Source organism: Micromonospora sp. NPDC050397 (genome assembly GCF_044901685.1).
Taxonomy (GTDB): domain Bacteria; phylum Actinomycetota; class Actinomycetes; order Mycobacteriales; family Micromonosporaceae; genus Micromonospora_G.
This window is the reverse complement of record NZ_JBJDPS010000013.1, coordinates 25,448-140,790: the sequence shown is the minus strand read 5'-3', so window position 1 is coordinate 140,790 and position 115,343 is coordinate 25,448. Positions and strand designations below refer to the sequence as shown.

Annotated in this window: 90 protein-coding genes, 1 pseudogene, 2 CRISPR repeat arrays and 2 riboswitches (1 of these 95 cut by a window edge); of the genes and pseudogenes, 61 read left to right on the top strand and 30 right to left on the bottom strand. The window is 68.5% G+C overall.

Annotated features, from left to right (window positions below; all coding sequences use genetic code 11):
• The 12 genes from ACI2K4_RS29560 to ACI2K4_RS29505 all read left to right on the top strand — a co-directional run.
• Window positions 1-381, top strand: partial view of a hypothetical protein gene (locus tag ACI2K4_RS29560; protein WP_404516030.1) — the final stretch only. The gene continues 489 nt to the left of window position 1, outside the view; 381 of the gene's 870 nt are visible here — the last part of the coding sequence; the start codon falls outside the window, past its left edge; its stop codon occupies window positions 379-381.
• Window positions 378-1,478: a DNA-methyltransferase gene (locus tag ACI2K4_RS29555; protein WP_404516028.1), complete on the top strand. Its 1,101-nt coding sequence runs from the start codon at window positions 378-380 to the stop codon at window positions 1,476-1,478. The genes ACI2K4_RS29560 and ACI2K4_RS29555 overlap by 4 nt, the downstream gene beginning before the upstream one ends.
• Window positions 1,475-2,710, top strand: coding sequence for a hypothetical protein (locus ACI2K4_RS29550; protein WP_404516026.1), 1,236 nt, complete (start codon window positions 1,475-1,477; stop codon window positions 2,708-2,710). Before ACI2K4_RS29555 ends, ACI2K4_RS29550 begins: the two co-directional genes overlap by 4 nt.
• Before the next feature lie 267 nt (window positions 2,711-2,977).
• The gene (locus ACI2K4_RS29545; protein ID WP_404516025.1) at window positions 2,978-3,283 is read left to right on the top strand and encodes a hypothetical protein; all 306 of its coding nucleotides are present in this window, start codon (window positions 2,978-2,980) and stop codon (window positions 3,281-3,283) included.
• A 356-nt stretch (window positions 3,284-3,639) separates the two neighbouring features.
• The gene (locus ACI2K4_RS29540; RefSeq protein ID WP_404516023.1) at window positions 3,640-5,379 is read left to right on the top strand and encodes a DUF2637 domain-containing protein; all 1,740 of its coding nucleotides are present in this window, start codon (window positions 3,640-3,642) and stop codon (window positions 5,377-5,379) included.
• A 196-nt stretch (window positions 5,380-5,575) separates the two neighbouring features.
• On the top strand, window positions 5,576-6,286 hold the full coding sequence (locus ACI2K4_RS29535; RefSeq protein ID WP_404516022.1) for a hypothetical protein: 711 nt from the start codon (window positions 5,576-5,578) through the stop codon (window positions 6,284-6,286).
• A gap of 124 nt (window positions 6,287-6,410) precedes the next feature.
• Entirely contained in the window at window positions 6,411-6,692 is a 282-nt protein-coding gene (locus tag ACI2K4_RS29530; protein ID WP_404516021.1) for a helix-turn-helix domain-containing protein, read from the top strand.
• A 22-nt stretch (window positions 6,693-6,714) separates the two neighbouring features.
• Window positions 6,715-8,127, top strand: coding sequence for a hypothetical protein (locus tag ACI2K4_RS29525; RefSeq protein ID WP_404516020.1), 1,413 nt, complete (start codon window positions 6,715-6,717; stop codon window positions 8,125-8,127).
• A gap of 84 nt (window positions 8,128-8,211) precedes the next feature.
• The gene (locus tag ACI2K4_RS29520) at window positions 8,212-9,138 is read left to right on the top strand and encodes a hypothetical protein (RefSeq protein ID WP_404516019.1); all 927 of its coding nucleotides are present in this window, start codon (window positions 8,212-8,214) and stop codon (window positions 9,136-9,138) included.
• Window positions 9,135-9,599 (top strand): DUF4913 domain-containing protein, encoded by a 465-nt coding sequence (locus ACI2K4_RS29515; RefSeq protein WP_404516018.1) that lies wholly within the window; start codon window positions 9,135-9,137, stop codon window positions 9,597-9,599. Before ACI2K4_RS29520 ends, ACI2K4_RS29515 begins: the two co-directional genes overlap by 4 nt.
• A 121-nt stretch (window positions 9,600-9,720) precedes the next feature.
• Window positions 9,721-10,107: a hypothetical protein gene (locus ACI2K4_RS29510; protein WP_404516017.1), complete on the top strand. Its 387-nt coding sequence runs from the start codon at window positions 9,721-9,723 to the stop codon at window positions 10,105-10,107.
• Window positions 10,104-11,516: a hypothetical protein gene (locus tag ACI2K4_RS29505; RefSeq protein ID WP_404516016.1), complete on the top strand. Its 1,413-nt coding sequence runs from the start codon at window positions 10,104-10,106 to the stop codon at window positions 11,514-11,516. The genes ACI2K4_RS29510 and ACI2K4_RS29505 overlap by 4 nt, the downstream gene beginning before the upstream one ends.
• Window positions 11,517-11,563: 47 nt before the next feature.
• On the opposite strand, the gene ACI2K4_RS29500 is transcribed toward ACI2K4_RS29505, so the two are convergent.
• Genes ACI2K4_RS29500 through ACI2K4_RS29465 form a run of 8 tightly spaced genes read right to left on the bottom strand, consistent with a single transcriptional unit; the run spans window position 11,564 to window position 21,133 of the window.
• Complete coding sequence (locus ACI2K4_RS29500) at window positions 11,564-13,666, bottom strand: toprim domain-containing protein (protein ID WP_404516015.1); 2,103 nt, start codon at window positions 13,664-13,666, stop codon at window positions 11,564-11,566.
• Window positions 13,656-13,868, bottom strand: a complete 213-nt coding sequence (locus tag ACI2K4_RS29495) for a hypothetical protein (RefSeq protein WP_404516014.1) — start codon at window positions 13,866-13,868, stop codon at window positions 13,656-13,658. Before ACI2K4_RS29495 ends, ACI2K4_RS29500 begins: the two co-directional genes overlap by 11 nt.
• Entirely contained in the window at window positions 13,865-15,727 is a 1,863-nt protein-coding gene (locus ACI2K4_RS29490; RefSeq protein WP_404516013.1) for a type IV secretory system conjugative DNA transfer family protein, read from the bottom strand. The genes ACI2K4_RS29495 and ACI2K4_RS29490 overlap by 4 nt, the downstream gene beginning before the upstream one ends.
• Window positions 15,724-17,178 (bottom strand): hypothetical protein, encoded by a 1,455-nt coding sequence (locus ACI2K4_RS29485; protein WP_404516012.1) that lies wholly within the window; start codon window positions 17,176-17,178, stop codon window positions 15,724-15,726. The genes ACI2K4_RS29490 and ACI2K4_RS29485 overlap by 4 nt, the downstream gene beginning before the upstream one ends.
• Window positions 17,179-17,211: 33 nt before the next feature.
• The gene (locus ACI2K4_RS29480) at window positions 17,212-18,708 is read right to left on the bottom strand and encodes an SCO6880 family protein (protein WP_404516011.1); all 1,497 of its coding nucleotides are present in this window, start codon (window positions 18,706-18,708) and stop codon (window positions 17,212-17,214) included.
• A 5-nt stretch (window positions 18,709-18,713) separates the two neighbouring features.
• The gene (locus ACI2K4_RS29475; RefSeq protein ID WP_404516010.1) at window positions 18,714-20,060 is read right to left on the bottom strand and encodes a hypothetical protein; all 1,347 of its coding nucleotides are present in this window, start codon (window positions 20,058-20,060) and stop codon (window positions 18,714-18,716) included.
• Between the two features lie 3 nt (window positions 20,061-20,063).
• Entirely contained in the window at window positions 20,064-20,840 is a 777-nt protein-coding gene (locus ACI2K4_RS29470) for a hypothetical protein (RefSeq protein WP_404516008.1), read from the bottom strand.
• On the bottom strand, window positions 20,837-21,133 hold the full coding sequence (locus ACI2K4_RS29465; protein ID WP_404516007.1) for a hypothetical protein: 297 nt from the start codon (window positions 21,131-21,133) through the stop codon (window positions 20,837-20,839). The genes ACI2K4_RS29470 and ACI2K4_RS29465 overlap by 4 nt, the downstream gene beginning before the upstream one ends.
• 714 nt (window positions 21,134-21,847) lie before the next feature.
• Here ACI2K4_RS29465 and ACI2K4_RS29460 point away from each other — a divergent pair.
• From ACI2K4_RS29460 to cas2e, 15 genes are all read left to right on the top strand, one after another.
• On the top strand, window positions 21,848-24,298 hold the full coding sequence (locus tag ACI2K4_RS29460) for a tetratricopeptide repeat protein (RefSeq protein WP_404516006.1): 2,451 nt from the start codon (window positions 21,848-21,850) through the stop codon (window positions 24,296-24,298).
• Between the two features lie 265 nt (window positions 24,299-24,563).
• Window positions 24,564-25,103 (top strand): hypothetical protein, encoded by a 540-nt coding sequence (locus tag ACI2K4_RS29455; RefSeq protein ID WP_404516005.1) that lies wholly within the window; start codon window positions 24,564-24,566, stop codon window positions 25,101-25,103.
• Window positions 25,104-25,108: 5 nt separating this feature from the next.
• Window positions 25,109-26,227 carry a peptidoglycan DD-metalloendopeptidase family protein gene (locus ACI2K4_RS29450; protein WP_404516004.1) on the top strand — a complete coding sequence of 373 codons (1,119 nt, stop codon included), beginning with the start codon at window positions 25,109-25,111 and terminating at the stop codon, window positions 26,225-26,227.
• 74 nt (window positions 26,228-26,301) lie between these two features.
• On the top strand, window positions 26,302-26,931 hold the full coding sequence (locus tag ACI2K4_RS29445) for a hypothetical protein (RefSeq protein WP_404516003.1): 630 nt from the start codon (window positions 26,302-26,304) through the stop codon (window positions 26,929-26,931).
• A gap of 171 nt (window positions 26,932-27,102) precedes the next feature.
• Window positions 27,103-27,873 (top strand): hypothetical protein, encoded by a 771-nt coding sequence (locus tag ACI2K4_RS29440; protein WP_404516001.1) that lies wholly within the window; start codon window positions 27,103-27,105, stop codon window positions 27,871-27,873.
• Between the two features lie 114 nt (window positions 27,874-27,987).
• A complete protein-coding gene (locus ACI2K4_RS29435; protein ID WP_404516000.1) occupies window positions 27,988-28,266 on the top strand; it encodes a hypothetical protein in 279 nt (92 codons plus the stop codon).
• Between the two features lie 341 nt (window positions 28,267-28,607).
• Complete coding sequence (locus ACI2K4_RS29430; RefSeq protein WP_404515999.1) at window positions 28,608-36,524, top strand: hypothetical protein; 7,917 nt, start codon at window positions 28,608-28,610, stop codon at window positions 36,522-36,524.
• 6 nt (window positions 36,525-36,530) lie between these two features.
• Window positions 36,531-41,011: direct repeats of the CRISPR family, unit length 29 nt; unit sequence GGGACCACCCCCGCGTGCGCGGGGAGCAC.
• 199 nt (window positions 41,012-41,210) lie between these two features.
• The gene (cas3, locus tag ACI2K4_RS29425; RefSeq protein WP_404515998.1) at window positions 41,211-44,093 is read left to right on the top strand and encodes a CRISPR-associated helicase Cas3'; all 2,883 of its coding nucleotides are present in this window, start codon (window positions 41,211-41,213) and stop codon (window positions 44,091-44,093) included.
• A 286-nt stretch (window positions 44,094-44,379) separates the two neighbouring features.
• Window positions 44,380-46,035 (top strand): type I-E CRISPR-associated protein Cse1/CasA, encoded by a 1,656-nt coding sequence (gene casA, locus ACI2K4_RS29420; RefSeq protein WP_404515997.1) that lies wholly within the window; start codon window positions 44,380-44,382, stop codon window positions 46,033-46,035.
• A complete protein-coding gene (gene casB, locus ACI2K4_RS29415; protein WP_404515996.1) occupies window positions 46,032-46,718 on the top strand; it encodes a type I-E CRISPR-associated protein Cse2/CasB in 687 nt (228 codons plus the stop codon). Before casA ends, casB begins: the two co-directional genes overlap by 4 nt.
• Window positions 46,719-46,720: 2 nt before the next feature.
• Window positions 46,721-47,830 (top strand): type I-E CRISPR-associated protein Cas7/Cse4/CasC, encoded by a 1,110-nt coding sequence (cas7e, locus tag ACI2K4_RS29410; protein ID WP_404515995.1) that lies wholly within the window; start codon window positions 46,721-46,723, stop codon window positions 47,828-47,830.
• Window positions 47,827-48,522 carry a type I-E CRISPR-associated protein Cas5/CasD gene (gene cas5e / locus ACI2K4_RS29405; protein ID WP_404515994.1) on the top strand — a complete coding sequence of 232 codons (696 nt, stop codon included), beginning with the start codon at window positions 47,827-47,829 and terminating at the stop codon, window positions 48,520-48,522. The genes cas7e and cas5e overlap by 4 nt, the downstream gene beginning before the upstream one ends.
• A gap of 2 nt (window positions 48,523-48,524) precedes the next feature.
• Entirely contained in the window at window positions 48,525-49,211 is a 687-nt protein-coding gene (gene cas6e, locus ACI2K4_RS29400) for a type I-E CRISPR-associated protein Cas6/Cse3/CasE (RefSeq protein WP_404515993.1), read from the top strand.
• Window positions 49,208-50,179 carry a type I-E CRISPR-associated endonuclease Cas1e gene (gene cas1e, locus ACI2K4_RS29395; protein ID WP_404515992.1) on the top strand — a complete coding sequence of 324 codons (972 nt, stop codon included), beginning with the start codon at window positions 49,208-49,210 and terminating at the stop codon, window positions 50,177-50,179. The genes cas6e and cas1e overlap by 4 nt, the downstream gene beginning before the upstream one ends.
• The gene (gene cas2e / locus ACI2K4_RS29390) at window positions 50,179-50,589 is read left to right on the top strand and encodes a type I-E CRISPR-associated endoribonuclease Cas2e (protein ID WP_404515991.1); all 411 of its coding nucleotides are present in this window, start codon (window positions 50,179-50,181) and stop codon (window positions 50,587-50,589) included. Before cas1e ends, cas2e begins: the two co-directional genes overlap by 1 nt.
• 25 nt (window positions 50,590-50,614) lie before the next feature.
• Window positions 50,615-56,496: direct repeats of the CRISPR family, unit length 22 nt; unit sequence CCGCGCACGCGGGGATGGTCCC.
• Window positions 56,497-56,646: 150 nt separating this feature from the next.
• Here the strand turns inward: cas2e and ACI2K4_RS29385 are convergent.
• The 3 genes from ACI2K4_RS29385 to ACI2K4_RS29375 all read right to left on the bottom strand — a co-directional run bounded on the left by ACI2K4_RS29385 (window position 56,647) and on the right by ACI2K4_RS29375 (window position 58,304).
• Window positions 56,647-57,438: a prepilin peptidase gene (locus ACI2K4_RS29385; RefSeq protein ID WP_404515989.1), complete on the bottom strand. Its 792-nt coding sequence runs from the start codon at window positions 57,436-57,438 to the stop codon at window positions 56,647-56,649.
• Between the two features lie 18 nt (window positions 57,439-57,456).
• Window positions 57,457-57,804, bottom strand: a complete 348-nt coding sequence (locus ACI2K4_RS29380) for a hypothetical protein (protein WP_404515988.1) — start codon at window positions 57,802-57,804, stop codon at window positions 57,457-57,459.
• A 170-nt stretch (window positions 57,805-57,974) separates the two neighbouring features.
• On the bottom strand, window positions 57,975-58,304 hold the full coding sequence (locus ACI2K4_RS29375) for a hypothetical protein (protein WP_404515987.1): 330 nt from the start codon (window positions 58,302-58,304) through the stop codon (window positions 57,975-57,977).
• 547 nt (window positions 58,305-58,851) lie between these two features.
• Between ACI2K4_RS29375 and ACI2K4_RS29370 the strand changes: the two genes are divergently transcribed.
• Genes ACI2K4_RS29370 through ACI2K4_RS29315 form a run of 12 tightly spaced genes read left to right on the top strand, consistent with a single transcriptional unit; the run spans window position 58,852 to window position 69,905 of the window.
• A complete protein-coding gene (locus ACI2K4_RS29370; RefSeq protein WP_404515986.1) occupies window positions 58,852-59,406 on the top strand; it encodes a hypothetical protein in 555 nt (184 codons plus the stop codon).
• Window positions 59,400-60,323, top strand: coding sequence for a hypothetical protein (locus ACI2K4_RS29365; RefSeq protein ID WP_404515985.1), 924 nt, complete (start codon window positions 59,400-59,402; stop codon window positions 60,321-60,323). The genes ACI2K4_RS29370 and ACI2K4_RS29365 overlap by 7 nt, the downstream gene beginning before the upstream one ends.
• Window positions 60,324-60,379: 56 nt before the next feature.
• Window positions 60,380-60,979, top strand: coding sequence for an SAF domain-containing protein (locus tag ACI2K4_RS29360; protein ID WP_404515984.1), 600 nt, complete (start codon window positions 60,380-60,382; stop codon window positions 60,977-60,979).
• A gap of 2 nt (window positions 60,980-60,981) precedes the next feature.
• On the top strand, window positions 60,982-61,782 hold the full coding sequence (locus tag ACI2K4_RS29355) for a ParA family protein (RefSeq protein WP_404515983.1): 801 nt from the start codon (window positions 60,982-60,984) through the stop codon (window positions 61,780-61,782).
• Window positions 61,769-63,298, top strand: a complete 1,530-nt coding sequence (locus ACI2K4_RS29350) for an ATPase, T2SS/T4P/T4SS family (RefSeq protein ID WP_404515982.1) — start codon at window positions 61,769-61,771, stop codon at window positions 63,296-63,298. Before ACI2K4_RS29355 ends, ACI2K4_RS29350 begins: the two co-directional genes overlap by 14 nt.
• A complete protein-coding gene (locus ACI2K4_RS29345; RefSeq protein ID WP_404515981.1) occupies window positions 63,295-64,197 on the top strand; it encodes a type II secretion system F family protein in 903 nt (300 codons plus the stop codon). The genes ACI2K4_RS29350 and ACI2K4_RS29345 overlap by 4 nt, the downstream gene beginning before the upstream one ends.
• Window positions 64,194-65,081 carry a type II secretion system F family protein gene (locus ACI2K4_RS29340; protein WP_404515980.1) on the top strand — a complete coding sequence of 296 codons (888 nt, stop codon included), beginning with the start codon at window positions 64,194-64,196 and terminating at the stop codon, window positions 65,079-65,081. Before ACI2K4_RS29345 ends, ACI2K4_RS29340 begins: the two co-directional genes overlap by 4 nt.
• Before the next feature lie 21 nt (window positions 65,082-65,102).
• Complete coding sequence (locus ACI2K4_RS29335; RefSeq protein WP_404515979.1) at window positions 65,103-65,318, top strand: hypothetical protein; 216 nt, start codon at window positions 65,103-65,105, stop codon at window positions 65,316-65,318.
• Window positions 65,267-65,761 carry a TadE/TadG family type IV pilus assembly protein gene (locus tag ACI2K4_RS29330; RefSeq protein WP_404515978.1) on the top strand — a complete coding sequence of 165 codons (495 nt, stop codon included), beginning with the start codon at window positions 65,267-65,269 and terminating at the stop codon, window positions 65,759-65,761. The genes ACI2K4_RS29335 and ACI2K4_RS29330 overlap by 52 nt, the downstream gene beginning before the upstream one ends.
• Window positions 65,758-66,192 (top strand): TadE/TadG family type IV pilus assembly protein, encoded by a 435-nt coding sequence (locus ACI2K4_RS29325; protein ID WP_404515976.1) that lies wholly within the window; start codon window positions 65,758-65,760, stop codon window positions 66,190-66,192. The genes ACI2K4_RS29330 and ACI2K4_RS29325 overlap by 4 nt, the downstream gene beginning before the upstream one ends.
• A complete protein-coding gene (locus ACI2K4_RS29320) occupies window positions 66,189-66,620 on the top strand; it encodes a pilus assembly protein TadG-related protein (RefSeq protein WP_404515975.1) in 432 nt (143 codons plus the stop codon). The genes ACI2K4_RS29325 and ACI2K4_RS29320 overlap by 4 nt, the downstream gene beginning before the upstream one ends.
• Window positions 66,621-66,623: 3 nt before the next feature.
• Entirely contained in the window at window positions 66,624-69,905 is a 3,282-nt protein-coding gene (locus ACI2K4_RS29315) for a peptidoglycan-binding protein (protein ID WP_404515974.1), read from the top strand.
• A 335-nt stretch (window positions 69,906-70,240) separates the two neighbouring features.
• On the opposite strand, the gene ACI2K4_RS29310 is transcribed toward ACI2K4_RS29315, so the two are convergent.
• From ACI2K4_RS29310 to ACI2K4_RS29290, 5 genes are all read right to left on the bottom strand, one after another.
• Complete coding sequence (locus ACI2K4_RS29310) at window positions 70,241-71,095, bottom strand: helix-turn-helix domain-containing protein (protein WP_404515973.1); 855 nt, start codon at window positions 71,093-71,095, stop codon at window positions 70,241-70,243.
• Complete coding sequence (locus ACI2K4_RS29305) at window positions 71,092-71,637, bottom strand: DUF6879 family protein (protein WP_404515972.1); 546 nt, start codon at window positions 71,635-71,637, stop codon at window positions 71,092-71,094. Before ACI2K4_RS29305 ends, ACI2K4_RS29310 begins: the two co-directional genes overlap by 4 nt.
• Before the next feature lie 2 nt (window positions 71,638-71,639).
• Complete coding sequence (locus ACI2K4_RS29300; RefSeq protein ID WP_404515971.1) at window positions 71,640-71,846, bottom strand: hypothetical protein; 207 nt, start codon at window positions 71,844-71,846, stop codon at window positions 71,640-71,642.
• A gap of 197 nt (window positions 71,847-72,043) precedes the next feature.
• Window positions 72,044-72,274, bottom strand: coding sequence for a DUF397 domain-containing protein (locus tag ACI2K4_RS29295; RefSeq protein WP_404516104.1), 231 nt, complete (start codon window positions 72,272-72,274; stop codon window positions 72,044-72,046).
• Window positions 72,274-73,158 (bottom strand): helix-turn-helix domain-containing protein, encoded by an 885-nt coding sequence (locus ACI2K4_RS29290; RefSeq protein ID WP_404515970.1) that lies wholly within the window; start codon window positions 73,156-73,158, stop codon window positions 72,274-72,276. Before ACI2K4_RS29290 ends, ACI2K4_RS29295 begins: the two co-directional genes overlap by 1 nt.
• 1,563 nt (window positions 73,159-74,721) lie before the next feature.
• Here ACI2K4_RS29290 and ACI2K4_RS29285 point away from each other — a divergent pair.
• The 12 genes from ACI2K4_RS29285 (at window position 74,722) to ACI2K4_RS29230 (ending at window position 90,448) form a co-directional block, all read left to right on the top strand.
• Window positions 74,722-75,681 (top strand): SAM-dependent methyltransferase, encoded by a 960-nt coding sequence (locus tag ACI2K4_RS29285; protein ID WP_404515968.1) that lies wholly within the window; start codon window positions 74,722-74,724, stop codon window positions 75,679-75,681.
• A 63-nt stretch (window positions 75,682-75,744) separates the two neighbouring features.
• Window positions 75,745-76,569 (top strand): SAM-dependent methyltransferase, encoded by an 825-nt coding sequence (locus tag ACI2K4_RS29280; protein ID WP_404515967.1) that lies wholly within the window; start codon window positions 75,745-75,747, stop codon window positions 76,567-76,569.
• 9 nt (window positions 76,570-76,578) lie between these two features.
• A complete protein-coding gene (locus tag ACI2K4_RS29275; protein WP_404515966.1) occupies window positions 76,579-77,502 on the top strand; it encodes a hypothetical protein in 924 nt (307 codons plus the stop codon).
• Window positions 77,503-77,567: 65 nt separating this feature from the next.
• Window positions 77,568-78,860, top strand: a complete 1,293-nt coding sequence (fxlM, locus tag ACI2K4_RS29270) for a methyltransferase, FxLD system (protein ID WP_404515965.1) — start codon at window positions 77,568-77,570, stop codon at window positions 78,858-78,860.
• 66 nt (window positions 78,861-78,926) lie between these two features.
• Window positions 78,927-79,121, top strand: coding sequence for an FxLD family lanthipeptide (locus tag ACI2K4_RS29265; RefSeq protein ID WP_404515963.1), 195 nt, complete (start codon window positions 78,927-78,929; stop codon window positions 79,119-79,121).
• Between the two features lie 81 nt (window positions 79,122-79,202).
• Complete coding sequence (locus tag ACI2K4_RS29260; protein ID WP_404515962.1) at window positions 79,203-82,352, top strand: lantibiotic dehydratase; 3,150 nt, start codon at window positions 79,203-79,205, stop codon at window positions 82,350-82,352.
• On the top strand, window positions 82,349-83,500 hold the full coding sequence (locus ACI2K4_RS29255; protein WP_404515961.1) for a lanthionine synthetase C family protein: 1,152 nt from the start codon (window positions 82,349-82,351) through the stop codon (window positions 83,498-83,500). Before ACI2K4_RS29260 ends, ACI2K4_RS29255 begins: the two co-directional genes overlap by 4 nt.
• A complete protein-coding gene (locus ACI2K4_RS29250) occupies window positions 83,482-84,441 on the top strand; it encodes a thiopeptide-type bacteriocin biosynthesis protein (RefSeq protein ID WP_404515960.1) in 960 nt (319 codons plus the stop codon). The genes ACI2K4_RS29255 and ACI2K4_RS29250 overlap by 19 nt, the downstream gene beginning before the upstream one ends.
• A gap of 110 nt (window positions 84,442-84,551) precedes the next feature.
• Window positions 84,552-85,583, top strand: a complete 1,032-nt coding sequence (locus ACI2K4_RS29245) for a hypothetical protein (RefSeq protein WP_404515959.1) — start codon at window positions 84,552-84,554, stop codon at window positions 85,581-85,583.
• Window positions 85,584-86,195: 612 nt separating this feature from the next.
• Window positions 86,196-86,687, top strand: coding sequence for a hypothetical protein (locus ACI2K4_RS29240; protein WP_404515958.1), 492 nt, complete (start codon window positions 86,196-86,198; stop codon window positions 86,685-86,687).
• Window positions 86,688-87,668: 981 nt separating this feature from the next.
• Window positions 87,669-88,181: a hypothetical protein gene (locus tag ACI2K4_RS29235; RefSeq protein ID WP_404515957.1), complete on the top strand. Its 513-nt coding sequence runs from the start codon at window positions 87,669-87,671 to the stop codon at window positions 88,179-88,181.
• 236 nt (window positions 88,182-88,417) lie between these two features.
• Window positions 88,418-90,448 (top strand): NB-ARC domain-containing protein, encoded by a 2,031-nt coding sequence (locus ACI2K4_RS29230; protein WP_404515955.1) that lies wholly within the window; start codon window positions 88,418-88,420, stop codon window positions 90,446-90,448.
• Window positions 90,449-90,692: 244 nt separating this feature from the next.
• Here the strand turns inward: ACI2K4_RS29230 and ACI2K4_RS29225 are convergent, their stop codons facing one another.
• A complete protein-coding gene (locus tag ACI2K4_RS29225; protein ID WP_404515954.1) occupies window positions 90,693-91,796 on the bottom strand; it encodes a hypothetical protein in 1,104 nt (367 codons plus the stop codon).
• Window positions 91,797-92,125: 329 nt separating this feature from the next.
• Here ACI2K4_RS29225 and ACI2K4_RS29220 point away from each other — a divergent pair, with 329 nt between their 5' ends.
• From ACI2K4_RS29220 to ACI2K4_RS29210, 3 genes are all read left to right on the top strand, one after another.
• Complete coding sequence (locus tag ACI2K4_RS29220; protein WP_404515953.1) at window positions 92,126-95,059, top strand: BTAD domain-containing putative transcriptional regulator; 2,934 nt, start codon at window positions 92,126-92,128, stop codon at window positions 95,057-95,059.
• 1,068 nt (window positions 95,060-96,127) lie between these two features.
• The gene (locus ACI2K4_RS29215) at window positions 96,128-96,331 is read left to right on the top strand and encodes a hypothetical protein (RefSeq protein ID WP_404516102.1); all 204 of its coding nucleotides are present in this window, start codon (window positions 96,128-96,130) and stop codon (window positions 96,329-96,331) included.
• A gap of 406 nt (window positions 96,332-96,737) precedes the next feature.
• The gene (locus ACI2K4_RS29210) at window positions 96,738-97,085 is read left to right on the top strand and encodes an Lsr2 family protein (protein ID WP_404515951.1); all 348 of its coding nucleotides are present in this window, start codon (window positions 96,738-96,740) and stop codon (window positions 97,083-97,085) included.
• 212 nt (window positions 97,086-97,297) lie between these two features.
• Here ACI2K4_RS29210 and ACI2K4_RS29205 read toward each other — a convergent pair whose 3' ends face one another.
• Both ACI2K4_RS29205 and ACI2K4_RS29200 read right to left on the bottom strand, forming a co-directional pair.
• On the bottom strand, window positions 97,298-97,516 hold the full coding sequence (locus tag ACI2K4_RS29205; RefSeq protein WP_404515949.1) for a hypothetical protein: 219 nt from the start codon (window positions 97,514-97,516) through the stop codon (window positions 97,298-97,300).
• Window positions 97,517-97,769: 253 nt separating this feature from the next.
• Complete coding sequence (locus ACI2K4_RS29200) at window positions 97,770-97,961, bottom strand: hypothetical protein (protein ID WP_404515948.1); 192 nt, start codon at window positions 97,959-97,961, stop codon at window positions 97,770-97,772.
• Between ACI2K4_RS29200 and ACI2K4_RS29195 the strand changes: the two genes are divergently transcribed.
• Together ACI2K4_RS29195 and ACI2K4_RS29190 are read left to right on the top strand one after the other, a co-directional pair.
• Window positions 97,917-98,198, top strand: coding sequence for a hypothetical protein (locus ACI2K4_RS29195; protein WP_404515946.1), 282 nt, complete (start codon window positions 97,917-97,919; stop codon window positions 98,196-98,198). The two genes, ACI2K4_RS29200 and ACI2K4_RS29195, sit on opposite strands and share 45 nt — an antisense overlap.
• A gap of 291 nt (window positions 98,199-98,489) precedes the next feature.
• Window positions 98,490-98,985: pseudogene (locus tag ACI2K4_RS29190) on the top strand (Na+/H+ antiporter NhaA); the annotation flags it as partial.
• Window positions 98,986-99,493: 508 nt separating this feature from the next.
• Here ACI2K4_RS29190 and ACI2K4_RS29185 read toward each other — a convergent pair.
• The 4 genes from ACI2K4_RS29185 to ACI2K4_RS29170 all read right to left on the bottom strand — a co-directional run bounded on the left by ACI2K4_RS29185 (window position 99,494) and on the right by ACI2K4_RS29170 (window position 104,600).
• On the bottom strand, window positions 99,494-100,504 hold the full coding sequence (locus ACI2K4_RS29185) for a siderophore-interacting protein (protein ID WP_404515944.1): 1,011 nt from the start codon (window positions 100,502-100,504) through the stop codon (window positions 99,494-99,496).
• 55 nt (window positions 100,505-100,559) lie between these two features.
• Window positions 100,560-102,671 (bottom strand): iron ABC transporter permease, encoded by a 2,112-nt coding sequence (locus ACI2K4_RS29180; RefSeq protein ID WP_404515942.1) that lies wholly within the window; start codon window positions 102,669-102,671, stop codon window positions 100,560-100,562.
• Complete coding sequence (locus tag ACI2K4_RS29175; RefSeq protein ID WP_404515941.1) at window positions 102,668-103,651, bottom strand: ABC transporter substrate-binding protein; 984 nt, start codon at window positions 103,649-103,651, stop codon at window positions 102,668-102,670. The genes ACI2K4_RS29180 and ACI2K4_RS29175 overlap by 4 nt, the downstream gene beginning before the upstream one ends.
• Window positions 103,652-103,751: 100 nt before the next feature.
• Window positions 103,752-104,600: an ABC transporter ATP-binding protein gene (locus tag ACI2K4_RS29170; protein ID WP_404515940.1), complete on the bottom strand. Its 849-nt coding sequence runs from the start codon at window positions 104,598-104,600 to the stop codon at window positions 103,752-103,754.
• Window positions 104,601-104,972: 372 nt separating this feature from the next.
• Here ACI2K4_RS29170 and ACI2K4_RS29165 point away from each other — a divergent pair, with 372 nt between their 5' ends.
• On the top strand, window positions 104,973-105,323 hold the full coding sequence (locus tag ACI2K4_RS29165) for a hypothetical protein (RefSeq protein WP_404515939.1): 351 nt from the start codon (window positions 104,973-104,975) through the stop codon (window positions 105,321-105,323).
• A 264-nt stretch (window positions 105,324-105,587) separates the two neighbouring features.
• Here ACI2K4_RS29165 and ACI2K4_RS29160 read toward each other — a convergent pair whose 3' ends face one another.
• From ACI2K4_RS29160 to ACI2K4_RS29145, 4 genes are all read right to left on the bottom strand, one after another.
• Window positions 105,588-106,307: a CbiX/SirB N-terminal domain-containing protein gene (locus ACI2K4_RS29160; RefSeq protein WP_404515938.1), complete on the bottom strand. Its 720-nt coding sequence runs from the start codon at window positions 106,305-106,307 to the stop codon at window positions 105,588-105,590.
• The gene (gene cobF, locus ACI2K4_RS29155) at window positions 106,304-106,792 is read right to left on the bottom strand and encodes a precorrin-6A synthase (deacetylating) (RefSeq protein ID WP_404516100.1); all 489 of its coding nucleotides are present in this window, start codon (window positions 106,790-106,792) and stop codon (window positions 106,304-106,306) included. Before cobF ends, ACI2K4_RS29160 begins: the two co-directional genes overlap by 4 nt.
• A gap of 349 nt (window positions 106,793-107,141) precedes the next feature.
• Window positions 107,142-107,783 carry a LysE family translocator gene (locus ACI2K4_RS29150; RefSeq protein WP_404515937.1) on the bottom strand — a complete coding sequence of 214 codons (642 nt, stop codon included), beginning with the start codon at window positions 107,781-107,783 and terminating at the stop codon, window positions 107,142-107,144.
• Window positions 107,780-108,298, bottom strand: a complete 519-nt coding sequence (locus ACI2K4_RS29145) for an acyl-CoA thioesterase (protein ID WP_404516098.1) — start codon at window positions 108,296-108,298, stop codon at window positions 107,780-107,782. The genes ACI2K4_RS29150 and ACI2K4_RS29145 overlap by 4 nt, the downstream gene beginning before the upstream one ends.
• Window positions 108,299-108,439: 141 nt before the next feature.
• Window positions 108,440-108,657, bottom strand: a riboswitch (cobalamin riboswitch).
• Window positions 108,658-108,720: 63 nt separating this feature from the next.
• Here ACI2K4_RS29145 and ACI2K4_RS29140 point away from each other — a divergent pair.
• Complete coding sequence (locus ACI2K4_RS29140) at window positions 108,721-109,626, top strand: ABC transporter substrate-binding protein (protein WP_404515935.1); 906 nt, start codon at window positions 108,721-108,723, stop codon at window positions 109,624-109,626.
• Between the two features lie 12 nt (window positions 109,627-109,638).
• On the opposite strand, the gene ACI2K4_RS29135 is transcribed toward ACI2K4_RS29140, so the two are convergent.
• From ACI2K4_RS29135 to metE, 3 genes are all read right to left on the bottom strand, one after another.
• The gene (locus ACI2K4_RS29135) at window positions 109,639-109,980 is read right to left on the bottom strand and encodes a hypothetical protein (protein WP_404516096.1); all 342 of its coding nucleotides are present in this window, start codon (window positions 109,978-109,980) and stop codon (window positions 109,639-109,641) included.
• A gap of 41 nt (window positions 109,981-110,021) precedes the next feature.
• Window positions 110,022-110,756, bottom strand: a complete 735-nt coding sequence (locus tag ACI2K4_RS29130; RefSeq protein WP_404516094.1) for a helical backbone metal receptor — start codon at window positions 110,754-110,756, stop codon at window positions 110,022-110,024.
• A gap of 69 nt (window positions 110,757-110,825) precedes the next feature.
• Window positions 110,826-112,994 (bottom strand): 5-methyltetrahydropteroyltriglutamate--homocysteine S-methyltransferase, encoded by a 2,169-nt coding sequence (gene metE, locus ACI2K4_RS29125; protein ID WP_404515934.1) that lies wholly within the window; start codon window positions 112,992-112,994, stop codon window positions 110,826-110,828.
• Between metE and ACI2K4_RS29120 the strand changes: the two genes are divergently transcribed.
• The 3 genes from ACI2K4_RS29120 to ACI2K4_RS29110 all read left to right on the top strand — a co-directional run bounded on the left by ACI2K4_RS29120 (window position 112,906) and on the right by ACI2K4_RS29110 (window position 115,210).
• On the top strand, window positions 112,906-113,421 hold the full coding sequence (locus tag ACI2K4_RS29120) for an RlpA-like double-psi beta-barrel domain-containing protein (protein WP_404515933.1): 516 nt from the start codon (window positions 112,906-112,908) through the stop codon (window positions 113,419-113,421). The genes metE and ACI2K4_RS29120 overlap by 89 nt on opposite strands.
• Window positions 113,422-113,450: 29 nt before the next feature.
• A riboswitch (cobalamin riboswitch) is annotated at window positions 113,451-113,528 on the top strand.
• Window positions 113,523-114,695: a peptidase gene (locus ACI2K4_RS29115; protein WP_404515932.1), complete on the top strand. Its 1,173-nt coding sequence runs from the start codon at window positions 113,523-113,525 to the stop codon at window positions 114,693-114,695. It overlaps the preceding riboswitch by 6 nt.
• Window positions 114,696-114,721: 26 nt before the next feature.
• A complete protein-coding gene (locus tag ACI2K4_RS29110) occupies window positions 114,722-115,210 on the top strand; it encodes a hypothetical protein (RefSeq protein ID WP_404515931.1) in 489 nt (162 codons plus the stop codon).
• Window positions 115,211-115,343: the final 133 nt, after the last annotated feature.

Genomic DNA, 115,343 nt, shown 5'->3' with positions numbered 1-115,343 from the left:
GTAACTCGCGGACGGTACCTGGGGCGGGGGACCGCCAGGACGATCACGATTTTGCCGGACGGCACGGTATTGCCGGCCAGGGCCGCGCAGAAGGTGCGCGCCGAGGAACGCGGGGCGCAGGGTGTACGGGCTCGCCTGACGGCGCTGGGCGCTCGACCCTTGCCGGAAACGGTAACCGAGTACGCGCGGGCGGGATACGACCTGACCCCAGCGGAATGGCTGGAGCTTGCCCTGGTCCAGATCGGCGCGCGGCGGGTTCGCCACTGCGGCTGCCATCGCTTCGCCTGGCCGGTCGGGGACCGGGGATGGCGGCGACGCTGCCCGATCGGGCTGACCGAACTGCCCTACCCGCTCGCCACGGACCCGGCGGTGATCCTGTGAACCTGCGCACCGAGGCGGACCTGCTCCTCACCCTGGAACGCGGCTGCTACAGCCTTCCCGAGTTGTACCGGCTGGCTGAGCAGGCCGGACTGGCGGACCGGAACGGCGGGCGGTGGATTATCCAGGACGGGCAGGCCCAGTTCAAGAGGCGGCTGCGGTCGGCGCTGCAAACCCTCAAGCGGCAGGGCCAGGCGCGGCCCGCCGGCACGGGGAAGGCCGCCTGGCTGATCGAGGGCTCTACCGCCAGGCCGCGCCGGGCGCTGCTGATCTGGCTGCCGGGCGATCCGTCGGGCGTCGAGCTGGTTCTCGGCGCGGCGGCCACCGTGCTCGCTCAGGCGGACGAGCCGATCGACCTGGTCGTCGCGGACCCGCCCTGGGCACTGGGCCGGGGCGACCACCGGTCGGCTTACCGGCGCACCTACGGCCGGGACCACTCCCAGGTGGTCGCGGGCTACGTGGACGTTGACCCGGCCGAGTACGCGGAGTTCACCGCCGAGTGGATCACGGCGGCCAGCGTGGCGCTTCGCCCCGGCGGCTACCTCGCCGTGGTCACCGGCGCCCAGCAGGCCGCCCGGGTCCAGGTGACGGCAGAGGACGCAGGGCTGACCTACGTCAACTCCATCGCAATCGCGCGACGCTTCGGTCTCTACACACGCCGCCGCTTCGTCCACCAGCACCACCGGGTGACGCTGCTGACCAAGGGGCCGCTCAACACACCCGACCGGGTATTCCACCTACCACCGGAGATGCCCCGAGGCCGCACCGGCCACATCTACGCGGCCGACCTGTGGACCGACATTCCCGAGCAGCGTCGCCGGAACCTCCTGCGCTACGACAACGCGCTGCACCCGACGCTGGTGTCCCGGCTGATCCGCGCCACGACCGACCCCGAAGACCTGGTAGCCGACCCGTTCCTCGGCTCGGGAACCACCGCCATCGCCGCCCTCCAGGACGGGCGACGCTTCTACGGCGGGGACCTGAACATCGAGAGCCTGCGCTTCACCATGGCGCGCATCCTCGCCGAGGTCATCCCGGCCATCCGCCCGGAGATCGAGCAACTTGCGCTCTTTGACACCCCGACCGGAGCGCCGGCATGACCACCGACGCGATCACCCTCGCCAACGACACCTCCTGCGGCCTCGTCCCTCAACCGGCCGCAGACCCGCTGGCGTCGCTGCACGAGCGAGACCTGACGCAGTGGCCACCGCGACCCACAGTGGAGGAACGCCGCGCCCGCTGGGAGGCGCACGTCGCCCGGTTCGGCCTCGGCCCGGACCGTTGGGACACCCCTTGGGGGCCGGTGACGCCCTGGACCATCAGCGAGTTCCATCCCGATGCCGCCCGCCGGACCGTCTTCTATCTCGGTGTCGGACACCCCAACCGCTTGAACGAATCCCCGGTACCGCTGTTCATCTCCGCGACCACCCTGGCCCGCTACCGGCGGCGCGGCGACGACTTCCCGGTGCGAATGAACGAGGCGCCGTGGGCCGGCGACTCTGGCGCCTACGCGGCCCTGATCCTGCGAGCCGACCCGGACGGTCACCCCTGGTTCCTGCACCCGGAGGAGTACGGGGCCATGTGGACCCGCTTCCAGGAAGACGTTGGGCCGCCGGACATTGTCGGCATCCAGGACTGGCCATGCGAGCCGCAATGCTTGCGCCGGACCGGTGCCACGGTGCGCCAGCACCAGGAAGCCACCCTGACCAACTACCTGTACCTGGCCGAGGAGTTTCCGCACATACCGTGGCTGCCGACGTTGCAGGGCTGGCACCGGTGGGAGTACATCGAGCACTACCGCATGTACCAGGCCGCAGGAATCGACCTGAGGGGGATGCGGGTCGGCGTCGGCAGCCTGTGCCGGCGCGGCTCCCAACGGGACGTTGCCCGCGTCTTGGGCACTCTGGCTCCACTGGGCATGAGGATGCACGGCTTCGGCGTATCGATCAACGCGCTACGCCTCGTCGGCCCGCTGCTCGCCAGCTCGGATAGCCAAGCCTGGTCCGCGACCGCCCGGCACGAGAACATCCGCCTGCCAGGGTGCACCCACCTGAGCCGCCCGGACCCCCTGACCGGCCACCGGGCACCCACCGACTGCCGCAACTGCTTCCGCTACGCCTTGTCGTACCGCGAGGAGGTGATGGACGCCCTCCGCTACGCCGCACGCACCGAGCCCGACCGCTCCGCACCACTGACCGGCCCGCCGGCCGACCGGACCGGTGTCACCGTGAGGAGCAGGCGCCGCACCGACTCGACCCGGCGTCTCCGCATCCGCCCGCAGCATCCCGATCAACTCACGCTGTTCGATGACGCGCCCACCCAATCCGACTGAATGCGGTATGATTACAAGTTGTGATCGGTTTGGCCGAACGCTTACCGGTGCCCGACGTCAAACCCCTGGGAGTGCTTCATGGCAACGCGATCCATCCCTGCTGCCCATCGCCACAGGGCGGACCCCGCCGTCGGCGGCCCGCTCGCTGGTTGCCCGGTGACGGGCACTCCACCACCGGCATCGGAGAGGTGGTTGCACCTGTCGACCGGGGCGGCTGGCCTGATCAGCATTCGCCCTCATCACGACAACGGCCCGATCGCTGGTCGCGTGTTCAGGTTGTTGGAGGCGACCACGCCGGAGCCGCTACCGGAAGGGCATCCCTTCGCAGAACGTACGGCCGAGGACGTGGAAGCGGTGCTGAGCGGGCTCGGTTGGCACGTCATCAGCCGCGCTGCCGCTGCCGCCGAGTTGCATGCCGCCGGATACCGGCTCGACATCCGCCGGGCCGCCGGGCACCTGCTCTACGCCGACGGCGCCGACGACAGCACCTGGCGAACACACTCCTCCGGGTACTGCCTGAAGGCGTTCGCCGCGCCGATCCGCCGCGAACCCGCCCAGCCGCCGGAACGCTGAGCGGCGGCGTGGCCCCGGCCGTCCGCCGTGACGAGCTACCGCTCGGCTATGGAGGCGCGGCGAGCCGGCAACCGTACACCGGGCGCGTTACCCGTAGCGCTGCCGATAACCCGTAACTCCCACGATGGGCCGGATGATCACCGACTGGTGGAGCCTCATCCGACCCGTAGACGCAGCGGTTCCGGCCGGTGGAGGCAACCCGCCGGCCGGAACCTTGATCGGACAACGGAGGTCCGACCGATGACAGACCTTACGGCCCGCCCTACGCCGGCACCGCCGCTGCTCCCTACCGCCTCGATCCGACTGCTCCCGGTAGAACTGGTGCGCGAGCAGTTCCCGATGGGAGGTCTGGCGGCATGAGTGCTGACCTGACTGACCTGGCCCGGAGCGACCGGCGAGTGGCCCGCGAGCTGGCTACGGCGCAGCGGGACCGCTTGGGCGATGAGCAGCGGATCCGTAACGAGGACGCGGCGGCGGATCGGAAACTGCGCGTGCAGGAGGGGCGCTTGCGCCTGGATGACCAGCGTGAGCAGCAGAACGCGGCCCGCGCCGAGCGTCGACGACTGGAGCAGGAAGCCGCGCGGGAGACGAGGCGCAAGCGACGCCAGGCTCGCCGGCAGGAGACGGCGGCCTGGTACGCGCGCCGGGTGGAGTACGTGCGGAGCAACGCCGCTGCGGTCTACTCCGGCCTGATCTACGGCCTGGCCGTGGCCGGCGCCGTGTATGGCCAGGTCGATGCTGCCAGGGCCAACGGTCTGCCCACCCCCATCGGGGTGGTGGCCGCGATCGCGATCGAGGGCACCGGTCTCGCGATGGCGCTCACCGCCCAGCAGCAGCGCCTGGCAGGTGAACGTGCGCTCGCTGCCCGGTCGTTGATCTGGATCTGTACGGCTGCGGCGGTGGCGATCAACGCCATAGGCCATCACGCCGACCCGATCAAGGCGATCGGGCTGTCGTTCCTGTCGGCGCTCGGGATCATCGTCTACGAGGTCCGCAGCGGGGCGAAGCACCGGCCCGCGCTGCGGGACCGGGGGATGCTTCCGCCTCCACCGGAGCGGTTCGGATGGCGACGGTGGTTGGTGGCCCCGCGCTCTACCTTCGCTGCCTGGAAGCTTGACGTGCTCGACCGGCTCAACCCTGGCGCGGCTGCCCTGGTCGCGCGTGCCGAGGCCGCCCGCGCGGAGCGCCTCCGGCTGGCTGCCGCCGAGGAGGAACGCAAGCGCCGACAAGCCATCGCTGCCGAGGTCAGCAAGCGGGCGCGCACCGTCGCCCGGAAGGCCGCCCGTAAAGGACAGGCCGGTCCCGCGCTCGGGGCGCTGCTCCATCTCGCGCAGACCGGCACGCCGGTACCGTCACCGGCGCTGCCGTGGCAGGCGCACAAGGAAGCGGAGGCGGCGCAGGACGCTGCCCGCGCTGCCCGTGCGGCACTGGAGGAGGCGGAAGCACGTGCGGCGGCGGAAACGACGAGCCGTGCGGAGGCGGAAGCGGAAACCCGGGCGGCTCGACTGACTGCGGAGGCGGAAGCAAGGCGGCGAGCGGAAGCGGAAGCACAGGCGGAACATGAAGCGGCCCGGCGGGCGGAAGCCGAGGAGGCGGCAGCGCAGGCCCGAGCGGAAGCGGAACGGACGGCACGCGGTCATGGACAGGCGGCAGCGGAAGCGCAGGAATGGCGGCGACGGGGCGAGCAGGCGGAAGCGGCGGCTGCCGACTCCCGCCGCAAGGCCACCGAGCAGGCGCGGCGCCGGCAGGATCTGGAGGTGCGGGCAGCAAGCGCTGAGCGTGCCCTCGCCGACGAGCAGCAGCGCCGCGAAAGCGTGGAAGAGCAGCTTCGGCAGCTCGTTGAGCGGATGTCGCCGCGCCGTCAGCGGAAGGCGTCGACCACGCCAGCGGGTGAGCCGTTGATGTTCGAGGGGCAGCCGCTGCCAGAGGTTGAGCGGATCAGCCCGGCCACCGTCCTGGCGGTGCTCGAAGCACAGCGCGACCACCCGAACGCGAAGCAGCAGGACATCGCGAGCCTGGCGGGGGTCACCGATCGGACCGTCAGGACCGTGCTCTCGGCCGCGTCGCGGCGGGAACCTGCCACGGTCAGCGCCTGACCGAACAGCAACGCACCAGCGCGCCTCCCGGTTCTCGGCAGACCGGGAGGCGCGCTGTATCCGGCTGATGGAGTCGCCACCGCATGACGGATGCCGGCTACGCGCGTCCCGAAGGCTCGGACCAGACAGCCAACGCATCCTGCCCTGCTGACACTTCGAGCAATCCCGCCGGACCCCAGACACGGAAGGGCCACTCATGACGCCCATCGACGTGTTCCCGCTCGAAGCGGCGGAAGCATCCTGCGAGGTTGCTGCCGGTACAGTGACCTTCATTCGTGCCGCAAGCCGGTCGACCGCGGCGAGCGGAAGCGGAAGCGGAACAGGTAAACCGGCGGGCGGTCAGACATCCGGCGGACGCGGGATATCAGGGGGGATCGTGGAGCTACGGGTGGTCAAAGGCCGCCTCTGCACGAACCGCCGCGGCGCTGCCGAGTACCTGGACCGCAGCCTGGAAACCATCAACCGGGTCGCCTCGCCCAAGCAACGTGCCGCGACCGGCTGGCGCGAGTCTGTCGATATCGCGGATGGCCAGGAGTGGCACGCGCTCGACGATCTCGACGCCTTCAACATCTCGTACTTCAAGCCCAAGCAGGACGCCCGCCGCGCCCGGGTCCACACGGTCACGCTGGAGGGCGACCCGGACGAACTGATCCCCGCCAAGGACTTCCGGACGACCATCAGAGTCACTGCCGGCACCTGGTCGAAGTACGTGGAAAAGAGCACCCCGGCCTGGCTGGAAGGGCGCGACGGCTACCTGCCCAAACCCGACGAGGAGGAGCCCGGCCGTCGCGGGGTCATCCGCTCGTGGAAGCGCCACCGGGTCGAGACCTGGATCAACAAACGAACCGGCTCGGCGTCGAGTCCGGGCAGGCCCAAGCAGGACACGCAACCGGGCACCGAAGGCTGAACCCGCTACCCGTAGCGCCGCCGTATCCCCTCGTCCCCAACCCCCGGTCCTGCTGCGGCTACACCTAGCAGCGAGACCGCTTCGGGTAGCCCCGGCGCCACCCCGCCATTGGCACCGTCGCTGTATGGCCGACCCACAGGTCGGCACCAGACAGCAGCGGGAGGAACCACCGATGACGACGACCACCACCGCGGCCACCCCTGACTCCCGGGTCTGGACGGAACAGGCGGTGCGTGCCCTCGGCATGACCACCGACGTCGAAACCGCCGGGGAGATCCTCGGCATCGGCCGAACCAAGGCGTACGAACTGGCCAAAAGCGGTGAGTTCCCGGTGCGGATCCTGCGCATCGGCCGGCGCTACCTGGTCAGCGTTCCGGCCCTGCTCAAACTCCTCGACGTCGACTAGCCAGGCCGACTCGGACCATCCGATGATCACCCAAGTGCATGCCCGCGGCACTTTCGTCGGCGCCGCGATCCGCCGCGCTTACGCCGCCCGCGACGTGACCGACCTGGTACCCCAGTTGATCGCCGCCTGGGAAGGCAGCGGTGAGCTGTCCGACCTGGAAGCGACAGCCCGACCCGGCGGCTACGACACCGGGCGCCTGGCCACGATGCTCGCCGAACCACTGAGGGACGTCAACACGCCGCCGCCCCGACCCGTCTGGCGGTGCACGCTCGAACTCGACCCCGCCGAACGGCGGCTCACCACGGGGGAGTGGGCCGCCGCCGTCAGGGACCTCCTCGATGAGGCGGGCCTGGCGCCCCACGGCGACCGTCACGGCGTGCGGTGGATTGCAGTAGCACACGGAGACGCCCGGATCGACATCGTCGCAACCCTCGTACGCCAGGACGGACGGACCGAGCCGGCCCGCGACGGCCGGCGCCGCTGCGTGAACGCCACCCGCAACCTCGAACGCCGGTTCGGGCTCGCACCGCCCCCACCGGAACCGGGCTCGACGCCGCCCAGCACACCACACGCCGCGCCGACTCCGCGCTCCACGCCGCCATCCGTTCGGGAGCGGCTGCGTCGCCAGGTCCGAGCTGCCGCCATCGTCGCCAGCGACGAGGACGATTTCCTCCATCGGCTACGGGCCGCCGGACTACGCGTACGGCTGCGGCGCAGCCGCGCCGACAACAGCGTCACCGGCTACGCCGTCAGCCACCCCACCTCGGCCGGCAGCGATCAACAGCCCTGGTTCGGCGGCGGTCAACTCGCTCCCGAACTGAGCCTGCCGCACCTACGCGGCCGCTGGGCGCAGACACCCCGAACCCCCGAGACACCCGTGCCGACCACCCCGGAGCAGGACCAGCGCCTCTGGCAGCAGGCGGGCGACGCGGTCGCCAACGCCACCAACGACCTCACCCGGTCCCCGGAACCGCTGTCAGCCCAGTCCGCCCACGCAGTCGCCGACCTCCTCACCACCACCGCCGCCGCCTTCCCGGAACCGCGGGCGCAGCGCCTCACGGACGCCGCGGAACTTCTGCACCGCGCGATCGGCGGACGACATCGAGCCCGACCACCAGCCCCGGACGCCCGCGCGATCCGCCTACGGTCCCTCGCCCGGCTGGTCGGGCTGATGGGCTACCTCAGCAACGACCGCAAAAGCGCCGCCGCCGTGCAACTGCTGTACCTCCTGGCCGGCTTCGCCGATAACCTCGCCACCCTTCGACAAGCCCAGCAACGACGAGCCCAAGCCGCCGCTGCCTCCACCGCCGCCGCTTACCTGCACGCCACCGCCCGCGACCACCGCCGGCCGCCGGTTCCACCGGCACCCCCGCGACCGTCACCCGTAACCCCGCCAAAGACGAGCCGGCAACCCACCCGTAGCCGTTCCCGGTAGCGCCGCCGGAAACCCCCGCCCACCAGCGTCACGGATATGGAACCCGAACATCACGATCCCTGGGCAGAGGGCACCCAGCGCGCGATGGAACGCGTCATGGCCCTCGGCGTACTCGTCGAAGCCGGATCGCGGCTGGCCGCCGAGAACGCCCGAAGCAAAGCCAATCGAGCCGAACAGGAGCTTCGCGACGAGGCCCGCCGTGAGCGGGCCGATCGGAAGGCCGAACGGGTCGCAGCAGCGGAGACTTCTCGGCGAACCCGAGAATGGGCGCGTTTCGCCGCGAATGACGGCCAGCTCCGCGACTACCTCGCGGATCTGCCGTTCCAAGAGGTGGCACGGCACTGGGGGCAGGCCGCCCAGCACGCCGACAGCAACTCCACCGCCGCCACCGTACTGGCCGCAGCAGAGGACGAGTTGCGGCGCCGTGCCCCCAGCCTGATCGACTTCTACCACCTCGGGCGCGACACCGGCCTGTCACGCCAGGAGGCGATGGCCAACGCCGCCCGCGGCGTCTGGTCCGGTGCCGGCCCGGCCCGCCCTCACAGCGGGCGGCCACCCACCGCCGGCGCGCTTACCCAGGTCGGCGAGGAACTCGACCAGGAGATCAGTCGACTGGCGGGCACGCTGGACCCGATCGGCAGGGCCCGGTTGCTACGCAACCTCGAAGACACCGGCTGGTCCGCGCAGTCCCTCGCACACATCGAGAGCCTCCTCGACCGTGCCGAGGCTGAGCAGCGCTCAGTGGCCACCACCGCAGGCACACCTGACAACCCCGCCACCGTGCTCGATGAGCACCAGGCCGCCCGCGCCGGTGCCACCGCCGCAGCAGGCCGCGCTGGCGACGCCGCCGCAGACGCCGCCGCGCTCGCCACGGCCGTACCGCCGTCCGAAGCGGCGCGGCTGGCCGCCGAGTCCTTCGCGCTTCCCGCGCTACGGGCCATCACCGCTCACCCAGCCGCCATGCCAGCCCGTACCTCAACCGCACACCCCACCCAGAGGAGGACCAGGTGACCGGCCGCAGCCGCGATGAGGACCTGGCCGGTATGGTCGCCGCCTTGCAGGGCCAGGTCGCCGAACTCACCCAACGTCTCGATCACCAGGCACCCGCCGCGACCACGGACGCGCCGCCGACGCTGCGATTCCCGACGGTCGAAGCCTGGACCGTCGGCCTGTTCTTGCCGATGTTCGCATGGCGTGTCGATGGTCAACGCTGGCACTGGTGCCCGCAGTGGTGGCGCCACGCTGAGGCGATCTGGCGCCTGGAACTGCTCTGGCGTTCCTGGGAGGTCAGCCGTCTCGCGGCCACCGGCATGTCGGGCTGGTCGGTCGAAGTCGACCGGCACATCCACGAGCTGCTCGGTGACGACGGGCCCTTCCGTCAGTGCCGGGCGGCCGACGACGACCGGGCCGCCCGCCACACCGAGCTCTCACCCGCAACCGCTGAGCCCGCCCCTGACGGCTGGTGGGACTGATGAGCCGGGGGAGGGCCATTCGCTTCCTGACCGCTATAAGCCGGTCGCAGATGTCGCCGGTTATCCACAGGTCTTCGCTGGTCTGATGGACGCCGTCCGGGTATGCCGAAAGGATTCGGGGATGAACTACGTCACCGCGTTACAGCGAGCCACCACCCGTCTGGAAGCCCGTGGAGTCGAGGACGAAACCGAAGCTCAGGCCAGCCTGCGACTGGCCTGCCTGGGCCTCGGCTCTCCGGACGTACCGAGTCGGGAGTGGGCCTTGCTTGGCTCCGAGTTGCTCGCCGCACTCACCGAGCTGTACCCCGAACCGACGCCGATCGCCGTCGACGCCACGCACCCCTCGATCGCCTCCATCCCGACGCGTCAGGCGCTGATCCGTCTCGTGGCGGTGCTCGCGAGCGGTTACGACCGGGCGAGTGCCCAGCTGGAACTGCCGGCCCAGCGCCGCTTCGCCTACGCAGCGACAGCGGCTCGCCTAGACAGCGCGGTGCGAGGGTTGACGTGACCTACGGGGACTGGCTACGACGGGCGCACGAAGACCTCACCCGCGCCCAGGCACACCTGCGGTCCGATCCCGCCGTTACCTTCGACGACATCGGTGCGACCGCCTTCGCCCGGCACAGGGTCTACCGCCGGCTGGCCAAACTCGTGGAACTGTTGACTGGCGAGCAGCCCGCCCGTCCCGACATCGATCGTGACACCGTGAACATCGCCTTGCGAATCGACGCAGGGAATAATGCGACACGGCTGTACCTCGGGCTCACCGCCGCAGCCCGCATCGACCCACGAGGTGCGCCGACCGTGGCGCCGATCGGCCGGGTGGGGCGTCACCTTGACCGGGCGGCGGAAGCGGTTGCGGTGGCTGGCGAGATCCTGGCCAGCCACACGCCACCGATGAGAGAGCCGGTGACCCCCGAGGGCATCGCGGTTCGCGCAGGAGCTGGACAGAAAGCCGCCCTGGCCGACATCGCCGCGCTGACCCACGACATGCTGTCCATCGACGAGGGATTTCCCAAGTGGCTATCGAGTAGCCACAGTCTGGCGAGCAACGTGTACGCACCCGTGGCGGATGAAGCACGTTGGGCCAGCGGTGGCCGGCTCGTCCAGCTCATTCGCGAGGTGAGAGCCGAAGCAGGCGATGCTCCATCCCTCTTGCATCTGCTTGAGATGCCGCCGGTATCGGGAACCGGACGGGCAATCACCGAGGGCGCCACCGCACGGAACGCGTTGATCGCCGCACGGGACTGGATGTACCGCAACGGTGACGATGTGCGAGCCGTACACCTGGCCATGGCGACTCGGGTGGGCCTTGCGATTAGTGCGCTTGCGACACCCAATGCAGTCGGGGCGGACTGGCGATCCTGGAGCGCTGCTGCTCACGCTGCGAGCCAGTTGCACGGCACGCCGCCGCACGGCGTAGCCGTCGACGTAGCGCGTGAACTGGGACTCGTCGGGCGATGGGTCCGTCCCGGGACACCGCGCCCAAGCCAGCACAGCCTGACTGGCGCCCGCCTCGAAGCGATGGACAGGCTTGCTGCTGTGCTGCCGTCTGTGGCGGAGGTGCTGAGCGCGGCGGCACAGAAAGCCGCGCGGCGGGGCAATTTCTTTGTAGCCGGTCACCGGGCTCTGGAACGCGCTCCCGGATCGCTGGTGTACCACGCAGTGACGAAGTGGACTGTTGCCCCTCCCGACCACGAGCAGATCTACCGACTGAGGTTGGCCCTCCGCGAAGTCGGTGCCTCGGCGCTCGCCTCTGCACCGCCTCACCTGCCTCGCGTCGCACCGCGTCTGGCCAAGCTTGCTTTCGCTGCGGCTGTCGAGATGGAGCCGAACAGCGTCCGGGGCCTAGCGGCCGACCCGGCAGTGCAGCAGCGCCGTCCCGACCCGGGCCGGAGCAACAGGTCCCACCGGTGATGCTGAACATTGCCCACCGGTTCGAGCCGCGCCGAATCTAGTCCTGTTCATGGTCGACGTGAGCTGCTTCGTGGTGGCATCGGCGACGCTCCAGACCGACCGGACAGGCTGGACGACCCACTACCGGTGGCCGCTGCGACAGCCCCGGTAGCCGGTGAGCCGGCGAACGAGGTCTTCGCCAGCGCTGCGGCCGAACCAGTGGCGGTAGGCGACGCTGTTCGCGTCGTTCCGGTGGTAGTTACCAGTGCGGGCGGAGCCGAGCGGGCGTGGATGAGCAGCAGGGCTCCGTTGCCGGTGTGGTGCGATCCGATCGCGCTGATGAGTCGATGGGCGCTAGCTTGTGCGTCGCTCATCCCGGCCAGCTCTGCGCCGAGCTGACCTGGGGGGACCGCCCGATGCAGGGTGCTGTTGCACAGCAGGAGCGGCCCGTCGTCGAGCGGACAAATGCTCACGTCACCAGCACGGACGCTGGAGGTGAGCAGGACATCGGCGATGCTGCCCGGCAGCGTCTGCTCTCCTCGGTCGCGGCATTGGCGGGCGGCAGTGTGATCGGCGGTGACCTGGGCGAGCTGGCCGGCGCGGATGGTGTAGGCGCGGCAGTCCCCGGCCCACGCGATTTCGAACCGTACGCCGTGGCGGGCCTCCGGTGCCGGATACGCCGAGACGACGACCAGTGAGGCGTCTCCTGCCTGGCTGGGGTGGACTCCGCCGTAGAAGGCGTTGATGGCGGCCCGTGCCGCGTGTAGTCCGGCCGCGGGGGTGGAGTGCAGGGTGACCGTTGCGGCGATGTCAGCCGCCATCTGCGCGGCGGTCGCGGCTTGGGAGTGGCGCCCGATACCGTCCGCGAGCGCCCAGACCGTGATCCCGCTGTTCGGGTCATGGCGCGTGATCACGGCGGTGGTGTCGACGCTCCTGCCCCTGATGCTGCGAGCCTCGGCGGATACGGTGGCGGCTGTTTCACCCGGTGCCTTCGAACTAGAGGGTGTCGATCGAGTGGCTGGTGGCACCGGCACCGGCGCGGCGTCGGGGGCAGGTGCGGACGCCGGTACCTCCGGGGGCGGGTCGGTGCCCCCGGAGGTGTCCGTCCGGGCCTGCCACGCCTCGAAGACGCCGCGCACCACGTCGGTGGAGTCCAGTCCGAGCTGCCCGGCGGCGGCCTCGGCCATCTCTCGGGTGGCGTGCGGGGCGTCGATGAACAGCTCCGCGATGGCCCGATAGGCGCTGATCCTGTCTTCCACGAACCGGGCCGGATCGGTGATCCTCTTGGTGTCGAACAACCGCCTGATCGTGTTTGTCATCTGGACCTGTGCAAGGGGCTGCACAACGCGGACGATCTCGTTGATTGCCGAGGACGGGCCCTTGGCGGCGAGTAGGTCGGCCGGATCCTGGCCCTTCGGCAGGCGAGCGCCGGAGAGGTCGCCAGACCACTTCACGGCGATCGGGTAGGCGCGGTCAACGGCCCGACGGCCAGCGTCGTCGCCATCGAAGGCGAAGATGAGGTGGGCACCGGGCAGGTGCTCCTGGAGCAGGGTGAGTTGCTCGCGGGTGAGGTTGGTGCCGCACGGGGCAACCGCGTACGTCGGTTGGGTATCCGGGATGGCCTCGTGAACGGCAGCCATGTGATGCACAGCGAGCACGTCGGCGGCACCCTCCACGACGAAAACGACAGGGTTACCGACGCCCGGCGGCCGGTGTGCGAGTTGCTGCCCGAGGCCGTACAGCAGCAGGCGCTTCCGGTAGATGGCGGTTTCTGGGCTGTTCATCCACCTGGCCTCGGCGCGGCCGGTCAGGTCGCGAGCCGTGAACCCGACGACCCGGTTGTGGGCATCGGTCACCGGGAACATGAGCCTGTCGCGGAATCGGTCAAGGAGGTGATTACTGGTGCGGTGGATGAACCCCAGACCGGCTGCGGTCACCTCCTCCGGGTTGAATCCGGCCTCCCGCAGGTGGGTGGCCAGTTCTGTCCACCGTCCGGGCGCGTACCCCACCTGCCAGGGCCCGTTCCGGTCCGTCACGGCGGTGATGCCGTGGCTGTCCAGGTAGCTGGCGGCCTTCTTCGAGGTGGGCAGGCGGCTAGCGTAGAAGCTGGCCGCGGTGGCGTTGACCGCGTACAGGCGTTCCGGCGGTGGAGCCGGTTGTTCAGCGGCCATCGTCGGTCTCCTGGTGCCGGTCCAGCGTGGGAGTGGTGTGCGCGGCAGCATCGCGGTCCAGCGACGCGAGGGTGTGGGCGTGCACGAGGTGGTCGAGCGCCCTGAGTTCACCGGCGAGTTGGTCGATTTGCTGTTGGAGGCTGTTGAGCATTGCCTCAATCCAGCGCAGGTCGGCCGAGAGCCGGGATGATTGGTCGCTCATGACGCGTCCCTGCCATCGTCCGGGCTCGGCTGGTTGGTGTCCTTTTGGCCGGCGGCGAGGTTTGCGCGGGCGGTTCGGGTGATGGCTTCGACGCTGGCGGCGGTGTCGGCGCCGATGATGTCGGCGTGTTCGCCGCTGTACCACGGCAGCAGGTCGATCATGGCGGCTCGGGCGCCGGTCGCGAGCAGGAGCGCCCGCCCTCGTTTGAGGGCACGCAGGTCGCCTGGTTCGAGGATTCGTCGCCGTTGGGCGCTGGTGGAGTAGCTGGTGTGGCCGTTGCCGTCCCGGTTGATCGAGGTGACTGCGACGTCGTGGTCGCCGATGAGGCGGGAGACGTCTTCGGCGTGGCGGGCGTCGTCGAGTCCGGCGCCGATGAGTTTGATGGTGGCGGCGCTCCACAGCGCGGTCATGCCCCGTTCGCCCCACACGCCCTGGCCCTGCGCGATGTTCTGGATGATCGTGATCGGGATGATGCCTCGGCCACCGAGGTGGCTGTAGAGCTGCGGAAGGTCAGCGATCTTGCAGATGTTCGCGGCCTCGTCGAGCACCGCCAGCACGGGCGGGTCGATGCGCCCACCAGAGGCTTCGGCATGCACGACGGCCGTACGGAACACGGCGTCGGTGAGGGCGGCGACCAGGGGTGCCGCAGCTCCGGCGCCTTCCTTGCTGAGCAGGTAGAGGGTGTCGCGGGAGGTGGGGAATGTGGTGACGTCGAGGCTGTCGATGTTGCTTGCTGGTGGGGTGACCCAGGCCATGATGTCGGGGTCGGACAGGCAGCGGGCGGCGGTGCGAGCGGTCTCGTAGACCCCGTCTCTGGTTTCCGGGGCGCCACCTTGTCGACCGGCGAGGGATCGTGCGGCCTGCGGATACCCTGCGGCGCGCAGCAGCGTGACCGGTTCGCGGTTGGTCACGTCGGACAGCCAGGCTTGTACGTCGGTGAGGGTTCCGCCGGAGTTGGCGGCGGCCAGGAAGAGGCAGGTGAGCAGATCCCCGGCGGCGAGTGGCCAGAACGGGTCGCTGCTGCCGACGCCCCTGATTTCCTGGATGAAGTGGTCGGCCAGTCGTGCGGCGTCCTCGACCCCGTTGATCGTGGCGAGCGGGTCCCACCAGAAGGCTTGGGGCTGGCGGGTGACCCGCTGGGGGTCGAACGGCCAGACCCGGCCGAGCCGCTGGCGGGCTCGGGCGGTCGCGGCCCACAGGTCGGAGCGGTTGCTCGTGGCGAGCACCGCCCCCGGCGCGTCCAGGATCGGAGGGACGGCCAGGCTGGTCGTCTTGCCCGCCCGGGGCGCCATGACCGCGAGGATGACGTCCTCCCAACTGGACCGAAGTACCGGCCCGCGTCGACGGTTGCCCGTGACGAGCTGTCCGATCGCGATGCCGAGCGCCGCGGCCGGCACCTGCTTCGGGTTATGCCCGGCAAGGCTCGGACGGAGCCGTTGTGCTCGCCGTAGCGCGGTGGCGCCGATGAGTTCGTCGACGTCCTGGGCGCGGGCGAGGGACGGCAGCGGGTCTCCGGCCTGCGGCCGGCGGGCCTGCCACCACGCCCACCCCCAGAAGCTGGGCACGACGATCGCGGCGAGCAGCAGCGCGTAGATGAGCGCTACGAGTAGCGGCGGCACGCCCGGCCACAGGTGCTGCCAGTCGCGGTCGAGTAGCCGGCCTGTGAAGTCCCAGCCGAAGGGCGGGCCGGTGTGCCAGGCGCGCCCGGACACCACGGCGCCGAGGCGTCCGGCCAGCCACGCCAACCAGGCCAATCCTGCTGCGGCGGCGCAGGCACCCAGGATCAGCCACGGCGCTAGGGGGTATCCGCCCGCGCTACCGCGCGGGTAGATCGGTTGCTGACTGCGGATGCCACTCATCGGGCACCTGCCCGCACCGCCGCGTCGGTGTCGTACAGCGACAGCTCATCACCGACCAGGTGCAGCGCGACCGGCATGCCGGCCCGCTCGCCGGTCTTGACGAGGTACTTCCCCCGGCCGGGATGAGTCGCGCCGGGTACCAGGGCTTCCGGGGCGGCCCAGGAGGCGACCATCTCCCGCTCGGGACCGGAGAGGCGGACCATCTGACCGATCCGGTCCAGCTCCCTGCCAGGTAGAGCGGCAAGGATCTTGATGGCGCACCGTTCGGCCATACCCCGGCCCTTGGCTCTGTCCTCGTCAGTGGCGAGCGCGTCGAGGTCGTCCAAGGAGTGGGTCAGCATGATCTGCGCGACGCCGAGGTTGCGGGACAGCCGGGTGAGCGCGTCGGCCGGCTCGACCAGCCCCGGCGCTCCCCGTAGTACCCGCCACAGTTCATCCATCACCGCGAGGTGCCGCCGTCTGGGGGCGAGGCCCTGGTCGGCGAGCACGGCGGCGGCGTCGATGACGGCGTACCCGTAGCTCCAGGTGGAGAGCATCGCGGCGGCGACGAGCTTGTCGCCCGCGGCGGCCACCCGTGAGATGTCGATGCTGACCGCCTTGGCGGACAAGTCGATCGGGGTGGACGTGGCGGAGTCGAAGACGCCGGCGAGAGTGCCCTCGCACAGGAGCCGGAGCGTGGCGACGAGGTCGTCGATGCGGCGGCGGTAGTCGGCCAGAGAGGTGGCTCGCGCCGCAGCGCGGATCGTGTCCGGCCCTTGGTCAAGCACCGCGAGCACGTCGGGGATCACCGGGTCGACGACACGACGCTCTGCCAGCAGGTCCACCACCCGACCGAGGACGACCTCCTCGGTGTTGCTGACCCGACCGCCGTCTCGAACCAGGGTGCACAGGGCGATGAGCAGGGTCAGCCGCCGCCCGCGCACCTCCAGGCGGAGCTGGTCGGCGTCCGCGCCGCTCATCCTCGACAGCGCCGTACCGAGCGGACCGGCGTCGAGCGGGTTGATGCGGTCCATCCCTCTGCCGACCCGGATGACCTGGCCGTCGAGGTGCTGCACCACCCTGGAGTAGTCAGGCTTTGTATCGCCCAGAATCAGAACCTGAGCGCCAGTGGCGGCCATTCCCATGACCAGGCGTTTGGCCAGAGCAGACTTGCCGGCGCCCGGCTGGCCAAGCATGAACATTCCGGTGTTGGTGATCAGCCCGGCGTTCAGCCACTCGAACGGGTCGAGGAGCACGGACTCGCCCCAGAGCTGGTGACGGCCGATTGGCACCCCCAACAAGGGTGAGCCCGAGCCGGCGGTGAACGGGTACAGGCCGGCGGCCTGCACGGTGGTGGCCTGGTACTCGGTGCCGGGCGCCACGTGTACGGCCCGGCCTGCACCCGGTCGACGCCAGCCCCACGAGGGTGCGATGGGGCCGAACAAGGACACGTCAATATCGACAAACGTCATCGGTGATGCTCCTGAAACGAAGGGGGGAAGAGGTCAGTGGGGCCACTGCTGGGCCAGCACCGGCGGGCAGATCCCGGCGGGCAGGGTGACCGCGAAGCCGGCGGCCTGGGAGCGCCATACGCGGCGCAGCCTGACCTTGCAGGTCTCCGCGCGGCTCTCCACGTCGGCGACGGCGCGACCAAGGTCGGCCGGGTCGAGCACGGTGGTCGTCACCCAGAGGCTGATCAGGCCAACGCCGGCTCCGAGCGCTTCTTCTCGCGCGGCTTGCGTGGCCTGCTCGTGGTCGGCGAGATCCCGGGCGGTGGGGTCGAGCTTGCGTGCTCGCCGGTACGCCCCACGGAACTGGGCCGCGTTGACCTGTCGTTCGACCTCACCAGCGGCCTGCGCGGCGGTCAGCGGCCGGTACATCAGCGTGACCCGTTTCGGATGGTCGCCAGGGGCGAGTAGCCGGGCGAGCACGTGATGGGTGACGGGCTGGCGCGGCGCCTCGTGCCACGCCCAGGTCACACTGGTGTTGTCGTCGTGCTCGTACCGGTCTGGGTGCTCCTCGGCGGAAACTGGACCCGCGTTGCTCCAGTCCAGCAGGTCTGCCGCCGTGCCAGGATCGGCGCTGAGCAACCGGGTCACGTCACCGCGGCTGTTCGGGTCGAAGCAGTGCCGCACGGTCCCCGCGATTTCCGTGGCTGTGGCCCTGCCCAGAACCGTCAGCCCGCACGCAGCCAGTGCGTCCTGCAAGCCAGGCAGTGCGCGGTCGACCTCCGTGAGGCATTCCGGCACCGTTTTGGGGCGGGCCGGTGACGCGGCCGGGTCGAACGTGATCGACACGGTCGTCTGCACATCCGCAGCGGCCTGCGGAGCGGCGGTGACGAGTTGTTGAAGCACCCGCACCGCTGCCGCTGGCCCGTCCGGGGCCAGCCGCCCGGTGATGTAGTCCGCCAGTCGGGTACCGGAATCCGGTGCGGTGTCGACGGTGACCGCGACCCACCGCACCATCGGGACATGGCCGAGCCCGGCCAGCCAGCCGCCCCAGTTCGACACCCACGCGGACGCTGCTGTGGGGTCGGCCAACCAGGTGGACTGGGCGGCGCAGCGCAGGGTGACCGTCATGGTCCCCAGCCGGCGATGCCACACCACGCCGTAGACGCCGCCGTGGCCGTCCTCGGCGGACAACAGCACGGTGGGGGCGAGCACGCCCGGCAACTGCCAGGCGTGCTCCTCGGCCGACATCACACCGCCGCGATAGGTCGTTTGACCGCGCGCGGTACCGGCGACCCAGCGAAAGCGCTGCACAAGCGCCTGCGCCAGCGACACACCGTCCCACTGGGCGACGTTGCCGATGATGATGATCAGGCAGACCGGGCCCACCACGGCGGCGGCGGGGAGACTCACCGACACCGTGATCAGGGCGACGGTCATCGCCGCGAAAACCACCATCGTCTGGCCGAAGCCGAGCCCGAACAGGCCCATGGTTCTGGCCCGACGCCATCCGCCGTACGTCCGCGTCTCCCTGACAGAGGAATCAGCGGGCATCTCGATCACCTGTCTTCCGTCGAACGGGCGGCTGTGCTCGCTGCCGACTTGACTGCCGCCCCGGCGACCTGGGCGCCGACGACGACACCGGCGACGACCGGCGCGGCGGGACCTGCGGCGGCCGATGCCCCGACCGCGCCGGCACCCGCAGCGCCCGCACCGGCACCCGCCGCGGCGCTACTGCCGGCGGCCGTCGCGGTCGTGGCGCTACCGGTTGCGGTACTCGAGGTGGCTGCGGTCGTGGTGCCCGCCGACGGGGTGGCGCTCGCGGTGGGAGCCGGGCCGTTGAACGTCGGCGGTGTCGGACGGGGCGTCCCCGAGCCGCTGTCACCGTTGCCGCCGGAGGACGGCGGGTTACGGCGGTCCATGTCCCGGGCGTAGTCCGTCGCGGTTATGCCGGCCGCGCCACGGTTCGAAGCCATCGCGTGCAGACCGGCAGCGCCCGCAGCGGCCAGCATGCCTGCGGAGTTACCGGACTGCTGGACCGCACCCACCGTCCAGTTGAAGAACCGCATCATGGCCGGCAGTGCGACGAGGGTCAGTCCGAGCATGCCGGCGCCGGTGAACCAGGTGGAGATGTCCCGGTTGGCGCGGTCGCCGACGAGCATGAACGCCACCGCGTAGGAGGTGGCGGCGAACGGCTCGTAGAAGGTGAGGGCGAGTAGCCAGCCGAGTACCCGTCGCAGCCAGTTGGACGTAGCAGCGGTGAAGCTGCCGCTGGCAGCGAGTTGCAACATCCCCGCGAGGATGATGATGGCGCCGTTGCGGAACAGCAGCAGCATCGCCTGCATGATGGTCGCGACGAGGACGAACAGCCCCACGACGACCACCAGGAGGTTGCCGATGCCGGGGCCGACCGGAAGCAGCATCAGTTGCATCCGCTCGGCGAGCGCGTTGGTCTTGCAACCAGGGTCCTGCCCGATGCCCGGGGTGCAGTCCATGCCCCAGGTGAGCACCCACTCGGTGTAGGACTCGCAGGCTCTGAGCAGCATTTGAGTTCCGGTGAGGCTCACCGCCCCGAACAGCGCGGTCGTGAACAGCCCTTTCACGACCGCGACGAGCGGTTCGCCCTTCCGGTTGATGATCAGCAGGAGGGACTGCCACATGATCCCGCCGACGGAGATCAGCAGAGCAATCGGCAGCATCCACTGCTGGACGGTTCGCGCTGCCGGCGCGTTTTCGACGTCAACCGGTGGCAGGTACAGCCACCAGGTCATCGTTGACGTGATCAGGGTGGACTGCGCCTCGCCGATCAGGGCGGCGAGCTGACCGATCATGCTGTCGGCAACCGCCCCGGCGACCTCGGTCGCGCCCTCCTTGAACTGGCACTTGAGATCCCACGCGTCGCACATGGCCTACCTGCCCGGCAGCGGCGTGTAGCCGCGAACGACGGCGGGGCCGACCAGGGCACGCACCGTGGACCAGTCACCCCGTGGCGGGGCGATCAGCTGCCAATCCGTACCCGACCAGGAGACCTGCACCATGGTGGCGGCGCGGGCGACACCTCCCTCGCCGTCCGGCGCCTCGATGAGTAGCCGCAGGCTGGCTGCCTGGGGGTGGTACGAATCGATCCGTACGCCGGCGATCGATGCGTAGATGGGCGCCAGTGGGTCGCCGTACGGGATCTGCAACTGCTCACGGGCGACCGCGTAGTTCTGGGCGACGGCGTCGACATACGCGGCGACATCCGGTCCGACGACCTGCTCACGCAGCGTCGGTTCCCAGACTCGTGATCCCACCTGCGGGCTGGTGCGGACCAACAGGTGCAGAGTCGCGAGGACGGCACCGGGCGGTGTGTGCGCGAAGCCCCTTGCCCGCCCGTTCGACAGGTCACGCGGACCCGCCGTGGCGGAGACGGGCAGATCGAGCCCGGCCACGGTGATCCAGGTCAAATCGTTCGGCCAGGGGACGTCGACACCCACTTGCTGCGGTGCAGAAGGCTCTTGATCGCCGGCCGGCGGGTGCACCGTGATGAGTTGCTGATTGGGCAGGGTCTGCTGCTGCCGTGGCTTGCCGCCGCTGCGGGCGACCGCGAACGATGCCAGCACGAGCAGCGCCAACCCAGCTGCAGTGATGGCCAGGGGATGAACGCGACGCCGGGGCGCCGCATGCTGGAAGCGTCGACGACTCATGCCAGGGCCACCGTCGCGATTCCGGCGGCCAGGCTGGTCAACGCCAGCCCAGCGAGCACCCAGGGCACACCGGCCGCACCATCCACGGCGGTCTGCGACCGGTTGCGCCGGCCGATGATCATCATTCCGGCGCAGATCATGAAGCCGAGAACACCGGCCACCAGCAAGATCCACTTCCCCCAACCGAGGAAATCGGTGGCCACCTCCTGCATACCGGGTGGCGGCGACGGAGCCGGGTTCGGGGCGTCCGCGGCGAGCACCGCTTGGCCGGCAACAACGAGCTTGAGCAACATGCTGATCGCTCCTCCGACATGCGAATGCGGCCTCGTTTGGGCCGCTGCCGGAGACGTTCGTGGGAGGGCGGGGCCGTTACGGTTTCCGCCGGAGTTAGCGGCCCCGCTACGGGGCGCTACGCGTAGCTATCGTCGCTAGTTGCCGTCGGCTCGGTGCTGGCATGGCAGGCACCCCAACGGCCAGCCGGTCGGACCACCACGAGCCCAACTTTCTGCATGAACGGCGGTTCCTCGGCGACGCCGCGCATGACCAGGTGGGTGCGATGGCTTCTGCGGTTCGTGAACGGATCGGGACTGGCCCGGCAGCGTCCTGCCCCTCCCTCGCCGCAGGCCGTGACTGTCGGCGAGGCGGACGCCTACCGCGTGCCTTTTCGGCGCCCATGTACCGAGCTGTCCGCTGTACTTCTCGTCGGCCTTGCGCTGAACACCCTGCTCGACTAGTCATGGTGCCGACTCCTTACCGTGCTGGATCCGTTGGCGGCACCGTGATCAAGCGTGCGTCTCCGCGCTGAGACACTTGTTCACGCCTCGGCTTTGGGGCATTGCTGGTGCACTCGGCTTCGACCAGACCATGACGACCCGGCAGCGCGCCCTGCCAGCCGGGCTCTGGAACCGCTACCCGCCCGGTCACCGGACCAGCGCTGTCCGATAGGCGTGGCCAGTGGTGCTGGGTGGTCGATGTAGGAGCGGGATTATCGACGCAATGATGGTGAAGTGACTCGTCGGGTGTTTGGGCGTCGCCGGTCACGACGGCTGCGTCGTGCCGGAATTGTGCTGGCTGTCGTCGCGGTGCTTCTCGCGGGTGTGGCGGTAACGGCTTGGTGGTCGCCGTCCTGGTGGGCGGTGCCGCAGTTTGGGTGGAAGGGCACCGAACAGGCCGGTTGGATCACCGGCATCGTCAGCGGAGTGCTGTCGCTGATCAGTACCATCGCCGCAGTTGCCGCCCTACGCTCCCGGGTCGAGCCCAAGCGAGGGCCCGGCCCGACTGGAGATTTGGTCCAGGTTGGGCGGATACCGTCACCCGCGGCGTGGTTGCAGGACCGGTCCAGCCGTATCGATTTGGCCCGGGCCGCGCGGTCCGGGCGCACGGCGGTGCTGACGCAGGTCCTGTCCGGGATGGGTGGGGTTGGTAAGACCCAGCTCGCTGCCCAGTTCGCCCGGGACCTCGCCTCGTCCGGTGAGCTCGATGTCCTTGTGTGGGTGACCGCCGCAGGCCAGGACGCCATCGTCGCCGCCTACGCCGAGACCGCTCGCGCCTTGGGTCTAGCCAGCCTGGACACCGACTCGCAGGCTGCGGCGCAACGATTGACTGGCTGGTTGGAGCGTACGGACCGGCGGTGGTTGATTGTGCTGGACAACCTCGACACCCCGGCTGACGCCACGGGCTGGTGGCCCCCGGCCAACCACAACGGCCGTACTGTCGTCACCACCCGCCGTCGCGATGCCGTCCTGCGCACAGATAGCCGCATCATGATCACGGTGGATCTGTTTACGCCTGGCGAGGCCATTGCCTACCTTTCCCACGCCGTTGGCGCCCCAACCGAGGGCGACGAACTAGCCAGACTCGCTGCTGACCTGGGTCGACTACCAATCGCGGTGGCGCAGGCGGCGGCGTTTATCCGTGACCGCGGCATTGACTGCGTTACCTACCGCCGTCGTCTCGCCGACCGCCGCGAACGTCTCGCCGACCTGGCCCCGTCTGACGACGCCCTGCCCGACGAGCACCGCACGACCTTCGCCGCAACATGGGCACTATCGATCGACGCTGCCGACGCCAGCCCACCCCGAGGTCTCAGCCGGCCTCTTCTGGACGTTGCCGCGCTCCTCGACCCCAACGGCATCCCGGTCGCGTTGTTTACCACCGCAGATGTCCGCGACTACCTCAGCTGCACCATCGCGGACGCCGGTGCGCGGACGGCTGCCACCAGCGAGCCGAGTGTTGACGTGCAGGCCGTCAACGACGCGCTGCACAATCTGCACCGGCTGAACCTGATCACTCACGACCAGACCACGGCCAGCGTCCGCGTCCACGCACTCATCCAACGAGCCGCCCGTAGCCAACTCGAACCCGACCAGCTAGCCGCCATCGGCCGCACTACCGCCGACGCCTTGATCACCATCTGGCCCGAGGTCGAGCGCGCCCAGGAATACGTACAAACCCTGCGGGCCAACAGCAGCGCGCTACACGACAACATCGGGGAGCGACTTCTTACTCCTGACCCGCACAAACTGCTCTTCACCGCGGCAAACAGCCTCGGCAATGCCGGCCTCGTCCAACCCGCCGCCGTCGCCTTCCAGCGGATGCTCGGCGATTGCCTTCGGGTCCTCGGTGCCGACCATCCTGAAACTCTTGCCAGCCGGCGCAATCTCGCTCATTGGCAGGGTGAGGCCGGGAATCCGGCCGGCGCGGTCGCAACCCTCGAACAGCTGCTCGATGATTGCCTTCGGGTCCTCGATCCCGATCACCCCGACATCCTCGTCACCCGTACTAACCTCGCCCGTTGGCACAGGGTTGCAGGGGACAGAGCCGGCGCGGTTCCCGTCCTTGAACAGCTGCTGGCCGATCATGTGCGGGTTCTCGGCCCGGATCATCCCGACACCCTCGCCACCCGTACTAACCTCGCTCACTGGCGAGGGCTCGCTGGGGACCGGGCCGGCGCCGTCGCCGTCCTTGAACAGCTGCTGGCCGATCATGTGCGGGTTCTCGGCCCGGATCATCCCGACACCCTCGCCACCCGTACCAACCTTGTCTATTGGCAAAGGCTCGCTGGGGACTCGGCCGGCGTCGGTGCCGCCCTTGAACAGCTGCTAGCCGATCATGTGCGGGTATTCGGCGCCGATCACCCCAACACCCTCGCCACCCGTACTAACCTTACTCACTGGCGAGGGCACGCTGGCGGCCGGGCCGGTGCCGTCTCCGCCCTCGAACAGTTGCTTGCCGACGAGCTGCGGGTCCTTGGTTCCGATCACCTCCACACCCTCGCTACCCGTCTTAACCTCGCTGAATGGCGAGGGCTCGTTGGGGACCGGGCCGGTGCCGTCTCCGCCCTCGAACAGTTGCTTGCCGACGAGTTGCGGGTCCTCGGCCCCGATCACCCCTTCATCCGCACCACCGACGCTAACCTCGCCCACTGGCGCGGTGAGGCCGAGCGCTATTCCAGCTAGAGGCGTCACCCGCCGGCAGCCGAACCGCTATGAACGACGTGGGCGATTCACCGCTTACCAAGGCCGAGTTGCGGCGTCCTCATCGGCGACACCTGGTCGCATTCGGTAACTAGGAACCATTGAACGTTGTGCCAGCTCGAGATGGATGCGCCAGAGTGTTGTCCAGGCCACCGGTCAAGGTTCGGCTGCTGCTTATACCTTGACGGCGGCGCTACGGGAGCTACGGCAGCGCCGCCGGCAACGGGCGGCCGTGAGCGTGACCAGCATGATCCTCACCCGTCGACTTCCCTTCTTGCTGGCGATCGCTCTCACCGCCGGATTCCTCGGGGCGTGTTCCGCAACCAGACCGCAGCCCCGGCCCCAGGCATCCGCGACGCCCGCCCCACTCGCTGTTGATCCATCGGTCGATTACCGCGATCCGTCAGCGGTGTGCGAGGCGTTCGCCATCGCCGCGCACCGCATCGACACCGCTGTTGACCAGGGGCCCGCCGATGCCTACCAGCGGACTGCGGCATACCTGGACGCCACCTTGGCGGCTGCGGCGACGGTCCGCGATTCAGTCCGACAGACACCGCAGTGGCAGGAATGGGCGCTCCACGGCGCCTCCACCGATGTGCAGATCGGCCCCTACGCCGGAGACGCGCTCCCGCCAGACACCGCTGAGCAGCAGCACCGCACCGTACTGATCACGAGTCAGCCGGTAGGGCGTGAGGGCTGGCGCGGTCCGTTGGAGCGCCACACCGTCGTATGCACCCTTCGGTTGACCACGGTCGGCTGGCGGATCAGCGACTACGAGATCGGCTGACCGAGATGGCCGAAAAGAACGGGCAGGCCAACAACACCTCGACTCGTTTTGTCGTGCTGCTGCTTGTCGGCGTGCTCGCCGTGGGCGCCGGTCTGGTGGCGTTCGTGAGCTCAGGCGCCGCCATCCTGCTCGCCGCGAGCCCCGCTCTGGTCGCGGCCCCCGCCAACGGCCAACTCAACGTCGACGCAATCCCTCCGGACGCTCGTTATCTCGCCCCATGGGTGGTTCGCGCCGGATCGATCTGCCCACAAGTCACGGCGCCGATGATCGCGGCCCAGATTGATCTGGAAAGCAGTTGGAACGCCGACGCGGTCGCCCGCAACCCACCCGAGCACGGAGGCAACGCTATCGGCATAGCCCAGTTCCAGCTTGGGACTTGGGCGACCTGGGGCGACGACTACGACAGCGACGGCCGCAACGCGCCGGACGACCCCGAGGACGCCATCTACGCGATGGGCCGCCTGATGTGCGACCACGTGGGGTGGGCCACCCGCAACATCGACGCGGACCTGCTGGCCGGCGACCCGCTCGATATTGCCTGGGCCGCCTACTTCTGTGGCCGGGGCTGCATCCTTGCCGCCGGAGGCGTGCCCGCTGCGGGTAAAGCGCACGACTACCCGCAGCAGGTTCGCTCCCGCATCGGCAAGTACACCCTCGCGGTCGGGGGCACCGGGGCCTGGCGCCTGCCCCTACCCGCCGACAGCTACGAGTTGGTCAGCAGGTTCCGGCCACCGTCCAGGCCCACCCATGACGGCGTCGACCTTTCCGTGCCCACGGGCACTCCGATCTACGCAGCCGCAGCCGGAGTCGTGCTGTCCGCCGGATGCGACAGCGCGTACTGCAACCGGCCCGGGAACCCGAGCCTGCTCGGCTGCGGACTCATCGTCAACATCAACCACGGCAACGGCATCGGCACCCGCTACTGCCACGCGGTACGCCTCGCCGTATCCGCAGGCGCCCAGGTCCAGGCCGGGCAGCTCATCGCGTGGTCCGGCAGCACCGGCCATTCGTCCGGCCCGCACCTGCACTTCGAGGTGCATCGAAACGCGCCGCCCCTGACCGCCGACAACGCCATTGACCCATTGCCCTTCATGGACGCCGTCGGGGTGCACATGCGGCGGTAGTCCACCGCCGACGCCCCGGCCCGCCGCTCCACCCGGTGCCCGCGAAGACCTGACTTTACCTGGAGGCACAAAGAATGTTGGTCAACACCTACGACCCCCAGTCCTCGCGTCGACTCGCCGCCTCGATCGCGGTAGGAGCGGCGGGACGGGCCGTTCCTACCGCACAATCGGGCAGCACCCAGGTTGTTGATGTCGGCGGTGGCTGGCACCCGAACAACTGGCGCGAGGACGTGCGGCGGCTCGCCAACCGCGGTCGCGTCACCGCGCTCGCCCTGCGGACTGAACCCAGCGAGCGATACCTCTCGAACTACGACTGGTCACGGATCACCCGGGGGATGGTGGACCACCTTGGCCTGGCCGACCGGCCATGGGTGGCTGTGCGCACCAGCCCGAACACCCTCACCTTGCTCACCGACGCCGCCAACGGCCCGCTGCAAACCGACTCCGCCCGCGCCTTCGTCCGTACCGCAGCCGGCCCTCGGCCCACCGTCGGCGAGGCCCAACTGGCAGGTGAGCCGGGCGCCACGGCACCCGGCGCGGACACCGCCCAGAACGCCAAAGCTCCGGCTCCGCCACGCAGTCTTGCCCAGTTGAGCTTCGCCGCCCCACCGACGGCTACCTCGGGCGCTACCGCAGCGACCCCAGCCCTTCAACCGAGCGCGGTGCCGATGCACCAGACGGCTTCCCGCCCGCACGCCCGCTAGCCGAAGGAGCCGCAACATGTCCGCGCCGCCGCAGCGCCAACCTCACCTCGCACAGACCGCGGACAGCCGATCGGCCACCCCGATCACGGCCGGGGTCGATGCTGCCCCTGCCTCCTCGGGGAGGCGACCGTGAGCCCCCGACCGCTCACTCCGGCCACAGTTGCCGCTCACTTGCCCACGTACTCCGCGAACGCCTCCTGGCCCGTCCCGGCTGACATCGCCGAACGAACAGCCGCCGCCTGGAACGAAGCCATCCTCGCCGCCGACAGCGAACGGCGCCAGGACGCCTCTGGCGCCGTCGTCGATGTTGTGTACCCCCTCGGGTTCGCCGCCGGACGGCGAGGCGGGGTGGAGGCAGTGGCGCAGCACATCAGCACGGCGGCCCGTGCGGCGAGCACCCGCCTCAACGACGACACGGACCCGGGGCGTGTCGTGCGTGGACTTCTCACTCAATTGACCACCGCCGCCCGGACCGAAGTCCGGCGTTGCCACGAGCCGGGACCGGAGGACGCGGCCAACCGGCCGCGGCGGCGGACACATGCCGCCGCGTCCAGTGACCTCCGCGCCGGTACCGACGCGCAACGCGCGGCAGTAGCCGCCAACGTCGCCTGGTCCCACGGACTCCAAGACGGCTGGAGGCAGGCGTATTGGGCAGCCAACCGCATCGTCAACTCGATTCGCAACAGTGAGATCTCCGCGACCAGCGCGGTCGACGAGATTCCAGCCTTCGCTTGGCTCGACGACCTCGCCGACTCGGCTCGCGCGGTCGCCGACGAGCGGCCTGGACGACACCCTGTCCGGCTCGCCCGGCTCGCCGGATCGAGCGAGCCGCCGCCGTCGGCGGCTGCCGATCGCGGTGCGTCCGAGGACGCCCCTTCAGCGGCGCAAATGCCCCGAAGCGACGGCCCTGATAAGGGCGACCGTAGGCCGCGGGGGATGTGATTCCATTGGCCAGAAGGCGCAAGGAGATAGCCGGACAGCTGTCGTTCGACGACTACCTCTGGGCGCGTGCTGCGTCGGAGCCGGACGGCACCGACGAGTTGGAGGTGGAGACGAGTGAACCCGTACGGAGCGCGAGCACGCAGGCACTGGCAGAGCCATTTGCCGAATCGGTACCGGGAGATCGAGAACCCGGACCAGTTCTTCACGGAGCTGGGGGAGCAGATCGGCCAGCAGATCGAGGAACTGACCAGGACCCTGGCCGGTCAGGATCCGGAGCAGGAGACGTACCTGGACAAGGTCGGCCGACTGAACATGGCCCAGTCGACCGCGGAGGGTCAGGTCCTGCGGGAGATGCTGCCCGCCCCGGAGACCGACCTCAGCCCGACCCGCTAGGGGGCGTCGCACCGATCGCCCCGGGGGCTGCTTCACCGCTCCCGGGGGCGACGGTTTCCTCCGACGTCGCCGCGCAAGCCGTCGCCCAGCCGACTCACCGCACCCCGACGAGTTCTACCCCTGCCGGCGATCTCCTCCGCGAGCTGGCGGAACTGCTGCCCGTCGCACTGGCTACCCCAGCCACGCCGGAGGACGACGCCCCCGTTCGATCGGCGGACTCCGCCGGATCCGAGTCGCCGGATGTAGAAGCGGCATCGAGCGCGCCGAGATTCCGGCCGGCGGAACAGTCCGATCTCGCGCCGCCCGGTGATATCGCAAAGATCAGGGCGAACATCGCCGCCTTGCGCATGCTGCGCACCGTGCAGGCCGAGCAGCGGCCCGCAACCGAGGACGAGCAACGGATGCTCGCCCGCTGGTCGGGATGGGGCGCCGTTCCCGCCATCTTCGATCCGGACCGCGACGAGCACAGCACGTACCTGTGGGCGCGCGAGCAGCTTGCCGACCTACTCGACGAGAACGAGTGGCGTGCCGCACGAAGGACGACCCTGAACGCCCACTACACCGATGCCTCAATCGTCAAAGCCGTGTGGGAAGCGGTCCAGCAGCTCGGCTTCACCGGCGGCGAGGTGCTCGAACCTGGGTCTGGCAGCGGCAACTTCATCGGCTTCGCACCCGATGGTGCGCAGATGGTCGGCGTTGAGCTGGACCCGACAACCGCGGCCATCAGCGCGGCGCTGTACCCCGATGCTCGGATCTTCAACGAGAGCTTCGCAGACACCCGGGTCTCCACCGGTGCCTTCGACCTGGTGATCGGCGACGTCCCCTTCGGCATGGTCAGCTTGACCGATCGGCGGCACAACCCCGGCGGACACCGTATTCACGATCACTTCATGATCAAGAGTTTGCATCTGCTGCGACCGGGCGGGCTCATGGCAGTCCTCACCTCGCACTACAGCCTGGACCGCACCAACCCAGCAGCACGCAGGGAGATCGCATCACTCGCTGACCTCGTTGGCGCCGTGCGGCTTCCATCACGCGCCTTGGCCAAGGCCAGCGGCACCAACGCAGTCGTAGATGTGCTGATCCTCCGTCGCCGCGAGGAAGGTCGCCCGGCCACCCGTCCGCACGAGTGGGAGACCACCCGCCGATTCACCACGGGTGAGGAGGAATTTCCTGTCAATGGCTACTTTCTGGACCGCCCGGAGCGTGTGCTGGGACGGCTCGGCGCGGGAGGCATTCACCGTGCCGACGAACTGGCCGTCGTCGGCGATCCCGATTGCGCGCCAGCGCTACGAGCAGCTCTGCGAGACATCGTCGATGAGGCTCAAGCCCAGGGCCTGACCTACAGCGATGTTCCGCGGGCCAAGCAGCAGCCGATTGCGTTTGTAGCAGCTGCCGAGCAGCAGCCCGAGGGCTACCTGTCGATGCTCAACGACGGTGGGTTCACCCGAGTCGTCGACGGCCAACCGCAGCCCCACGTACCACCAAAGACACAGGCGGATGAGCTGCGCGAATTGCTGCGGCTGCGGAACATCGCGATGCGGCTGCTGGAGGCAGAGGCAGCGACGCTGGACGACACCGACGAGATCGACCACCTACGTACCGAGCTAGGGCGCCGCTACCACGGATACACCGCCCGGTTCGGGCCGATCAACCGGTACAACACCTACAAGACAGGCAAGGTCGACGAGGAGACCGGCGAACCGATCCTGCGGCGGGTCGCGCCCGCCCAGGGCGGATTCCGCACCGATCCCTTCGCCAACCTGGTGTACGCCCTGGAGCGTTTCGACGAAGGCGCCCAGATCGCCTACAAGTCCGACATCTTCACCACCCGTGCGATCGCACCCCGCGCGCCGAAGCTCGGTGCGGACACGCCCGAGGACGCCATCGCCATCTGCCAGGACGTGTACGGCCAGGTCACGCTGGAGCGGGTGGCATGGCTGCTCGGCGTTGACGAGACCGAAGCGCGCCAGCAACTGGGCACCCTGGCCTTCGACGAGCCCGGCACGGACCAACTCGTCCCGGCGGCGGAATACCTGTCCGGCAACGTGAGGGTCAAGCTGAACCAGGCCCGCGCCGCAGCAGAGGAAGACGAGCGGTACGCGCCAAACGTCGACGCGCTGACCGCCGTCAAACCGGTCGACCTCACCCCGGAAGAAATCCGCGTTCGCCTGGGCGCGAGCTGGGTCAGCGGCAGTACCGTCGAGCAGTTTCTTCAGGAACTCCTGGACGACCCCACGATCACGGTCGAACACGGTGACGGCGGAACGGACTGGGCCGTCTCCTCGAAGCGCCGCGCCACGACTCTCGCGACGAGCACGTGGGGCACCGAGCGCAGATCCGCGGTCGACCTCGCGGAGGACCTGCTGAAGCAGCGGCCGGTGCGCGTGTACGACGTTGACCCGGTAACGGACAAGCGCCGCCTGAACGCCGATGCCACTCTCGCAGCCCAGACCAAGGCTACCGAGATCAACGAACGGTTCAGCGAATGGCTGTGGGCGGACCCACAACGGGCGAACGCCCACCTGACCATCTACAACGAGCGGTTCAACTCCCTCGTCCTGCGCTCCTACGACGGAGCGAAGCTGACCCTGCCCGGCCTGGCCCTCACCTTCAAACCACACGCTCACCAGCACAGCGCGGTCGCCCGGATCGTCAACGAACCATCCGTCGGGCTCTGGCACGAGGTCGGCGCCGGCAAGACCGCCGAAATGGTCATGGGGGCGATGGAGCTTCGCCGCCTGGGACTCGCCCGGAAACCACTGATCATCGTCCCTAATCACATGTTGGAGCAATTCAGCAGGGAGATGCTCCAGCTGTACCCCCAGGCGCGGCTGCTCTCGGCCAGCAGCGCGGATCTGACCGCCGACCGTCGCAGGCTGTTCCAGGCCAGGGTGACGACCGGCGCTTGGGACGCCGTCATCATGACCCACCGCGCCTTCGAGCAGGTGGCCATGTCGCCCGAATACCAGCGCACCTACCTCAAGTCGAAGATCGAGAAGCTGGATCGGCGGCTGGCGTCGGCGAAGGCCGCCGACCAGAAGCGGCTCGTGAAGCAGCTCGAAGGCGCCATCAGCCGGGCCGAGGAGCGGATCAAGAAGAAACTGTCCACCAAGAAGGATCCCGGCCTGACCTTCGAACTGATGGGCGTCGACTACGTCTTCGTTGACGAAGGCCACCTGTTCAAAAACCTGGAGCGATCGAGCCGCATCCCGGGGATGGGAATTCCCGGATCCAACAGGTCCACGGACTTGGACATGAAACTGCGGTGGCTGCGCGAGACCAGCGACCGGGTGGGCACCATCGCGACCGCGACCCCCGTCGCGAACTCCCTCGGCGAAGTCCACACCATGCTCATGTACCTCGCCCCGGACATCATGCGTGCCCTGTACATCGACGAGTTCGACGCCTGGGCGGCGACGTTCGGCGAGACGGTCGAGGGAATCGAGGTCGTCCCGGAGGGTGGCGGCCTGCGAATGAACAGCCGGTTCGCCAAGTTTTACAACGTGCCGGAGCTGCTGCGACTGCTGCACCAGGTCGCAGACGTGAAGACGGCCGAAGACCTCGCCCTGCCCGTGCCCGCCCTCAAACAGCGCGAGGACGGCCAGCGCCTGCCCCGTACGGTGGTCGTTCCGGCCAGCGACGAGCTGGGCGACTACCTCACCGCTCTGGTCGACCGGGCCGACAAGGTCCGCCGCGGTGATGTAGATCCAACCGAAGACAATCTGCTGAAAATCACACACAATGGCCGCTCCGCCGCCATGGACCTACGGTTGGTGCCACCGACGGCAGACGAGATCGCCGACGTGGTGCGCCGCTTCGAGGTGCTCGATGACGAAGGTGCCATCGCGGAGCTGGCTGCCAACCTCGCCGGGATGTGGGCCCGACAGCGGCCCAACCCCCTGGACCTCACCACGGCAGCGTGGCCCACCGAGTTGTGGCAAGACGGCGAGCCGCTGTGGTCGGGGCAGTTCGACCACGGCACGGAACAAGCCCTGCTCCGCCTCGCCGACGCTCCCTACTGGAGCGCCGGCCCGCTGACGAGCGGCCAGATCCTCGACACCCTGACCAATTACGACGGGCTCGGCTACGCCGATGTCCGGGAGCGGGTGGCCGAGGAGCTGATCGACCAATGGGCCACAGAACCACCGGACCCACGGGTATGGGCGAGCTTCCAGTGGCCAGAAAGCGTTCGGGACGCCAACGGCCGAGTGATCTGGAACGGCGACCTGCCGCACACCCTCCAACAGACGCTCGCAGCCGCGTATCGGAAGGCGGACGACGAGAACCCGCTGACCGCAGACCAGCTCGCCGAACTGATGGACTCCTACGACCGTCTCGCGGACCCGGCGATCCGCGAGCGACTCGCCTCGGAGCTAGCCGGCCTGTGGAGCGAGAAACCACCCGCCGGACCGCACATCGGCCACGACGGGGCGCGGGCGGCGGAGACGGCATGGCCAGGCCCGATCGCCGGCCCACCCAAGCTGCTGTGGGCAGGGCCGTTCAGCGAGGAGGTCCAAGCGGCGCTGCTCGGCATCCGCGCCATCGACCGGGAGGCCCCCAGCAAGCTGACCGCCGCAGCGGAGACGATCGCCCGCATCTACGCCGAACACCGCGACGACATCTTCACCGACAGCGACGGCCAACCCCATTCGCGCCCCGGCGTGCTCCAGATCGTCTTCAGCGATCTCGGTGTGCCGGCCGCCGGATGGAACGCCTATGAAGAACTCCGGGATCAACTCGTCGCCCGTGGGGTGCCCCGGGCGCAGATCCGCTTCATGCACGAGGCCGGCAGCGATGTGGAGAAGGCCGCACTGTTCGCCGCCGCCCGCGACGGACGTATCAGCGTCCTGGTCGGCTCCACGGAGAAGATGGGCGTGGGGACCAACGTCCAGGCTCGCGCGGTCGCGTTGCATCACCTGGACTGCCCCTGGCGGCCCGCAGACCTTCAGCAGAGGGAGGGCAGGATTCTCCGGCAAGGAAACCAGAGCAGCGAAGTCGAGATCATCCGGTACGTCGCCGAAGGCTCGTTCGACGGCTTCATGTGGCAGACGGTGGCCAGGAAAGCCGAGTTCATCGCGCAGCTTATGCGGGGCAGACTCGACGTCCGCGAGATCGAAGACATCGGCGATGCCGCCCTGTCGTACAACGAAGTGAAAGCGTTGGCCACCGGCAACCCGCTGCTGCTCGACCAGGCCGCCCTGCAAGCCGAAGTGACCAAGCTGGAGCGGCTCGAACGTTCACACCACCGCGAGCGCGATCGGATGGCCTGGGTCCGTCGCGAACGCGAGGAGGACATCACCATCCTGCGGACCCAGATCGAGGAGGCCGTCGCAGCCCAAGCGCGCCGGGTCGACACCACCGGAGACAAGTTCCACGTCATCGTGCTCGGCCAGCGGGCCGGAGAACGGAAGCAGGGCAACGCGCTTCTGCATGACGCACTCAAGGCACTCACCGTGCCGCCACCGCGCGGCGAGCAGGAGGTTGCCGCGATCGGAGGATTCCCGGTCGTCGCCGAACACCGGTGGATCGAAGCCCAGAACCGGCGACTGCTGTACGTCAACATGCCCGACCTGCCCCGGGCGGAGTTTGCTTTGTCGCCCACCGAGTTGGACAACGCCGACCTGGTCGGCCGGTTGGAAAAGCGCCTGCGGGGGCTCGACGCCATTGTGGGGCTGCTGCAACGCGACCTCGCCGCCAAGGAGCAGGACCGAGACCGGATCACGGGCGGCCTGGACGCACCCTTCAAACACACCGACGCCCTGCGTACCGCCCGAGGCCGGCTGGAGGAAGTGAACACGCAGATCGCCACAGCGAGCAGGTCCGAGCCGGCAGCGACCCCGACCTACGCTCCGGGCGGGGCCGTAGCGGCGCCGAGGCGCGTTGATCCGGCCATCATCCGTGCCGGCCGAGCCGGAAATCCCGACGGCAACGACACCATGCAAGTCCTCACCCTCGCCGCCGCCGCCATCCACACCTACGGGTGGGTGTCCCGCCGGGACGCCGACGCCAGCGCCGGCAAACTCGTGCCGACCGCCGCCATCGTGGACACCGCCATCAACGGCGACGGATACGACGCCGCTGGGCTGCGGGAGGACCTGGAGGCGGCCGTCACCGACGAAACCCGCGCCTACGCTGCGGCGGCACGCGAGTACGCGGTCGCGCTACCCGACCGTGACGCCGGTGACTACGCCTACCAACTGCGGGTCGCAGCCACGGAAAACACTGTCAGCGCACGCCACTTCGCCACCCTGGTCTCCGCCGTCTCCAGCTACGAGCGGCACCTACAAGACCGCGCGATCCGCGAGACCACCGCAACCTCAAGCTGGCAGGGGAAGAAAGGTGACCAGGTCAGCTTCGACGCACGAGTTCTTGCCGCGCGTAGCTACAACCGCCAACGGCGCGGCGCCCAGTCCGCTGCCACCACGCTTTACCTAGCCGACGCAACCGGCAACCTGTGGACGTGGCGGGCCCCCAACCTCAACGCCTTCCGGGCCGGCACGTACGTCCACGTCACCGGCAAGATCAAGGGCCACGACACCACGGACGGCCACCGGCAGACCGAACTCGGCCGGTGCGTCCTCGCCCCGATCGACCAGCCTCCGAGCTGGCCGGGGGCACGCGCCCAGACAACCAGCCAGCCCGCCGCCGTCGCGCCGCCCCCACCCGAACCCGTACCGCCAGCACAATCCGCCACGCCAACGTCACCGGCCATCGTTGCCGTGGTAAACCTCGACGCCTGGGCGACCGGTCCCGGCGCACGAGCAAGCGCCGCCGACATCACCTGGCTATCCGACGTGATGACCGGACTGGCCAACGACCCGCAGACGCAAATGTGGGCGCTCGCCAACCCGCTCGACAACTTCGAGCACCCGTTCGCCAAAATCCTCGCCGACACCCTCATGGACGCCTTCGAGGAACGCCCCGACCTCCTCCGGTGGGCGTACTTCGGCAACAAGCAGGATCAGGTCGCGACGCAGGTAGCTGCGGCCGAGGCGGTTCACACCGCGATCCGATCTGCCGCCGATCGCCAAGCCCCCTTGGCACAGGCTGAGGTTGTACCAGCGGCGATCCAGCCCGCTGGAGGACCGTCGAACGGGTCCGGCGAGGAGCCGAACGACAACCCTGACCACGACACGGTGCCCGAACACGCAGCCTGCAGGCCGGTTGCAGGGCAGGCGGAATCGGCAGCCGACGCAGTCAACGCCGATCTCGAAGGACGAGAGCAGCAGATCCGCCGCCGACAGATCATGCTCAAGATCGAGGAACACGCCGCCGGCTACCACCGAAGCACCGGAGCCGCGCACCGCTACATCGCGGAGATGGTCGACGCGACTCCGGAGGAACTGGAGTGGATCAAGGGCTGCATCGCTGACCACCCCGAGGTGTTGGAACTGCCGTACCGCACGCCCGCGCAGTGGGACCAGACCCGACAGCGTCGCGGCGAGGAGGCATTTCAGGAGGCGGAGACGGCCCACGGGGCAGGCGACGTTGCCGGCGCACTGGATTGGCTTGATGAGGCGCGGGCATGTGGTGTCCTATCCCTCGCCGAGTGGCACGCCGGCCGGGAGTACGTGCAAACGCACGGGCCGGGTAACGACCAACCGGCGTCCGGACCGCCGACCAACGTCTCGCAGCCAGAGCAGCGCACGCCCGAGGAAGACGCATCGGTTGATCGGAGATCCCAGGTGCGGCAGCGTCAACTGGTGCTCGCACTGGAACAGTACGGACCCGGCTACCACCACATCACCGGCGATGGCACGAGGTACGCCGCCGAAGCGGCACGTGCGACACCGCAGGAGTGGGCATGGATGGAGACCTACGTCCGCAACAACCCACAGGTGCTGAAGGGCGAGCGCCTCGGAGACGCACGCATTCACGAGATCAACCGCAAGGCCGCTCGGAAGGCATTCGAGGCTGCTACTGACGCGATGCGACGCGGCGATTTCGACGCCGCCTTGGAGCGGCTCGATGACGCCGAGGTGCACTGCCCGGAGGGGAACCCGGACCGAGGCGATAGCTGGGACCGCTACCGCGACGTCGTCGCGAGCAAGGCTGGCGCACCTACCAGACAGGACTCCGCCTCGGGCAAATCGCCAGCGCGTGAGGGCGCGGAAATTGGCGCTCGTTCAGAGCCCGCAGCCCTGGCAAGGGTCGGCCACGCAACCGCGTCGTCGGCTCCGGACGCCGGGTCCAATCTTTTCCCGGCAGATTCCGCTGCGCCAGTCGCCGCTGTGCGCAACGGCCGCGGTCGGTGACGCGCGGGGAGCACCCCCGCGTGCGCGGGGAGCACGGGCACGGCGCTCGCCCGGGCTCGGGATGGCAGGGACCACCCTCGCGTGCGCGGAGAGCACGGCGGTCAGGACGGCGGTCACTTCGGGGCTCCGGGACCACCCCCGCGTGCGCGGGGAGCACGCGGGGGTGGTGGCGAAGCTGATCCGCAGATAGGGACCACCCCCGCGTGCGCGGGGAGCACCTACGAACACGAAGAGGTCTGACCGGTACTCAGGGACCACCCCCGCGTGCGCGGGGAGCACACCGAATTTCACCCCGAGTTCCACGACATGCCGGGACCACCCCCGCGTGCGCGGGGAGCACCTTGGCCGGTACGGGCTGCTGCTCCGGCTGCCGGGACCACCCCCGCGTGCGCGGGGAGCACAGGTTGTTACCCGTGATCGTCCAGAGCCGGTCGGGACCACCCCCGCGTGCGCGGGGAGCACATGATGCGACCCCACTTGTGGGCAATCCGCTTGGGACCACCCCCGCGTGCGCGGGGAGCACCACGTCGGAACGGTGCCCTGCTCGCGGAACTCGGGACCACCCCCGCGTGCGCGGGGAGCACGACGACCGTGCCGACCGTTGTCGGCCACACCGGGGACCACCCCCGCGTGCGCGGGGAGCACATGGTTCACAAGCTCGACGTGGCCGCGCGACTAGGACCACCTCCGCGTGCGCGGGGAGCACACCACGACGCCCAGGGTGCGGAGCGGGGCGATGGGACCACCCCCGCGTGCGCGGGGAGCACTCAAGGATCTTATGGACGACAGCGCGATACCTCAGACCGCCCCCGCGTGCGCGGGGAGCACAGCACTGTGTCGGTGTCACTCGACGGACAGCCGGGACCACCCCCGCGTGCGCGGGGAGCACAGCACTTTCTGGATCACGTCGAGCAGGCTGCCGGGACCACCCCCGCGTGCGCGGGGAGCACGCCGGTGGTGAGCAACTTCGCCTCGTCCCAGGACCACCCCCGCGTGCGCGGGGAGCACCAGACGGTACCTGGGCGGCATGGCCCTGGCCGGGGACCACCCCCGCGTGCGCGGGGAGCACTCGGCGGCGAACCCGACCACCACCCCGGTGACGGGACCACCCCCGCGTGCGCGGGGAGCACAAAGCAGTGTTGTTCCCTGTTAATCGCGCCTAAGGACCACCCCCGCGTGCGCGGGGAGCACGACCGCACCCGTTCCGCCGAGGACGCGACGGTGGGACCACCCCCGCGTGCGCGGGGAGCACACGACGTATACGCAGAGGCAGCGCGAGGCGATGGGACCGCCCCCGCGTGCGCGGGGAGCACGGCACCATCGACCGGGCAGCGTTCTTCCGCGCGGGACCACCCCCGCGTGCGCGGGGAGCACGGATGATCCGACCTGGCACGATCTGCGTCACAGGGACCACCCCCGCGTGCGCGGGGAGCACGGCTGTGACAGCGCCGATGGCACCTACCTCGCGGGACCACCCCCGCGTGCGCGGGGAGCACCGCGACACCCGGCCAGGTGTCGCGCCGCCGTCGGGGCCACCCCCGCGTGCGCGGGGAGCACGTTCACGAGGGGGCAGGCGGCCAGCTCGGCGAGGGACCACCCCCGCGTGCGCGGGGAGCACACGACGATCGCGACGGGCCTGGTCATCGACCACGGACCACCCCCGCGTGCGCGGGGAGCACGCTTCCAGACCACAAGCAACGCCAAGATGGGCCGGACCACCCCCGCGTGCGCGGGGAGCACTACTTGAGCACGAACAGGTCCCGGTCCTGCACGGGACCACCCCCGCGTGCGCGGGGAGCACACCCTTCAGCAGACCGAGGGCACTGGGCGCGCGGGACCACCCCCGCGTGCGCGGGGAGCACGATATCCACTGGGACGGCAGGCGGCTGTCGGTGGGACCACCCCCGCGTGCGCGGGGAGCACATGAATACCTGCGCCGCGGCGCGCTCGGCCACGGGACCACCCCCGCGTGCGCGGGGAGCACGGACCACGACCGAGATCGAAGACGGCGTGGTCGGGACCACCCCCGCGTGCGCGGGGAGCACGCTGACCCGATGGTGGGCGCTGCCATCCACCAGGGACCACCCCCGCGTGCGCGGGGAGCACGCCTACAACGGCAAGGGCGACACCAGCCTCCGGGGACCACCCCCGCGTGCGCGGGGAGCACCTTTTGCCCGGATCCCGGGCGCCCTGACGGGTGGGACCACCCCCGCGTGCGCGGGGAGCACACCCTGGCCAGGCCGGCGTCCATGCCGTCGCGGGGACCACCCCCGCGCGCGTGGGGAGCACAACCAGTTCCGGACCACGCTGTTGCCGGCCGAGGGACCACCCCCGCGTGCGCGGGGAGCACGATCTGAACCTGGACGACGAGATGAAGCAGACGGGACCACCCCCGCGTGCGCGGGGAGCACAACCTGGCGACCATCGGGACCAAGTCCCGCTTGGGACCATCCCCGCGTGCGCGGGGAGCACGCTCTCCGCGATGGGAGAGCGGGGCCGCGGTCGGGACCACCCCCGCGTGCGCGGGGAGCACACGGTCTGGCCGGTGGCGTACCCGGCGAGGATGGGACCACCCCCGCGTGCGCGGGGAGCACGCTCTCCGCGATGGGAGAGCGGGGCCGCGGTCGGGACCACCCCCGCGTGCGCGGGGAGCACGTGTTTTCCCTTCCGTGCGTGCCGACGCCCGGAGGACCACCCCCGCGTGCGCGGGGAGCACGACCTGGAGCATGCGGCCCAGCTAGTGAGGGAGGGACCACCCCCGCGTGCGCGGGGAGCACCAGAAAAGCAGATCCGAATCAATGCCGGGCACGGGACCACCCCCGCGTGCGCGGGGAGCACTCACCCGGACCCCGAGGGTAGCGAGCTGGGCAGGGACCACCCCCGCGTGCGCGGGGAGCACCGCCCTGACGCGTCCTGGTCGGCTCGCTGAACGGGACCACCCCCGCGTGCGCGGGGAGCACAAGACTGGCTACATGCCGACGCGGAGCTCGTCGGGACCACCCCCGCGTGCGCGGGGAGCACGCCACAACCTTCGCCAAGTCGATCAGCGACACCGGACCACCCCCGCGTGCGCGGGGAGCACGGCGACAGGCCGAGGACCGTACCGGGCATGGGGGGACCACCCCCGCGTGCGCGGGGAGCACCCCAGGTCGTCCCAGAGCCGTCGACCACGCTGTGGACCACCCCCGCGTGCGCGGGGAGCACACCCGATACGACCCGATTTCGGTCTGGCGGGAGGGACCACCCCCGCGTGCGCGGGGAGCACAGGACAACCAGCAAGACAACGATTTGCCAAGGGGGACCACCCCCGCGTGCGCGGGGAGCACGAAGGCCGCTGGGTGCAGGCCGAGGGAGCCGTCGGACCACCCCCGCGTGCGCGGGGAGCACGAGCATTCGGTGGCGAGCGACTTGGGTCCGAAGGGACCACCCCCGCGTGCGCGGGGAGCACGGGGTCACACCCTCAGGCGCGGGCGTTGGGGTGGGACCACCCCCGCGTGCGCGGGGAGCACCAGCCAAGTTGGCCATCAGGCAGGTAGGACGGGGGGACCACCCCCGCGTGCGCGGGGAGCACGAAGCCGCGAGGACCGTCCATGGCGACCACGTGGGACCACCCCCGCGTGCGCGGGGAGCACGCGCGCCCGGCCACAGCAGGCGAGCAGGCCGAGGGGACCACCCCCGCGTGCGCGGGGAGCACAGGGGTAGAGCCGTCCGAGGTGTTCGTCTTCGGGGACCACCCCCGCGTGCGCGGGGAGCACGCTCAATTTCGACACCATCGACTCGCGTACACGGGACCACCCCCGCGTGCGCGGGGAGCACTGCTCGCCAACGTCGCCACCACCATCAACTTCGGGACCACCCCCGCGTGCGCGGGGAGCACCGCGGTGCCGCCGGGCAGATCCTGGACAACGGGGGACCACCCCCGCGTGCGCGGGGAGCACCAGTGCGCGGCTTCCTGGACGGAGCGCAACTTGGGACCACCCCCGCGTGCGCGGGGAGCACCGTGACCGTCGCGTGCTGTGATGCAAGTTGCAGGGACCACCCCCGCGTGCGCGGGGAGCACGATCCCCGCAGCTCGAACCAAGGTCAGCATCTGGGACCACCCCCGCGTGCGCGGGGAGCACGTCTGGTACTCGACCCTCGTCGCGGGGGGCCGGGGACCACCCCCGCGTGCGCGGGGAGCACGATGTCGACCTGCACCGGGTGGGCGCACCCGAGGGACCACCCCCGCGTGCGCGGGGAGCACGGGGTGCCGCGTCCGATGAGGTAGTCGGTCCCGGGACCACCCCCGCGTGCGCGGGGAGCACGGCGCCGCCGTCGGGCTCACCGCTAAGGGTGAGGGACCACCCCCGCGTGCGCGGGGAGCACGTCATCAGCTTGCGGTGACGCGCGCCGGCCTCGGGACCACCCCCGCGTGCGCGGGAAGCACGCACAGCTCCAGCGGCGTCACCCGGACACCCAGGGACCACCCCCGCGTGCGCGGGGAGCACACTTCTTGACCTGGTGGTTTAAAGATCACCAGCGGTAGTTTTCTTCACTTTCAGCGCTCCAGGTCTGGTGTGCAGATGGTTTCATCGTTTGGTTCGCATCTGTGGGTGGACGAGGTGTGGCGGTGTGCTGGTTGGATTGGATCAACAGGCCTGCCGGTTGGGTAGCCGGTTTGTCAGGGGGGCGTGTTTCCATACGCCGGTGAGTGTGGGTGAGCTTAGCGAGACTGCGTGCCTGGTGTGGGGTAAGGCGCCTGATCTGGCTTTCGGTTGGATGCCATTGTGGCGGCATCTCGCGGACAGTGCGGATGTCGCGGGTCGGCTTTGGGATCTGTGGCTGCCGAGCGTGGTGAAGCGCCGTATTAGTGATCAAATGCCCGGCGCTGATGCCGACGGGCGAAGGTTGGTCGTGTGGCTCGCGGGTGTGCATGACATCGGTAAGGCAACGCCGGCGTTCGCCTGCCAGGTCCCACCTCTGGCGCGTGGGATGCAGGATCGTGGTTTTGTCTTCGGTCGTGAGGTGGCGGGTGATCGTCATCGGGCGCCTCACGCGACGGCCGGCCATGTGGTGCTGGTGGATTGGTTGTTGGAACAGCATGGCTGGGAAGGTTCTCAGGCTGAGCAGCTTGCGGTAGTGGTCGGGGGCCATCATGGTGTGCCGCCGACTGATGCTGATCTTGAGAATGTTCGGCTCCGTCCGTTTCTGCTAGGTGGTGGGTTGTGGGCTGAGGCGCGTGCTGAGCTGCTCGGGTGGATGACGCGGCGGGTCGGGGTCGGTGAGCGTTTGCCTGAGTGGCGGCATGTGCGGTTGTCGCAGCCGGTGCAGGCGTTGTTGACGGCGGTGGTGATCACGGCCGATTGGATTGCCAGTAACGAGGAGCTTTTCCCGTACGGGGTGCGTGAGGTTGCCGGGGTCGACCGGTTGGAGCAGGCGTGGGATGACCTGGATCTCCCCACGCCGTGGCGCGCGGTCGACGCGGTCGGTGACGCGAGCGTGTTGTATGGCTCCCGGTTCAGGTTGCCGGTGGATGCGGAGCCTTACCCGGTGCAGTTGGCGGTTGTGGACGAGGCCCGTCGGATGCCGTTGCCGGGGATGTTGGTCATTGAGGCGCCGATGGGTGAGGGCAAGACTGAGGCTGCGTTGGCCGCGGTCGAGGTCCTGGCGTCGCGTACGGGGGCTGGTGGTTGTTTCGTTGCTTTGCCGACGCGGGCGACGAGTGACGCGATGTTCCGCAGGATGTTGGCCTGGTTGGATCGGTTGCCGGACGCGGATGTCGGTCGGGGCAGCCGGGATGTGGCGCTCGCGCACGGTAAGGCGCGGTTGAATCCGGACTATTCACGGTTGTACCGGCACGTGTTGCCCAGTTCCCTCGGGGTGGACGAGGGCGGTGCGGAGTTGGCGGTGCACCGGTGGCTGGCTGGTCGGAAGCGGACGATGCTTTCCAGCTTCGTGATCGGCACGATCGATCAGCTGCTGTTCGCCGCGCTGAAGTCTCGTCATGTTGTGCTCAGGCACCTGGGTTTGGCGGGCAAGGTCGTCGTGATCGACGAGGCGCACGCCTATGACGTCTACATGAGCAGGTATCTGGATCGGGCGTTGGAGTGGCTCGGGGCGCACGGGGTCCCGGTGGTGGTCTTGTCGGCCACGCTACCGGGGCAGCGTCGGGCGGAGATGATCGCCGCGTACGACGATGGCCGGTTCGGGGCAGCCCCACGGGCGAAACGATGGTCGCCCGACCTGTCCGGGACGGCGGCACTCGCACCCGGGTATCAGGCGTTGCATGCGGATCTGCGGTACCCGCTGCTGAGCGTCTCCGGGGTGGAGAGGACACCGACGGTCGTGGCGCCTGCCGCTTCAGGGCGCCGGCTCGCGGTTCGCGTCCGCCGGCATGAGGACGACCTGCGGCTCCTCGCGGCGACGTTACGCGATGAGCTCGTCGACGGCGGCTGCGTCCTGGTCGTGCGGAACACGGTCGCACGGGTGCTCGAGACGGCGAGCGTTCTACGCGCCGAACTCGGCCCTGAGGTACCTGTGTCGATGGCGCACTCACGCTTCATGGCGCCGGATCGGGCCGCCAAGGATCAGTGGTTACGTGACACGTTCGGTGCGCCGCGGCACGTCGAGGAGAACGGCGCTGCTCGACCTCGGTGTCATGTTGTGGTTGCGAGTCAGGTTGCCGAACAGTCACTCGACATCGACTTCGACCTGCTTGTCACCGATCTCGCGCCGGTGGACCTGCTGCTGCAACGAATCGGCCGTCTGCACCGGCACGCCCGACCGGGTCGACCCGCCCGACTGGTGCAGCCGCGCTGCCTGGTGACGGGTGTGTGGTGGGACGCGGTTCCGCCGGAGCCGGTCCGTGGGTCGTTGCGGGTGTATGACGAGTCCGCGCTCCTGCGGTCCGCCGCCGTGCTGTTCCCCTTCCTCGAGGAGGACCGGGTCGTCCGGCTGCCCGAGGACATCTCGCCCTTGGTGCAGGCCGCGTACGGCAGTGCACCGGTGGGACCGTCGGCCTGGCATTCGGAGCTGGAGAAAGCGGTCAGCAGGTCGGACGAGCGGAACCATGCGACGCGGCAGCGGGCGGAGGCGTTCCGTCTCGGGCCGGTCCGGGCGCCTGGCCGTTCGTTGGTCGGGTGGCTGACCGCACGCGCGGGTGATGTCGAGTCCGCAGGTGGTGACGAGCGGCGAGGCCGGGCCCACGTCCGCGATGACAGCGCCGAGGGCCTGGAGGTGTTGGTGCTGGTGCGTCGCGGGAACCAGCTGGTGGTGCCACCCTGGCTGGCCGATCGTGGCGGGGAGGTCGTACCGACGGATTTCGCTCCGCCGTCGGGATTGTCGCGCGTGGTGGCGTCGTGTGCGCTGCCGCTGCCGAGGATGATGACCAGCCGCGGCGGGATCGACCGGATCATCGACGAACTGGAAGAGCGGAACAGCTTCGCCGGGTGGGAGAAGGATCCGTGGCTCGGCGGCGAGCTGGTGCTCGATCTGGACGAGCGCGGTCGCAGCCAGTTGACCGACTTCGACCTGGAATACGACCCTCACGACGGACTGCGCGTGACCCGCCGGGAGACCCCATCCCCATGACTCTGTGTCAGATCATGGACTCTTGGGGTAGTTGTCCGACCGTGTTGCTGCCACTCTTGCCCAGGTCGATTTCGCCTCTGACCAGGGGAAACCCTGCATACACAGGGAGCGACGCGAATCCGTGCGGCAGCAACGGATCACCCCGCCTTGACGCGGGAGCGTGTTAGCGTCCTGAACGCCTCACTCAACAATGGAGCCTGCGGGAGCAAGTTGACGACTTGCATCCTTTGGCTGTTTGCCCTGGATGGAGACGGCTCACGTGGTGGACATGGTTCCCTCCTTCCCGTTGACCGACCGGCTGTGGATCCCTGCCCTCGACCATGATGGGCGGCCGCGGCCCGTCTCGCTGCGCGGCGCCTTTGCGGAGGCGGCGGAGCTCCGGACGATCGTCGGTGATCTACCTACCCAGACGTTCGCGATTTTACGGTTGCTGCTGGCGGTGCTGCACCGGGCGGTCGAAGGCCCTGAGGACGAAAGAGCTTGGCGGGGCCTGTGGCAGAGCCCAGGGTTGCCCGTCGACGCGATCGACGACTACCTCGCGGAGTTTCCCGACCGGTTCGATCTGCTGCATCCGGTCACGCCGTTCTACCAGGTCGCGGACCTGGAAACAGGTAAGGGCGATGTCACGGGGCTGGATCGGCTCATCGCCGACGTGCCGACCGGCGCCCCCTATCTGACGAACCGTCTGGCAGGTGGTCTTGACCGGATCACCCCGGCCGAGGCCGCGCGGTGGGTCGTGCACTGCCAGGCCTACGACACGTCGGGAATCAAGTCCGGGGCGGTCGGCGACCCGCGGGTCAAGGGCGGCAAGGGCTACCCGATCGGCACCGGCATCTGCGGCAACCTGGGCGGAATCTTCCTCGAGGGGCAGAACCTCCGGGAGACACTCCTGCTCAACCTGATCCCACAGGACAACGACTATCTTCAGTCGGATCCGCGCGATGCGCCAGTGTGGGAGCGCCCGCCGCACGGCCCGGCCGAGGAACTCGCGCAGCATCGGGGACCGTACGGGTTGCTCAGCCTCTACACCTGGCAGGCCCGGCGGATCCGCCTGGTCGGTGACGAGAATTGGATCACCGGGGCGCTGGTGACCAACGGTGACAAGCTCGGCTGGGAGAACCGCAACCGGCTGGAGCCGATGAGCGGCTGGCGGCGGAGCAAGAACCAGGAAAAGGCACTGAAGCTGCCGCAGGTCTACATGCCTGCCCTGCACGATCCCACCCGGGCGTTGTGGCGCGGCCTGGGGTCGCTGCTGACGGCGACACCCGCCCCGCGAGGCGGCGCGGACGGGCCGGCCAGGGTGGCCCCGGTGTTGATCCAGTGGCTTGCCCGGCTGCGTAACGCCGGCCATCTCGACGCCTCGTACCGGGTCACCACCCGCGCCGTCGGCGTCGTCTACGGCACCCAGCAGTCCGTGATCGACGAGATCTACCACGATTCGCTGACCATGACCGCCCAGGCATTCCACCCTGCCGGTGAGCTGCGGACCACGATCGTCGACAGTGCGGCGGATGCCGAATCGGCGGCCACCGCGCTGCGGACACTCGCGGCTAACCTCTGCCGCGCGTCCGGCGGCACCGGCAGGGAGCAGAAGGACCCGCCGACCGTCGCCGCGGTCCGGGCCAGCGAGAACGCCTTCGCCGCACTCGACCAACAGTTTCGTCGCTGGCTCGGTCAACTCACCCCGGCCACCGACCCCGCCCAGGCACGCTCCCAGTGGCAGGCGACCGCGTACCGGATCGTCTCCCGCCTCGGCGCGGACCTGGTCGCCCAAGCCGGCCCGCACGCGTGGGCCGGCCGGTACGTCGACAAGGACAAGTATCTCAGCAGCCCACTCGCCGACCTGTTCTTCCGCCAGGCCCTACGCCGCGCCCTGCCTCTGGCAGCGGACCGGGAGACGACCCCAGGCGACAACCTTGACCTTCAGGAGGTCCCGGCGTGACCGCCGTAGCCCCACCCGACAGCGAACCCACCGCCACCGACCCGAGCCCTCGATACATTCGCAGGCGTCGACCTTTCGGTAGCCACGTCGCCGCGACCGTCGACGTCCTCCAGGGCCACTACCGGCGCAAGCAGCCCGCGGCCGTGGCGACGATGGCGCAGCTGCGGGCCGCCGTGGGCAGGCTGCCCGGGTCCGAGTACCAGATCCTGCAACTGACGCAGGTGCCGGACAGATACCAGCCGGATCGGTACGGCGACGACGCGACCGAGGTCGAGCAGGCCAAACACACCGCCCTGACCCTGTACGCGCTGCATCAGCAATCCATCCAGGACGCGCCGATGCACATCGACGGACCCGGCCTCGGGGCCTCGATCAGTCTGCTCACCAAAGCCTCCGGCAGCGCCGAGGCCGTCCGCCGCCGGTTCGCCGCGATCGGCACCGCGTCCACGTACACGGAGGTCACCCACCACCTTCGTACCTTCGTGCGGCTGCTCCGCGACCACCGCATCGCGCTCGACTACGGGCTACTCGCCGACGACCTCGTCGCCGTGCAACGCCCCGGTGGACGGGCCCGCGTCCGCGCCCAATGGGGCCGCGACTTCTACCGCGTCGCCCCGGACACCACCGACGACCCCGACACCCCCACCACCGCCGTACCCGTCAACGCCGACACCGAGGAGTGACCATGACCCGCACCGTCCTTGACGTTCACATCATCCAGACCCTGCCGCCGAGCAACGTCAACCGCGACGAGTCCGGATCCCCGAAGACCGCCATCTACGGCGGAGTGCGCCGCGCCCGCGTATCCAGCCAGGCATGGAAACGCGCCGTGCGCCTCGACTTCGACAAGCACCTCGACAGCTCACTGCTGGGGGAGCGGACCAAGCGGGTTGGCGAGGCCATCGCCGCCCGGATCCAGGCCATCGACCCGGGATTGAAGGAACAGGCACCCACCCTGGCCTCCGGTGTCCTCAAAGCGGCCGGGCTGCTCAAGAAGGAGACCAAAGGTGCCGAGGGCGAGATTGGGTACCTGTTGTTCCTCAGCCACCGCCAGCAGGACAACCTCGCCCGCGAGGCAGTCGAGGCGCACCACGCCGGACGGGCCCCGAACGCGGCCGAGGTGAAGAAGCTCGCGAACACCGACCACTCGATCGACATCGCCATGTTCGGGCGCATGGTCGCCGACGTGACCGACATCAACGTCGACGCAGCCGTCCAGGTCGCCCACGCCCTCAGCGTCCACGCCGTCGACAACGAGTTCGACTACTACACCGCCGTCGACGACCGGAAACACGACGCCCAGGAAACCGGCGCCGGCATGATCGGCACCATCGAATTCAACTCCTCGACCCTCTACCGGTACGCCACCGTCGACGTCGACCGGCTACACGAAACCCTCGGCGACCCCGCCGCGACCCGCCAGGCCGTCGAGGCGTTCCTGTCCGCCTTCGCGACCAGCATGCCGTCCGGCAAACGCAACACCTTCGCCAACGGCACCCGACCCGACGCCGTCATGGTCCGCCTGCGCGACACCCAACCGATCAACCTCGTCGGCGCCTTCGAAGAACCCATCCGACAGGAACAGTCCGGCCGGGTCCCGGCCGCCGCCGCCGCACTCGCCGCCTACACCACCGAAGTCGAACAGGCATACGGCGACCACGCCGTCGCGTCCTGGGTCACCCACGTCGGAACCCGCACCCAGGCACTCGCCCCGCTCGGCACGGTCCTCCCACTACCCGAGCTGATCTCCGCCGTCGGTAAGCAGATCACCGACCGGATCGGCACCGACGCATGAGCGCACTCCTGCTCCGGCTCGCCGGCCCCCTACAGGCCTGGGGCTCCGGCAGCCGGTTCGCCCACCGACACACCGAACCCGCCCCCACCAAAAGCGGAGTGATCGGACTCCTCGCCGCAGCCCGCGGCATCCGCCGCACCGAACCCCTCACCGAACTACTCGGCCTCACCTTCGGCGTCCGCATCGACCAGCCCGGACAACTCATCCGCGACTTCCAAGTAGCCCGCACCCTCGACGACAAAACCAGCATGCCGCTCACCTACCGCTACTACCTGTCCGACGCCGCGTTCCTCGCCGCCGTCAGCGGCGACGACACCCTCCTCGAAGGCCTCCACGACGCGCTGATGCGACCCCACTTCCCGCTCTACCTCGGCCGCCGCTCCTGCCCACCCGACCGGCCGGTCAGCCTCGGCGTCCACCCCGGCACCCTCACCGACCTCCTCGCCCAATGGCCCTGGCAGGCATCCAAACGCCACCAAACACGCGCCGCGCGAACCGTCCGCCTGGAAATCCTCCGCGACGCCGAAGACGGCGAACCCATCACCGAAACCATCCGCGACGAACCCATCACCTTCGACCCCACCCACCGCCAACACGGATGGCGATCCGTCATCCGCGCCCACACAGACCTACCCAACCCCGGCGGCCGCACCACCAGCGACCACGACCCGATGGCGCTGCTCGGAGGATGACGATGTACCTCACCCGATTCCGCATCAACACCGCCCGACGCGGCGCCCGTAAACTCCTGACCTCCCCCCAGGCGATGCACGCCGCGGTCCTGTCCGGGTTCGCCCGCCCCGAAGACCACACCAGAGACGACGCCCGCACCCTCTGGCGGATCGACCACAGCCAGGACCGGCAGGTCACCCTCTACATCGTCAGCCCCGCCCAACCCGACCTCACCCACCTGGTCGAACAAGCCGGATGGCCAACCACCGACACCTGGCAAACCCGCCCCTACACCGGACTCCTCGACACCCTCGCCAAAGGGCAGACTTGGGCATTCCGGCTCACCGCCAACCCCGTCCGCGACGGCCGAAAAACCACCGACGCACCCGACACACAACGCTTCGGCGCCGTCACCGTCGAGTACCAGACGCAGTGGCTGACCAAACGAGCCGCTACCAACGGCTTCCTCATCGCCGCCCAAGCCGACGGCCACCTCAACCTCACCGTGCACAACCGCCAAACCCACAACTTCACCCGGGTGCGCGGCCAACGACCCGTCACCCTGGTCACCGCCACCTACGACGGCGTACTCCAAGTCGAGGACCCCGACCCACTGCGACGACTCCTGCGCAACGGCATCGGCCACGCCCGCGCCTACGGCTGCGGCCTCATGACCCTCGCACCCGCCGGGACAGGACCCGCCCGGTGAAAATACCGGGCGTGCCGCCAGCCGAACTGGCAGAACTCACCCGCGCACAAGACCGGATCAGCTTCCTCTACCTCGAACGCTGCGTCATCCACCGCGACAGCAACGCCATCACCGCAACCGACGAAAAAGGCGTCGTCCACATCCCCGCAGCAACGCTCGGCGTCCTCATGCTCGGCCCCGGCACCACCATCACCCAACAAGCCATGATGCTGCTCGCCGACAACGGAGCCACCGCCATCTGGGTCGGCGAACACGGCGTCCGCTACTACGCCCACGGCCGCTCCCTGGCCCGATCCAGCCGCCTCCTCGTCGCCCAAGCCGCAGCCGTCTCCCACCGCGACCGCCGCCTCGCTGTCGCCCGCGCCATGTACGGCAAACGCTTCCCCGGCGAGGACACCACCACCCTCACCATGCAACAACTACGCGGCAAGGAAGGCGCCCGAGTCCGCCGCTGCTACCGGGAACACTCCCAACGCACCGGCGTCCCCTGGAACAACCGCGAATACAACCCCGGCGACTTCACCGACGGCGATCCGGTCAACCAGGCTCTGTCCGCCGCCCACGCCTGCCTGTATGGAGTCGTCCACGCCGTCATCGTCGCCGTCGGCGCCTCACCCGGACTCGGGTTCGTCCACACCGGGCACGAACGATCCTTCGTCTACGACATCGCCGACCTCTACAAAGCCGAACTGTCGATACCCATCGCCTTCGACATCGCCGCCACCGACGGCGTCGACGACATCGGCGGAGCCACCCGCCGCGCCATCAGGGACCGGATCAACGGCAGCGGAATCCTCGAACGCTGCGTACGCGACATCCGCGACCTACTCCTCACACCACAGCCCACCGGCCCCATCGACGAAGACTGGCTAGAAGCAGACGCCGCCAGCGACGTCGTCCGACTCTGGGACGACAGCGGCTACGAACTCGCCAGCGGACAGAACTACGGCCCCGACGTGGACTTCTGATGACCGTCATCATCCTCACCGCCTGCCCCGAAGGTCTACGCGGCCACCTCACCCAGTGGCTGCTGGAAATCTCCGCCGGCGTCTACGTCGGCCACGTCAACGCCCGCATCCGACAACGCCTCTGGGCCAAGGTCATCGAAATGGCCGGACCAGGCCGGGCGATCCTCGTACACGAACAACCAGGCGAACAACGCCTGTCATTCCTCGTACACGACCACCACTGGACACCCGTCGACCTCGACGGCATCACCCTCATGCGCCGACCAACCGAAAGATCCCTCCCAAACCCCGCACTCCCCAAAGGCTGGAGCAAAGCCTCCAAACGCCGACGCTTCGGCCGCAAAGCCCCACCGACGCCCGGCGGAGGAACCACCGTCCAAACGAATAGTGAACAAAACAGCGACTCTTGATCTACAAACGCCCAGGTCAGGAAGTGTGCTCCCCGCGCACGCGGGGATGGTCCCGTGATCGACCCTCGGGCGGACCGGCCCGTGTAGTGCTCCCCGCGCACGCGGGGATGGTCCCGCCCAGGCGGCCACCTGCACCATGGTCGCCATGTGCTCCCCGCGCACGCGGGGATGGTCCCCGTGATGCCGGTGCCGGCGGTGGTGAGCCCACGTGCTCCCCGCGCACGCGGGGATGGTCCCGAAGCCGACGAACCGAACCTGCGGCCCGTTGCGTGCTCCCCGCGCACGCGGGGATGGTCCCCGCGCGATGAATTCATCGAGCGGGATGGTCTCGTGCTCCCCGCGCACGCGGGGATGGTCCGCGACCCTGAGGGCGGTGGCTGGCTGATGGCACGTGCTCCCCGCGCACGCGGGGATGGTCCCGAACAAAGCGAACGTGATCGTGCCGACCTGGAGTGCTCCCCGCGCACGCGGGGATGGTCCACGGGGATCGGGCCAGGCCGGCGGGGTGTCGGCGTGCTCCCCGCGCACGCGGGGGATGGTCCCGAGGACCGGGGCATGCACGGCGACGACCGCATGTGCTCCCCGCGCACGCGGGGATGGTCCCAGTGGGATCTGCCCGTACGAGCCGACAACGCCGTGCTCCCCGCGCACGCGGGGATGGTCCCGGAAACGACCACTCGATCGCGGTCGAGATCACGTGCTCCCCGCGCACGCGGGGATGGTCCCTGCTCCCACCGGTCGGCGAACTTCCGCCCCGCGTGCTCCCCGCGCACGCGGGGATGGTCCCTCCCGCCGCCAGGCCATCGCCGAGTCGTACGGGTGTGCTCCCCGCGCACGCGGGGATGGTCCCGTCATCAACACCACGGTCATCGGCTCGACCGTGTGCTCCCCGCGCACGCGGGGATGGTCCCGACTGACCCACGGATCAGTGACGGGGCGTTCGGTGCTCCCCGCGCACGCGGGGATGGTCCCGCCGTCATGGCCGGACTGCTCCACGACGTTGTGTGCTCCCCGCGCACGCGGGGATGGTCCCTGGGCCGAGCGCCAGGCCGCCGCAGCGATCCCGTGCTCCCCGCGCACGCGGGGATGGTCCCCGGGGCATTCTGCGGCACCCCGTGCACGGGCAGTGCTCCCCGCGCACGCGGGGATGGTCCCGGCCGTCGGGCCGCGACCGCCGGGGCGTACATGTGCTCCCCGCGCACGCGGGGATGGTCCAGCTGGTAGAGCTGGTTCCGATCCTGGTCGTGCCGTGCTCCCCGCGCACGCGGGGATGGTCCCCCCGCCGCCGCGAGATACATCTGGTTGACGTCGTGCTCCCCGCGCACGCGGGGATGGTCCCCCGAACAGCCGCGAGTCGGTCAACGCGATCGAGTGCTCCCCGCGCACGCGGGGATGGTCCCCCGCCTCACGTCCCAGGTGGGAGCACTGTCACGTGCTCCCCGCGCACGCGGGGATGGTCCGATCGCGCTCGTGCGGATGATGCACGCCTCGGTGTGCTCCCCGCGCACGCGGGGATGGTCCCTCGAGCACCGGTTCGCGGCGATCGCGGTGGTGGTGCTCCCCGCGCACGCGGGGATGGTCCCGTGGTACCGGTGACGGAGTCGGTGCCAAGGCTGTGCTCCCCGCGCACGCGGGGATGGTCCAGGCCCCGAGCATCACCGGTCCCCCTCGTACTTGTGCTCCCCGCGCACGCGGGGATGGTCCCGAGATCGACGTGCCAAACCGAACTGCCGTGGTGTGCTCCCCGCGCACGCGGGGATGGTCCCGCGAGGCTGCCGATCTGGGCGCGGTGCGGGCAGTGCTCCCCGCGCGCGCGGGGATGGTCCCGGCAGCGCCGCCACTGAACGGATTTTGGATCTGTGCTCCCCGCGCACGCGGGGATGGTCCCGCGGCGACGTGCGCGTCCCACACCCACTTCACGTGCTCCCCGCGCACGCGGGGATGGTCCCCCGGAGGCGTTCTACCCCCGCTCGGGCGGCTCGTGCTCCCCGCGCACGCGGGGATGGTCCCGCCCAGGCGGGGGCGGCCGAGCCGTTGTGGCGGTGCTCCCCGCGCACGCGGGGATGGTCCCCGTCCGTAGATGTCGAACGCCCTGGCGGTGAGGTGCTCCCCGCGCACGCGGGGATGGTCCCCCACAGAGCTACAGCACCGACCGCTGTGATCCGTGCTCCCCGGGCACGCGGGGATGGTCCCACGGTCGGCATGCCGTGCGGGTTGCCGATCACGTGCTCCCCGCGCACGCGGGGATGGTCCCAGCTCCTGACACCCTGGATCCGCGATCAACTGGTGCTCCCCGCGCACGCGGGGATGGTCCCGCCAGCCTCGGCCGCCCCGTCGTCACGGTGGGGTGCTCCCCGCGCACGCGGGGATGGTCCCGCATCCTGGCGATGGTCAACGACAAGGGTGGCGTGCTCCCCGCGCACGCGGGGATGGTCCCGCCAGCCTCGGCCGCCCCGTCGTCACGGTGGGGTGCTCCCCGCGCACGCGGGGATGGTCCCTACTACGTCGAGGCGATGCGCCCGACGGCGAAGTGCTCCCCGCGCACGCGGGGATGGTCCCGCGGTCGGCTTGACCCGGTAATGGTTGACCGTGTGCTCCCCGCGCACGCGGGGATGGTCCCTTGCACGTGCCGACCGCTTACCGCCCAGAAAGGTGCTCCCCGCGCACGCGGGGATGGTCCCCGACCACCCCGGCCACCCGCGCCGAGGTCTACGTGCTCCCCGCGCACGCGGGGATGGTCCTCGCCGCGGCGGCGTGAAGGACGAGCCAGGCGGGTGCTCCCCGCGCACGCGGGGATGGTCCCCTGAGGATTCCCTACTGCCCTGGTCAAAGCCAGTGCTCCCCGCGCACGCGGGGATGGTCCCCGCTGGCGGCACGGCAGCCACCCGCCGGACATGTGCTCCCCGCGCACGCGGGGATGGTCCCTGCCCGCAAGCGGCCATGCATCACCTGCCCGGGTGCTCCCCGCGCACGCGGGGATGGTCCCTGCGAGCTCCCGATTGTGGCCGTGCGTAAGGCGTGCTCCCCGCGCACGCGGGGATGGTCCCGATCCGGGCGTGCAGTACCTCAGGCGAAATTTGTGCTCCCCGCGCACGCGGGGATGGTCCGTCCTCGAACCCGGCGTGGTGCAGGACGCCTCCGTGCTCCCCGCGCACGCGGGGATGGTCCCGAGTTCAACCGGCTCTCCCCGTTCAGCAGCAGGTGCTCCCCGCGCACGCGGGGATGGTCCCCCCCGGCCCGGCCCATCGACCGGAGCGCAAGGAGTGCTCCCCGCGCACGCGGGGATGGTCCCGCCATGCCCGGCTTCCCGTGCGTGTCCATCCGGTGCTCCCCGCGCACGCGGGGATGGTCCTGGCGGAGTGCTCGGGGTATCAGCCCGTTTCGAGTGCTCCCCGCGCACGCGGGGATGGTCCCCCGACACGAGGCGGTGATCATGGCTCTCAAGCGTGCTCCCCGCGCACGCGGGGATGGTCCCGCGTACCTGCCTGGTGCGACTCGGCTGCCGACGTGCTCCCCGCGCACGCGGGGATGGTCCGCCCTGCGCGAACGTCTTCGCCGCGCGCTCGGCGTGCTCCCCGCGCACGCGGGGATGGTCCCGAGCCGACCGCGAGTTCGCCGACGACAACCAGGTGCTCCCCGCGCACGCGGGGATGGTCCTGGGAGGTGGTCTCGGCGACGAGTACGTCCTGGTGCTCCCCGCGCACGCGGGGATGGTCCCCATGGCCGACCACGGCACCACCTGTGATCTCACGTGCTCCCCGCGCACGCGGGGATGGTCCCACCGCGCTTATCCCTACCCTGGCGACCGGGCCGTGCTCCCCGCGCACGCGGGGATGGTCCCGCGGACAACATGGTCAAGGCGTTCGCGAAGGGGTGCTCCCCGCGCACGCGGGGATGGTCCCGTCGGCCACCAACGCCGCAGCCAGGTTCTCCAGTGCTCCCCGCGCACGCGGGGATGGTCCCCAGTCGGTCTTGGTGGCGATGAGCACGATCACGTGCTCCCCGCGCACGCGGGGATGGTCCCACGCTGCGGGCATCGTGCTGGACCCAGATCTGGTGCTCCCCGCGCACGCGGGGATGGTCCCCGCAACGGCCGCTCCGGGCTGGGACTGCCGAAGTGCTCCCCGCGCACGCGGGGATGGTCCCGCGATCCAGGACGTGATCCGGGCGAAGGTCCCGTGCTCCCCGCGCACGCGGGGATGGTCCCGACCGGCACTGAAGCGCATGCCTCTCGGTCGGGTGCTCCCCGCGCACGCGGGGATGGTCCCCGGCCGCGCTGATCACGCGATCGGTCATGCGGGTGCTCCCCGCGCACGCGGGGATGGTCCCGCCGGGTCCGACAGGGTGAACTCGGCGAGCAGGTGCTCCCCGCGCACGCGGGGATGGTCCCGACCTCCACGAGGGCCCGTCGAGCGGGAACATGTGCTCCCCGCGCACGCGGGGATGGTCCCCCGCCCGCCCGCGCTACCATCGATGAAGGACCGTGCTCCCCGCGCACGCGGGGATGGTCCCGTCCGGTCGGCCACCCTCAACGGCGAGGACATGTGCTCCCCGCGCACGCGGGGATGGTCCCCGCGAGGGCCGGTGGGCGGGCGACCTGTCGGTGTGCTCCCCGCGCACGCGGGGATGGTCCCGGATTCCGGTTACTGAGTGACGATTCCGGTTAGTGCTCCCCGCGCACGCGGGGATGGTCCCGATCCCCAACAGTTCGGAGAAGAGCATGTCGTGCTCCCCGCGCACGCGGGGATGGTCCCCGGGCCTCGGCCGCCGCCGGCGACAGCGCGGCGTGCTCCCCGCGCACGCGGGGATGGTCCCCGGGCCGGGGGTGGGGTTGGATAACACCGCCCGTGCTCCCCGCGCACGCGGGGATGGTCCCATTCAGGTTGGCCCATCCGGTCGGTGTCTGCTGTGCTCCCCGCGCACGCGGGGATGGTCCCACGGCCGTGATGCAACGGCGTGAGGTGTTCCCCGCGCACGCGGGGATGGTCCCCGGCCGTTGAGCCGCAACCCGCCCTGATTGGAGTGCTCCCCGCGCACGCGGGGATGGTCCCGGGCACGTTCGAGACCTTGGTCGAGCAGGTCGGTGCTCCCCGCGCACGCGGGGATGGTCCCCCGCCGTACCGTCCGCCACGGCGACCGCAGTCGTGCTCCCCGCGCACGCGGGGATGGTCCCACCGCCCCGGCCATCTGGGCGGAGATCAAGCCGTGCTACCCGCGCACGCGGGGATGGTCCCAGCTCCGGGTCGCCGGTCTTGAGAATCTCCTTGTGCTCCCCGCGCACGCGGGGATGGTCCGCGTCAGATCATCGTCATGACGGACGACATCGAGTGCTCCCCGCGCACGCGGGGATGGTCCCGTGCTCCTGGTCGTCTCCGGGTTCTTTATCCCGTGCTCCCCGCGCACGCGGGGATGGTCCCAACTTGGCCAGGGTGTCGAGGTTGTTCGACGCGTGCTCCCCGCGCACGCGGGGATGGTCCCGCGCCCGCAATCGACCCGGACAGCCAGTCCTAGTGCTCCCCGCGCACGGGGGGATGGTCCCGCGCAGCAGACCCCCCACCTGTCCACTGTTGCGTGCTCCCCGCGCACGCGGGGATGGTCCCGGGGTGGCAGTGGTTGATCGACGCCTGTGCGAGTGCTCCCCGCGCACGCGGAGATGGTCCCCCGATCGAGGAGATCCCGGCGGGGGCTCAACCTGTGCTCTCCGCGCACGCGGGGATGGTCCCCCGATCGAGGAGATCCCGGCGGGGGCTCAACCTGTGCTCTCCGCGCACGCGGGGATGGTCCCGCAGAATGGCCTGCGGCTCCAGGACCGCTTCGGTGCTCCCCGCGCACGCGGGGATGGTCCCCAGGTCCGGGCGGCGTCCGTGGGCCACGCCAGGTGCTCCCCGCGCACGCGGGGATGGTCCCTGGTCTCCACGCGCTGACTCAGTTCGGTCAGGTGCTCACTCACCGGACGGACACGTCGTGCGATGCTCTCTCAAACATTCGGTAATGGATCACAGTCCGGAACGACATCAGCACGAAGTGCCAGGGAGCGGGCAACGCTCTCCGGCCGCTTCACCCGCCTCCCGACGGGACCCCGGTGAGTGCGGCCACCACAATCGTGGCTAGCGCCGCGAGCACCATGAACGGTCCGTGCGGGATGGCATCTTTGCGCCCGGCTCGTCTCAGTAGCAGCAGTACGAGGGCCCCGAGTCCAGTGAGCACCAAGCCGAGGAAGGTCGCGACCGCGACCGCGGGCCATCCCGCCCAGCCCACGGTGATACCGAGCCCGAAGGCCAACTTGGCGTCGCCGAGGCCAATCCCGCCCCCGGTCAGCGCAGACATCAAGAAGTAGAACATCGCCGCTCCGGCGCAGGCGGCCAGTGCTTCGAGTAGCCGGTGGGCTTCGCCGGTAGAGAGGCACTGCGCCCCCAGAGCGGCGAGGACGCCGGCCGCGAGTAGCGCGGTGAGCCGGTCCGGCAGACGGTGGACCGCAAGGTCGACAATCGCGAGGATTAGGCCGACCAGCGCCACCCAGCAGTACGCGAGCAGTGGGAGTGCCTCATCGACCACAGTCGCGATGATGCCTAGCGACAACGCTGCTGCCACCTCTACAGATGCCCGCGGAGGCCCCGCCACCAGCTTGCACCAGCGGCATCGACCGGACCAAAGCCCGGCGAGGGTGCGCCACGAGACTCCAACTCCGGCGATCCGGCCGTTACAGCTGGGACACTCGATCTCCCGGGCGGGGCCGCTCGCTACCGAATAGCGGAACGCTTGCACCCTCAGGAGCGGTCCGGCGGCTATCCCGAGCCCGGCTGCGAGTCCGGCAACCCAGAGGTTCATCCTGGTGCCGATCGTCGCCAACGATCACGTTTCACGGCGTCAGGAAGCCGCAGCATCCGGCTGCTCTTCAGCCCAAGTGGCGTGGGATTCGCTGCGGTGCAAGGCATGCCCCAACGCCCGGATCGTCTCCAACCTGCGCTGTCCAGCCAGCGTGAGTGTCAGAAGCCGATGTCCGTTCGCGAACGTCTCTTTTGCGAGCCCGTTCTCGACCAGGCGGTGGACGGTGCGGGTGATCTCGCCATCGCCGATGCGGTTGCCCGTCCACTCGGTGATCGCGCTGCCAAGTTCTCCGTACCGCATCGGTCGTTCGCCGAGGCAAACCACCGCTCCAATCACGTGCTGATACTGCAGAATGTCCCGAATTTCTAGCAGGTCCCCGAAATCCACCCGTCCCCCGTAGCGCATCGCCGTACCGCGTTGCTTCGCACGTTATCGGGTGTCAGCTACCCGACAGTGAGGGAACAGTGTGCAGGCGGTAGTGACCTTGCTGTCAAGGGTATAGATGAAGAGTTTGCGTTGAGTTCAGGCAATTCAGGGCAAAAAGGCTGACTATCTGATCAGCTGATGGCCACCTGGTCGACGTCCTGGAAGGCCGAGTTCGCGTTGCCTCTGAAGTCCACGACGCGCTCAACCAACTCGCATACCTCCCTGCCCTTGCTGGTCAAGGTGATCGTTGGCTTGCCATCGAAATCCAGGTTGCTCGGCCCGGTGACTGTGCCGGCAGCTGCCAGTGCCGCAAATGCCGTGTTGATGGCATCGCCGTACGTGCGTAGCTCGGGGCAGTGTTGCGGGAAGCGGCCGTCCCTGACGGCAAGAAGGACGTCAACGATCAGGGGGGTAGCGAAGAAGTCAATCACGGACTGTAATTCGCTGCGGTCTTCGGGCATCCCCAACCAACTCCCCGTGAGTGATGGATGTCTGCGCTGTGATCTGCGGTCGAAGCTAGATGGCCACAGTGTGACGGTGACGCGGGGACCGTACAAGGGGGAGTGTCATCTCTTTGCGTTCCCCTGCATTAGTGCGCACGACGTACACCGAGAGTTAGGGACCTTTGTGCGTGGCCTTTCAGTGCCGGTGCGTCGTCCGGCATCGGAGGTGCTGGCAGTCGACCGACGACACATGGTCCTGGACTGGATGGGCGCTCACTCGGGTGCGCACCGGCGTGTGCGTACGCGAAAGAACGCACAGCGGAGGCGTACATGACGGTGCGTAGCGGCGGTCAGTTCGTATGCGCTAAGACCAATGGGTGCGTCCTACCGCAGGGGAGGTAGCAGGGATGCCCAGTCGTTTGATGCCCGGTTCCACGCTGTACGCCGATGGGCGACCGGCGGTCGAACTGCCGTCGTCTGGTCCCACCGACAAAGCTGAAGCGGGGACATCACCCCACTAGTTGGCCGGTCCCCAGTCCGGCCACGACGACAGGGAGACATCCAGATGACGACCCGGACCAAGGTGCGCAATTCGTTCGTCCTCACGTTGGGAGTAGCGCTGTGCGTACTCGTCGGATGCACGGCGGATCCCGCAGCCGAGCCGGACGCCGGACCGACATCCGCTGCTGCGGCGACGGCGTCGCCCACCCCTGATGCCGCTGAGGAGCGGGCCCGCAATGAGGTTCTCGCCGCCTACAACGGTTACCTGGAGACATACATCAAGGCATCAGCCCAGGCCGACTACCGGACCAACGAGTTGGCCACTTACGTGGGCGAACCACTGCTCGGCCAGTTGCTCAACAACCTCTACAACATGTCGCGCAGCGGGGTGCACAACGAGGGCCGCCCGACCTGGAGCCCGACGGTCACAGAGCTTCGTCTCGACGCGAACGAGGCGGTGATCCAGGACTGCTTCGACTCGACGAACTGGAACGCGGTCGGAGGAAAGACTCAGCCGACCGCGCAGGCGAAGAAGTACCCGGTGGTCTTGAGGGCGAAGCGTGTCAACGACAAGTGGTACGTGCACGAATCGACCGCTCAGCGGAGTTCGACATGCTGACTCGGACCCTACAGCGTGTCGCGCCGATCGCTGCCACCGTCATCGCTCTCCTCGGCCTGGCCGTAGCTCCCGCTCGGGCGGAGGACGTGTGGGTGTGCCCGCCGGTGGGGGACTGCTACCTGGTGGTCGAGAAGCCCGGTGATGGAGGCGGCGATACCCCGGGCGGTGGAGGAGAAGGTGGCGGCACGCAGGAGTGCACCTCCAACGGCGTCGTCGTGCCGTGTTGGCAGGCGGGTTGGGGATACCTCAATCCGGCGGATGGTTGTTACTACACCGTTGAATCTCCCCAGCCCGCAGCGGGAGATCCTGCATGGAAGGGACATGAGCCCGGTGACGGCACGGTGTACCGGCAAAGGTGCTTTGGTGATCTCGTCGGCGAGCTGGTGTGGCGGGAGGATCCGCCGCCGGGAACGCCAGGGAGCCTGAGCCCGGCGCAACTAGCGGCTCGGGCTGTCAAGGAACTGCCGATGCGCGGCGCCCAGATCGGTATCAGCCCGAACCAGGCCGGCACCGGGCTGGTGGGTCTACCGGTATGGATGTGGACCGCCGTGACGCCGCAGACCTGGGGGCCGATTACCGCAACGGCGTCCGTTCCTGGCCTGTCCGTTACGGCCCGCGGGATTGCCACGAAGATCACGTGGGAGATGGGGGACGCCGGCCGGTCCATCGTCTGTGACAACCCGGGTACTCCGTATGACAAGGCGAAGTACGGCGCCTCGGCGTCCCCGACGTGCGGTTACGACGGTTACTCGCAGCCCAGCCGCGCAAAGCCGGGTGGCCGGTACACGGTTACCGCCACAACGACGTGGCACATCGACTGGTGGGTCGTCGGGGGCGGGGCGACCGGAGCCGAGACGGTGACTCGCGAGTCCACAGCATCCATTCGCATCGACGAGCTTCAGGTGGTGACCAGGTGACGTCCACGACGGACGAGGTTTCGAGTCTCTCTAGGACCGCTGTTCCGCAGCGGAGGGTGGTCCGCGAGCGCAGCGTGCGCCGCGGCCGTCTCGGCATGGCGGTAGCCCTCATGGCGGTGTGCGCCCTCGGCGCGGTCGCGCTGTTCGGGTACGTCAGCCGCACTCAGCCATACCTGGCGGTCGCCAGGGACGTGCCGGTGGGCGCCCAGATTACCGCGGCAGACCTGGTCACCGTGCACCTCAACCCGGATCCGGGAATCGCCCCGGTATCCAGCAACCGGGTCCAATCAGTGGTCGGCAAGTACACCTCGGTTGCGCTGCTGCCCGGCACCCTAGTTAACGCGGGCGCCCTGGTCGACAAGCCGTTTCCCGCACCCGGCGACCAGGTGGTCGGTCTGTCTCTCAAGGCCGGGCAGATGCCGTCCACGCCGTTGAGGCCGGGGGCGAACGTGCTGCTCGTGTCGACCGAGGAAGCGGCCCAGGACAAGCCGGCTGCTGCGGCGCCCACGATCCGGGCGACGGTTGTGCATGTCATCGCGGGGGCGCGCGATGCCACGGCGACCGTGTCGGTCGCGGTTCGGGAGAGCGACGGACCGGTTGTCGCTCGGCTGGCCGCGCAGGGTCGGTTGGTGCTGACTCTGACGGCGGGGAGCTGACGATGGCGGTCATCTGCCTCGCCAGTGCCAAGGGATCGCCCGGGGTGACCACCGCTGGTCTGGCCTTCGCGCTGACGTGGTCGCGCCCGGTGGTGCTCGCAGAGTGCGACCCGGCTGGTGGTGATATCGCGGCCGGCTATTTGCGGCACCTGGATCTGGACGGTGGGCATGGTCTGATGCAGCTCGTCGTGGCTGAGTTGCGGGGGCAGTCCGGCGAGCGGTTCTGGTCCCAGCTGGTCGATCTGGACCCGCCGGGGGCGCGGCGGCTGCTGCTGCCTGGTATCGCCACCTCCGCGCAGGCGGCCAGTCTCGATCCCAACTGGCACAGCCTCGCGGGCTTTTTCGCCTCGCTCGAACACGGCGACCCAGGTTTCGATGTCATCGCCGATTGCGGCCGACTCGTCGCTCCGCACGCTCCGTGGCCGCTGCTGAGCCGCGCGGACCTCGTCCTGTTGTTGGTGAAGCCGACGTTGTCCTCGCTGTTGCCGGCCCGCGCCGTTATCCAGACGCTGCTCTCGGGCGCCGGGCCCGGCAGCGACGGCCGGATCGGGCTGCTGGTGGTCGGCGACGGCGACTACGACGACCGCGCCGTGTCCCGGCACCTCAACGTGCCGGTGATCGCGCACCTGCCCGACGACGACCGATCCGCTCATGTGCTCGCGCACGGCGGCACCGTCCGCACCAAGCGTCCGTTGTTGCGCGCAGCGGCGGCAGCCGAGGACAAGGTCATCCGATCCATCACCGGCCGACGCGACCGCCTCCGCGGTCCTGGCATTCGAGAGGCCGTTCATGTCGACGTTTGAGCACCCCCGGTGGCGCGACCCGGTCGACGGGATACCCGCGACGCAGGGCGCCGCCAGCGCGTCGCAGAACGGCCACGGCAATGGCACCGTTGCCGCGCTCGTCGCGTCGCCGCCGGTATTCGCTCCGACGGCGGACGAACCCGACTACGCGGTTATCCGGTCGCTTCAGAACGCCGTGAGCGACGAACTGTCGCGCTTGCTGGCCGGGCGTGAGTACATCAGCCCATCCGACCGAGAGGCCGAGGGGCGAAGGATCGCGACGCGACGCGTCGGCGAGTACGTCGACCAGCAAAGGATGAGCGGTACTCCGCTCAGCGGCGGCTACGAGCGGCGACTGCTTGACGGGGTGCTCGCGGCGCTGCTCGGCCTCGGCCGGCTTGATCGGCTGCTGCGCGAGCCTTTCGACACCATCACCATCCTCGGATGTGACGGTGTCCGGGTGGAGCGTCCGGACGGGCGCATCGACTTCGAGGCACCGGTCGCGGACAGCGACGAGGAATTCGTGCTGCTCCTTCAGGCGCTCGCGCGTCGTGCCGGCGGCACCGAACGGGCGCTGACCAAGGACAAGCCCACGCTGAGCATGGAGATGCCCGGCGGGCAGCGTCTCGCGGCGACATACCTGGTGACGCAGCGGCCCGTCGCGGTCATTCGTAACCACCAGATCCTCAAGGTCACCCTCGACGAACTCGTCACCCTCGACCAGGCGGACCCGAACAAAAGCGCCATGATCGATCCAGTCCTGCGGGACTTCCTCCGCACCGCGATGAGGGCTGGGCTCAACATCATGGTCGCCGGTGTTCCAGGCAGCGGAAAGACCTCCCTCCTGCGGGCATTGGCGAGCGAGACCCCACCTGACGAGTGGATGATCGTCATGGAGGAGGCCCGGGAACTGGGTCTGCACAAAACCGGCCGCCACCCGTGGGCAGTCTCCATGGAAACCAGGGAAGGCCACGGTGAGCGCGGCCCGGACGGTCGACCCATCGGAGAGATCACGCTCGACGATCTGATTCCGATCGGCTTGCAGCTCAACGCGAGGCGCATCATCGTCGGCGAGGTCCGGTCCCGGGAAATCGTCGCCATGCTCCAGGCGATGGGCACGACCAACGGGTCGCTGTGCACGATCCACGCCCGCGAACCCGGCCTCGTCTTCGACCGCGTTGTCGAACTGGCGCTCAGCCACCGCGACGAGCGGTCCGATCGGCGCGCGTATCTCCAGGTCGCTAACGCCCTTGACCTGGTGGTCTACGTCAACCTCATCGACGAGAGCGCGATCGGAGGCCGCAAGCACCGGTTCGTATCCCACGTGATCGAGGTCGGCGGCCTGGTGGAGGACGGACGGCCCCGCACCACCCAGATCTTCGGACCGGGACCGGACGGCCGGGCCGTCCCGATGCACCAGCCGGACCGGCTCAAGCAGCACTTCCTCCTCGCCGGCTACGACCCGACCGTCCTGACCGCGCACCGCGGCCGAGGCGCATGGCCCCGGCCGCTACCCCGGCTGGGGGTGCGGGGGTGAACCCGATCCTCATCGCCGCCTTGCTCGGCGCCGGTCTCGTCGGCAGCCTCGTGCTGGGAATCACGGCGCTCGCCGGCACCACCGAGCCCGACCGGCCACCATCCCCGTGGACGACGCGAGTCCGCTGGATCTGGTACGGAGCCAGCACAACAAGACAAGCCCAACGCCGCCACCAAGCCTGGCTGATCGGCGCGCTCACGGCCGGAATCCTCGCCTGGATCATCAGCGGGGTACCCGTGGCAGCCCCGCTCGTTGCCCTCGCCGTCCCGGGCGTGCCCTGGCTAATGTCCGCGGGCAAGGAGGAACAACGCTCCATCACCCGCGTCGAGGCGGTGGAGGCATGGACCCGCCGCCTGCGCGACGTCGAGGACTCCGGCGTCGGACTCCAGGAAGCTATTGCCGAGACCGCGCAGACCGCCCCGGCGGCCATCGCCCCGGAGGTCCAACTGCTCGCCGCCCGGATACAAGCCCGATGGGACACCGAAACGGCGCTCTACGACTTCGCGGAAGCTCTCCAGGATCCGGTCAGTGACCAGGTCGTCGTGGCGCTCGCGCTGCACCTCACAGACCGGGGCGCAAAGCTGACCGACGCGCTGACCGGCATCGCGGAAGCGGCAGCTGACGAGGTCGCGATGCGCCGCGAAACGGCCTCGAAGCGATCCCGGGCACGATTCCAGATCCGGTTCCTCACCATCGGGTCGGTCCTGCTGGTCGGCTTCGGCCTAGCCAGCGGCCAGTACACCGCACCGTACGGCGACGCCCGCGGTCAGGTCGTACTCGCCGTCCTGGCGTGCGCCTTCATCGGCTGCCTCTGGTGGGCCCGGACGTTGAGCCTCCCACCGGCAGAACAGAGGTTCCTGTCCGCAGCCCCGAGCACCGCCGGGCGGAATGCGTCATGACACCCACCTGGATCAGCATCACCGCCGTACTCGGGGCGGGATTCGGTCTCGCGGTGTTCCTCGCCGTCCACGAGCTACGCCCCGCCAGCCCGGCACTTGGCCCGGCGCTGGCTCGCCTGCAACCCCCGACCGGCGCGGCGGCACCCCAGTCCGCGCGGTCCAAGGCCATCAACCGTCTGGCCAACCAGATGCAGCGCATCATTCCGGCCACCGATCTACGGCTGCTGGGCCGAACTCCCGAGGAATTCGTCACCAGCCTCATCGTCGCCGGCCTGCTCGGGCTCGCCGTCCCGTCGATCCTGCTCGGCATGCTGGCGCTGACGGGCCGCAGCTTCGGCACCGGCGTCCCGGTCGGCGCCGCGATTGGCTTCGCCGCGCTGCTCGTCCTCATCGTCTACCGGGACGTCGGTCAGAAGGCCGTCATCGCCCGCCGTGAGTGCCGCCGCGCGGTCTGCACGTACCTCGACCTGGTCGCGTTGCAGCGAGCAGCGGGACGCGGCACCGAGGAATCGCTCATTCGGGCAGCCAGCAAGGGCAACGGCTGGGTTTTCAGCAGGATCCGACAGACCCTGCTGCACGCCGAACTGTCCGTGTCGGCGCCATGGGACGGGCTCAAGCAACTCGGGACCGACCTTGGCGTACCGGAGCTGGGCGACCTCGGCGACATTATGCAGGCCGCAGGCGTCACCGGTGCCCAGGTCTACCGGACGCTGCGGGCCCGAGCCACCTCCCTACGCGCCCAGATCCGCACCGACGAGTTGGCCCGCGCCGAGCTGCGCACCTCGCAACTGGAGATCCCCGGAGCGCTGCTGCTGGTCGTGCTCATGCTCCTGGCCCTCTACCCCTTCGCGGCACGGCTACTCGCCGCACCAGCCGTCAACTGACCACGAAAACAGGAGGTCGCCATGGAAACCACCAGCCCATCCGCTTGGACCATCTACGCCCTACGGCTGCTCGCCGCACTGCGCCGCGACGACCGCGGCGAAGTCGTGCCGACCGCGATCATCTACGCGATCACGGCGGTCATCGCACTCGCCCTGCTCACTGCCGCGTCCGACTACGTGTACGGATGGATCGGGCTCTGGCCGGACGCCGCAGCCCCAGCTGTGCCCGCACCGTGACGAATAGTCCAGGCGGGCTCCTGGGCCGGCGGCCACGCTGGCTCAGGAGCCTGACCGACGACCGGGGATCGAGCAACATCGAGATGGCGATCCTGTTCCCGACCTTCGTCATCTTGATCCTTCTCGGTGTGCAGACCGCGATGATCTTTCACGGACGGATGGTCGCCTTATCGGCAGCACAGCAAGGGGCCGCTGCCGAGTCTGCCTATCGTGCCCCGGACGGGGCGGGACAGGCGCAGGCCGGCGCATACCTGACCCGGATGGGCGACGTGCTCAACGAGTGGGAGATAACGGTCACCCCGGTAGCCGAAGGAGGGGCCGAGCCCACGGCGGTCCGAGTCACCGTCACCGGCACCACCCTCGGCTGGCTGGGCAGGCGATTCCAGGTCAGCCAGACCGCCTACAGCCCAATCGAACAATTCACCACGGAGACCGATTCGTGAGACGGCAACCAGGGAGACAACGCGGCTCGGTCACCATCGAGCTAGCCATCCTGGCGCCCAGCCTCCTGCTGGTCGCCAGCTTCGCCATGCTCGTCGGGCGAATCTCCCTGGCAAACGCCGCGCTCGACGCCGCGACCTACTCCGCGGCCCGGTCCGCATCGCTCGCCCGCGAATCGGGCACCGCCCAGACCCGCGCGGAGTCCTCGATTCAAACGACCCTCGACGCGCAGGACATTCACTGCCTCAACCTGCTCGTCCGCGTGGACACGACTCAGTTCACCCGCGTTGTCGGCGAGCCGGCCAGCGTCACCGTCACCGTCGAATGCCGCGTCGACCTGTCCGCAGGCGCGATGCCCGGTATGCCGACCTCGCGGTGGATCACGGCAGCCTACAGCTCACCGCTCGACCTGTTTCGGAGCAGAACAGGATGACCCGCCGTCCAACCACACAGTCGACCGGCCACGACGCCGGCCGTATCGGGCTGTTCTACGCCATCGTCCTGCCCGGCCTGATCGCCATGATCGGCCTAGCCGGAGACGGCGCCGGATACATCCGCACCACCCAACGGGCGAACAACATCGCCGCAGAGGCCGCCAGAGCAGGCGGACAGGCGATCCGACTACCCGAAGCGATCAACGGCGAGACGAAGACCGTCGACACGACCAAAGCCATCGCCGCCGTCGCCGACTACCTCAGAACCGCGGGCATCACCGACTGGCAGGCAACCATCAACGACGACGAACAGCAGCTCACCGTCACGGTCACCGTGCAGTACGACCCACTCCTCGTCGATGTCCTGCCCGGCGTCACGACAATCCCCGCAAATGCAACCGTCACTGCAACACTGCTGGTGGGATGATCCATGGCCAACCCGGCTCGCAGAAACACACCGCCCACCCGCCCGTCGCGTGCCGCCGGTACCGCGGCCCGCCTCGCCGCTCAGCTGAGCATCCTGGCCACCTTCGGCGGTATCCCGTACGCGCTCTACGCCCTAGCCGGTAACCCGCTGCCCGACCAGTTGCCCACCTGGTCCCACCTCGGCGAGCTGCTCACCACCCGGGACGACGGCAGCGCCTTCCTCGCCGCGATCACCTGGGCCGGATGGATCGGCTGGGCATCATTCGCCCTTCCTCTCCTCCTGGAAATCATCTGCCACGTCTTTCGCTGGCGACCTCCTCGAATTCTCGGCCTCGCGTGGCAGCAACGCCGCGCCGCAGCGCTTGTCGCCGCCGCTCTGTCCATCGGCGCAGCACCGGCCGTAGCCAGCGCAAACGCGGTCACCATGCCGTCCGCGCCGCCAATCGCCGCCGCCTCGTATGCCGCGTCCACACAGGCACCGACCATCCTCCATCTCGCGTCCCTCAACACCGCAGCTCCATCTGGCCTCAACAGCGAAAGGAACGCGAAGGGAAACGCCCCGGTCTACGAGGTCGCGCGCGGCGACTGGCTCTACCACATCGCCGAACGATTCTTTGACGACGGCGAACGCTACCTCGACATCGCCAAACTCAACCCCGAACTGGAGAGGGCAGACCCACGATTCCCCAACCACATCGTCTCGGGGCAGCAACTCCGACTTCCCGCCGACGCCGACGACCGAGGAACTCGCCACCACGCCACCGGCAAACTACGCACGCCCCCGCAACCATCAACCACCGAGAATGCCCCTGGCGCGACACCTTCGGACAACGCGCCCGACGAGGTCACGCCGCCAACCCCGCCACCAGCAGCAGCAACACCGACTCCCTCGGCGACAGCCAGCGCCACGACGACACTCGAAGCACCCGCCTCGCCATCGGCGACGCCCCACGAGACAGCACCACCTGCGCCGACCTCCGCTGCCGAAAAGAACGAACCAGACTCCAACGCGGACGACGCTGACCTAGACACCGCGCTCCCCATCACCGCAGCCCTGGCCACCGCGGGACTCCTCGCTGCGCTACTCCTGTTCCGCCTCACGCGACGCCGACGTCGACAGCGTCAACACCGCCGCCCCGGTCGCCGAATTCCCACGCCCAGTCCCGCCGTCGAGCGGCGGGTTCGTGTTGCCGCCCAACCCGTCGACGTCAACCGGCTCGACCATGCTCTACGGGCACTGGCCGCTGGCCTGCGCGACTACAACACTGTCGACCTGCCCGACCTCGCCGCCGCGTGGCTGTCCGGGGGAGAGGTCCACCTCATGCTGGCCCGGGCCAACGCCTCGGCGCCTCCACCCTTCGAGGCCGACGGCACCGCGATGGGCTGGATGCTGCCGGCCGCGGCGACCCTTCCCAATGTCGATGAGACCCTGGCGCCTCTGCCGGTCCTCGTCACCGTGGCGTCCCGGCCCGGCGGCGATCACCTTCTGATCGACCTCGAACGCACGGGTCTGCTCGCCATCAGCGGCGACACCGAGCGCACGGCAGATCTCATCCGGTACATCGCGGCCGAACTGGCGACCAACCAGTGGAGCGACGACGCGGAAGTGGTACTGGCCGGTTTCGACCCCACCGACGCCGACAACCTGATCGCCATCGGCGGAAACCGCATCACTGCGGCAACCTCAACAGCCAGCGCCATCGAGCGAGCCCGACGCCGCGCCGCAGCCAACGCCAAAGCCATGAACGACACCGGTATCACCTCCACCTTCGCCGGGCGCGTGGGCGACATCGTCGCCGACGCGTGGATGCCGCATGTGCTCCTGATCGCCGACGGAACCGACGTCGAAGAACACTTGACAGCGCTCGCAGCCGAACTCCGCCTGGCTGGCCGATGCGGCGTTGCGGCCGCAGTTGTCACCTCAACCATGACGACCTGGCAGGTCGACATCAGCACCGATGGCAGCCTCGCCATCGACTGGCTCAGCATCACCAACACCGCCGCCACCCGGCTTCCCCGCGACCAGCTCACGCGCCTCGCACCCGTCATGCGAGCCGCCCGAGCCGCCGCGCCCAACGAGAATCAGCCCGGAGACGAGCCAGTGCCCGCCGCAACCGAACCGGACCCCTGGGCCGAGGGCACCGACGCGCATGGCCACTTGCTGGACGTCGACGACATCCCGCTCCGATTTCAGGACGGAAGCCCGGACGACAACGAGCACCACCGCGCACACGATGACCCGGCCGCCGTGCGCGCGCATCCGGCTGCATATGAACACGCACAAGAGAGGCGAGCGGCCGTGCCCGAACCCGACCGCAGCACCCCGGCGCCCGCACAAGCCGGCCCCAACGTGGCGCAGCCCGTGGACATTGCAGCTCTTACCCCGATCACTAACGGGGCGGTCGCCAGGACCGCATCCGTACCCCCAGTTCGCCACCGCGAACCGCACGACCCCACCCTCAATGAGGACCTTGACGCCTGGGACCGACCCGACCCCTACCGACCGCGGATCGCGATCCTCGGCCCGGTCGAAGTCGACGCCCCCGGAGAGACGCCCGACGAACGGATCCGTTTTTACTCGGAACTGGTGGTTTACCTTGCGCAGCGTGGCCGCGCCGGGGCTACCGGCGAACAGATCGACGAGGCGCTGTGGCCTGAACGCGGTGTCAACGCCCGTAGCCGCCGCGTCGCCATTAGCAAGGTACGCCGCTGGCTCGGTGAAACCGACGAGGGAACCCAGTGGCTTCCACCCAACGCAGGGGCCGACCGGCTCTACCGGCTCACTCCCGGCGTACTCATCGACTGGCAACTGTTCCGCCGTCTCCGAGCCCGGGGCGAAGCCAGGGGAGCAGCAGGCACGGCCGACCTCCGCCGCGCGCTCGAACTCGTGCGCGGCGAGCCTCTTGCCGGTGCGGAACTGCCCTACTCATCGGGCTACCGCAACCCATACACATGGCTACCGGGGAGCGACGTCCAACCGCACAACCTCGCCTCCGCCATAGTCGACACCGCGCACCAACTCGTCGACCTGTATCTCGAAGCAGGAGACACCGGAGGGGCACGCTGGGCCGTGGAACGCGCCTGGATCGCAGACCCCACTCACCTTGACGACCACCCCTGGGTTGACGCCATGCGCGTCGCCCACGCCGCCGGCCGTTTGGCCGAACTCCGCGCCCTTCTCGACGGCCTCGTGCGTACCCGCGAGGTGGAAGTCCCGGAGGATCTCTCGCCGGACACGTACGGCGCCATTCATGAGTTGGTGGGTGATCTGCTCAGGGTAAGTTAAAACGAGTCTATGTGAAGGGCCATGTTAATCATTCCGCGCCACGGACTTATGCAATCGGCTCGGATGGTTCGCGCCCAGCTGGCTCGACGAGCCGCGTCATTATGTGGGATGTACGAGTCGCAGTGGCGTCCTTGGCGTCGGTGCTCGGTTGAGCCTGTTCTGTGTCTCATATCGTGCCCTCCGGCTCGCTCGTGACTATAGGCAAAGCCCTCATGCATTCCGAAGCCCGCGTGTCCCGTGCCGCGATTAAGTGATCTGCGAGCCAGGCTGTGAAGGCTTGGCTGGTGGCAACGAAGCGGCGCTCTACAGGCGGCCTGATTGATATCCGTAGCGCTTTAAAGAGAGCTCCGCAACTTCTCTGCTGCTCGTAGAATAAGTTGGCGAGCGTCCGAATCGAAGTACGCCTCTGACAAGAGGTTGTCGATCGCTGTACGAAACGCTATCGCCTCGTCGCCATGATGCATAGTTTCGCCTACAAAAGACTCTACGATCGCCAGGTCATCGTCGAACAAAATGAATGAGTTTTGGGGTGCGGTGGGCAGTAGTACCCCGAATGGGATGATGCCGAGCTTGATATGAGGAAGTCCAGTGAGGCTGAGGAGTCTGTCGAGTTGCGCGAGCATGGCAGGTGCGGGACACAGCAGTAGGCGCAGGGCGGCCTCGGTTATCACGAACTCAAATGTTTTTGAGGTGTCGTAGAGAATCTGCTGTCGACTCATCCTCTGGGCGGTCGCGACCTGAACCTCATCAGGATCCGCCCCGTGAAGTCGTACGCCTTCCTCTATTCGGCAACGCGCGTACTCGGCTGTTTGTAGCAGGCCGGGTATGTAGATGATCTCAACGTTCCGGATGGTCGTGGACCTTGCGGCCAGTTCATTGTAATTGCGCTGGATTGTCGCTTGCCCCAGGCGTACCTGCTGCCTCCACTCCTGGTGTAACCCTTGAGCTTCGCTTAGGAGATTTGTGAGTGCTTGGCTCTCGTCTGCGCCTATGTGGCAGGCTTGTGCCCAACCGAGAATGTCATCCTCGGTGGGCATCTGCTTTCCGGTCTCAATCTTCGACACTTTGGATTGTGTCCACCCGAGCTCGCGTGCCACCTGGCTACCAGTGAGGCGCGCGCTACGTCGATGGCTGCGGAGTCTCCGGGCGAGACCGCCGGGCCGATTGAGCCATTCTTCGATGGAGTTCACGGCTCGGTGATGTTTCTTTCTGTTGCGAGAGCTAGGGTGCTGTGTTTGACGGCGAGGTCCCACGACTGGCGGTGCCGAGCAACGATTTCCGGTTCGGAAATAATCTCGCCACCCAGTGGCTCTCCTTGCTCGCTAAATCGCATTATCGCTAGCCGGCGAGAGTCGAACAGCCACCAATCGTCTTTTATTGGAAGCCCGATTGAGGTGCCCCGGCTGCGGGGAATGTAGCGGATGACTTCACCTGCGGCGATGTTGTACTGTCCGCTCCACATCTCCCAACGCTGGTAGTCCGTGGGAGGCTCCTCCAGTACGCGTACCCGTTCCACCCTCTTGCCCTGGGTCGTGGCGGCATGGATCTTGTCCAACCATGCTGCGTAGAACGGGAAATCCGTCACGGGTCGAGGCTCACCGGCGAGAAATTCCTCCAACGATTGCTGCTCATCCGCCACCGTGTAGACAGGCTGCACCTCTAGGCGGAAGGCCGTGTCGGTGAAATACCGGAACAGATTGTTGAAGTCGTCGCCGGTGAGCTGCTCGCCCATGGTCAGTTCGCCCGCGCCAAGATGCCAGCAATCACGTCGACGGGAACCTCGACTGCGGTCTCATTCTCGCCCAGGTCGCGCAAGTTGGCGCGGGTTGCCTCATCGATCCGCCAGCCCTGGACGACGTAGTTGCCGTTCTCCGCCCTGTACAGGGCGGGGCAGTTGCCGGTACCGCTCTCCTGCCACTTCCGGATGAACTCGAGTTGCACAGGTCGCCCCTCTCCGCCGTGAGCGCTCCGGTGGCGCCCTCGCCAGCTTGATGCTCGCATGTCGAGGGACATTCGGCAATATTCTTCGTCAAGCTGGCTTCGGTACCCGATACTGGGGCTCATGGGCGTCAAGACCATTCCAGCGGAAGAATATTATTCTTCCGCTAGTACAGGCTGTCGACGTCGCTGTCGGGAGTCTAGAGGGGCCGGGATGCTTGGGGGCGGTCAGAAGCGCACACGAACTTCTCTGCCGAGGCGCGGGCTACGAACCCGCTCCACTGCTGACGCCCGAAGATCAGCGCGGGACCGGCCGGGTCCTTCGAGTCACGCACGGCCATGGCCTGCTGGAGGTCCGCGACTTCGATGCAGCCGCCGTTGTCCTGCGACTTGGTGCTCTTGCGCCACCTGGCGCGGGACAGGTCGGGGATCACCCTTCGCTCCTCGCCGCTTCCTCGTGCTGACCGGCTACAGTCGCGATCAGGCGAGCAGACTCCTGCTTGCTCAGCGCCGACGCCGACATGTGGTTGTACGCAAGATTACACCGGCGCAGGTCCTCCTCTTTCTCTAGATACAGGTTGCCGGCCTGCGCTTCTACGTACACGACGGGCGTGTGCAGCCGCTCGTCGAAGTCGAAGATCGTCATCGCGCCCAGGGTGCCCGGGTAGCCGCCGCTACGGAAGGGAACGACCTGCACGGTGATCGATGTGGGTAGGTTCAGCAGGTGTCGAAGCTGCCTCGCCATAACCTCGGGCCCACCTACCTCGCGACGTAGCACCGCTTCATCGAAGATTGCCCAAACTTCCGGCGGCTCCTCGGTCAGGACGTTCTGTTGCCGCTCCATGCGTATCCTGACCTGCCGCTCCCGTTGATCTCCGTCGGGTAGCAGGGCCACTGTTCCGGCGGTGGACCGCGCGTACTCCTCGGTCTGGAGCAGGCCGTGAACCACCATGGGCTCGAAGGCACGAATCCTGGTGGCCGCACTTTCGATGCCGAGGAACGTCGCGAAGGGTGTCGGAACGCCCCCGAACTTGGACCACCATCCACGCTGCTTGCCAAGCTTCTGAAGCGAGAACAACTCGGCGCGCATCTCCTGGTCAGCGACGTTGTAGGTGTCGAGCATGGCCTCCAACTCCACCCTCACCATGCCAACCTCGCCAGCTTCAATCTTCTGGATCTTGCTTACTGAGCAGCCGAGCCGTTCGGCGATCTGAGCTTGAGGCACGCGGGCCTTGTCGCGAAGGCGACTGAGCTGTTCCCCGAGTTGCCATCGCGGGATCGTCGGGCCAATCGGCTTGGGCATGAACGCCTCCATGGTCGCTGCTGCCTGCGGTAACGCGGTCGCTCTCGCGCCTCCCGGCTGGCGCGGGGTCGCCACGGATGGCGGGCCGGCGTCAGCTGGAGCTGGCTCTACTAGGGACGACAAACTTACATCAGAAGATTGACAGCCCTGACGGAGAATGTCAGGCTCATGCCGAGAATATATTCTCGTGCAGGTGGTGGGCGGCTGGCGGTGCGTCTGCAAGGGCTGTGGGTGGTGACCTAGGCGTCGGTCCAACTGGCGTCGACGTCTGGCCGGGCATCCGGGCACCTCGGGCCGGTGCATGTGGCGAGGCGAGGCTGTCGACCAGGGTGTGAGTAGCGGGAGGTGATCAAGTCATGGCTCCGAGACGCGGCGGTGGCGTGAATCAGGTGACTGCGACGCTGGATGTTCCGGGCTGCTCGACCGAGCGAGTGGCCACGGGTGGTGTACTTCTGTCACATCTCCCCGGTCCTCGTGGACTCCGTCTCGAGGTCGTGGTCGGCCGTTTCGACCCAGCCCGCGCCCGTGGAGCTTCGCCCCCGTTGTCAGGCGCGTTGGCCGCAGATGCACCACGCGCTGCAACCTCTTCCGGCGAAATCGATGGGAGTCAGCGGGCGCTCGCGTCCGGTGTGGAGGCGTCGATGGCGTGGACCTGCGCGATTGATGCTTACATCAGGGACGGGCACGGAAGGGATCTGCGACCGTGATCATTGAGGTGAAAGACGTCCAAGTGGCAGAGATAAGCGAGGCTCACGCGACGCTGATGATTCACCGCCCGGAGACCTCCGACGGAGGTCTGTGCTTGGGGTGTCTAGATTTCGTCTGCCGATTTGCATGGTGGCCGTGTCCACAGGCGCGTTGGGCTAGCGCGGTGCTTCGCCATCAGATCGATGGCAAGTCGTCATGAAGGAAGTCTTGCGAGAACCGATCGCGTTGCGTACGGAAGCGCGACGACGCATCTACGCGGCTCTGTTGGCCGAACCCAATCGGATCTGGACGGTCACCGACCTCTCGCAGCAACTGCCTGACGTCGGAATCAACCTGCTGCGGACCACACTGCTGCTGTTGCTCGGCGACCGCCTGGTGGAGATTGAAACTAACTCTCGGCATCGATCTCTGGCTCTCCGACTGACCCAGGTTGGGACCCGGACCTTGGCTGTCATCCTCAGCGGCTGCAGAGCGAGTGAGTTGTCAGAGCCGACATCAGCGGGTCGGCGAGGACGGGGTCCACAGTGACGACGGCAGCCGCCACGGCCCGTGGTGTGGTTTCCGCAGATGCGCTGGGCGGCCCACGAGCGGCGTTACGAGTGATAGAGGCGCACTTGGTGGTGGACCCATCGGGCCGCTGCGCGGCATGCCACCAATGGGAGCCATGCGCGCAGCGCAACCTCGCTTACTCCGCGCTTCACGGTACCAACGTGTTGCCGCAGCGCGAGCCCTTGGCCCTGCTGACAGTGCGGTCAACCTTCGATGCGTTCCAGGCTGCCACCTGATGCCTCCAGTGCGGCCGAAGCACCACCACGGGCACACCTGTCACTGCTGCCAGCACCTCCTCTTACGGAAGGGCGTGTGTCAATGAATGACTCGGCGATATGGCTGCCGACCGTCGACGGCCTGGAACTGCCCAACGCTGCCCGGATGTATGACTACTTTCTCGGTGGCGCCCACAACTTTGCGGTTGACCGAGCGGCTGCCGATGAGGTGATCGACGCCGCACCGGAGGTCCGGGACGCGGCGAAGGCCAACCGCAGCTTCCTGCGTCGTTCTGTCAGCCACGCGCTCGACAACGGTATCCGCCAGTTCCTTGATCTCGGGTCGGGCATCCCGACCGTGGGTAACGTGCACGAGATCGCGCACGCACTGGACCCGTCCGCGACGGTGGTCTATGTCGACAGCGAGCCCGTTGCCGTCGCTCATGCCCGCGCGCTACTTCGTAACGTGCCCACCGCCGATGCCATACAAGGCGACATCCGATACCCCGCCAGGATTCTCGGGCACGACCAGACCCGCTATTTGATCGACTTTGACCAGCCTGTTGCGATGCTGCTGGTCTCGGTCCTGCACTTCGTCCCCGGCGACGTGGCCGGCGTGGTTGATGCGTTGCGCCAGCGCATGGTTGCCGGCAGCTACCTCATTGTTTCGCACGCGAGCCCGGTTGTGGCCACCGCTCAGACCAGGAGCGTGGAGCAGCTGTACGCGCGTACGTCTACCCCGCTGTACCTGCGTGGTCGCGACGAGATTCGTGCCCTATTCGGTGACCTCGCTCTTGTTCACCCCATGGTCGACGGGGCCGCGCCAGCCGATCTGACGCCGGTTCCCTGCTGGCGTCCGGACCCCGGCGCCCCCGCCCTACCGCCGGAGGTGGCCAACAGCCCGTTCATCGCCGGTTTTCTTGCCGGTGTTGGCCGCGTACCGTCGCCGCTCACGCGCGTCTCCCCGGCCGCGCCGCTGCGGCCGGCACGCGCGCTCAACCATCCCGGCCGCTTCGGTGCAACGCCAACGTCACGCCTCGCCCCCTTGCCAACCCTCAGCTAGGACCAGTCAAACATGACATCGCCCCACGGGATTCGGATCGCCAGCTCAACGGGTTTCGCGACCATGACTGACAGCGGCTTCGCGCCGATTGACAGGTCTCGTCCGCATCCTGCCCGCCGCTACGACTACTGGCTGGGTGGCAAGGACAACTTCGCCGCCGACCGCGAGTCCGCCGATCAGATCGCCGCAGTGTTCCCGCAAATCCGCGGCGCGGTGGGAGAGAACCGGCGCTTCCTGCGCCGAGTCGTCTCGTACCTGGCCGCCGATGCCGGAGTTCGTCAGTTCCTCGACATCGGAATCGGTTTTCCCAACTCGCCGAACGCGCACGAGGTGGCCCAGGTGGTCGCCCCGGCGTCCCGGTTCGTGTACGTGGACAACGACCCGATGGTGGTGTCCCACGCCCGCGGTCGGATGACCAGCACCGCGCAGGGCACCGTGACCTACGTGCAGGCGGACCTGCGCGAGCCGGAGTGGATTCTGGCTGACCCGGCGCTCACCGCCGCCCTTGACCTGGACCAACCTGTTGGCCTGCTCCTCGTAGCGGTGCTGCACTACCTTGCCGACAGCGACGACCCCTACGGAGTGGTCCGCTATTTGGTCGAAGCGCTGCCGGCAGGCAGTTACGTCGCGGTGTCGCATGCCACGTTCGACAACCTGCCGCCGGCCACGGTCGATCGACTTGCTTCGTTGGTCACCGCAGGGGCGGGCCACGGCACGTTCCGGGCCCGTACGCGTGGTGAGGTGGCCCGGTTCCTCGACGGGCTCACGCTGGTTGATCCAGGGCTGTGCTCGACCGTCGATTGGCGGCCTGGCCGTTACCCGCATGCGGAGGCCGATGCGGTATCCGCCATGGCTTACGCGGCGGTCGCCCGCGTCGAGGAAAGGTGAGTCAGGATCATGGTTCGTGTTCCGATCGCGCTGTTCAACTACGAGAACGGCGGCCGTTCCCCGGACGGCGGCTACGACTTCAGCCGCCTGCAGTGCGCGTTCGCGGACGTGGACGAACCACCAGCGTTGATCTTGTTTTGTGAGGCGAAGAACTATCGCGATCACGCAGGAGTGGCAAAGTACGCGGCGGCCGAGGCGCTGTCGGATGCCCTCGGCGTGCCGTACGTGGTGGAGCTGGGCTCGATGCCACGCGGGCCGCTCCCGCCGGCGATCTTCTACAACCCGAACCTGCTCGTCCTGCGGCGTTGGTGGAACCAGGACGACCCGGGCGTTTACGACGACCAGCGTAACGTCGCCCGGTTCGCCGTTCGCGGCAGCAGCCGCACGCCCGAGGAACGTTTGGAGTTCCTGGCGTTCGTGCACCACTGGGAGCCACTCTCCGGCGACGTACGGCTGGAAGAAGCCAAACGCGTCGGTCGTTACGGTGGCCCAGAGCCGCTGCCCGTGATCGGCGGCGGCGATTTCAACGGGACCGCCTCCGGCAGCCACCTTCCACAGGGGGATTGGGTGGCAGCGCCGTTCAGGCAACGCGCTCACAAAGGCGTCCTCGGCTCGGATGGCACGTGGGGGCCAGACACTCGCGCGCTCGATCACCTTATCGGCGAATGGGACGAGAACACCCACCAGCGCCGGGACGGATGCGGCTTCCACGCCGTCGCGGAGGTGGCCTGGCGTGCAGACCCGTCCCAGCCGATTCTGCCTACCGTCAACGCTGGCGTTGACGCGGGCGGTGGACTGCTCGTCGACTGGCTCCTCGCCAACACCGCCATGGCTGATCACATTCTCCCGGCGACCTACCAGGTGCACGTGCCTGACCCCGGCCACCAACCGCCGTCCGACCACCGGCTCGTCACAGTGACCGCCGAGCTGTAGGGACCAGTGGCGCGACCAGCAGCCGTCCCGTTGTCCATGACATGCAAACCCCGAAGGGAACACACGTGATTGACGCAAGCCCTGGGCACGACCGCCCCGCGAAGCCGCAAGGGCGACTCACCGAGGAGTCGAACCATGCGCAGGATGCTGACCGAGCGGCCGAGCTGCGCAACGTGCTGGTGGACAAACTGCTCACGGACGGGATGATTACCAGTCCTGCCGTCGAGGCAGCGATCCGGGCAGTGGCCCGCGAAGGGTTCATGCCCGCCGAGACTCCGTTGGAAATCGCCTACGGCGTCGACAATTCAGTCGTCACCAAGCGTGACGCTCACGGGGTGCCGATCTCGTCGGTGTCCGCGGCGTACATCCAGGCGCGGATGCTGGAACAGGCCGAGCTACGGCCGGGTATGACGGTGTTGGAGATCGGCTCCGGTGGGCTGAACGCGGCGTATATCGCGGAGATCGTTGGCCCGGACGGGCACGTGGTCAGTGTCGACATCGACGCCGAGGTCATTGACCGGGCGGCGACCCTGCTCGACGATGCCGGCTACGCCAAGCGGGTCCGCGTGCTGGTGGCGGACGCCGGGCACGGGGTGCCCGACGGAGGGCCGTTCGACGCGATCATCGTGACGGTCGGCGCGTGGGACATCGCCCCCGCGTGGGTGGATCAGCTCGCGGCCGAGGGCGTGCTCGTCCTACCGCTGATCATGAACGGGGTCACCCGCACGATCGGGTTCCGCCGCACCGGGGACCATTTGACCAGCACTTCGACCGAGGTCGCCGGGTTCGTGCCGATGCAGGGGGCAGGGCAGCACCTGGAACGGGTGTTCCTGCTCCCCGACGCCAACGGAAACAGTGTGAAGCTGCGGTTCGACTCCGGCGTCCCCGACGACGTCAGCCAGCTCGACGGCATTCTCGCTACGCGGCGGACCGACTTGTGGTCCGACGTCACGATCAACCACGGGGTGTCGTTCGCTGACCTGCACCTGTGGTTCGCGTGGTTCCTGCCCGGCTTCTGCCTCCTCGCCGTCGACGAGGAGACCGAGTTGGCCGCCGAGCGCGGCGCGTGGTTCCCCTTCGGTGTCGTACGCGGATCCGGACTGGCCTACCTCGCGATCCGGCCCGCTCTCGACGGCGCCGGTGTCGAGTTCGGCGCCCGCGCCTACGGCCGCGACGGCGAGCGGGCTGCGTCGGCGATGGTCGAACAGATCCGGGCCTGGGACTACATCGGTCGGGACAACGAGGCGACGTTCCGTTACTGGCCCGCCGGCAGCAACCAGTCCCAGATTCCCCTTGACGTCGCGGCCATGCACAAGATCCACGGCGTCGTCACGATCTCCTGGCCCACTCCCGACTGAGTGACGCGCAGCTCTATCGAGCAGGGCCAGGTAACCAACAACCCTTTCTCAACCCTAAGGAGAGTGATGTCGATGACTCCACCGACCACGGTCCTCGACGCCCCCGCGGCCGAGGATGTCCGCGATGACGACTTCGTGCTGGACATGCGGGTGATCGAGGCAACCACCCCGTTGGTGATCATGATGTGCAGCACCAGCGACGGCTGCGGCTCCACGTGCAGCACCAGCGCGTGCAGCACCTCCTCGTACGACCCCGCCTGACCCAAGCGATCAACCTCATGCCGCCGGAGCCCCCCGCATGGGCTCCGGCGGCCCCTCCCCAACGCCGCCAGGAGGTGACGCATGCCCAAAATTCACCGATACCAGCCAGTCGGCTCCGTGCTGGTCCGCGCCAGCACCCACCCAGACCCCGGAGCTTCCACACCGCTGGACCTGACCCGCACGACTCCGCCGGAAGCACTTGCCTGGTTAAGCGCCCAATGGACCCGTCCCGACCTACGCGAAGCCGTCACCATGGCCAGCCCCGACCTCGCCGCCCGCGTGCATCAACTCCTCGACCCCGACCTTGACCCCTACGCCGAACCCGCCACGCCGAAGGCCATCCACCGTGCAGTCCTGGCGACCGCGTCCTACCTCCTGCGCTGGCAGCGGCGCGTCACACCCTTCGGGCTGTTCGCCGGAGTGACCACCGCGACGATCGGACCGGCTAGCGCCACGGTCCGCGACGATCACCGAGCTGTGGCGCGCGCTGACGCTGACTGGCTCACACGGCTCGTCGACCGCTTGGAACAGGATCACGACCTGCGCCGAACCTTGTCAGTTGTCGCCAACAGCGGCGGATTCGTCCGCGACGGCCGGTTTATCGTCGCCGCTCGGCCGAAGCCTGGCCAGCGCGCACCCGGCTCGGTTCGCGAGACTTCCGCCAGATATACCCGCGCCGTACAGGTAGCGCTCGCGTGCGCCGCTCAACCGGTCCGCTTCGACCAGCTAGTCGCGCGAATCGCGGATCAGCTGCAGCAGGCGAACCACCGCAAGATTGAGGCGCTCTTGCATGGCCTGATCGACGGCCATGTCCTCATCACCAACCTTCGCCCGCCTATGACTGCGGTGGATGGGCTGGCGCACGTCATCAAGACGCTGCGCGGTGCGGTCGACGCAGACCTGCCCGAGGTGACAACACTCGCCGGGCGGCTTGGCGAGATCCACGCCCAGCTTACCCGCCACAACTCGGTCACCAATTCGCGCAAGCAGGCGGAACTCCGACCCATGATCGTCGAGTCAATGGCCTGCGCTCTCCCTAGCAATGAGTACCCGCTGGCGGTCGACGTGCGGCTTGATGCGCAGGTTCAAATTCCGCAACGAGTGCTGGACGAGGCGATTAGCGCCGCCGGAGTGCTGCTGCGGCTGACCACCCAGCCGTTCGGATCAGCCGCCTGGCTCGACTACCACATCCGCTTCCGCACGCGGTACGGCCCCGGCGCGGTGGTGCCGATTTCTGATCTCGTCGCCGACTCTGGCCTCGGATACCCGGCCGGCTACCTCGGTGCGCCCAGAGCGCGCCCGGCGTGGCGGGTCCTGACCGAACGCGACGCCTACCTCTTGGGGCTCGTTCAGCGGGCCAACCTGGACCAGGCCGACGAGATTCGGCTGACGGATGTCGACATCGAGGCCATGACGGTTGGCGATCCCACTGCGGTGGTGCCGCCACCCCGGGTGGAGCTGGGCGTCGCGGCTCACGCCCCATCCACAGATGCCCTCAATGGCGGGGACTTTGAGCTGCGGATCACCGGCGCACCTCGCGCCCACACCAGCATGGCAGGGCGCTTCGCCAACCTGCTCGACGGTGACGACCGCGAGCGCTTGGCGAACACATACGCGAGGCGGCTCTCGATGGAATCAAACGACGTGGTGCCAGTACAGATGTCGTTCCCGCCCCGTCGCGTGCACAACGAAAACGTGGTCCGAGTCGGCCGGCTGCTAGTCGATGTGGTGTCAGTGTCCGAGCACCAGGACGGCAAGGCGATTGGCATTGAGGATTTGGCCGTGACATGCGACGCCCACCAGTTCTACCTCGTCCAGGCATCCACAGGGCGACGCATCGTCCCTCACGTCCCGCACGCCCTCGACGTCACCGTGCAAACCCCGCCTCTCGCCAGATTCATCGCCGAAGTTGCCGACGCCCGCAGCGCCGTGTTCGGCCCCTTGGACCTCGGCGCCGCCGCCCGTACCCTGCGGTACACCCCGCGCATTCGCTACCAACGCACCGTCCTAGTCCCGGCCCGCTGGCTCCTCACCGCCGCCGACGTCACCGTCCCGACCGACAAGACGAACACCACGGTGCCAAGGACGGGCGACCGAGCCGGGAACGACCAGGATGACAAGTGGGACAAGGCCCTCCACACGTGGCGTCGGCGATGGCGCGTGCCGGCCCGCGTCATTGCCTGCTACGGCGAGCTGCGTCTACCCCTCGACCTCGATCAACCCCTCGACCGCGCTGTTTTGCGCAACCGCCTTGGTCGCGCCCGCCAGCTCGAGGTACGCGAGGACGGACCTGCCGATGGGCACGGATGGTCCGGCCGACCAGTCGAGCTGCTCATACCCATGACGCTGACCACGCCAGAGATGCGTCGTCTGCCCGTCACCGCTCCACCAGGCGAGACGCTTCGACCGGGAGAGTCCTCGGTTGTGCAGGTGCAACTGGTCGGCAACCCGGCCCGCTTCGACGACATTCTCACCGATCACCTACCGGTGCTGGTCGACAGCCTCACCGATCTCGGGGTGTGGCGTTGGTGGGTACGCCGCCACCGCGACATGATCCGGCTCGAAGCTGATCAGCACCTGTCCGTTGTTCTTCACCTGAAGGATCCCACCGGCTACGGCGCAGTCGCCGCACGCCTGGCAAAGTTCGCCGCCAACCTGCACGCTCAGGGACTTCCCGCTGACCTCTTCTTTTCGGCCTACCACCAGCACCCCGGCCGCTACGGCCAGGGACCCGCAATGGAGGCGGCCGAACGGGTCTTCGCCACCGACACCGCTGCCGCAGTCATGCAGCTGCGCATGGCACGCGAGACCGGTATCCCCACACAGGTGATTGCCGCCGTATCCATGGCCCAACTCGCCGCCGGGTTTGCATGGGACGCCGTCTTCGGGTACCAGGCGTTGCTGGTTTGCCTCAAGCAGCACACCGAGCCCACGAGCCGCGCGCTTACTGACCAGGCGCGCGACCTGGCCGACGCCGCTGGAACGTTTCGTGGCCTCCGCATGCTGCCTGGTGGCGAAGCGGTCGCTGCGGCTTGGAGGAGCCGCCGGGACGCGCTGCGGGCGTACCACGACAGCCTCCGGCCGCAGCGTGACCCGGCGGATGTACTCCGTACGCTGCTGCACGAACACCACGTTCGCGCAGTCGGAGTCGACCCGGAGTTCGAGCGCAAGACCGGGCACCTCGCCCGTGCCGCAGCCATGCGCTGCCTCGCCCAGGCGAGGTCACGATGACCGCTCCAGCCCTGACCCTGCACGAAGCCGAGGCACAATCGCTGGCGTCTGGCGACATCGGGGCAGCGCTGCTCGCGATCGAGCGGGCCTTCAACGGCGCCAGCGATTGGGCAACCGCCCAGGTGCTGATCAAACAGGTGACCGCCGGGCCAGTCGACGCGGCCCCTCATACCGGGCTGTACTACGGCGCCCCCGCCATCGCCTTCCTGCTCCACACCGCCACCGCCGACGGCCGCCCACGCTACGCGGCCGCCCGCCAGGCGCTCGACCAGCATGTACGGCGACTGACCCGACAACGCCTGGCCACTGCCAACGAACGCATCCGTCTTGGCCGGTCGGCGGCCTTCGCCGAATACGACCTCTTTCACGGCCTCGTCGGGCTCGGCGTCTTCCTCCTACACCACCTGCCCGGCAGTGACGAGTTCGGCGACCTATTGCGCTACGTGACCCGGCTGACCGAATCCCGCCCGCACAACGGTCAGCGAGTCCCCGGATGGTGGGTTGACCATGACCCCGACCCCATCATGCCCACCCCAGGCGGCCACGCCAATCTCGGGATGGCACACGGCGCGGCTGGGTTGCTCGCACTGCTCGCTCACGCCACACATCAGGGCCATCACGTTGACGGCCAGGCCGACGCCATTGGCGAGTTGTGCGCCTGGTTCGACCGGTGGCGTCAGGACTCACCGCACGGCGCCTGGTGGCCACAATGGCTGACGCGCGACCAGCTTCGCACCGGGCAACCAGCCCCAGACGCCTCCGGACGACCGTCCTGGTGCTACGGCGCTGTGGGAATCGCTCGCGCTCAACAACTCGCGGCCATCGCCACTGACGACCGCATCCGCCAGGCAGCCGCCGAGGAAACACTCGCCGCGTGCCTGGCCAGTCCCCAGGTTCATCGCATCACCGAGACCGGGTTGTGCCACGGGCTCGCCGGGCTCTACCAGACCGCATACCGGGCCGCTGCCGACGCCGTCACCCCGCTCATCGCACGGCAGCTCCCCGCGGTGGCCGAACACCTTGTACGCCAACAACACAGCGACAGCGGATTCCTAACCGGCGGCATCGGTACCGCGCTCACGCGGGAGACGATCCGCCGAGGACAACCGCCTTACACGAGGTGGGATGCATGCCTGCTGATTTCCTGACTCTCCCCGTGACGCAGATCGCCTCGCACGTCGAAGCTGTCCTCGCAGGGAGAACGCTCCAGGCGTCGGCGGATGACCTCGGCGTCGCCCCTGCCGACCTCGCTGATGCCATGGAAACCTACCGGGCCGCCGGTCTCGCCGCCCTACACCGCTGTCAGGAACATGCCTGGTTCCAGGCCAGCGTCGCCGTGCTGGACTGGACAACAGCAGAGGCAACTTTCGCGGAGCACATCGGCCCACGCCTCAATAAACTCGAAGAGGGGCAGGCGGCGTGGTGGTTCTTACGCAAGCATCCCCACTGGCGGCTACGCGTACGCACCACCCAACACCAGACCGTTGAACTCATCCTCGATGACCTCGTGACGTCCGGTATTATCGGCCGCTGGCGGCCGAGCACCTATGAGCCCGAAATAGCTGCCTTCGGCGACACCACAGCCATGGACACCGTCCACGACCTGTTCTGCGCCGACAGCCGAGGCGTCCTCACCTACATCCGCCAATCCGCGCCGCAGCTCGGCCGCCGGGAACTCTCGCTTCTGCTCATCAGGGCACTCCAACAGCAGGCCGGCCTCGACTGGTTCGAGGCCGGCGATGTTTTCGATCGGGTTGCCCAGATGCGACCGACGCCAGCCGATACCGAAACCTCGCGAGTCGAGAGCCTCGCATCGCGTATGCGGCCACTACTGACCATCCCGGTGCAGGTCGACACGCCGCTCTTCGCCCCTGGAGGACCCGTCTCCTTCGCCGCGCCGTGGCTGGCGGGCTTCGCAAATGCTGGTCAGGAACTCGGCCGAGCAGCCGCAGTCGGCGAACTCGGCCGTGGTCTACGAGCAATCATCGCCCAGACCGTGATCTTCCACTGGAACCGTCTCGGGCTATCAGCCGCAGCCCAAGGCATCCTCGCCCGTGCGGCGAAAGCCGCCATTATGCACCGGAGCTGACCATGCAAAATCCCACAGTCGCATCCGCCGTCCGGCGCTTCCCGCTCCTTGGCCGCCCACGGCCCGCCTGCCCTGCGTTACCGCAGCGCATCAGCGATGTCACTGAGGCCGTGGAAACCGCGAAACGGAAGGCCGTGCAGGGGCTGGCCGATGCAGCCCACGTCCTTAACAAAGCCGCCCTGATCGCCAGCGACGTCGGTATGCCGTACCTCGCCCGGCAGCTGTGCTGGCACCACATCGACGCCTACCGTCGATTGAGACGTCCACTGACGCTCCTCGAAGCGCGCTATATGCTCGAACCGGTCCTCAACCTTGCCCGTCTGCAGATCCGCGCCGATCAGGGAACCGCCGCCGTGCGAGTCCTCGAAGCGATGCACCGCGCGGTCACCGGTCGTTCCGTTATGACCATCGAGGGAAAAGCCCTTCCAACCGCAGACCTTGTCGGGGAGCAGCATGAACGCCGGCAGCTACGCGAGTGGGTCTGGCTACAGCTCGTCGGCGAAGGAGTACGCGCTTACGCTTTTGCCGGCCGTTGGGCAGACGCCGCGGAACACGCCCGCATCTACAACGGCATCGGTGTCCATCTTATGGAGGGCCGCCAAGCCGCGATCATTTCCCATTGTGTGAGAGGCGACCTCTTGCGTGGCCGGGCACTACTGGCCAGGAGTACCTCAACCGAACCGTGGGAACAAGACGTCGCCGCTTGCCTGCGCATGATCGCCACCGAGGCCGGCGACGCGCTCTTGCAAAACCATCTTGCGACGGCTATCGCCCGATTTACCGGACGACCCCCGATAGCCGGCTACGCCTCGTACCGCGCACGCCTCGGTCTTACCATCGCCACTCTCGCTGGCCCCCTCCGACCGGAACAAGCAAGCGAATTTCTCCGTCGCATCGCCGAGGAGGCAGGCAACGCCGCAGACGGATACGCGGCGCGTGACGTGCTCGGGTTCCGAGAGCCCATTGACGGCATCACCGAACAGCAACGTCGCCGCCTCAGCCAGCTGAAAGCCGCTTCAGGACTGGGGATCGGTACGCTACCAGAGTCGACACTATCTCGACTGAACAGCGCGACCAACGACGCGGTTGCGGTCCTCGACCTGGCACTACAATCACCGGCCGGAGGCCGCAGGGGTGAGTGAGTCGGGTGGTAGCCAGGCCTCTGCGGCGGCGCACGGGGTGCTCGGGCGAGAAGATCGCTAGTGCCAGGCGCGCACCCGGAGATCAACGCGGCAGGGGTCTCCCGGGGTCGCTAGCTGTCGAGCTGGGACCAATAGTCGGACATCCGCTCGGCGTAATACGATCACTGCGGCGGCGCGACCAACGACTTCCGCAAACACTGGTCTCGCCGCGCGCGTACTGGCGACTACGGGTCAGCAGCGCGAAGCCCGCTTGTCGTGGACCCAAGGCGCCACAAGGACTGTTGACCCTCACCGGTGTTCGTCCGTCCCCTTGACCGGCGCGAAACTGCTGGGCCTGGCCGCCGCGGCTCACGTGCGGGAGCGGGGCGTGCGCTTCACCGCCCTTGAAGCCGGCGAGGCCCCAGTCGCGGCCGTGCACCAGTTAAGCACGTGCGGCTGTTCTCCCCGGGGCGCTACAACATGGACCGCACCTCGGTTGCCTGCTCCAGGACGCCGGCTGGACCGAGCCCGACCTCGACATCCTCCCGACCGGCAAGCAAATCGCCGCGGACTACCTCCAGCCCTTTGGCCGACCTCCCCGCGCCGAAGCCACACATCCACTACAGCACCTTGGTGGCAGCGGTTCCCTACCTCGGCCCGGACCGGGTACGCACCATTGGGCGGGAGACCAACCTGTTCTTGATCCGCCTCACCACCGGCGAAACCTCTGGGCGCGGTCATCGACGCCTCCGGCACCTGGGCACACTCAATGTCCTCGGCGCCTCCGGGACCCCCGCCCACGGCGAGACCGACGTGACCGTGCTGCTAGACCGGGCCCTTCCCGACGTCCTCGGCGCCAAACGCGACTGTCTCGCTGGCCGGCGAACCCTGGTCGTCGGCGCCGGCCACTCGGCAGCGAACACCCTGCTGTCCCTGCACAATTTTGCCGAGCAGGAGCGGAGGATCAGGGCTACCTGGGCGATCCGCGCGACCAGCCCCGCCGCGCCTACGGCGGCGAGACAGCCGATGCACTCCCGGCACGCGGCGCCCTCGGCATCCGGCTACGCGAGCACGTCGAAGCGGGCCCGATCAAACCGTTCACCGGGTTTTCTGTCCACTCCGTAAGGTTGCTGCCAAACCTTGGGGTGGAGATGTCGGAAGGATCCCGCGCGATTGGGGTCGACCACACCGTGGCCGTCACTGGCTTTTGCCCGGACCACACGATCGTTTTCAAACTCAGCCCTCGAACTGGACCCGATCATGGGCTCCACCCTGGCGCTCGCGCCGCTGATCGGCCCAAGCGAGCAACCCTGCGGCGCCATCCCGCGCCCGGCGTCAACGAACTAACCCACTCAAGACCCCTCGCCCGGAAGGGCTGGGACGGATCGTCTCGTTGATAGGTCGCTTGGAGCAGGCGATCAGGGGCCCGCCTCGTCGACCGCACGTGAAATCGGCGGTACGGGCATTGCCCCGGTCAGGTCTTTGACAGCATCCCGACAGGCGGCGCGTCAGCGGACCCTTGATAGCTCGGGTAAACGAGGTGTGGCAGGTGACCAAGGATTCGGCGATGATGGCGCCTATCGAGAGGCGGCGGTTCGGGGGCCGCGATCGGTCCGGCTCGGATGCGCGTGCTGCGGCGGGGGCGGACCACCGCACAGGTCTGAGCCGGCGGTTGTGGCGGGCGGCCGCTGCTGGCCCATCGCTCCGGCGTGAAGTCCATCAGGGCATGCAGATGAGTGGTGGATGGCGGTGGCCGGGGGTACCGAGGAGCACTCCTCGGCACCCCGGCCACATTCAGACGCTCGGACCCTTGCAGGGGCTTATAGCGCGAATTGAACGGCTAGTCCTAAGTGTCCGGCCCATTCCATCCAGTTGATCAATACGCTGCTCTCTGTGGTCTTGAGGGGGGCTACGGCATCGCGTGCATGTCCGGCGAGGACATGAATCATGTAGATGAATATGGGCGTGAATCTTACTTCACGCCCTTTCCGGGGCCAAATCCGCAGTTCAGGCGTTAGTGGACGGTCGATCCTTCGTCGGATGCGAAGGCCGGGACCGCGCACCGCCCGGCCTGCCTCTGAGGTATGGCGACAACGGTTATCGGTTGTGATCTCCCGCCGCCGTGATCTCACGATCTCAACGGTTCAGAAGCCGTCGAGTGACGGTAGAATGCTTGCTTGCCTGGAAAATCCTGTGACCTGCGTTTTTGCTGCCCGGCAGATGCCACTGGTGAATGGGGTTCCTGTGCCGGATGAACTTGTCCTTGCTGTCGCGACCGCGCTGACCGCCAAGGGAGCTGAGCTGCTTGTCGACGCTGGTCGGAGCGCTCTCGCAGCTATGCGCCGGCTGGTTCGCTCACGCTTCGCCGAGAACACCGCCGACGTGGAGGTCCTGGCGGCAGCGGCTGCCGATCCAGACAATCAAGCCCGACAGGCGGAACTTGCCGCCGTACTGTCTCGCGTGATGTCCGAGGATCCGGCGTTCGCGGCGACAGTCCGAGCGCAGTGGCGCCTTGTCGAGGCGTCAGTGGCCGCGCCAGGTCACGTATCCAACCAGTTCGATGGCACCGCGAACAAGGTGGTACAAGCGCGGGACGTCCACGGCGACATCCACCTCTGAGGCAGGGCCTGTCGAGCTGGGAGGCGTCGGTGGAAGTGCAGTCGTCAAGCAACCCGTCTGACCGCGGAGCCGATGCCAGCAACGAGTTCAAAGGTGTAGTCGCCGGAAGCGTGGTGCAGTCTGGGGCGATCCATGGGGGAGTGCATCTCCATAGCCACGGGTCGGCGCCTCAGCTTGTCCCTCGGCAGTTGCCACCCTCTCCGGCGCACTTCATCAACAGAGTGGAGGAGGTCGCTGTGCTCGACCGCCTCCTGCGGCGAGCGACGCCCGCACTGGCCCTGCTGTGCGGGCCGGGTGGTGTCGGGAAGTCAGCGCTTGCCCGATGGTGGTCGCACGCTGCGCGTGACGGGTTCACCGACGGGCAACTCTATGCCGATCTTGGCGGGTTCAGTGACGCGGGTCCCGTTGACCCGGGGGAGACCCTTGCCAGTTTCCTGCGAGCGTTGGGGGTGGCCCCGGAACGCATCCCGTTGAGCCTGGCAGAACAAACCTCTCTATATCGGACCATCACCGCCGGCCGTGCGCTGTTGGTGGTGCTGGACGACGCATACTCCGCCGGGCAAGTCAGACCGTTGCTGCCAGCTTCCCCGTCAGCGGTGCTGGTGACGAGCCGCCGTCGGCTTGTCGGCCTGCTCCCCGACGGCGCTGAAATGCTGGAGATCGGCCCGCTATCACCCGAGGAGTCAATGCAGCTTCTCGCGCTGACGGTCGGACGGGAACGCGTCGACCGAGAGCAGGAGCCGGCCGCCGAGTTGGCGGCGATCTGCGGCGGACTTCCCATCGCCCTGAACGTCGCGGCGAGTCGGCTGGCCGCTCGACCACGGCTCTCGCTCCGCGCGATGGTGGCCGTGTTGGCTGACGAGACCAATCGGCTCACTCACCTCGCGACCGTGGATGGACCGTCGGTTCGAGCAACGCTCGACGTCTCCTACCGGGGCCTACGCCCTGAAACGGCTGCGCTGTATCGTGCGCTGGCCTGGCACCCGGGTCCCGAGTTCAGCCAGCACCTGATCGCCGCGGCCGCTACCCGGTCGGCGGACCTCGCAGCGTCGTCGCATGACCCTCTCGATGAACTGCTGACCGCAAGCCTGCTCGACGAGGTAGCGGAAAACCGGTTCCGCTTCCACGATCTGTTGCGGCTACACGCGCGCGAAATGTCCCTGCTCCACGACTCGGAGCAGGCACGCCGCAACGTCCTGCACAGGATGCTCGAGTTCTATCTCGCCGCCGCGACGCAAGCGGACCTTGCGATAACTCCATACCGGCGTCGTCTGCCGTACGCGTTCCACCATCCGCCTCAGGCGTTCCCCGAGCTTGCCGACCGCGTCCGGGCACTCGACTGGCTGACCCAGGAACGCCTCAACCTTCTACACGCCGGTAAAGCCGCCCTGAACAATGGGCATCCGGAGCTCGCGTGGCAGCTGTCCGACGTGATGTGGCCACTCCTGCTCTACCGCAAGAACTACCGGGACCGACTCGAAATCGATGAGAGGGGAGTGGCCGCCGCCCGGTCGTGGGGCAATGACTGGGCAGAGGCCAACATGCTCAAGCGTTTGAGCCGGGCCTGCGAGCGGGTCGGGGACACCGACGCCGCCGTACGACACGCCCTGCAAGCAATCGGCCGTTACGAAAAGGCGGGCGACGCCCGCGGACGGCTCGATGCCGAGGAGGGTCTCGCTACCCTATACCTCGGACTCGATGAGCAGGAGAAGGCCGAGCTGCTACTTACCCGGATCCTGCCTGAGAACAGGGACCTCGGAGACAGCCGCAGCATCGGCCTGACCTGCATCAATCTAGCGACACTGTGGACCCGGTCCGCCCGGGCCGTCGACGCCTTACCCTTGCTCCTCGAAGCCAAGAGGATCTTCGCCGAGCTCGATGACATCGACCCCTACAACGCTGCCCGCGTCCTCATCGCGCTCGCCGAGGCGCACCTGAGCGCGGGCGATACCGACGTCGCCGAACGGGAGGCCACGGAAGCCGTTCATCGGATGACCGAACTCGGCTCCGACCACGAACGTGCCGAGGCGCTTACACTCCTCGGCGGCGTCGCCCACATCCGCGGGCACGCGCATCTCGCACGTCGCTACTACGAGCAGGCCGTCGACATCCTCGACATCCTCGGCTCGCCTCGTTTGCGCGACGTGACCCGACGGCTCCAGAACCTCGACCCCGACGCCGAGCCAGTCGTCGACTCCCGACCATCCGTCGCGCGAGACGTCTTGGACCCACCGGCAGTGCAGGACGCATGCGAGGCGAATCAGTGACAGCACCGTCGGTTGGCCGACAACCTCCCACTCGCACGTCATGTGGTGGTCGCTGCGCCGGGCCGCGACCACAATCCGACCCGCCCGATCCCACACGACAGCCAACGCCAGACCCGGCAACGCCCGCAAGAACCACACCGGTGCTACGGTGGGTGATCCGCCTGAGGTGACCACCACCAATACATCAGCCAACCGCACCTGCCCGAAAATGTGCCAATCCCTCAGGGCCGGCGCCGCCGGCTTGTCAACGCGTCGCATCCCTCGGCTCCCCGGACAGCAGATGCGCCACCGGCACAGGATCGACCTGCCGGTGGCGTCCAGGCTCACCAAGGCGCAGGAGCTCGTACATCGTCCGGCGCAACAACACCGCAGCGTTACCCGGCCGTGCGGTCAGCGCCCATCGGACAGCGTCTGAATTCACTGCCTTCGCACCCTCCAACTGCGACGTCAACGGCTGCTCCAGGTCCAGCTTCGGCGCGGTGACCGAGACGAGATGCTGTGGCGACCCGCTCGCCACCGACACCCCCAAGCCGGGCAGCAGAAGCACCCGGCGCCCGATCGCCGCAGAGTAGGCGGTCACCGATCCGTGATCCCCGATCACGTAGTCGGCCGCGACAACCACGGCACGCCAGTCCTGCGTCGGGTCCGGCAACAACAACCCGGCGGCGAGGCAGTCCGTTAGCCACGCCCGTACCTGCCGTCGGCCGTGTGCGGCCCAGACCGCCGGGTGCAGAAGCGCTGCCACCCGGAACCGGTCCTGCGGCAACTGCGTCATCACGGTCGGCAGCAGATCTGGCGCGTGCCCGAACAAACCGTTACGCCCCCACGTCGAACTCACCACCACCAGCTCCCGGCCATCATCAACGCCGAGAGCCTGCCGGTACCGATCCCGCCAGCCCAGACTCGCGGCGAGCCGGTCGAAGCAGGGATCACCCACCACCACGGCCGTCTCCAACGCCTCCGGACACTGCCGCCTCAGCACCTTCAATTCACTGTCGTGCGACAGCACGAGAGCCGCAGGAAGCACACGACCCCCGTCCACGAGCCGCTGCGCGTCCAGCCCGTACACCGGCGGATCCGCGAGAACTCGTCCACCCTGCGGGCCTGGGCACACCCGCTTGCCGTGTCCCGCACCATGGGCCATCACCACCAGCGGCGCGTGCAACTCCCGCAGACCCCCATACGAGGCGGCGATCGCCAGGTCGAACCGCTCCCTGATCGCCTGGTCCCACGGCAACGTCAGTGCGCCCAGACCCGAGAGGTAGGCGGGAACCTCACCGTTGAACACGTCCGGAGCGACGGTGAAGACCACTTGGATCCGCGGATCGTCCTCGAGGTAGCCGACCACGTCCAACAGACGGTGGCAGCTGGCGATCGTGTGCGCGACGGCCAACACCGACCGGCAGCCAGCCCGCGTTACCCACCGGCCCGCGTCCATTCCGACAGGTGCAACTTGCCAACCAAGACTCGTCATTCATCTCTCCCAACGAACAACAAAGGACGTTGGCGAGCATCAATGGAGTGACTGTCGGTAGAGTTGCCATCCGTCTAGCGGCGACCTTGCGGATTCCTTGTCACTGAATGTCTGATTACGGACTTCGAGCACGGACTCTTGGGGGATCGACCAGCGAAGAACAGAATCGAAGAACGCGGTTCCGGGGGACAGCGGAGGAAACGATGTCAATCCAGTTCGCCATCCTGGGCCCCACCGAGCTCAGAGTCGACGACCAGGTCATCCCACTCGGCACGGCCAAGGTTCGCGCGCTACTCGCCGTGCTGCTCTACCACGCCGGCGAGCATGTCCGCGCCGAGACCATCATGGAACTTCTATGGCCGCAGCGCGGTTCGGAAACCGCACGCCGACTTCTGTACGCCCCAGTTAGTCGGGTGCGCGCCGTCCTGCGGACCGCTGGTCTACCTCATGCACTTGTCCGAGGCGTCAACACTGGAACCTATCGCCTCGACGTCGACCGCAACACCGTCGACTACTACCGCTTCCGGCTCCTGGTTGCCGAGGCCCGCCAGGCCACCAGCCAACAGCAGCTCGAACGCGCCGTCACCGCGCTTACCACCGCAATCAACCTGTGGCGAGGCGAACCACTACCCGAACTACGAGGCGCCCAGGCTGAACACCTGCGCCGCGACCTGCAGACCCGGCAACTGGACGCACAGAAGCTCCTCGCCGGCGGCGAGCTAGCACTCGGGCGCCACGACAATGCGTTCACCCGACTCGAACAGCTGATCCCCGCGCATCCGCTTGACGAGCGACTTGCCAGCCTCTGGGCAACAGCTCTCCACGCCGTCGGACGGTCACCCGACGCTCGGCAGTTCGTCACCGCGTTCCGACACCACTACCGCCGACGGATGCGCACCGAGCCCGTCCTCGACATCAGACCCGCACCGCCAACCCCACCGACACCCACGCGCGAGCCACCCCCTGTGCTGCTGCCACCCGCCGCCGCGCCGTCACGGCAACTACCGCATGACGTACGCGACTTCACCGGACGCGACGACCTGATCTCAACCCTCGACATCGCCGTCGCAGGAGGCACCAACATCATCGTCGTGACCGGAATGCCAGGCGTCGGTAAAACCACCCTCGCAGTCCACTGGGCGCATCGAAAACGACAATCCTTCCCTGATGGACAGCTTTACCTCAACGCCGAAGCACACGGTCCGGTCCCACCCCTACAACCCGAGGACGCACTCACCCGCCTCCTCGTTGCCCTCGGGGTCCCCGCGAAACGCGTACCGGCCAATCTCGAGGAACAGCGCTCCCTCTACCAACAACTCACCATCGAACGACGACTCCTCATCATCCTCGACAACATCCTCGACTCCCGCCAAGCCCGACAGCTGATACCCGCCTCACTGACCTGCCTTACCATCATCACCAGCCGAACCCGCCTCATCGGCCTGAACATCCGCGAAGCCGTCCACACCATCACGGTGCCACCACTAACTGAACCCCAACGACACCAACTCCTGCACCGCATCCTTGCCTCACAACGCGAAGACATACCGTCCGAATCCCTTACCAAAATCGCGCGCCTGTCCGGCGGAATACCGCTCGCTTTGCGTATCATTGGCGAACAAATTGCCGTACGCCCCCTTGCCCCTATCCACGAACTGGCTGACGACCTCGCCGCCCACCTTCTCGACTATGAAGGCGACGAAACCGGCGAAACCACGCTCCGAACCATCTTCGCCTGGTCAACCAACCACCTCCCAGCACGAGCTGCCCTCGTCTTTGCTCGCCTTGGACTCTTTCCGGGCCCAACCATCAGCACTCCAGCCGCCGCAGCCCTCGCCGGCATCGACATCCGTGAAGCCGAGGCTGACCTGAGGACCCTCACTCGAACACACCTTGTCGAACATGACGTCGGCGGACGCTTCCGCATGCACGATCTCCTCAGGCTCTACGCTGCCGATCTAGTCAAGACCAAGGAAACCCCTGAGCGACGACACCACGCACTTCGTCGCCTCCTCGACTGGTACCTGCTTTCCGCAGCCAACGCTGCCAGGCTGATCGACCCCACCAACGCCCCGGTCCCCGATCTGCCCCGACCCGAACAAACGGCAATCACCCTGACAACCCTGACAGGGCAAATCGAAGCCATTCGCTGGTGCGAAATCGAGCGCGTCAACCTGGCCCCGCTCGTACAACTCGCCAAGGCGGAGGGCTACTACAGACACGCCTGGCAGATACCAGGCGCCACCCACGGGGCGTTCGGTCGGTACGGCAGTCAAACAGACGTCCTCCAATCACTACAAGTCGCGGTCGATGCGGCCCGCATCGACGGTCACGACGAAGGACTCCTCGGCAGTCTCAACAACCTCGGCACGACCCAGCTCGACGCTCATGACTACCAGCGGGCTCACGACGCCTTCAGTCAAGCCCTCCAACTCGCCGAGCAGATCAACCACGTCCCAGCCCAGCTGCTTTGTGGACACAACGTCGCCGTCGCGCGCATGAGAAGCGGTGAGGTGACGGCAGCGATCCCAATCCTCGAACAAGTCCTAGCCCTGTCCCGAACCAATGAAATACCCCTAGGTGAAGGATCGGCACTGCATAATCTCGGTGACGCCTACCGGGCGCTCAAGCAACATACCCAAGCTGAATGGTTCTATCACGCGGCTATCGCGATATGGGACAAGATTGATGCACCGAGATGGCGTAGCAGGGACATCGTCCGACTCGCTAAACTGGATCTAGAAACAGGCAGTCCCCAACAAGCGCTGGAACGCTGTCGTCTCGCGCTCGACCTTTACGGGCCAACTATCGATGACAGCACCCGATGTGATGCGCACATTACTGCAGCAGATGCGCAACGCCAACTCCGGCACTATGAAGACGCGCTTATGGATGCCGTCGCAGCTCGAGAGGTAGCCGCCGGCAGGCACGATCGGTTGCGCGTCGCCCATGCGCAAGCAGTAACTGCCGACACGCTTGTGGCTATGGGTGACACCGAAAACGCAGAGAAGCAGATTCGAGTGGCGCTGCACGAACTGCCTGACGGGAGTAGCGCGGCTATCCAGTCGCTGCGGGCTCGACTGCTTGCCGCTCGTGCGGAACTTCTGCATGGGCAATCGCGACGCCTGGCAGGATAGCAACGGCGCGTCTCAAAATCCATCGTATATCGCTGGCGATGAACGGCCGCCTTGCGCGGCAGCCGTTTCGGTGCAAGGGGATAAGGCATCCGGTTAACAGGTTGAGGTGTCGCTGCACATCCTGTGGTAGCGCCGTGTGCAGGAGCTTGACCGGCACCGGTGTGGGAAGACGGAACACCCGGTGTGACCGAGGTACGGTCCTTGCCGGTCGCGACCTGCTGCGAGCGAGCAACGCCGATGAGCACCACCGCGCCATCATCACCAGGGTCGTCACCGACGGCGCCGATGCCGAGCATGAAGAACCGGGCTTGGGTCGGCTGTCCCGGTAGAACCCGTCGGTGACCCGGGCCGAGAGGCGCCGCTGATCCTCGTCGGTCATGACCTCGTCGAGTGCCCATGGGATCACATCGCGTGCCGGCATGCGGATAGCCTGCCAGCTATTTGTGCCCGGCACAGCCCTTGGTCGGTCATCGAGGTCTCGGCGGTTCAGACGCCATCCTGGGGTTCGAGGAAGCCGAAGCCCTCGGCTATGTGCCCGCAGCGCGTCGCCGATGAGATCGTCAAAATGCGTCGGTGGCTCTGGTGCGGAGGTGACGGCGATCGACATCTGGGAAGCGAGTCTCGGGTGGGCTCGACGAGCATGCTCAGATCGGTCAGCTCCTACAGGTCATGGGGGTGGCCGTCGGTGTGTTGGCGTGCTCGGCCTGCAGGTGAAATTTCGTGACGGTCGGTCCGGCGGGAGCCTGGTCCTTCGGGTTCGTGGTCACGCCGGCGGCCGGACTGGCGTACCGGCGCCGGCTCGACGAGCGCGAGTTGGACGTAATTGGCCGCCTGACGACTCCCGCTTCGGCGGTGAGCCCCCTGGGGCCGTCAACGAGCACCAGGGCGGCCTGCAGCCGTGCGGGCGGTGGTAGACCGAGACGGCCCGGCCCCAACATCGACTGCCGCTGACCCTGCCCCTTCGGACAGGTCACCGATGGTTCGCGATTGCAAGGTGCCGTGTCGCAGCTTCCCGTCGAGGTGGGTGTGACTAGACTCAGCAGTCGAACACTTGTGCTATTCTCGGAGGTGTTGGTGTCCAGTCAGCCTGTGAGCCTGGTCTGGGTCTTTCGGCCCGACCGCCCCAGGCCCGACCACGATCCCGTGATCGCGCAGGACGGCAAGCCCGTCCACGCCGTGGGTAGGCGGGTCGACGAAGGTGGCCGGGTCGAAATCATTCTTGCGGACGGTGCTCGGGTCTGGGCGTACCGCCACGAGGTCGTCCTCGGGTGACCCGAAGGGAGGGACCGTCCCGGGTCCGCCACGTAGGGCGGCGTTCGACACTCATCGCGCCGACCGCCCTGCTGTCGCCCACGGGGAAGGTCGATTTAGATGGAAACCCACGGTGGACTCGCTGCGGCGGCCAACTCTAAGCCGCACTCGCCGGTCGGTGTCAAGGCTGAGCAACTCGCCTTCTTGTCCGACCCAAGCCAGTCTTGGCTGATGAGACAGCAGCCGAGAAATGCGCACTGCGCCTGGCGGCGCAGCTAGGCCGGTGTCAGCCGTGCCGCCATGCCTCGGTGCGGCAGGGCGAAAGAACGTCGGTGGCGGTCGAGCCTCAAGGCATATGTTGCAGACTCACCGATTGATGAGTCAGACTCATCACCTGGAATGCAACGTTCACCGGGAGTGATTTGTCGTGGCTAAAAAGGTTATCACCGTACTCACCGACGACCTTGACGGTGGCGAGGCCGACCGCACGGTCGAGTTTGCGCTCGACGGGCTCAACTTCACGATCGACCTGTCTGAGGCGAACGCAGGCACCCTGCGCAAAGCGTTGGATCCGTACATCGTCGCCGGTACGCGTGTTGGGAGGGGTGGCATCGAAAGTCGCCGACCGACCCGCCGTAGCGCCGGTGCCGCTCCCACCCGCACCGATCGGGACCAGAACAAGGCCATCCGGGAATGGGCGTCCAAGAACGGCTACGAGGTTTCCGAGCGCGGCAGGATCCCGGCGTCGGTGGTCGAGGCATACAACAACCATTGACGCGCAGGCCAGGGGCAAGCGTCCTGATTCGGCTTAACACCCCCACCGAAGGAGCTGGCCTTCTGCCGCTGCTAGTACTCCAGCCGGTGATCGTGATCAGGGTTCGATGAGGGTTTGTCGGGCCTAGTGGCTGTTCATGGCGCGGGCTTAGTGGTGGCGTCGGCGGATTGGCCAGAGCAGCGCGTCGGTGTGGCGGCGGGTGGGTTCGATGATCAGGGCGTTGAATAGGGGGCGGGTTCGTTGACGGTCAGCGGGATTGGTCCGGCCGGGTCGGGTTGGTCGCGGTGGGCGTGGCTGCGGCGAGGAAGGCGTGGGCGAGGATCGCGGGCGGTCCATCGCTGCCAGGATGTCCAGCAGCGGTGCTGGTCCAGGCCGAGGCTGGTCTTCGCGGCCTGGACCGACTCCTCGACCTTCCAGCGCAGTCCGGCCACCGCGACCAGGGTGCGCGGCGGGAGGGTTTGGGTGACCAGCAGCGGTGGAAGGCCCGCTCGCCGGTGGTGCGGTTGCGGCGGATCAGTAGCCAGTGGTGCTCGCCGTGATGGTCGTTGGCGTGCGGCAGGGCGGTGAAGGACCAGTCGTAGTAGCGGTGGCCTTTCGCCCCTTGGCCGGCGGACAGACGCTGCCACACGGACTCCGGAAGGCCTGCGGCCAGCAGATCGACGCGGTAGACGCCGAGGCCGGTGGTCACCTGATGTGAGCGGGCCACGGCCAGCACGTAGCCCAGCCGCAGCGTGCGGAGCCGGACGGCCAGGGTGGATCAGCGCCGTAAGCCTCGTCGCCGGCCACCCACCGGCACGGCAGCCCGGCGGTCACTGCGGCCTCTATCATCCGGTGCGCCAGTTGCGGCTTGGTCGCGAACCGGAGATGTTCGGGCACGCCGGCCTCGGCACGGCGCTCGGGGCCGTCGTGTCCTGCTGCGCGGCCGACGGTCGGCCGATCAAGCTCGGGCTGACCGGTGACCCGCCGACCGGTCTGGCCCCGGACACCTGGGTCGACGTGGTCGGCCGCTACTCCGACCGGATCGGCAAGGACCAGGTCAACGACGAGGACATTCCCTACCTCGACGTGGAGTCGTGGCGCCAGATCGAGCCACCGAAGCAACCGTACGAGTAATGGCACAGGGACTCGACGGTCCGAGGCCATTGGGGGAGGACCCCCGCGCGTGCGGCGACGACCACCCTAACTGTACTCACCGCCCGAACGGGATCCATCGTCGCAGGATTCTTGAGTGGGAGATCGTGATCGTAGCGGCGAACCGACGGCTCGTCGTCGTATCGGCCGGCACTGCCCTTTGTGGCGGTGTCGGAAATTCGTCGATGATGCGGTCACCACCCGGGCCGTCGACCGGCTGCGCGGCGATCTCGGCTCCGGCGCTTGTGCGGTCGTGGCAGCCGCCGCTGTCGCCATCTGCCGGTGGCGATGAGGACGTTCCTGCTCACCCTCGCGGTGGTTGACGACCTGCTGGCGATCGTGATCATCGCGATCTTCCACACCAGTTCGCTGCACTTCAGTTTCCTGCTCCTGGCGCTGATTCCGCTGGTGGTGTTCGGCCTGTTGGTCCAGCGTCGGGTGCGCTCCTAGTGGCTGCTGCTGCCGCTGGCCGCGGTGACCTGGGCCCTCGTGCACCTCCGGGGTGCATGCCACGGTCGCCGGGGTCGCGCTCGCGTTCACCGTTCCGGTGCTGCGCCGCAAACCGGGGCCGGGGCCGGGGCTGGCGGAGCATTTTGAGCACCGGTTCCGGCCGGTGTCGGCCGGCGTGGCGGTGCCGATCTTCGCGTTCTTTGCGGCCGGGGTGTCGGTGGCCGGCGTGAGTGGCCTCGGCGCCTCGCTGACCGACTCGGTCGCCGTCGGGGTGATTGTCAGGCTGGTCGCCGGCAAGGTCGTCGGGGTGCTCGGCGCCCGGGTGGTCTTCCTCCTCGTCGCGGCGGCGGTCAGCGCGGTGGTCGACCTCGCCGCACGGCGCGCCAGCGACGCAGCACCTGCCAGCGGCGACGGAACCGTGAACGTCGACGACGACCTGTCGCTGGTACTGCGCGGCCTGGTGCTCGACGCCGCCCACCGACGCGTCATCGAGGCGTTCGCCGCCCAAGCAGCCGTCGCGCTACGCCAGGAGCGTCTGACCAAGCAGGCCGCCGAAGCGCGTCCACTCATAGGAGAAACCGCCCGCGCCGTCCACGGACTTCACGGTGAACCGGGGATGACGGCGAGCCACATCTACGCCAGGGTGAAGCCCATGACGAGGGCGCCCACCACGACCACGAGCGAGATCAGGGTCGGCCACCAGCGAGTCAGCACGTGTGCCCACCGGACGGCCGACCGTGCGACTCGGTGCGCGCCGCTTTGGCGGTGCGGACACCTCCGTGTAATGGATATACCTACAAGCGGCCCCATGAATGGTGTTCAGCGGTTCAGTCGTGGGCTGCCCGCCCCAGCCGCCAGTACCCCATGAATGCCACCGATTCCCGGGCCACTCCGCGCTCGCCGACGAGATACCGGCGGAGCGTACGGACGAGTTCTGCTTCACCGGCAAGCCAGACGTGATTCGGACCGGCTGGCACCTCCCAAATCTTCTCGTCGGTTGGAGCCGACGACCCGGCTGTGCCGAGTTCGTCCGACGCGACCTGTCCCATGGACGGAATCAGCCGCTCGGCCGCCGACTGCACTGCGGAGACCAGCAGGCTGCCGTGTGGCCGGCCGGAGCGGGCCAGCCAACTGACGCTCACCAGTGGTGGCACCACGCAGGGCAGAATGTCGTCCGGGTACGGCACTTCCAGGAGGACCTCGCCCTGGGTGCTGGGCGGCAGGCGTTCCAGGATCGCGCAGATCGCGGGGACGGCGGTCTCGTCCCCGGCGAGCAGGATGGCGTGGGCGTCCCCGGTCTGCTGGAACTCCCGGCCGCCGTGGTCGCCTAAATGGTCTTGGTTAGGGCCGAGGACGACGACCGGGTCTCCTGGGCGGGCCGTTGCGGCCCAGCGGGCGGCTGGCCCGTGCTGCCCCGCGTGCCCGTGGTAGAGGAGCGGGCCGGGACGGGCATCCTGAGAAGGTTTGGTCCCCGGCACGTAATGGTGGGCCGGGTCGGCGCTGGCGCCGTGCAGCACCAAGTCGACGTCGATCTCACGGGCGTGTTGGCGCACCGACCGTACGGTGTAGGTCCGGAACGGATTACGCCACTCCATGGGGAGGGTACGCCAGCGGGCGTACCAGTCCGGTCCGGATGGCAGGTGCCGGAAGCCGCTGCCGGGCAACGGGAAGACCAGCTTGAACCGCTGGTCGTACCCGTTGTCAGCGAACCGGTCGAGGTCCTGACCGGTGAGCGTGGCTCGTAGGAAGGACCGGCTGAGCCGGTGCAGCCGAGCTACCTCGGCCGGAAACTGGCGCCAGGCGGGGGCCGGCGGCGAAGCGTCGAGGGTGTCGGTCATCGGTGCCTCTTTCCTGAAACGCCAGGCCGATCGCCGACCGGGTGGAGTGTGCCGGTTACCGAGCAGCCGGGGTGAAGGCCCTGGAGCGCCAGAGCAGCCAGACGAAGTACGGCGCACCGATCATGGCGGTGACCAGCCCGGCCGGGATCTGTGCCGGTGCGATGACGGTCCGGCCGACGGTGTCCGCCAGGCTGACCAGGATCGCTCCCGTCAGGGCGGCGACTGGGAGGACCCGGGCGTGCCGGCCACCGACGAGCGCCCGCGCGATATGCGGGGCGACCAGTCCGACAAAGCCGATCACACCGACCGCCGAGACCGCGGTCGAGGTGAGCAGCGCCGCGCCGGCCAGCGCGACCAGTCGGGTCCGTTCCAGCCGTACCCCGAGCACGCGCGGCGTGTCGTCGTCGAGCGCGAGTAGGTCCAGTTCCCGCCGTGCCAGGACGACGACCGGGGTGAGGAGGAGCAGCGCGGCTGCCACAGGTGCCACCTGGGCCGGCGTGCGGCCGTAGGTCGAGCCGGAGAGCCAGGTCAGCGCCTTGGCCGTGTTCCACGGGTCGGAACGGACGATGATCAGGGTGATCAGCGCCAGGCAGCCGGCCGAGACTCCGACCCCGATCAACACCAGCCGGTCCGAGCCCAGTCCGCCGCGCCAGGCCAGGCCGTAGACCAGAGCGAAGGCGAACAGGGCACTGCCACCGGCCACCATGGACATGGTCCAGACGCCGGCCAGGGGCACGAAGGTGAGCAGGGTGATGGCGCCGACCCCGGCTCCGGCAGTGACACCGAGCAGACCTGGCTCGGCGAGCGGATTGCGGCACACCGCCTGCACGGTCGTCCCCGCGACGGCGAGGGCGGCTCCGGCGAGGAGGGACGCGGCGACCCGCGGGTACCGCTGGTCGAGCACGAAGGTATACCCGACGCTGGTTCGCCCCCGCAGCCAGTTGACCACGTCTCCGGTCAGCAGCCAGGTGTCGCCGGCCAGCATGCCGAGTAGGACCGCGCAGGCTGCTGCTGCGCTGCACACCACCAGAACGATTCCGAGGCGGGCGGCGGAACGGGCGGCCGGGTGGGTGGATGGCGGCTGTCGGGTCGGCCCGGAGTCCCGGTGCCGGCGGGCCAGCCAGATCAGGATGACCGCGCCGAGCAGGGTGGTAGCAACGCCGGTGGGTATGTCCACCCCGGCTTGCCCACCGAGAATCGCCCGGAGGACGACGTCTGCGGCCAGGACCAGGAAGGCACCGGCGAGGCCGGACAGCGGGAGCAGGAGGCAATGTCGGTGCAGGCCGGGTACCCAACGGGACAACAGCCGGCTGACCACCGGGGCGCCGAGCCCGATGAATCCGATGGGCCCGGTCAGGGTCACCGCGATGGCCGATAGCGCGACCGCGAGTAGGGTGCCGGTCAGTCGGGTACGGGTGACGTCCAGCCCGAGGACCCGGGCGTTGTCGTCGCCGAGGGCGAGTATGTCCAGCCGGTGCGTGAGCAGGAGGCAGCCCGCGACGCAGAGCAGAACCGCCGGGGCGAGCTGGGCCACCGTACTCAGGTCACCCTGCACGAGGGAGCCGTTGCCCCAGGCGAACAGGCCGATGGTCGACTCCTCGAACAGGAGCATCAGCAGGGTGGTGAGGGAGCTGAGCGCCATGGCGGTCGCCGATCCGGCCAGGATGAGCCGGGTCGGGCCGGACGCGCCGCCGCTGGACAGCAGCAGCACGAGACCGGCGGCGGTGAGGCCGCCGGCGAAGGCGACCGCGCCGGCTGGTAGGGCCGGCAGGCTCAGCCCGGCGGCGGCCACCGCCACCACAGCGAGGTGGGCGCCGGCGTTGACCGCCAGGGTGTCCGGTGAGGCCAGGGAGTTGCGGGCCAGCGACTGAAGGGTGGCGCCGGCGACACCGAGGGCGACCCCCACGGTCACGCCGGCCAGCAGCCGAGGCAGCCGCGAACCGACCAGCACGTGGGCGGCGTCCTCGTTTCCCCCGCCGAGCAGCAGTCGGAGCAGGTCCGCCGCGTCGACCGAAGAGGTGCCCTGGGTGAGATGCACGGCGGCGACGGTCAGCGTCAGCAGCGTCGCCGCCGTGAAAACCACAACCGGCCGGATCCGGCGGGTCGGGGTGCGGCCCGGGGGCGGCGCGAGCGCCGCCCCCGGGCCTCCGGGCCTGAGCTGGCTCAAGACGCGTAGATCCGAACGAGCTGTTCGGCGTACTGGATCCCGGACAGCGGGCCGCCGAAGGTCCAGATGCCGTCCGGCATCCGGTGCAGGTTCTTCTGCTTGACGAACGGCATCGACTGCCAGATCGGGTTGCCCGACAGGCCGCCGGCGAACACGTCGTCGCCGTCCGAGGCGTTGTAGAAGAACCGCAGGTCGCCGCCGCCCAGCGCGGTCAGCCCCTCGACGTCGGTCTGGTCGAGATCCCATGCCGGGTCGCCCTTGCCCGGCCAGGCGTTTGTCAGACCGAGCCGGGTGCCGATCTGGGAGACGAAGGTGCCCTGACCGAACATCCGGATCGAGACCGTACCGCCCTCCAGGTAGCCGTCGGCGATGGCGAACCGCTGGCCGGTCGCGTCGGCGGCGGCAATCTTCTGCTTTCCGTCGGTCAGGGCGGAATCGAAGTCGGCCAGGGTCTTCGCCGCCTGGTCGGTACGCCCGGTCGCGGTGGCGATCATCTCGAACTCGCGGCGCATCCGGCCGATATTGTCGGTCGTGTCGCTACCCTTGGTGACCAAAACCGGCACGTACTTTTCCAACTGTGCGATCACCTCCGCACCCCGGTTGGCACGGGCGATGACCAGGTCGGGTTGCAGTGCCACGATCGCGTCGACGCTTGGTTCCGCCCGGGTGCCGACATCCTTGACCGTGGCGTCGAGCTTGGCGGCGGTGACCCAGGTGGCGTACCCCTTGGGGTCTGCGACGCCGACCGGCGTGACGCCGAGGGTGAGGAGTTGTTCCACCTCACTCCATTCCAGGCCGACGACCCGCTGGGCGGGCCGGTCGAGACTGAGTGTCTTGCCGCGGGTGTCGGTGACGGTGACCGGGCCGGCGGCCGCAGCGCCGGGTTCGGGTGCCGTTGAGGCAGGCTCGGTGGTGCCGCAGGCCCCGAGCAGGAGGACACCGGCGAGGGCGGCGACAACGGTGATGCGGATTCGGTTCATGGTGCTCATTCCAGAGGGTCGGGTTCGACGTACCGAGCCGCAGACATCGCGGCCCGGTACGGGAGGGCGCAGGGGTTGCCGACGGTTGAGAGGCCGCCGGTCAGGCCGTCGGGACGGGACGACGGGTGTGCCGGCCGACCGGACGGGTGGTCAGTCGACCGCTGACCGGATCAGCGGTGACCTCGATCGGAATGCCGTAAGCCTGGGTGAGGGCGGTCTCGGTGAGTACCTCGGCCGGCGTCCCGGACCGCTGGATCCGTCCGTCCTGGAGCAGCACGATCCGGTCCGCAATGGCGGCGGCCTGGTCGAGGTCGTGCAGGACAACGCCGACTGCAACGCCGTGGTCGTCGGCGAGGTCGCGGACCAGGTCGAGGATCTCCACCTGGTAGCGCAGATCGAGAAAGGTGGTGGGCTCGTCCAGCAGCAGGATCCGGGTGTCCTGCGCCAGGCAGGACGCGAGCCAGACCCGCTGAAGCTCACCGCCGGACAGTTCGTCGACGCTTCGGTCGGCCATCCCGGTCACGCCGGTGACGTCCATCGCAAAGCCGATCGCACGGGGACCGTCCGGGTCCTCGGCACGCCACCGGCTGCGGTACGGATGGCGGCCGTAACCGACCACATCCCGTACGGCGATCCCGTTCGGCACCGGACGGCTCTGGGTCAGCAGGGTCACTCGCCGGGCGAACTGCTGCGGGCTCAGGTCGAGCGCCACAGAGCCGTCCGTGAAGGTCACCGTGCCGGCGGTCGGCCGGTGCAGCCGGGCCAGACCACGTAGCAAAGTGGACTTACCGCTGCCGTTGGGCCCGACGAGCACGGTCACGGCGGCAGCGGTAAGTTCCAGCGTCGCTTCCCGAACCACCGGACGCCCCTGGTAGCCGAGCGAGAGACCGGTCCCACGGAGCCCATCCGCTGGTCCGGGTCCATCTTTCGGCAGGCCACGGTTCGACATGTCGTTAGGTTAGCCTAACCTATGATCTTGTCAAGCGGAGGTCGGATTCTTAGCGAACATCGACCGGCATCGGCGCCACCTGCCGGACAGCCACGACCGGCTCCGATGACCGTCGCACTCCCGTGCTAGCCGCGGCGTGATCCAGTACCTACTGGCGCTGGACGTTATTCCGGAGGAAAGGGCTCCACGTCCGGGCATCCAACCAAGTACCTGGAAGAGTTCTGATGTGATGCGGCCGACCCGGTCCGTTCATCGAAAGCAGGACTGAGCCGGAGGTGTAGTCCGCGACCCGTTGCGGGGGTAGAGGGCAACTGCTCAATTGGGCGCGGAAACTCCGTTGTTGGCCGGACATCGAGAGGAACCAGACGCAAAATGCGGGTTCGCATCACCTTACGGGTCGCACCGCGCGATCGGGACGGGGTGCGATTATCCGCAGAGCAGCTGCATGACGAAGAGGCGCGGATATTCGATGAGCTATCCGTCGCAGAAGATCGCGGGGCGGTCCAGAATCTCTGGACCGAGGTCGATGCGGAAGGCGGCTCGATCACTGCCGAAGTAATCGTCCCGTTCGATTATGAAAGTGTAGCGATCAGCGGGTTCACGGCGCTTCTTGTGGCGGCCATGGGAGCTGCGGACAAACACTCACCGCAACTCCCATGGCCGGTCGACTACATTATTCATGACTCCCGGGCTCAACCCACCGGCCTGGAACAGGGCGAGTAAACCCACCGTCGACCGTGCGTTGGGCGAAGGGTGGGCCATTGCCGGGGGCGTGTAGCAGGGTCGCTTCGCGCCACGCTCCACCATCCACGCTGATCTCGACCCTGGCGATGCCCCGGTGCTGTGGCCGAGCGACCCCGGCGACGGTGATCGGTTCGGCGGTTCGTCGGGCGAACGGCGCCGGCCCGTCGATCCGGGACGCGGTCTTGATTGGGGCGCGGCGAGCCAACTCCGTCGACTCGGCATGCGTCGAACGTCTCGAAGACGCTAACGCCGGCGGCTGATCCGATGGTTGATGGGCCGGTCGTGAAGAAGGTGTTCGGTGACGATTCGTTTGGCGAGTTCCGGGTCGACGTGGCTGTACCAGGTGTCGTCGGGGTGGACGACGACGAGTGGGCCGAGGTTGCACGGGAAGAGGCAGCCGGCGTCGGTGACAAGCACATCGTCGTCGCCGAGCGTGTTCGCCGTGAGGGCGCGAGTGAGGGCGTCCGCAGTTCGGTTGGCGCCGTACGCGGTGCAGCGAGGCCCGCGGCAGACCAGCACGTGTCGCCGGTGTGTGGTGATGGCCGACCAGACAGGGCTCCGGAACGGGCCGGGATCGCCGTCCAGGGGCGTCGTGGGTTCGTCGAGCGTCGCGATGATGGCGGTGACCAGGGCGGGTGCGCTGGCCAGCGGTGTGCTGACCGAGACCCTTGGCAGGTGTCGGCCGTCGGCCCGGCTGGTGGCCCAGTCGGCGTGGGCGCGGCGGAGCCAGACGTCGAGGCGCCGGTCGGGCGGCAGGTGGGTCGGAACGAGTACGACCTCGGTGGCCTCCTGCTCTTGAGCGGCGTCGAGCGCGTCGTGCAACGACGGCGCCGCCCCGTCCAGGAAACATGCGTGAACCGGTCGGTCCAACGCCCTGGTCACCTCGGCGGCGAGCCGGTGTACGGCATCGTGGCCACCGGTGTGGGTCACCGATCGGGCGACGAGCAGTGTGTGCGTGGTCATGGGGCCTCGTGTCGCGGGTTGCGGCGGAGCAAGTAGGTGTCCATGATCCAGCCGCGTCGTTGTCGGAGTTCACGGCGGGTTTGTTCGATGTGGTCGATGACGTCGCCGAGTTTGCCGGAGACGAGGATCTCGTCGTCCGTGCCGAGGTAGGCGCCCCAGTAGATTTCGATGTTCTCGGCGCGCAGGTTCTTGCAGGCGAGGTCGGCGTCGAGCATGACGACGATGTCGTCGGTGTTGTTCGGCAGTCCCTCGGCGAGTCGGCGTCCGGTGGTGACGTGTACCGGACTGGCGACGCGGTTGAGGGTGATGCGGTGTCGTGCGGCGAGCGCCTGGACGCTGCTGATGCCGGGGATGACGTCGTAGTCGAGGGTGAGTGCGCCACGGGTGATGATGGTTCCGATGACTCTGATGGTGCCGTCGTAGAGGGAGGGGTCGCCCCAGACGAGGAATCCGCCGGTCTGATGCTCGTCGAGCTCGGCGGCGATGATTTATTCGAGGCTGTTCACCCGTTCCTGTCGCCAGTCGTGGACGGCGGTGGGGTATTCCGGCGCGGTTCGGTCGCGGGTCGGATCGGTGACCGTCACGGTGCGGTACCGCTTGTCGTGGATGAAACGTTCGCAGATTCGTCGCCGTGCTTCGGTGAGGTCGGTGGTGGTCGGACCCTTGTTCGAGGACGAAGAACACGTCGACGCTGTTGAGCGCGTTGATGGCCTGGATGGTGAGGAAGTCGGGGTCGCCGACTCCGACACCGATCACCAGTAGTTTGCGCATCAGGTCTCCTTGGGCCGATTCGAGGGGTGAGCTGGCGGTGGCGGATGTGGCTGGCGAGCGGTGTCAGGCGAGGGCGAGACGGATGCCGATCCCGACGAACACGATGGCACTGACGCGATGCAGCACGCGTGCCGTACGGCCGTCGGCGAGGCGTCCGGCGAACCGGCCGGCGGTGATCCCCAGGGCGAGGTCGACCGCGAGCTGGATGGTGACGAAGATGGCTCCGAGTATCAGTAGCTGGGCGGTGACATGACCCCGGCCGGTGTTTACGAACTGGGGCAGGAAGGCGATCGTGAACACGATCATCTTCGGGTTGAGCAGGTTCGTGAGCAGGCCACGTGTGGCGGCTCGGACGAGGTCGACGCCGCCGGTGGTTCCGCTGCCCCACGTTCCGGTCGGGGTGGTGGGGCGTCGTAGGGCGAGGAATCCCAGGATGATCAGGTACGCCGCGCCGGTGTATCGGATGGTCGCGTACAGCATGGGGGAGGCGGCGATGATCGCGGACAGGCCGAGGACGGCGATGGCCACGTGGACGGCTTCGCCGACGGCCACTCCGAGGGCCGCGGCGACGCTGGCCCGGATGCCGTAGCGGGTGGCGTTGGCCAGGACGTAGAGCATGTCCGGGCCGGGGGTGAGCATGAACAGGGTGATCGCGGCCAGGTAACCGGCGAGTGTGCCGACGGAGACGTACCAGGTGAGGCTCATCGGATGTCGGCCTGCGTGGCGAGGGCACGGCGTAGCGCGAGGCGGTGCTCGCGACGGATCTGTGCCTCCTGATAGCGGCGACGATCATCGTCGGTCTCCGGTAGCAGGGCGGGCACGGGTCGGGGTTGACCGGTGTCGTCGACGGCGACCATCACCAGGTGCGCGGTGGCGACGAGAGTCGGTGGTACGGCCCGGTCCCAACGGTCGGCGGTCACCGTGACGGCGACCTCCATGGAGGACCGGCCGGCCCAGGTGATGCGGGCGTCCACGTGAACGACATCGCCGACGCGTACGGCCTGGAGGAACGCGGTTTCGTCGATGGCTGCGGTGACCGCGGGGCCGTCGGAGTGGCGGGCGGCGACGACACCGGCGACCGCGTCGACCAGGTTCAGGATCCGGCCGCCGTGTACGGTGCCCATCAGGTTCGTGTGATGCTGGTCCATGATCTGCGACAGCGTCAGCTGCGAGGCCGACGGGGAGCGTCCGGTGATCGCAGGGCTGGATTCGGTGAGCATGCTGGTGTTCTCCGGGCGGTCGAGGCGTCCCGGAGGAGGGCAGACCGCACCGACCACCCCGAACGTCGCGAAGGCGCGACGCCAGGGCACGCTGGCGCACAGTCCGCCCGGCCCACCCGCGAGGCCGGCGGTGGCGCGCACGGTCGTGCGCGCGGCGCGGGCAGGTCTTCGGACTTGCGGGCGCGACCGGGGTTGACCCCGGTCTCCTACTGGCCGTCGCTTCCCAGACGCTCACGCGTCCAGTGCCTGTGACGGCGGTCGTTCCCGCTCACCGCTGCGGGGCAGTCCCGGACTCTCACCGGGTTCCCTCTTGCGACGCCCGGACGATGCCCGGGCGAACCAGCGCTGAGGCAGATGATAGCCGCCGCCGTCCCGCTTGGTGGAATGGACGTGAGCGGGTTGTGCCTGGTAGGCACGCAGGTGTGCGTATCGTCTCACTGCTACCGGCGGCCACGGACATCGTCGCCATGCTCGGCGCGACCGGCCACTTGCTCGGCCGTACGCACGAGTGCGACTGGCCACCGGGGGAACTCGCCGGCATTCCGGCGGTGACCGTCACCTCCCTGCCGGAGGAACTGACGAGCCGGGAGATCTCGGCGGCGATCAGCGGCGACGCCCACCGGGGGTCATCGGTGTACCAGCTCGACCTTGCCCTGTTGGAGCAGCTACGGCCGGACCTCATCCTGACCCAGGACCTATGCGACGTCTGCGCGGTCTCCTACGGCCGGGTCAACGACGCGGTCAGGATGATCGATCTGGATACCAGGGTCATGTCCCTGGAGGCCAGGACCATCGGCGGGATCCTCGATACGGTCGACGCCGTGGCCGCGCTCACCGGCACCGAGAGTAGAGCCGGTGAGATCCGGGTGGATGCTGAGCGCCGCCTGTCCGCGCTGCCCGGACCGGTTCCCGGCTCCCCGTCGGTGCTGTTCGTTGAGTGGCTCGATCCGCTGATGCCCGGCGGGCACTGGGTGCCCGAACAGGTCACCTACGCCGGTGGCCGTCCTTCGCTGCTCGGGCCGGGGGCACACAGCATCCCGCAGCCGTGGTCGGTGGTGTCGGACCTGGCTCCCGACGTGGTGGTGCTCGGACCCTGCGGGTTCACCCCCGAGCGCACCTTCGACGAGCTGTCGGTGGCGACCGCGCAGTCCGGCTGGGCCGAACTGCCGGCGGTCCGTGACGGGCAGGTGTGGGTGGTCGACGGGCCCGCCTACTTCAACCGCCCCGGCCCCAGGGTCATCGACGGGGCGGAGATCCTCGCCGCCATCCTGGCCGGGCGCCCCGACGATCGCGCGTGGCGGGCCGGTGAGGCTTTCGCAGCTCGGTGAACCGGGTCGTTGTCAGTCCGTGCCGGGTGACCCTGGCCGGAAGATCCTGGGACCCAGCGTCGCCGGAGCAGGAGCGGCGCCGGGCCCTCCGGTGTTGATCCAGGTGGTGACCGCGTCGACGGTCGCCTCGTCGAGGACGTCGCTGACCCAGACCGGCCTCGCTCCGCGTCGTCGGGCGCCCGGTGACGGTTGTACGACCACCACGTTCGAGCGTTCACACACCCCGAGGCAGTCGCTCACGCGTACCCGGTGATGGTCGCCGGCCGCGTTCCGCAACCGTTCCAGTTGGTTGTCGTGCTCGACTCCCGGATGCTTGCGGCTACTGCCGCAGCAGCAGTCGCGGCAGACCGTCACCGTGCACCCGGTGACTCGCGGCACCGGAGGGATCATGGCGGTCACTTTCGCCCCGCTGCGGTGACCGGTTCGGCGAGTTGGGCCGTCAGGATCTCCCGGGCCTCGGCCAGCGATGGTCCGTACCAGGTCAGATGACGACCGGAGATCAGGGCACAAGCCAGACCGGGGAAGGCCTCGGGCCCGTCACCGACGGCGAACGGGTACGGCTCGTCCGGCAGCACGATCAGATCGGGCTTGAGGGCACGCATCTCCTCCAGGCTCGGGCGGGGATACCTGTCGTCCGTCGTGTCGTACAGGTTGCACAGGCCGAGGCGGTGCAAAACATCGGAGGCGAAGGTGTCTCCACCGGCTACCACCCACGGGCGGCGCCACACCGGGACGATCGCACCGCGTGGTGACAACGCTGGCCGAGTGGCGGACCAGGCGGCGCGGGCGGCGCGCAGCCACCCGGGTTCCTCGGGCTGCCCGAGGTCGCGAAGCAGGCCGCCCAACTCGTCAAGCGCGCCGCTGACGGTGCGGGGATAGGTGAGGCGAACCCGTACGTCGGCGGCCTCCAGTGCGTCGGCGTCGGCGCGCCGGTTCTCCTCGATGTTCATGAGCACGATGTCCGGTCGAAGCGCCAGCACCGCGGGGACATCGGGGTACTTGGTCCCGCCGACCCGGGCCACGTCCAGGTCGGCCGGGTGGGTGCAGTAGGTGGTCGCGCCGACGAGTAGCCCGGGCAGGGTGACCGCGACGGCCTCGGTCAGCGACGGCACCAGCGACACCACTCGCATCATGAGTTCTCCTCCGTAATGGGCAGGGTGGTCGGGGACGGACGGTACCGTCCCCGACCTGTTTGACGGTTAGCCGGCGGAGACCCTCATCGCGGCGGCGGCGTTGACGACCCGGGCCAGGGACGCCTCGATTTCGGGGTAGCTGCGAGTCTTCAGCCCGCAGTCGGGGTTGACCCAGAGGCGGCCGGCGGGCATGACCGCGACCGCCTGCCACAGGGTGTTGGTGATCTCGCCGGGTTCGGGAACTCGGGACGAGTCGACGTCATAAACGCCGGGTCCGATGCCTCGTTGGTACCCGGCAGCGCGTAGCTTGTTGAGGAACTCCCTTGTCGAACTTGGTGCGTGGACGCTGATGACATCGACGTCGAGGGCGTCGATCACGGGAAGTAGCTCCCCGATTTCGGAGTGGCACAGGTGGGTGTGGATCTGGGTGGCATCGGCGACCCCGCTGGTCGCGAGGCGGAACGAGGCGACCGCCCAATCCAGGTACGCCTCCTGGTCCCGTCGGCGCGGTGGCAGCAGTTCGTGTAGGGCCGGTTCGTCGAGCTGGATGATCCGAATGCCGGCGGATTCCAGGTCGTGGGCTTCGTCGCGCAGTGCGAGGGCGACCTGGTTGGCGGTGTCGGCGAGTAGTTGATCGGTGCGGACGAACGACCGGGCCAGGATCGTCCCTGGGCCGGTGAGCATGCCCTTGACCGGGCGGTTGGTCAGCGACTGGGCGAAGGTGGACCAGGAGACGGTCATCGGTCCGCTTCGGGTGACGTCGCCGTAGAGGATCGGTGGGCGCACGCATCGGGCGCCGTACGACTGGACCCAGCCGTGGGTGGTGGTGGCGAACCCGTTGAGCTGTGTGGCGAAGTACTGCACCATGTCGTCGCGTTCCGGCTCGCCGTGTACCAGTACGTGGAGTCCGAGACGTTCCTGTAGCGCGATGGTGTGTGCGATCTCGGCGCGTATGCGTTCGGCGTAGCCGGCGTTGTCGAGCCGCCCGGCCCGGTGCTCGGCCCGTGCCTTACGCAACTCGTCGGTCTGCGGGAACGACCCGATGGTGGTGGTGGGTAGCGCGGGCAGTGCGAGGCGGGCCTGCTGCGCGACCGCCCGCTGCGCGTACGGGCCGCGCCGGACGTGCTCCGGGCGCAGCGCGTCCAGTCGGGCCCGGACCCCGTTGTCGCGCCAACCGGCGGGTGCGGCCGATGGCGATGCGGGTAGGACGGCGATGCCGTCGCGCAGCGCGAGGCCGAGCGCCACGACCTCGTCGACCTTCTGCCGGGCGAAGGCCAGCCGGTCGCGTAGTCGCGGGTCGAGGTCGGTTTCGGAGGCCAGGTCGACCGGTACGTGCAGCAGCGAGCACGAGGTCGACACGGCGACCTGATCGGCCAGTCCCATGAGGGTGGCTCCGGTCGCGGCGGCGGCGCGCAGGTCGGTACGCCAGATGTTGCGGCCGTCGACCAGGCCGGCGACGATCGTCCGTCCGGGGATCCGGCCGTAGCCGGCGAGCCGGTTCAGGTCCCCGGGTCCGGCGACCAGGTCGAGGCCGATCGCCTCGACCGGGGTGTCCAACAGTGCGGACAGCGCGTCGCCCAACTCGCCGAAGTAGCTGGCGACGAACAGCCGCGGCCGCTTTTCCAGCTCACCCAACCGGGTGTACGCCGTGCGCAGTGCGTCGATCTCGTTGACGGTCCGGTCACCGACGTACGCGGGTTCGTCGAGTTGCACCCACGCGACCCCGGCGTTGGCCAGGGCGCCGAGCAGTTCGGCGTACACCTCGACGAGATCTGCCAGCCGGTCCAGCGGCCGGAAATTGTCCGGGGCGTCCGGCGTCGGCTTGGCCAGCAGCAGGAATGTGGCCGGGCCGATCAGCACCGGGCGGGTGGTGACGCCGAGCGCGTTCGCCTCGGCGTGCTCGCGCAGCGCCTTGGCGGGACGGGCGGCGAAGACGGTGGTATGCCCGATCTCCGGCACCAGGTGGTGATAGGTGGTGTCGAACCACTTCGTCAGCTCCAGCGGCGGCTGCGTCCCGGTGCCCCGCGCCATGGCGAAGTACGTGTCGAGCGGGTCCAGGCCGAGTTCGCGGAATCGGTCCGGAATGGCGTCCACCGCGACCACGGCGTCGAGGATGTGGTCGTACAGGGAGAAGGTGTTCGACGGGATGCCGCCGAGACGGGCGTCACGCAGCATCCGCCACGTCTGCTCTCGCAGCGTTGCCGCCGTGGTTTCCAGGGTGGCGGGGCGCGCCACCTGGTACAATCCCGGGCTTGGCGCGTGCGGCCACTACAACGACGGCGGCGATCTCGTTGTCGCCTTGCCCTCGCACGTGTTCCGTAGCCAGCTCTGCGGTGCGCGCGTCGACATCTCCAGCGGCGGCCGAACCGTCCAGGTGACGATCGCTGACGAGTGCCCGCCCTGCGCGAGCGGCGACCTCGACCTCTCCCAGGCCGCGTTCACCGTCCTGGCCCCGCTGAGCCAGGGCGTTATCCAGGTCCAGTGGAGCATCAGGGGCCAGCCGACCGCGCCGGGGACGACCGGCCCGACGAAGCCCAAGCCGAAACCCACACCGAAGCCCGTTCCAACTCCCAGCCGGTGCTGCCGAAGGGCCCAGTCTCCTGGGCCGAAGATTACTCAAGGTTCTGATGTTGACGCGGATGGTGAGGGTCGGAAACACTGATCGGGATAACTGAACAGCTCGTGTGCGTGGGGGAAGTCCGGTCGAATTCCGGCGCTGGCCCGCAACGGTAGGCCGTTCCGCGATGCGGGAGGCGAGCCCGAATGCCCGTGTACGCGTGTCTGCTCCTCGCCCCGTCGTGGCCCACGGGATGGAGCCTGACGCGCCCGTGCTCGGAATCGGGGCGGGTCCGGCCTCGTCGCCTGTCAGGCCGGAAAGGCACCACGCGAATGGTTTCCTCTGTAATCAGGCGTTATCGCTTGTTCTCTCTGCTGCTCTGTGGCGCACTCGCGGCCGTCGGCGCCGTTGGTTCGTCCGCGACAGCGGCGCCGCCGACGCTCCAACGGGGTGATGCCGCCGCAGGCTGGCTGGCGAGGCAGATGGTCGACGGTGAACGTTTCGAAGTCTCCTTCGACGGGCTCGTTTTCCCGGATCAGGGCCTGACGATCGACGCGGTGTTCGCATTTGCCGCCGCGAAGGTTGCCGACGAGCACGCTGCGCGGGCGACCGCCTGGCTGGCGCGACCGGAGATCCTTTCTGGTTACGTGGGTGATGGCGCGGTCGAGGCGTACGCGGGGGCGACGGCGAAACTCGCCCTCGCCGTCCAGGTGAGGGGCGCCGACCCGGCTACGTTCGGCGGAGTGGACTTGGTGGCCCGGCTGCGTGGGTTGCAGGCCCCGTCGGGTCGTTTCTCGGACCGGTCGGCGTACGGCGACTACAGCAACGCGTTCAGCCAGTCGTTGGCGCTCCTGGCGCTCGACCGTACCCCTGCCGGGGCGCCGCCGGTCGCGGTGTCGTTCCTGGCCGGTAGCCGTTGCGCGGATGGCGGGTATCCGCTGCTGTTCGACCAGGTCCCCTGTGTGAGCGATGTGGATGCGACGGCGCTGGCGGTGCAGGCGCTCCAGGCGACCGGTCGACCGATCGCGGCTGCGGCTGGGCTCGGGTGGTTGGCAGGCGTACAGGATGCCGATGGCGGGTTCGTCAACGCCGGAGGGGAACCGAACGCGAACAGCACCGGCCTGGCCGGCCAAGCCCTGCGGGTCGGCGGCCGGCCGGTCGCCGAGGCTCGAGCGAAGGTGTTCCTGCTCGGGCTGCAGATCGGATGCCCGGGTGCAGCAGCGGACCGGGGCGCGATCGCGTACACCCCGGCCGGGTTCGACCCGTCGACCGCTGTCCGGGCCACCGCACAGGGCGTTCTCGGGCTCACCGGCGCCGGGTTCGCGGACCTGTCCTCGGCGGGCGCCCGTCCGGCCGCACCCGTGCTTGCCTGTCGGTGACCGCCGCGTATCGAGGAGAATCGAAGATGGAAGCAACCAAGGCCGCACCAGTGCGGCGGTGGGCTGGCGTGTTGGCGACGCTGATGGTGCTCGCCGTTGGGTTGATCGTCGTTGACCCGTCGCCGAAGCCGGCCCGCGCTGCGGCCTGCACCGGCACGTCGGGAGTGACGGTGGTCGTGGACTTCACCGCGTTCGGCGGAGGAATACAGGTACGGTGCGCGCTCGGCGACCCGGCCACTGGGCTCGCCGCCCTCCAAGGCGCCGGCTTCGCGGTCACCGGGACCGCCCGATGGGGACTGGCGTTTGTCTGCCGACTCGACGGGTTGCCCACCGCGGCCACCGAGCCGTGTCTGAACACCCCGCCCGCCTCCGCCTACTGGTCCTACTGGCATGCCCCGGCCGGCGGTTCGTGGTCCTACAGCACCCTCGGGGCGACCAGCTACAACCCCGCACCGGGAACGGTGGAAGGGTGGGCGTTTGGCTCTGGTGGTGCTCCTGGCATTTCGCCTCCGTGAGGGGCGGCGGGGGGGGGGGGGGCCCCCCCCCCCCCCCCCCAAACCCCCCCCCCCCAACCCCCCCCCCCCCCCCCCCCGGCCGGGCAACGAATTTGGGGGGGGGGGGGGGGGGGCGCACAAAACAAGATTTGGA

Excerpts from the sequence above, each read along its gene's own strand:
- ACI2K4_RS29550 (WP_404516026.1), top strand. The coding sequence starts at position 1,475 with ATGACCACCGACGCGATCACCCTCGCCAACGACACCTCCTGCGGCCTC.
- ACI2K4_RS29540 (WP_404516023.1), top strand. The coding sequence starts at position 3,640 with ATGAGTGCTGACCTGACTGACCTGGCCCGGAGCGACCGGCGAGTGGCC.
- ACI2K4_RS29535 (WP_404516022.1), top strand. The coding sequence starts at position 5,576 with ATGACGCCCATCGACGTGTTCCCGCTCGAAGCGGCGGAAGCATCCTGC.
- ACI2K4_RS29530 (WP_404516021.1), top strand. The coding sequence starts at position 6,411 with ATGGCCGACCCACAGGTCGGCACCAGACAGCAGCGGGAGGAACCACCG.
- ACI2K4_RS29525 (WP_404516020.1), top strand. The coding sequence starts at position 6,715 with ATGATCACCCAAGTGCATGCCCGCGGCACTTTCGTCGGCGCCGCGATC.
- ACI2K4_RS29520 (WP_404516019.1), top strand. The coding sequence starts at position 8,212 with ATGGAACGCGTCATGGCCCTCGGCGTACTCGTCGAAGCCGGATCGCGG.
- ACI2K4_RS29510 (WP_404516017.1), top strand. The coding sequence starts at position 9,721 with ATGAACTACGTCACCGCGTTACAGCGAGCCACCACCCGTCTGGAAGCC.
- ACI2K4_RS29500 (WP_404516015.1), bottom strand. The coding sequence starts at position 13,666 with ATGGCCGCTGAACAACCGGCTCCACCGCCGGAACGCCTGTACGCGGTC.
- ACI2K4_RS29495 (WP_404516014.1), bottom strand. The coding sequence starts at position 13,868 with ATGAGCGACCAATCATCCCGGCTCTCGGCCGACCTGCGCTGGATTGAG.
- ACI2K4_RS29490 (WP_404516013.1), bottom strand. The coding sequence starts at position 15,727 with ATGAGTGGCATCCGCAGTCAGCAACCGATCTACCCGCGCGGTAGCGCG.
- ACI2K4_RS29485 (WP_404516012.1), bottom strand. The coding sequence starts at position 17,178 with ATGACGTTTGTCGATATTGACGTGTCCTTGTTCGGCCCCATCGCACCC.
- ACI2K4_RS29480 (WP_404516011.1), bottom strand. The coding sequence starts at position 18,708 with ATGCCCGCTGATTCCTCTGTCAGGGAGACGCGGACGTACGGCGGATGG.
- ACI2K4_RS29475 (WP_404516010.1), bottom strand. The coding sequence starts at position 20,060 with ATGTGCGACGCGTGGGATCTCAAGTGCCAGTTCAAGGAGGGCGCGACC.
- ACI2K4_RS29470 (WP_404516008.1), bottom strand. The coding sequence starts at position 20,840 with ATGAGTCGTCGACGCTTCCAGCATGCGGCGCCCCGGCGTCGCGTTCAT.
- ACI2K4_RS29465 (WP_404516007.1), bottom strand. The coding sequence starts at position 21,133 with ATGTTGCTCAAGCTCGTTGTTGCCGGCCAAGCGGTGCTCGCCGCGGAC.
- ACI2K4_RS29455 (WP_404516005.1), top strand. The coding sequence starts at position 24,564 with ATGATCCTCACCCGTCGACTTCCCTTCTTGCTGGCGATCGCTCTCACC.
- ACI2K4_RS29450 (WP_404516004.1), top strand. The coding sequence starts at position 25,109 with ATGGCCGAAAAGAACGGGCAGGCCAACAACACCTCGACTCGTTTTGTC.
- ACI2K4_RS29445 (WP_404516003.1), top strand. The coding sequence starts at position 26,302 with ATGTTGGTCAACACCTACGACCCCCAGTCCTCGCGTCGACTCGCCGCC.
- cas7e (WP_404515995.1), top strand. The coding sequence starts at position 46,721 with ATGACCCGCACCGTCCTTGACGTTCACATCATCCAGACCCTGCCGCCG.
- cas5e (WP_404515994.1), top strand. The coding sequence starts at position 47,827 with ATGAGCGCACTCCTGCTCCGGCTCGCCGGCCCCCTACAGGCCTGGGGC.
- cas6e (WP_404515993.1), top strand. The coding sequence starts at position 48,525 with ATGTACCTCACCCGATTCCGCATCAACACCGCCCGACGCGGCGCCCGT.
- cas2e (WP_404515991.1), top strand. The coding sequence starts at position 50,179 with ATGACCGTCATCATCCTCACCGCCTGCCCCGAAGGTCTACGCGGCCAC.
- ACI2K4_RS29375 (WP_404515987.1), bottom strand. The coding sequence starts at position 58,304 with ATGCCCGAAGACCGCAGCGAATTACAGTCCGTGATTGACTTCTTCGCT.
- ACI2K4_RS29370 (WP_404515986.1), top strand. The coding sequence starts at position 58,852 with ATGACGACCCGGACCAAGGTGCGCAATTCGTTCGTCCTCACGTTGGGA.
- ACI2K4_RS29365 (WP_404515985.1), top strand. The coding sequence starts at position 59,400 with ATGCTGACTCGGACCCTACAGCGTGTCGCGCCGATCGCTGCCACCGTC.
- ACI2K4_RS29355 (WP_404515983.1), top strand. The coding sequence starts at position 60,982 with ATGGCGGTCATCTGCCTCGCCAGTGCCAAGGGATCGCCCGGGGTGACC.
- ACI2K4_RS29350 (WP_404515982.1), top strand. The coding sequence starts at position 61,769 with ATGTCGACGTTTGAGCACCCCCGGTGGCGCGACCCGGTCGACGGGATA.
- ACI2K4_RS29340 (WP_404515980.1), top strand. The coding sequence starts at position 64,194 with ATGACACCCACCTGGATCAGCATCACCGCCGTACTCGGGGCGGGATTC.
- ACI2K4_RS29335 (WP_404515979.1), top strand. The coding sequence starts at position 65,103 with ATGGAAACCACCAGCCCATCCGCTTGGACCATCTACGCCCTACGGCTG.
- ACI2K4_RS29330 (WP_404515978.1), top strand. The coding sequence starts at position 65,267 with ATGGATCGGGCTCTGGCCGGACGCCGCAGCCCCAGCTGTGCCCGCACC.
- ACI2K4_RS29320 (WP_404515975.1), top strand. The coding sequence starts at position 66,189 with ATGACCCGCCGTCCAACCACACAGTCGACCGGCCACGACGCCGGCCGT.
- ACI2K4_RS29315 (WP_404515974.1), top strand. The coding sequence starts at position 66,624 with ATGGCCAACCCGGCTCGCAGAAACACACCGCCCACCCGCCCGTCGCGT.
- ACI2K4_RS29305 (WP_404515972.1), bottom strand. The coding sequence starts at position 71,637 with ATGGGCGAGCAGCTCACCGGCGACGACTTCAACAATCTGTTCCGGTAT.
- ACI2K4_RS29290 (WP_404515970.1), bottom strand. The coding sequence starts at position 73,158 with ATGGAGGCGTTCATGCCCAAGCCGATTGGCCCGACGATCCCGCGATGG.
- ACI2K4_RS29285 (WP_404515968.1), top strand. The coding sequence starts at position 74,722 with ATGAATGACTCGGCGATATGGCTGCCGACCGTCGACGGCCTGGAACTG.
- ACI2K4_RS29280 (WP_404515967.1), top strand. The coding sequence starts at position 75,745 with ATGACTGACAGCGGCTTCGCGCCGATTGACAGGTCTCGTCCGCATCCT.
- ACI2K4_RS29275 (WP_404515966.1), top strand. The coding sequence starts at position 76,579 with ATGGTTCGTGTTCCGATCGCGCTGTTCAACTACGAGAACGGCGGCCGT.
- ACI2K4_RS29265 (WP_404515963.1), top strand. The coding sequence starts at position 78,927 with ATGTCGATGACTCCACCGACCACGGTCCTCGACGCCCCCGCGGCCGAG.
- ACI2K4_RS29260 (WP_404515962.1), top strand. The coding sequence starts at position 79,203 with ATGCCCAAAATTCACCGATACCAGCCAGTCGGCTCCGTGCTGGTCCGC.
- ACI2K4_RS29255 (WP_404515961.1), top strand. The coding sequence starts at position 82,349 with ATGACCGCTCCAGCCCTGACCCTGCACGAAGCCGAGGCACAATCGCTG.
- ACI2K4_RS29250 (WP_404515960.1), top strand. The coding sequence starts at position 83,482 with ATGCCTGCTGATTTCCTGACTCTCCCCGTGACGCAGATCGCCTCGCAC.
- ACI2K4_RS29220 (WP_404515953.1), top strand. The coding sequence starts at position 92,126 with ATGTCAATCCAGTTCGCCATCCTGGGCCCCACCGAGCTCAGAGTCGAC.
- ACI2K4_RS29185 (WP_404515944.1), bottom strand. The coding sequence starts at position 100,504 with ATGACCGACACCCTCGACGCTTCGCCGCCGGCCCCCGCCTGGCGCCAG.
- ACI2K4_RS29175 (WP_404515941.1), bottom strand. The coding sequence starts at position 103,651 with ATGAACCGAATCCGCATCACCGTTGTCGCCGCCCTCGCCGGTGTCCTC.
- ACI2K4_RS29170 (WP_404515940.1), bottom strand. The coding sequence starts at position 104,600 with ATGTCGAACCGTGGCCTGCCGAAAGATGGACCCGGACCAGCGGATGGG.
- ACI2K4_RS29165 (WP_404515939.1), top strand. The coding sequence starts at position 104,973 with ATGCGGGTTCGCATCACCTTACGGGTCGCACCGCGCGATCGGGACGGG.
- ACI2K4_RS29160 (WP_404515938.1), bottom strand. The coding sequence starts at position 106,307 with ATGACCACGCACACACTGCTCGTCGCCCGATCGGTGACCCACACCGGT.
- ACI2K4_RS29150 (WP_404515937.1), bottom strand. The coding sequence starts at position 107,783 with ATGAGCCTCACCTGGTACGTCTCCGTCGGCACACTCGCCGGTTACCTG.
- ACI2K4_RS29145 (WP_404516098.1), bottom strand. The coding sequence starts at position 108,298 with ATGCTCACCGAATCCAGCCCTGCGATCACCGGACGCTCCCCGTCGGCC.
- ACI2K4_RS29130 (WP_404516094.1), bottom strand. The coding sequence starts at position 110,756 with ATGCGAGTGGTGTCGCTGGTGCCGTCGCTGACCGAGGCCGTCGCGGTC.
- ACI2K4_RS29120 (WP_404515933.1), top strand. The coding sequence starts at position 112,906 with ATGCCGCCGAGACGGGCGTCACGCAGCATCCGCCACGTCTGCTCTCGC.
- ACI2K4_RS29115 (WP_404515932.1), top strand. The coding sequence starts at position 113,523 with ATGCCCGTGTACGCGTGTCTGCTCCTCGCCCCGTCGTGGCCCACGGGA.
- ACI2K4_RS29110 (WP_404515931.1), top strand. The coding sequence starts at position 114,722 with ATGGAAGCAACCAAGGCCGCACCAGTGCGGCGGTGGGCTGGCGTGTTG.